Source organism: Maritimimonas sp. 2405UD52-3, assembly GCF_056591715.1.
The window spans coordinates 173,015-288,357 of the sequence record NZ_JBWQOL010000001.1; the positions used below are offsets into that span (position 1 = coordinate 173,015).

Here is a 115,343-nt window from a genome sequence, read left to right on the forward strand (position 1 = left end):
TTGAATTTCCTGAAGTTGATTGAATAATTGAAGTATTTTAGAATCAATTGAGAAATCTGAGATAAATTTGCTTTTTAATAATAATAACTGAGGAGAATATGCTTCAGCAAAGAACAGATATAAATTTTTATATGTGCCAAATTCATTAAACTTCTGGGTTATCTTTAAAGAAACTGTATCACCACTAACCTCATATTCAAATAATCCTTGGGAGGCAAGACTTCGTAAAGCTACATTCAGATATCCTGTATGGAATTCAGGAAATTCAGCCTTTATTTCATTTATAGTTACACTTCTTTTTTCCTTAAAGTAATCAAAAATGCCTTTTTCATCTAATTTCGCAATAGTATTGGTGATTGCCAATCCGTCTTGATGCTTAAATAATAAACTCCTAAAAGTTTGTCTTTCTTCTTTAGTTAATTGGTTCATATGCTTAAATTCCCTTTGGAATGGCATCAATTAATTGTTGCGTATAGCTTGTTTTTGGTGCTCTATAAATCTCATCTGCCTCTCCTTGCTCTTCAATTTTGCCTTTGTTCATTACCACTAACTGGTCAGCCATATATTTTACTACGGCTAGATCATGTGAAATAAAGATATAAGAAAAATTATACTCACTTTTAAGCTGGTTTAAGAGATTTAATACCTGTGCCTGTACAGAAACATCAAGTGCAGAAACTGATTCATCGCAAATGATCAATTTAGGTTGTAGAACAATGGTTCTGGCTATTCCAATACGCTGTCGTTGCCCTCCTGAAAATTCATGTGGATATCTATTAAAATGTTCTTTAGTAAGTCCAACTTTCTCCAGTATTTCCAATACTTTCTCTTTTCGTTCCTTATCTGAATTGTATAGTTTATGAACTTTCATAGGCTCTAAAATAGCTTTGCCCACTGGAATTCTTGGGTTTAAAGAAGAGAAAGGGTCTTGAAAGATTAATTGAATTTCTTTTCTGAGTTTTTTAATCTCTGAACTTGTAAGTTTCGTAATGTCTTGTCCTTTATAAATTACTTCACCAGATGTTGCATTTTCTAAGTTCATTATAGTGCGTCCAAGAGTCGTTTTTCCACAACCAGACTCACCCACAAGCCCTAAAGTTTCCCCTTCATATACCTTTAGACTCACATTATTTACCGCTTTTACAACAGTGTTTTTTCTGCCAAAAAATGTCTTATCAGAATTAAAATACGTTTTCAAGTTTTTAACTTCAAGTAATGGTTCCTGCGTATAAATTTTCTCATGCGAACTTCTTCTATCAGCTTCAGAAATCGTAGTAGTTTTAATATCATTTTTTAAAAAGCTTTCTACTGTAGGCAATTCTTTTAGACGTTTATTTAAGCTAGGTTTAGAATTGATTAGTGCCTTAGTATAATTATGTTGCGGGTGTTTAAAAACAACTTTTGCTTCGCCTTGTTCAAGTATTTCACCTTTATACATAACTATAACCGCGTCTGCAATTTCAGACACTAAAGACAAGTCATGAGAAATAAAAATAATACTCATTTTGGTTTCCTGTTGTAACTCTTTCAATAGACTTACAATCTCTTTTTGTACAGTTACATCTAATGCAGTGGTTGGTTCGTCAGCAATTAAAACATCAGGTTTACAAGCAATAGCCATGGCTATCATTACCCGTTGTTTTTGTCCTCCTGAAATCTGATGTGGGTATTGCTTATAAATAGACTGTACTCTAGGTAATTTTACCTTTTCAAAGAGTTTCAATACTATCTCTTTAGCTTCTTTTTTTGAAATAGTCTGATGCCGTAGCACTATTTCGGCAACCTGATAACCACAAGTTAAACTTGGGTTTAAAGAACTCATAGGTTCTTGAAATATCATTGAAATCTTATTACCCCTAATATCTTGAAACTGTTTTTCAGAATAAGACGTAAGATTTTCACCATTAAACAGGATTTCTCCTTCAATTTCAGACTTATTTTTTGGTAACAATCCCAAAATTGCTAACGAAGAAACTGATTTCCCGGAACCTGATTCACCAACAATACCCAAAATTTGATTTTTTTCTAATTTAAAATCAATATTATGAATGACCTTTACTGGTTTTTCTTCAGTTAAGAAAGAGATAGAGACATCTTTTACTTCAAGCATTTTTTAAATAGTATCAATACGGAATAAATGTACAGGTAATTTCTGAATCTTCTAAAAACTATACGCTTAATAATTGTTATTAATGGTAATATCTAATCATAAAAACCCGAGCTGTTTACTTTGGTTTTTAGTTTCTTTGTGTTATGAACTATGTGTCGGTAGAAAATATATCAAAAGCGTTTGGCGAGCGCATTTTATTTGAAGATATATCCTTTGGTATTAATAAGGATCAAAAAATTGCTTTTGTTGCAAAAAATGGAACAGGAAAAACTTCTATTTTAAACATACTTGTTGGTAATGATCTGCCAGATACTGGACAAATAGTTTCCCGAAAAGGGTTACATATTTCCTATTTAGCGCAGCGTGATAATTTAGACACAAAACTCACTATTGAGGAAGCCATTTTTAATTCTGATAATATAATTCTTGAAGTAATTAAACAATATGAAAATGCCTTAAAGGATCCTGACAATGAAGAAGTTTACCAAAAAGCTTTCGATTTAATGGATCAGCATAATGCATGGGACTTTGAAACACAGTACAAGCAGATACTTTATAAACTTCAATTAAATGATCTTTCATTACAAATAAAGAATTTATCTGGAGGGCAACGAAAACGTCTTTCGCTGGCTATTATCCTTATCAATAAACCTGATCTATTAATATTAGATGAACCAACAAATCATTTAGATTTAGAAATGATTGAGTGGCTTGAGAGTTATTTTAAGAAGGAAAAAATTACGCTTTTCATGGTGACACATGATCGTTATTTTCTGGAGCGCGTGTGTAACGAAATAATAGAATTAGATCAAGGCAATTTATATACTTATAAAGGTAATTATTCTTATTATTTAGAGAAAAAAAAAGAACGATTGGCTCTGGAACAAACTACTATTAGCAAAGCTAAAAATCTATTTAAAAAAGAGCTTGATTGGATGCGAAGGCAACCTAAGGCTCGAACTACAAAATCAAAGTCTAGAATTGAAGATTTCTACCAAATAAAAGAAAGAGCGCATCAACGTAGGAAAGATCATGAAGTGCTGCTGGAAATGAACATTGAACGATTGGGGAGTAAGATTCTTGAATTACATAATGTGTCAAAAAACTATGGTGAAAAAATTGTGCTTCATAAGTATGATTATGTTTTTAAGCGTGGTGAACGCATTGGTATTATTGGAAAGAATGGTACGGGAAAATCTACTTTTTTAAATATTATTACTGGTGGCTTAAATATTGATTCAGGAAAAGTTATTGTTGGCGAAACTGTAAAGTTTGGATATTATACACAGAAAGGAATTACCATAAAAGAAGGTCAAAAAGTTATTGATGTTATAAAGGAGTTTGGTGAATACATACCTCTAACGAAGCGGCGTAAGATTTCAGCAAGTCAATTACTAGAACGTTTTTTATTTGACAGGAAAAAACAATACGATTTTGTTGAAAAACTATCTGGAGGAGAACAAAAACGCCTTTATTTGTGTACTGTATTGATTCAAAACCCCAATTTTTTAATTCTTGATGAGCCTACAAATGATTTGGATATTCTGACATTAAATGTTTTAGAAAATTTCTTATTGGACTATCCTGGGAATTTATTGGTTGTTTCGCATGATCGTTATTTTATGGATAAAATTGTAGATCATTTGTTTGTTTTTGAAAAAGATGGAGTTGTGACCGACTTTCCTGGAAACTATTCTGACTACCGCATTTATGAAGATTCTCAGCCAAAAGAGGGTTTTCTAAAAGAGAAGAAAAAAGACTCACGTGTAAAAACATTACAAAAAGGAAAGTTATCATACCATGAAAACAAAGAGTTTCAAAATTTAGAAAAGGAAATTTCGAAGCTTGAATCAAATAAAAATGCTATTGAGCAACAGTTTTCAAACAACATGATAACTCCAGAAAAAATAGCTGAAACTTCCAAGAAGCTCGAAGAAATTATATATGAAATTGAAATAAAAGAAGAGCGCTGGTTAGAACTTTCAATGAAATTGGAAGGGTAAACAAGTTGGTAGATTAATATGCTATGTCATTGTGAATTTATTTCAGAATTGCATTGCATTACTTTATATTTCTGGATTCCTGCCTGCGCAGGAATGACAAAAATCCCTAAACTGATACGATTTCATTTTCTTTCAATAGCTCTAAATTATTAAATCGCAATAATAATTGTGCCACAGCAACTGTATCTCTTTCACAGTACTGAATAATCTTCTCAAGATTATTTTCTTCATAATACACGCTGGCAACATCACTTCCGTCTATATCTTCTTTAGGAGAAGGAATATTTAGAATATTGGTAAGCAATCGCAACGATGTATAATGCTTATAATCTCCAAATTTCCATAGTTCCATGGTGTCTAAATGTGCTACCTCCCATGGTTTTTTGCCAAATAGATTCAGTTTTGAAGGTAATTGAATATCTTGAATGACCATTCTTCTTGCTATATATGGGAAGTCAAATTCTTTACCATTGTGTGCGCATAAAAGATGGTAAGATTTGTTAAAATGATTTTCTAATAGTTTTTTAAATTCTAACAAAAGTTCTTTTTCATCGCCTGACAAAGATTTCACCCTAAAGCTTCTTTCTCCTTCAAGAGAAACAAAATATCCAACTGAAATACAGATAATTTTGCCAAACTCAGCCCAAATGCCAGCTCTTCCATAGAAATCCTCAGCTGATATTGAGTCTTTTCGTTGATATTGAGTCTTTAAAGCAAAAAGTTCCTTTTTTTCCTCTGATAAATCTGAATATAAAGCAACTTCTGGCACTGTTTCTATGTCTAAAAACAGAATATTTTCTAAGTTAATCTTATCAAGCATAGATTAAATATAGAAAAGTTTTTATAAAAGAAGCTTTGAAATAAATTATTTAAGCAGTAACAAAATCAACGTATCACTAGCTTTCTTGAAGCGATTTTACCCAACTCTGATACTCTCAAAATATAAATACCTGGTTTTAAGTTTGAAATACTCACGTGCTCCGTAGAAATTTTTCTGAAAAAAACCTGTTCCCCCAACACATCAAAAATACGAAGTGTTTTTTCAGATTTATTAGGAGTTTTTATTCTTAAAATACCATCATTAATTGGATTAGGAAAAACTTTTAAATCTAAAATTTTTTGATTTTTAACCTGAGTGTTTGTATTAATCTCATCAATACGTTCTTCTTTATCTTCTTGAGCAAACAAAAAGACTGTAAGGAAAAGAAATAAAAAAGTAACGTAATTTTTTATCATTAATATTAGATATTACATTTTGTACTTAAGTGCAAAATTATAAAATATCATACTACAAAAAGTAAACCATTCTGTTAAATTATTCACATAATGAGGCACTTATCGTAGAATTTTTTCCTTTTTTGCATGGTATTATCAAATTGTTAAGTTTGCTAACCTAATTGATTTAATAGTTATTTTTGGTAAGCTAAAAATTATAAATGAAGAAAAAAGACATTAAGATTCTATTGGTTGATGATGAACCTGATATTCTAGAAATTGTAGGATATAACCTACAAAATGAAGGCTATCAAATCTTTACTGCTTCTAACGGATTGGAAGCTGTTGAGTCTGCTAAAAACATTAATCCGCATCTTATTCTATTAGATGTAATGATGCCCGAAATGGACGGTATTGAAGCTTGTGAAAAGATTCGAGAAACTAAAGGTTTGGAAGATGTAATTATTGCTTTTTTCACGGCTAGAGGTGAAGACTATTCACAAGTAGCAGGATTTGATGCTGGAGCTGATGATTATATTACAAAACCCGTAAAACCCAAGGTTCTTGTTAGTAAAGTAAAATCGCTTCTACGTAGATTAAAGAAAAGTACTACTGAAATAGAAAATATTGCGAAGGTTGGCAACATCACTATCAATAGAGATGAGTATTTCGTTCAGAAAAACAAAGAGAAAATTTCCCTCCCCAGAAAAGAGTTTGAGTTATTAGCGTTGCTAGCTTCCAAGCCTGGAAAAGTATTCAAAAGAGAAACTATCTTAGAAACTGTGTGGGGAAATGATGTGGTTGTTGGTGGACGAACTATTGATGTTCACATAAGAAAATTAAGAGAAAAAATAGGAGACGAATACTTTAAAACTGTTAAAGGCGTTGGCTATAAATTCAACGCTTAATGAAGGTCAAAAAATCATATAGATTTGCCGTTAAATCCTCTTCTTTTTTAGCAGTATTGACTTTTATTTTAATAAGCTCTTTTTCTTATTTTTTTTATCAGTCTCCTCACTTTCCTTTTAGTATATCAGTTTCTTTAACTTTTTTCATTCTGTCTTTTTTTATAATTCAGTTTCGTGTAGAAAAATTCATCTATAAACGTGTAAAGAATATTTATGATGAAGTAAGCTTGTTGGATGTAAGTGAACTTAGCAAGAAAGCTATAACTTCTGACATGGAAACACTATCAAAAGAAGTGAAAAAGTTTGCTGAAGACAAACGATTAGAGATTGAAATGTTACAGATACGTGAGGAATACAGAAGAGAATTTTTGGGAAACGTTTCTCATGAACTAAAAACCCCTCTTTTTACTGTACAGGGCTATATACTTACGCTTTTAGAAGGTGCTGTGAAGGATAAGTCTGTACGAGATAAATATCTAAAACGTGCTAATAAAGGCGTAGAGCGGTTGATTGATGTGGTAAAAGACTTAGACATGATTTCTAAATTAGAATCAGGTAATTTTAAGTTGGAAATTGATACCGTTGATATTGTTGACCTTATTCAGAGTGTATTTGATTTACTGGAAATAAAGGCCAAAAAGCGGAATATTACCTTGGCTTTTGACAAAACATATACTGTTCCTATTTTGGTAAAGGCTGATTTAAATAGGATTGAACAAGTACTGATCAATTTAGTGGAGAATTCTATTAAATATGGTAAAAGCTTTGGGCAAACTACCATAAGTATAAAAAACTATAATGACTCTCAGATCATAGTTTATGTGAAAGATAATGGTGAGGGGATTAAAGAGCACGACAAGTCTCGTTTATTTGAACGTTTTTTTAGGGTAGATCAAAGTCGATCAAGAGAACAAGGAGGGTCAGGTCTCGGACTTTCAATAGTAAAACATATTATAGAAGTACATCAGCAGCAGGTTTTTGTAGAAAGCAATTATGGAGTTGGCTCAGTGTTTTCGTTCACCCTTGAAAAGATTCAGTAGACTGCTATCAAAATGTGTGCTTAAGGCTTTAAAGCCCTTGTAAGAATTGACCTCTTCTAAAAGTTTTATATTAAACTTATTTTCATCAACATAAGGAGCTATTCGTTTATTTTTCAAATATTCTGCCAAATACTCTTGCTCGCTTTGACCTTTTGTTGGAATAAAAAATGCTTTCTTCCCTAAAACCGCTAGGTCCATTATAGAAGAATATCCTGAGCGGCAAATAATCAATTCTGACTGGTTGATTTCCTTCTCTAAATCAGTTGAAAGTAGGTAATTATATAATGTAATATTACCGTGCTTAGAAATCTTCTGTTTCTCTTCCAAAATTCCTTGTATCAAAACTACTTTTCCATTATAACTTTCAAACTCTTTTAAAAGCTTTTCTTCTAAATGAGTTCTGTTTGACTCAGGGCCAGAAAGTATAATTAAAGTGTCATTTTTTAATGGACGCTCTTCTCGTTTAAATCTACTTAAAACACCGGCATATTTAATCGGAACTGGAAATTCTTCTTTTTCCACTACTAATTTACCCGAGAGAGTGCTTCCTTCTTGATCAGGAACCCAGCATTCATCAAATTTTTTTATAACAGATTGATGTATTTTGCTGGTTATAAAAGTTGCCCATCCAGAAAGTACATTTAGCTGGTGCGTTATATAAACTGACGGTACTTTTTTACTTCTAACACCAAATCTGTTATCTGAAATAATACCAACAACGTCTTTATCAGTTGTCAGGTATTGCTCAATGACTTTTTTTTCCTTTTTTACTGCTTTTAAAACTTCTGGAGCTTGCTTTAATAAATTAGCCTTTAAATTCATTCCATATCTTATATCATAAGATGGTAATTCTAGGTATTCAAGTGTAGGAAATTCTTTTCTCAATAATTTCAGTGCGGAACCATCTGAAGCGATTATGGAAGAAAAATTATTCTGCAGTAGTGAGTTAATAATGGGAATGCAACGTGTGGCATGACCTAATCCCCAGTTTAACGGTGCTACAATTATCTTTTTATCTTTTCCCATATAAAAACACCCCTAAAGTCCCTTCAAGGGGACAATTTATTTAAAAATATTGTGTTCTAATTTGAAAAAAGGATTAAGTCAAGTCAAGGCCTATATCAGTACGATAATTCATCTTTTCAAAATAAATTTTTTCAATATTCTTGTACGACTTTTTCAAGGCTTCTTCTATTGAATCTCCCAAGGAAGTAATAGCCATGACCCGACCGCCATTGGTAACTATTTTATCATCATCTTGCTTTGTCCCAGCATGAAAAACAATAGAATCTTTAACATTTTCTAGGCCGGTAATCTCTTTACCTTTTTCATAAGTTTCAGGATATCCTCCTGAAACCAACATCACGGTGGTAGCTGTTTTGAGGTTTACCTTAAATGATTTCTCATCTAATGTTTGGTTAGCTACACCCTCAAACAGCTCAAAAAGATCTGATTCTATTCGTGGTAATACTACTTCCGTTTCGGGATCTCCCATGCGCACGTTATACTCTATAACATAAGGATTTCCTTTAACATTCATTAAACCAATAAAAATGAAGCCACGGTAGTCAATTTCATCTTTTTGTAGACCTTCAATTGTTGGTTTTACAACTTGTTCTTCTACTTTGTTTAAAAAGATGTCATCTGCAAAAGGAACGGGCGAAATTGCTCCCATACCACCTGTATTAAGACCTGTGTCGCCTTCGCCAATGCGTTTATAATCTTTGGCAGATGGTAGTATTTTATAGCTTTTTCCATCAGTTAATACAAAAACTGAAAGCTCAATACCATCAAGAAATTCTTCAATTACTACAGTTGATGAAGCTTCTCCAAATTTCTGGTTTGTGAGCATATCCTTAAGCTCCAATTTTGCCTCTTGTAAAGAGTTTAAAATGAGCACCCCTTTTCCAGCTGCTAAGCCATCTGCTTTTAATACATAAGGAGGATTCATTGTTTCTAAAAAAGCATAACCCTCTTTAAGTGTTTCGCTAGTAAAAGACTGATATTTTGCCGTTGGTATTTGGTATTTTTGCATGAATTGTTTCGAGAAATCTTTACTCCCCTCTAACAATGCTCCATCTTTTTTTGGACCGATCACTGGTGTTTTTTTCAATTTATTATCAGATAGAAAAAAGTCATGAACGCCATTTACCAAAGGCGCTTCAGGTCCTACGACAACTAAATCAATTTTATGTGCCAAAACCCCCTTTTTGATTGCATTAAAATCTGTTGGATTGATCGCTAAATTAGTTGCTACCTCTCCTGTTCCTGCATTTCCAGGAGCTACATATAGTTCGTCAACTTGTGGGCTTTGAGAGAGTTTCAAGGCAAAGGCATGCTCTCTACCTCCTGAACCTAAAATAAGGATGTTCATTTTACATTGGTTTGAATGCAAATATACATTCAGAAAATGGGTTCTTTATCTAAATCCCCATTTTTTAAAATACTTAATACTTGAGTTCAAATGAATAAAAAATAACTTGATGCTTTTAGAAGATTCTTTCTTTAAAATGTGGGTTATTTGAACATAAGGATAGTATAATTTTTTCTTCCCGAATTGATCTATTTTTTTGCAAATATCAACATCTTCCATATAGAGAAAATAGCGTTCATCAAAGCCACCAATTCTTACGAAGTCTTCAGTTTTAAATAACATAAAACATCCATGAATAAAGTCAGGATACAACGGGCGCGAAAGATCCTCATTTTTATATTCTTTTTTTGAAGTATAGTTTTTAAACCAATTTAATCTTCTAAAAACCAGCTCTAAAAGTGAAGGATATTTCCTCGCAGTATATTGCTGTTCCCCGTCAGGGAAAACTACTTTAGGGGCAATCATGGCAATATTCATTTGGCAATCTAATTTATCAATTAACTTCAAAAGTCCTTCTGCTTCAAAGGAAACGTCGGGATTTAAAATCAAATGATATTTTGAGAAATTTTTAATACTTCTCAGGACTTGATTGTGTCCTTTACCAAAGCCTAGATTTTTATTATTGAAAACATATTCAATTTCAGGATGATCAAACTGCCGTCTAAGAGTATCTGATTCAGAATTATCAATTAAAAACAGTTTCTTAGATTTTGTAATATTTAAAAAGCTTTGTACAACTTTTGAAACTTCATGAATATTTTCATTATACAATACAATCGATGCGGTAACTTCTAATTTACTACTCAAAATCAATACGCTTTTTCTTCTCCTTTAAAAACATTGAAAACGGTTTGTACTATAATTCTAATATCTAATAAAAGTGACCAATTCTCAATGTAAAAGATATCTAATCGTACTCTATTTTTAATATCTGATTTTTTTGTTACCTCCCCCCGATAACCACTTACCTGAGCCAGACCTGTGATACCGGGCCTCACAGCATGGCGTTCCATATAATTATCTATTTCTTTTTGATACTCTTCAGAAAAACTACTGATATGAGGTCTTGGTCCCACCACACTCATATCGCCTTTTAGTACATTGAAAAATTGAGGTAGTTCATCAATACTTGTTCTTCTAAGGAAACCTCCTATTTTGGTTACTCTTTCGTCATTTTTTTTAGCATGCATTTTATCGGAAAACTTGTTTACCCTCATTGATCTGAACTTATAACAGGTAAAATGATATCCTCCTAAACCTTCTCTATCTTGCTTAAATAAAGCTGGTCCTCTAGATTCTAATTTGATGAGCAATGCCAACAGAGGAGTTAACCAGGAGAGTAAAAATACAATGATCAAAATTGAAAGTAAAATATCTAATATCCTCTTCATTACTCGGTTTTCCGCTATGTCCAATGGCAGCCTGTTGACATTTAAAACTAATGTATTGCTATAGTATTCTGCCTTCATATTCTTACTATACAACTCATTAGAATTGGGTATTAACTTAATGACTCTTGAGTGTGTGTTCGCAAACTTCGTTAAGTCTTTCACCTGTTCTTTTTTTAATACAGAAACCGTACAATAAATTTCATCTATACTATTGTTTATAATGTAATTATAAGCATCATTAAGTTTTCCTAAATAACTGGCGGTTTTTTTAGGCTTATCTGAAAAGAAGCCGTGGTATTTATACCCAAGAGTATTTTCTTTTGCAAATATTTCAGCTACACTTTCTGAAGTGTAATCTTGACCTATAATTACAACATTTCTATAGTTTTTGCCTCCTCTTCTGTATAGCTTTAAGGCATAGAATGATAAAAACTTGAAAACACCTACTCCAATAAGCATGGACGCAAGAACTTTAAATTGATTGTGGACAATATCTCCTTCTCGAAAAATTCCAAAAAAGGAAAAATAAACCAAAATGAATAAAAAGAACTGAATGAAGAGTAACGTAAAAAGTCTATAAATCTTAGTAAACCTGTAAACCTTATAAAAATTTGAAAAAAAAGAAATTATAACCCAAAACACATTAATAAATATTAAAAATTTTGCGTTCAAAAATTCTTTATCATTCACAATAACAACCACCGCATTGATTATTAATAGGTCAATTAAAAGAAGCATTGGGGTTATTAAATGTGAATATCTTTTTATCAATTCATTGATTTTTCAATTTCTGACTTATAAATATTTTCTAGCTCTAAAATATTCGTTTTAATGTTAAACTTTTTCAAGAACATTTGTCTGGACTTTTGAGACATTTCTTCAATCATTTTACCATCATTGAGAAGTTCAATTATTTTTTGAGCTATCAACTTCGCATTTTCTTGAACAACAAATCCATTAAATTTACTTTTTACCAAGTCCTTATTACCATCTACATTAGAAACAATACAGGGTTTAGATTGTGCCAAAGCTTCAATAACTGAATACGGTAACCCTTCATATCTTGATGTTGAAATATAAAATGTACTTCTTTTCACAATACAAAGAACCTCATTTCTTTTTAACCACGAAATAAGAGTAATGTTATTTTCTAGTTCTTTTTCTTTTATTAAACGTTTTATTTTTTCTAAATCAGGTGAATGATAACCTACTCCTAAGATCACCAGCTTAATATTTTTTAACTTCTTTTTTGCTAAATAGATTGCATCTACAAGCAATTTAGTATTCTTTTGATATGAAGGTCTACCTATTGAGCAGATAAATTTATCAGGCAATACAACTTCAGTTGCTATATCATTTAGGTCAAATTTATCTTCTATTGAATTATTCCATAATAAAGCTTTATCCTTTCTAAATTTGAGCTGATCAATCGTTCTATTATACTCAGATTCAGAACACGCAATAGTTTTTGAAGGAAAAAAGCGAAAATATCGTTCAATTTTTTTGAAAATGAAACTTTTTATTTTTGATTCAGCACTAAAGTATGAATAAGCATGAGGCGTATAGAATGTGGGTATTTTTAAATAATAACCTGCTATTCTACCTAAAACTCCTGCTTTTGCACTATGACAATGAATTATATCGGGTTTTATAGATTTAAGACTTTTTATTATCGCTTTTAAACATTTTATATCATTGAGAACATTTATATTTCTGGTAAGAGGGACGGTGAAAACGTTTTTAATTTTAAAATCAGATAGGTCTATAGATGAGTTACATAAAACTATGTGCTCAAACTCTTGATCGTTTGTATATTTAAATAGAAGATGCAGATATACTCCTACACCTGCAACTGGGTTAGCAATATGAGCAATTTTTAACATATCTTGTTTGCTAAGAAATCGGATTTTTAGAAATGATAAAACTATCTTTTTCTAATCATCTAAGCTTACATTAACCTTAACTCCGGTTCTTTGTTTAAGCTTTTTTCTAAGATTCTTGTTTGTCCCTCTTTTAATTAATGTATCTATAGTAAACGGTCTAAACGATTCACCTATATCAAAATTGTAAACATAATGAGCTTTGGAGTCATTAACATCTATTATTACTTTACCAATTCTTGAATTATGAGCATTCTTTATCCATAAGCCTGAAAGTTCTTTTTGTTCACCTTCAATTCCCCCTTCCATAGGTTTCATTCCATCTGTAGATCCAATACCAAAATTTGCGATATATATATAGTTGATATTGATCTTTTCGCCAGTTAAATAAACACCATGTCTATCTGAGGAATTAATCATTACAGAGTCTATTTTAACACCTGATGGTTCATTATTGTGACCATGAATTGCAAGAGCTGCTTTAATATAATTTTCAGTCTCTCCTGAAATAAGGTCATTTACTATTAATTTGTTTATTGTAACGTTCTTGCTTCCCGCATGAATAGAGCACCCCATGTTTCTTTTTTTATTACCACTAAGTAATGTGTCAGATTCTAAGGTCATTTTGTCTATTTCAATATTACTGGACTCTCTTACATACACTTTGACTAAGGTAGATAAATGTCCTTCTAGATTAATATCTTCGGAATTTTTTATACTAATCGCTCCATTAAATATTGCTTGATTGAAATTCAATGTTAGGTTCTTTCTACCCTCAATTGTAAGGGCTCGTCTATAAAGACCAGAAGGGAATTTTAATCTTATTCCTTTTTCAGCAATATCTAAAAGCACTTCAATTTTATCTTTATGTAGTTTAGGGTGCTCTCCAATATTTCTATCTGGAAACACGCCATATCGGCGTATATCATCTATACTATAGGTGCTGTTGATAGTATATAAAGAGTCTAATAGTTCCTTTTGAAAATTTTCTCTGTTTTCACTTTCATTTTTACATGAGAATAAGATAATAATTACAAAACCAATTATAAATTTATTCATTGATTAGCTTGTTAGAAATGATAATTAGTAAAGCTGCTAAATATACACCTACCTGTCTGTCTAATATGTTTTCCACAAATGAGAATGACAATACAGAAAATAGCAACAATATTGGTAATAAATCTCTTCTTTTAAAACCTTTAAAAACAATTAAAATAAATGGTAAAAGATAAAAAGTAACTCCGAGAATTCCTCCTCTAAGTAATTCATTAATAAACTGATTGTGTGTATTATAATTTTTCGTTACGAATCTCGTTTTGTCAGGTAAATGTTCAAAAATAACATCTTCTTTATAATAATTCAAAAGTGCTTCTCTTATGGTTTGTTGTCCGCCCAAACCAAAAATGAATTTTGAGTTATCGTTAAAAATATTCTTAGCTCCTTTCCAAATAATAATTCTAGCATCATATTTCATTGAATAAAATCTGTGCTGAATAGGGGTATCATTTTGTCGTATCATTATGAATCCCATAATTAGCATGGTTATGAAAACAAGTATTCTTTGATAATTTGTTTTTAATTCATAAAGAATAATAGCTATTCCTGAAGCTATAATAATAAGAAACGCTAGTCTGGCTGAAATTAATATCACCAGTACGAATGCTAACACAGACGATAATAGTGCGAAGTAGTTTCTTTTTTGTTTAAAAATGAAATAACTTATAATAAAATTGAGTGTAGAAAAATAACCTACATATGGTCGTTCAAATCTTAATATTTCATTCACCTTAGCATAGTTTCTAAGTGCTATTTTTTTTCCTTCTGAAAAATAATAGTAGTCTACAATCCCATAAACAGCAATTATTTGCATAACAATTATCCCAAAACAAAGAAAATAAAGACCCTTTATGATTTCTTCTTTGTTTAGCGATGATACCGCTATAGGAATTAATAGAAGCGGAAGCATCTTTATATAATTATTGAATTCTATAGAAAATAGACCTGAAAAAAAACCTATAGTCAAGATATAAAAAAAGAAAAGTATGAGTGAAGAATGAATTAATCCTTTAATAGATAGTTTGTTACTATTTAAAAAAATCGTGGCAATCAAAAGAACTATTAGAAGTATATTGTCTATCAAAAGCCATAATGGTAGAAAGAACATTAAACCACAATAGATATAATGGATGTTTTTACGGAAAAAGTTAAAGTTCATTTATTCTCTGATTTTTTTGGTCGACAAGTAAATCAAATATCTAAATAAAAGGAAGAGGGTTAAAAGTAATAACGGTATTTTAAGTCGACTAAAATAGGCCATTGTAAAGCTAAAATTAACCCATACCAGAAGTTGAAAAAAAACGATGCTTAAAAGTATAGAATTTCCTTTTATTAACTTAATTAATATTATTTGAAAAAGGGACACAATAGATATTAAAATAAAATTAACTAGTAGTGCAATGCCTAAAGGAAAGATTCTAATAAGAATAGACGGATACGCATTCGTCCAGCTTACTCCCCTAGTGGTTACAGAAATATAATCTTCATAAGACGACGGCCAAAATTCTAGCATTAATATGTGCATCCCCTTCCATAATTCGGTTAAGTCCCATGAGTTAGGTTTTCCAAGGTAAACATATTGTTCGACAACCCCCCAAAACAAATGTGCTTGAAGTCCAAATGCTCTGTAAAAAACAGATTCTAAGGGTGTTAACCCAATATGTTCAAACGGGTTTCTAAGAGAATACGTGTACCAAACCAATAAAAACAATGCTAGCGAAATAACAATGGAATATCGATTAAAAATCCACTTCAGTTTAAAACGAATTCTCCTTTCTGAAGAAAAGTATAGTACGATGATTATTCCGTAAAGAGCTATTATGAACCCGGAAAATTTTTGCCCAACCAATACTAAGTATATTATGTATAGAGTAGAAAGTACAATAGATATTTTTTTATTATATCTAAATAGTAAAGTTGAGCCAAAGATCACAAAAACCATAACATTGCCTACTATTGGTTTTAAAAATGGGAAACGAGCGTGTTCCCAAAAATTAAACTTCGTGACTGAATCTGAAAAAAAAGGTATTGGTGAAGAAAGAATATTTATAAGTGCCATGGACATAATCACGAAAAGCATAAAACTCGTGATTTTCTCTTCTTTAAGTTTTAAAAACCTAAACTTAGTTACCTTAAGGTTTTTAAAGGCTTCGTTAAAAATCTTTTTAAAGAATATTAACGATAAAATGGTGGATACGTAAAATAAGAACAAAATAAGACTACTGTACACAAAATATCCTTCTCTTGCCTGTTCATTTATATAAACTCCTGATTCAATTTCTATTAAGGATAAAAACATCCAGATATATTGAGCTAGAATCATAAAGGATATAACTAATAATCCTATATCTTTTTCAAGTAAATAAAATAATAATAGTATTGCAATTAAGGCTATTAATATGTTTACAATTAATGTCAACGATAAATCTTAAATTCAAATTTTTCAAAAATTGGCTGTAGTGACACATTGTATTTCAACAGGACATTAAAATCTACTTTTTTCTTTAAAGCATCATCAATTTCTAAATATATATTTAGTATTGCACTTGAATCAAAAGCATAAATGAATTTCGACTCTAATCGATCAAAGTATACATTTTCAAGAGATTTGTGTTCGCTTAAAACCTCAACATCCCTTTTCTCAAATAATTGGCCCAACATTGTATAATCTATTCGTTTGCCATGTCTATGGGGTTTATAATAAACTTTAGAGATACGATTAAAGTTCGGGTCATTTTTTACAATAGTAACTAATTCCTTTAATCTTTCATTGTAAAGTTTCTCACCAAACATGTTAATATAGGGCTCCTGACCAATAATTAGTACAGTATCTTTCAACGTTGGCCTTTTACAATAATATGCTAAAAGAGCTGATTTCTCAGGGAAAAGTGATAATTCTGGCACTCTTACATACTGCTTCAAAACATGTTCATATTCAATACCACTCGAATGTCCTTTATAAAGTTTAAACCTTATACCTAGCAAATTACTTAGAAACCATTTAATATAAATTTTCTTTTTAGATATAGATTGGATGGTATGTGGGTGGTAATTTAACGTTCCATCTTCCACAACTATTCCAGCAATATTCCTATTGAACGATAGTAAAAGATAATTTGTAAGAATATCCTCAACATAGGTAAAAAAAAGAGTTATATTATTTTTGTTTTTATAAGGTTGAAGAAGGTATATTAATTTTTTGTAGGTAATAATTTTATGAATTATACTTTTTAAAGAAGAAATAATACCTGAAGATCTATTATCGAATGATTCATCAACACTAACAACAGTATCCCAAAGTTGACTATCAATGGGTAAAGCAGTGCTAGTAATTAAGACATTCTGATGTGCCTCATTTATTTCGTTTTTAAGAAGTATTTCATAGGAAGCTATTTGATTTCTTGAAATTCCAACAAAAAGATTAGTCATATCGCTACTTTTTTACTGCATAATATCTTAGATAAAATAATAATACATTCTTTAAATCAGGAGCAATAGCGCTACCATAAATGCACATTATGTCCGTTAATAATATTGTCATAGTTAAGCTAAGTAGGACAAAAGTTGTTATAAACTTTTTAAACCGTTGTTGAAATGGTGTTTCAGTTTACTGAAAGAGTTATGAGCAAATTAAAAAAAATGCTAATTCTTGATTACTGTAAATCCTCTAAAAAAGTCTTTACTTGTAATTCAGTAAATATCTATTTAATCTAGAGCCCAGAATAGAAAGCACTACCAAACTGAATAATCCCAAAGATAACCTAAAAGTATATTTTTTATGAAACTCTCGTTCTTTTGTTCCTACGTTATTAAATGATGAAACCACATTCAAAATCTCGGTGCTATTCGCCCTTTCTCTATTATTGGCAAGCAATTCTTCATTCAGCTTCAAACTCTCATTAAACAATTCTACCTCTTCTGTCTTCTTTACTCCCTGTGCTAAGGTTATACTTGTTCCTGTTTCCTGCTTTTTAGCCTCAGTGATTAATACTTCGTTATAGATTTTTCTTAATGTATCTATTTCTTTTAAAGATTTTGCCAATACCTGCTCATTCTGTAACAGGTTTTGGTCATTTATTCTTTTTTGCTGTTCATAATACGGGTTGTTCTCAACTGCATTAATAATTGGAGCGCCCAGCTTTTCAAATACGGTACTATTTTCAGATTTTACCTCAATCTCGTGATACTTATAGTCTAAATCTGTAAATCCCCTCTTGAAATCATTAAAAGAAATATTGTTAGCTACAGCTGTATCGGCTCTCTGAAGAAATTCATTAAATACTTCATACTTTTCATTTTCGTTTTTTACAGGCTCTATATAAAATCTTTTAAGCTGAGAAGCTTCTTTTATTGTTATAGCTAATACTTCTGAAAGCCTAGAGCTATCTTTCTGTCTCACTAATTCATCTAAATAATCAACCGAATTATATAGTTGTTGAGTACTGTTAAAGTTTGGTTGTACTATCATAGTTGAGCTATATACTTTGGGGGTAACTAGGTCCAAATAAACACCTATTCCGGCACCCAATAAGGTAGCTATTCCCAATTTCAACGCATTATTACGCAAGAATAATAAAAACAGTATAAAGTAATGATAGATGCCTTTAAAGAACTGACCTATAACTTTGAAAAAATTCTGAAAACCTTTTCCAATAACTTTAAAAAGTGCCCCTAAATCTACTTCTTCATTAGTATTTTGTGTAGACATATTGTATTAAAATATTTGTTCTAATATTTTTTGCGTAATTAAATAGGTAGGTCTAACTCCTGAAGTTCCTAAACCTCCTGAAGCTAACGTGCTGCCAGTTTCTAATGGGTTATCAGAGGCATAATACGCATATCTAACCTTAACATTTTTAGAAATATTTCCACGTATTTTTGAGGCCGATTGAATTGCCTTTTGATAATGTGCGCCTTCCATTTCCAAGCCAATAGAATTCCACGTAGAATCTTTAAAAAATTGCAAAATATCTTTATTCTGTAAAGAAGTACCTAATACAGTTACCATAGTGCCTTCATACACACCAACTCCATTGGCTTCCAAATCTTCTTTTTTCAGTTCATTCTCAAACGGATAATTATCCGCTGTACCTTCAAAAATATGTGCAGAAGGTATCATTATGTCGCTCTTACCCCCTTCTAATATACCTGCTTTTCCCATTATAGACACAGATTGAACATTCATATGATGCAAGTTTTGATTTTTGCACGTAAAAGGTTTAAGTAGTTCATCCATTGTTTCAAAAGCCTGTTCGCCAAAAGCATAATCCATTACAATAATGATAGGCATTTCTTTTAATCCTTTGGTGTTTTCTTGGGTATAGTTTGTTTTTGAAAAATCTATTTTATTTGTATCAATAACTTGTACGTTAATATTGGTTCCCGAAGCATCCTTAATATAAATCAATCCCATTTCTGCAGCACCTTCTTTCACTTTTTTCTGAAGGTCACTACTTGAACTTTTACTCAACAATTCAAACAAGGCTATTTCTTCATTTGGTTTGACTTTTTCTGGAATCAATACCGGTGCATAAATTGAGTTCATTACACTGTGCATATTGGCACTAATGATATGAATTGGCCTGTTGATTAAGCCTTTTTGTTCTAGGACTCTTTTAATATTATTTGCCCATATCTCACCATAAATGTGATGTCCTATACTTTCTCGAAGTGTAGAACTAAAAGTTATAGTTCTCTTTTTTCCTTCTAAAGTCTCATTTAATGATAAATGCCCCAACCAAAAAACAATCTCAAAAAACCTATTTGGATTTTTATCAGTAGAAAAAATAGTATCTACGGCTTGAACTTCATCAAAGGTTCTTCCTAGAATTGTGGCTACATGCGTCAATAAAACTTCATGTTCTTCTTGAGAGACCTTTTTGTTGTTAAGAACCACTTCTTTTAATCGCCCCCATTCTCTAATAGTGCTTTCATCTTCATCATCTAGCACTTTGCTTTTTATCTTATTTGATTCAATATATAAAAACGTAAGATGCGTAAGAATGTCATAAATTTCAGATCTTCCTCTTGTAATTTCAATATTCATCTGATCTTTGTCTATTCTGTAACAATTACGTCTTCTTTTAGCAGGAATAATAGGTTTAAAATGAGAATCCTGATATCCTTCATCAGCCGTAAGATTAATAAACTGACACTCTTCTATGCCTTCAGGCAGCCTTTCAATAACATAAACTAAACCATCCAATTCTGCCTTCTCCTCTGCTATAGAACCATAAATTTCAGGGCGAAGTGATAAGAGTGATTCCCGTAGGGTTTTACCTGATACACCACCAGGTTTATAAAACCCACGATTAAAAAGGTGGCGCATAGTAATGTAAAGGCGTTCAATAGCCCTTGAAGATTCCTGTGATCTGGTAGGTTTGATAGAACTCATAAAAAAATTTGAACAAAGATATCAATTCTCAACAAAGATTATTCTTTTGATCAAATTAAGCGTTTACTTTAAAATATTAGTATATTTCTTACTGTTCTTTAATAAATCTAATGCTTGTGTAATGTAGTGATCGTTGTGAACCTTATTAATATATTCTCCTTTTTTGTAGTAATATCTTTTTACAATTTCTGAAGCTAACTCTTCCTTAATTTCTTCTTTGTTTATATTTAAGTCATTGATTCGTTCAGACCTTAGTTTAGCTTGTAGGTCTTTATAAACATTTTTAATGGAATTACTATACTTTTCTTTTTCTGCTTGATTTAGTGCATTCTCAAAACTTAACTCTGTTTTTGTTTTGAAAGATGTGTCTTCTTCTTTTAAATACTTAACAAACTTATCATAGTCTGTATTAGAAATGGAAAAAGTCTTAGCCTCATTGACCGCAGGATTTGAATGATAGTATAGTGTTGCGAAATTAAAAATGGCACTTGAATTTAATAATGCTTTTGTTGCCTCAGTTTCTTTGGGTTTTTCAAATTCTATATCTGGTTGAATTCCGCCTCCATCATATACGGTTCTACCATTTCTGGTTTTAAAAGCGTTTCTCTTATTTTCTGAAAACTTTGGCACATTTCCATTTTCATCTCTGTTTGTATAATCCAATTCCTGAATACTTCTGCCGCTGGGCGTATAATACTTAGAAATTGTCAATTTTAATTGAGTACCATAGGTTAATTTTCTGTAACGCTGCACCAGCCCTTTTCCAAAAGAACGCTCACCAATGATGACTGCCCTATCAAAATCTTGCAAAGAACCCGCTAATATCTCAGAAGCTGACGCCGATTTTCTATCAATCAATACTGCAATTGGAATATTTAAATCTATAGGCTCCTTTTTTGTTTTATAAACGTCACTCCACTTTTTCACTTTTGCTTTTGTTGTTACAACTGTTTCATCTCGGGGTATAAAAAAGTTGACTATTTCAATAGCTTCATTTACCAATCCTCCAGGGTTTCCTCGTACATCAAGAATTAGCTTTTTCATGCCTTGAGCCTTTAAGTCTTCAAATGCATTTTTTACTTCAGAAGATGCTTTTTGATTAAACTTAATAAACGATATATAACCTACTTCATCATCAATCATACTATAGTAAGGAACAGGGTTTACTTCTATTTTTTCACGTTCAAGCTCAACATCTAAAGTTTTATCCAAACGCTTAATCTTTAAATTCACTTTTGAGCCTGGAATACCTTGTAATAATGTTGACACTGCATTCTTATCATAATTTTTTACTAATACATTATTTACACTTAAAATTTCATCTCCGGCTTTCAAACCAGCTTCATCTGCAGGTGCTCCTTCATGAGGCTCAATAATTACTAGTTTATCATTAATAAATCCAGATATTGCACCAATACCTCCATATTGGCCGGTTGCATTGATCTTTGCATTCTCTACTCCTTGCTCGTCATAAAATCTTGTATATGGGTCTAAATCTTCCAACATGTGCTCAATGGCAGCATCAGTTAGTTCTGCAGGATTAGTTTCGTCTATATAATACATATTCAATTCTTTGAATAACGTAGTAAATATTTCAATTTGCTTAGCTATCTCAAAGAAATTAGATTTATATGAAACTGATATAAATGTGATTGAAACGAGTAATACAGCTACACCAACTTTCTTCAAATATCTCATAGGGTCTGATTTAAATTTTAAGGGTATTTTCTTCTTCTGTTACTTTTTTGACGAATTTTTCAAGTAAACTTATCATTTTATCCTTTATAAAAACGTATTTATGTTGTTTTTCGTCTGTGTAAATGATCATAATTGCATATTTTTCATGAAGAGTTTCGTATACATGATTTTTTTGGTACCTGTATGCTTCCCGAATCAATCGTTTTATGTGATTTCTTTGAACTGCCTTTTTTATTTTTCTTTTTGGAACAGATACTCCCATTTGTATAGGAAAATTACCTTGATGATCAATCTTTATAAAAACTAATTTCAAAGGAAAGTTAGATACAGATACTCCATCCTTAAACAATTGTTCAATGATCTTTTTACTCTTTAGTCGTTCTTGCTTGGTAAATGTGAATCGCATTGCAACAAATGTAACTAATAAAATATTGCTTAGAAAACGATGTAGTAGAGCGAATATTAGTACTTTTGAAGAACAAAAATTAAACTTAAAATGTCTCAAGATTTATTTCAAGCTCCTGACTATTATCAGCTAGATGAATTGCTCAATGAAGAACATTTATTGGTACGTGATGCAGCACGTGAATGGGTAAAACGAGACGTATCTCCTATTATTGAAGATTATGCTCAAAAAGCTGAATTTCCAGATCAAATTATTAACGGATTAGCAGAAATTGGTGCTTTTGGTCCATACATCCCTGAAAAATATGGAGGCGCTGGTTTAGACCAAATTTCCTATGGATTGATTATGCAAGAAATTGAACGAGGTGACTCTGGTGTAAGAAGTACAGCATCTGTGCAATCTTCTTTGGTTATGTACCCTATTTGGAAATATGGCACTGAAGAACAACGAAAAAAATATTTACCAAAATTAGCATCTGGTGAATGGATGGGATGTTTTGGTCTTACTGAGCCTGATCATGGTTCTAACCCTGGAGGAATGATTACTAATTTTAAGGATATGGGTGATCATTACTTACTTAATGGAGCAAAAATGTGGATTTCTAATGCACCTTTCGCTCAAATAGCGGTTGTATGGGCAAAAAATGAAGAAGGTAGAGTACATGGACTCGTTGTAGAACGAGGTATGGAAGGTTTTTCAACTCCTGAAACTCATAATAAGTGGTCGCTAAGAGCCTCTGCAACTGGTGAGCTTATTTTTGATAATGTTAAAGTCCCTAAAGAGAATTTATTGCCAAATAAGTCTGGTTTAGGAGCTCCTCTAGGATGTTTAGATTCTGCACGTTATGGGATTGCTTGGGGCGCTATTGGTGCAGCAATGGATTGTTATGATACAGCACTACGATATAGTAAAGAACGCGTGCAATTCGGAAAACCTATAGGTCAATTTCAATTACAGCAGAAGAAATTAGCTGAAATGATTACTGAAATCACCAAAGCTCAGTTATTAGCTTGGCGATTGGGTGTTTTACGTAATGAAGGTAAAGCTACTTCTGCTCAAATTTCTATGGCAAAACGAAATAACGTTGATATGGCTCTAAAAATAACCCGAGAAGCAAGACAAATGTTAGGGGGTATGGGTATTACCGGAGAATATAGTATTATGCGTCATATGATGAATTTGGAAAGTGTGATAACCTATGAAGGAACTCATGATATTCATTTACTTATTACTGGTTTAGATATTACTGGGTTGAATGCGTTTAAGTAATTTTCGCTATTTTTAATGAATGAAAAAGATTTTATTGCTTCTGTTATTTCTTTCCTTTACTTCAAAAGGTTCTTCTCAACCTATAGTTTCGGATGACGGACACCCGGAGCATATAATTGCAGGAGCGGTTATTGGTGGGGCGGTTTCCTATTTTGTTTTCAAAAAAACAGACAATAAATTGAAAGCCTGGCTTATAGGATTTGCTACAGCTTCAGCCTTGGGTTACATAAAAGAAGCGGTTGATCCAAAATGGTTTGGAGGTGTAAAAAGTGATAAGGATTTTGGTTATTCAGTTTTAGGAGGTGCTATTGGGGCTAGTATAGTAATCCCTTTAAGAAAGAAAAATAAGAAAAATAAAACTCCAAATATAAGTGCTGCTTTTCAACAGGATATAAATTTATTAGGAAGCTCTTTTAATTAAGTCAAAACAAGGACACCTTTTACAACGGTTATTCTTTTGATACTTCTGACAGCATTTCGTTTTTAAATTTTTACTCGCCAGCTTCTTTTTTTTGTCCTTTCGTATTTCAATTATGGAAGACTGTGAAATAATCAGCATTATACTTGTTAAATTACAATGCAAATATAACTTTATTTAGATTGAATAAAAATAATTTAGCCGGTTTTTAAAAATTAGCCAGTATAGAAAAAGAAAAATTTCTTCCAGGAGCACTAATTGCCGATGCAAATTCTATATAATGCTGGTCAAAAATATTGTCTATTCCTAGCTGAAAATCAATATTTCTGGTCAACGGTAGTTTAGAATTAAAATTAACAGTTGTCCATGAAGGCGTGCCATAATGCATAATTCTTAAATCTTCTGCATTTTCATCAACAATAGGTGTCAATTCTATCCTGTCTATACCTTCGGTTAAATTAAAGCTCTTGGTTCTTTTTCTACCATTAAATCTTACATCTATAGCTGCTTCAAATCTGTTCTTTATATAGGATAACTCAATCATTCCAAAAAGAGGTGGTATAGATGATAATGGTTCTTCGGTATCGTAGGCTTCACCTTTAGTTAAGGTTAAGGAAGCTTTTGACCTTAAATTACTCGTAATGGCTCCACTAAAGTTAAAAGTACCTCCTAATACATAGGCTTGATCTCTATTTACATTCGCGACAATAGTACCCTCCTCCCCATCGAAAAGTATGGTAGAGCTTCCGTTTAATAGGAAGTTTTCTCGAATAATATAATTATCTAAAAGGGTATAATATGCCGTGAGACCAAAGTGAATCTTTTTATTATTAAAATATCTTAAAACGCCCAGTTCTGCATTATAAGCATACTCAGGTCTTAAACTAACATTAGGCACTGTAACGTCTCCTCTACGCTCACGTACTTTACCTACATCATCTAAATTTGGGGATCTGAACCCTGAAGACAATACTCCATTAATCTGCCAATTAATTGTTGGTTTATAAACATATCCCACAGTTGCTGTAAATGCAGAATTTGCCAAATAAATATCATTATCAGGTAATGTTATGAATGTTTCATCATTCCATTTCGCATTTAAATACGTATCTGTAAAGCGAATTCCCGTGTTTAAAGTAGATCTACTACTAATATCTTGCCTGTAATTAATATAAGCAGCTGCACTGGTATATGAGCTTCCGCCATCTGCATACCTTGCCTGTACAGGAAATGTATCTGCTACTCCAACAATTTGGTTTCCGTCTACTTCCAATGTTTCTCCAAGTGGAGTAGATCTTAGATCATTATGGGTAACCTCAATGCCGTAAGATAAAATTCTATTTTTTGATGTGGTTAGTGGTACTGAAAAATCAGCATTTATACTAAAAACATCAAGCTCTTCAGTACGAGTGGTTCTGTCTAAGCTTCCAAAACGCCTGTTGATTCTTGCTTCTTTAATATTTTGATACGCTGCAGTTATAGTTCCGTTACTTAAAAATCGCTTTTCAGGTCTTATCTCCAATTGTGATGACAGCAATAATCTTTTTTGGGGCCCATAATGCCATTCCGCAAAACGCAATTCACAGTCTCTATATTCTATCAACCTATCAAACCTAGGAATATCAGAAGAATTACTGTATTGAAAATTAAAAGATAAATTGGTATTTGTAGATAAAGGAATCAAAAATTTCTGCAAAATATCAATTTGATCATATCCTGTATTTCTTTGAATATTAGAATCTGAGTTTACCATTGGTTCATCATTAAAAAATGAATCTGTATTATTAGAATACTCAAAAATTCGGCCCCAATCTTCAAAGTCATGCGCTCTGTTTTTCCCCATCTTTAAATCACCAAAATCACTAAAGGAAATACTTGTATAAGATGCCCACTTTGGTAATTGCAGCTCTATGCCACCCTGCATTGTTCTCTCATTATTTATGGTGCTATATCTAGATAAAAAAGTGCCATTTATTTGTGCTTTTTCACTCACATTTGGCTTTCTGGTATAATAATGAATCACACCACCTAAAGCATCAGAACCATAAATTACTGACGAGGGGCCAAAAATAACTTCCGTTCTATCTAATAAATTAGGTGAAACAGTAATAGAATTTTGTAAATGTCCCTTCCTGTATATAGCATTATTCATTCTAACACCATCTACAACTAATAAAACGCGATTAGCCTCCATACCTCTCAATACAGGACTACCACCACCAAACTGAGACTTTTGAACCTTTATTCCTGGAATTTCAGCTAACATATCTGCCGAGGTTTGTGGTGCGCTTCTTTGAATATCTTTTATAGAGAAAACTTCAACCTGTTCGGCTATTCTTTTTCTTAACTCTCTACTCTTTGAGGCTGACAAAAAAACTTCTTGAAGTTGTTGAGTCTTATTCACCAGTGAAATTATTTTTTTACCCGTAATTAACCTTTTCTGAACTTTATAATCTGTATAATTTATATGGTTAAAGGTAAGAATGTCATTTATAGAAAAAGGAGAGATATCTATCTTGCCATTAGCGTCTGAAACGGCTTGAATAGACTTATTTTTATTGAGAACTGTTACTCCCAAAATGGGCAGTTTTGTTTCATTATCTAAAACCGTAATTTGCTGTGCAGATAGTATAGAAAAGGAAAGAATAAAAAGTAAAGTAATAGCTCTCTTCATATTCACTCAAATACAGTTTTTAAGACAGTTAAAGATTTGGGTTTGTAAAATCCGGGCAAATGTAGTTCAAAATATTGTATCAGAATATTAAGTAGTTCTTGCCTTGATTTACCATTTAATGTTAATCTCTGTAATCCATCAAAATTTATGCCGAGCAGCTCTTTAAAGAACTTTAAATTTTCTCCAGATATATAATTGTTATAAGGCCTTTTATCAGTAAAGTATCCTTCTTGTAAATCAAAAAATGGCAAATCCAGATTCTCATTGTCAGGATAAAAACCTAAATACTTTGTAAGATTTACTAAAAAGACTATATGAAAATTGGTCGTTTTTTCATTCGAATCAAACCATTTTAACGAAGACTCAATGTATTCAAACAGTCTGATGTTTGATTCCTCTTCGCGGATAGATTTTGCCAAAACTTCTGACAAAAAAATAGTTATTGTTTGTTTTTTGATATTGTTAAAAATAGAGGAATAAGGATATGCTATCTTTACTTCTTTAATAAAGTGCAATTCTCTTTTTGGATTATGATTTGCTATGATTTCTAGCTGAGATAGAGGCTGAAAATACGCAGGTTTTAGTTTTCCTTTTCTTGATTTTAATGCCCCTTTAAGCAAATAACTTTTTAACCCATTCTGAGTATAGCATTTTACGATTAAGTCTGCATCACTATATTTAATTGAACTTAATACAATAGCCTTTAGTGTGACTACCATTACTAATTGATAATTGCTATTTTCGTTGATGACGTTTCTGACCTATCGGGTAATGTCAACAGCACAATATAAACTCCTGAAGCAACTCGCTTGCCGGCCAGATTAGTTTTATTCCAAACTACCTTTCCACCACTTAGTTCTTGACCTTCAATAACATTAGTTTCATACACTAATCTACCAGCACTATCTAAAATCTTAACATTTGTTCCTCTTGGTAAATGCGTGCCGTTTCTTCCATCAATGGTTACAACAGTATGTTCTTTTTTAACAGGATTTGGGTATGCATATACTTCACCTAAATCATCTCCAAAAGGGGCAACATTACTATTAAAAGCAACCATACCTTTGTCTGTAGCAAAATATACCTTTCCAGTACTATCATCTACTTTAACTTTAATAATTCTATTAGATGGTAGCGGTGAATTACTTGCATTAAATGTGTAGAGTGTTTCCTGACCTGAAGGGTTCGTTGCAATAACACCTCCTGTTGCGGTTCCGAACCACTTATTGTCAGCACCATCAATAGCTATTGAAGAAACCAATTGTTCCCCTAATAATCTTCTAGCCACTCCGTCATCTTCTATAATTACTGGATTAGCATCATACGTTGTAGCTTCAAATATTCCGCCAGCATTTGAAAAAACCACCAGTCCTTGTTGAGTTCCAATCCAAATTCTATTATTTCTATCAACGGCAATTGAAGGGGTAAAAGCATCGGGTAGTGAACCTCTACTTAATTCTGTGGTTAATGCTCTCATTCTATTACCTGATTCATTAAATACCAATACACCATTTCTTCTGGAACCAATCCATACACTACCCGTTCTATCTACCTCTAATTCTGTTAGGCCAAACGCGTCATTAGTAATAATTGAGCTCAAATCAAAACTTGACCAAGTACCACTGGGTGACAACTTCTTTAACCTATTATTTATCCAAGCGTTAGCTACCCATAAATTGCCCTGATTGTCAAAAGCGGTACCATTAATTCTAATGCTTCTGTAATTTGGGTTAGATGGCAAAACAATTGATTCTAACCCACTGTTTGTTTGATTTAAAAACTCAATAGGTTCATCATTTTCAATAATGAGTATTCCTCCGGTATGATTTGGGTTATTTACTCCATCTTGAGACCAAGAGCTGATATACACTTTATTCTCATTTTCTGGATCAATCGTCACATTGACTAAATCCTTGACTGGAAATGAACTATTTAAAGGTATTTTGATCCAATCCTCACTATTAAAATGACTTACATCTCTAATAAGTCCTAAAGGTGTAAAAGCTGCATCATAACCTCCGTAAACCATCCAAATATTGTTGTTTTCAACAGTAACGGAAAAAATATCGTTAGATATGGGCCCTTGAGGGTGAATCTCTAAATGGGTTACTGAATCTATAAATGTCCGCTGTAAAATGCCAAATTCTGAAGTGCCCAGATAAAGTATATCATTTTCCGCGTAAGCGATGCTCAAAGCGTAATTAAAGTTAGTAGTAGGGTCAGCTATAGCAGCAATATTCATAGAAGTATTAAGAACTCTTGCTTGTCGAAAGCTTGTAATCGTCAAAAAATCTTCACTGGCATATAAGTTTAGTACCTCAGACTGCAATAAAGAAATAGATTGCAAAGTGTTGGGAGAAGTAATATTAAAAAGTTCATTTCCTTTAGAAGTAAATAATTCAGTGTTAAAAACTTCCATTGTTTTAAAATTTCCTATAAGATTCCCTTGTGGTTGAAGCCAGTTATTAAAATCAATTAGGTTTGGATTAGTAGCATCTGCAGAAAAAACACCTAGTTCAGTAGCAGCATAAATTCTATCTTCAAAAACTTCTATTTCATTGATTAAAACTTCTGAAGATCCGTTCCCTATAAAGTATGTATCTCCAAATTCCAATCGATCTATGTTATACACCACAACTGCAAACGGAGTAGCCAACAATATCTTATTCCCAAAAGAAGCAATATCATTAATTTGTTTTTCGCCTGTAATACTTAAACGCTCAATATCATTAGAAATAGTAATTTTTCCCTCGTTATCAATCACTTCAATGAGCCCTGTTTCATAACCAATCACGAGTTTTTCTGTAGCTTCATCATAATAAATACTCGAGGTACTTTCTCCTGAAAGACCTTGAACCGATGATAGTTTTTCTATTTCTTGAGTAACAACATCATAAATAAAAACAGCATTGTCTGTCGCGGCATAAATTTTGTCACCTGCCTTAGTAAAATCCTTAACATTATTATAGGAATAAAAATCTTCCCAATTATTACTAAAATCGGTTTGACCGAAACAAAAAAAAGGAGAGAATGCAAGAAAAAGAATAAAAATCTGCTTCATTAAAGGCTAAATAAACTGCTCAAAGGTATTTAATAATACCGTAACAATAAAAATGTACTTTTGATTTAAATGATTTTAGAAAATGGGAATTGAAATAGAGCGTAAATTTTTGGTTATATCTGATCGTTTTAAGTCAAAAGCGTCAGGGAAAGCTTATATAAAGCAAGGTTTTTTAAACTCTCATAAAGAACGTACGGTAAGAATACGCATACTTGATGAGAAAGGGTATATAACCGTTAAAGGTAAATCTAATAGTGCTGGAACTTCAAGGTTTGAATGGGAAAAAGAACTCTCCTTAAAAGAAACTGAACAATTATTTGCACTTTGTGAAAAAGGAGTTATTGAAAAACATCGGTATTATGTGAACTTTAAAGGAAATCTTTTTGAGGTAGATGAATTTCATGGTCCTAATGAGAAACTGATCGTTGCTGAAATAGAATTGCAAAATGAAAATGATAGTTTTGAAAAACCTGATTGGTTAGGCAAAGAAATAACGGGAAACGTTAAATATTACAATTCCAATTTAAGCAAGTATCCTTTTTGCAATTGGAGCGAAAAAGAAAAAGCCTTATCAAAGGGGTAAGATAAGGCTTATGTGTTTGACTCTAAATTTTCTTTTTTGACAGCAATTTCCCCTGGCGTCTGGAATTAGCTTGGTTTGTTGATTATTGCACTAATTCGGTTCTATTAAATAACCATGAAACTCCTTTTTTAGCATAAATAACATTCTGAAGGGTTTCGTAGTTATTTTTCTTGATTTTGATTGTTCTTATATAAAAAGTTTCATTGTTCGTTTGACGAATTTTACCTAGGCCAACAAAACTTACAGTTACTTTTTTATTGTCTATGAATCTTTTTAAAATTTCGCTATCAGATGGTTTGGTAAAAGAGACAATAGACATTTTAAAAATTTCAGTTGGTTTCAGTATAAATTTATACAAAAACATATTATAAAAAAGTCAAAATTTACAATTGAAAGTCAACTCTTAACAAATGGTCAAAAAAACAAAATAAATGGTAATTAACTACCCTTAGGAAATTTGATAGTGACTTTAGTTCCTGATGAAAATTTATCGGTAATATCTTCAATGATTACATATACACGTTCATTTTCATGGAGCAATTTTATTCTATCTTCTGATACTTGCAGACCAAAAGATTTTCTGGTTCTGCTTGCATTTTTTTTTAGTTCTTTTGACTTTTTTATACCTATACCATTGTCTATAACCTCACAGCGAATGTTATCATCCTCATCTGTTATACTCACCCTAATTTTTTTGCCATCTTTCTTATTTGCAAAGCCATGCCAAATTGCATTTTCAATAAACGGTTGAATAAATAGAGGAGGCACATCAATAGCATCTAAATTAATACGTTCATCAATACTAACTTCATATTCAAAACCTCCCTGCATGCGCATTTGTTCAAGTTTTACATACAAGCCTAAAACCCCTAATTCTTTACTTAGCGGAACTGTGAGGTTTGTAGAATTCGAAAGAATTTCACGTATAAGACGTGAAAATTTGGTGATGTAGTCTGATGCCTTCTCTACATCATTTTGAAGTACAAAGTTATTAATTGAGTTTAGTGAATTATACAAAAAATGAGGATCCATTTGACTTTGTAATGCTGACATTTTAAGGTCGCTCATTTCTCTAGCCTTTTGCACCAATATTGCTTCTGTTTTTTTGTTTTCTAAATCTGATAATTTTGACTTATAGCCAATGATAAAAGCAAACATGGTAGTTTCTATCATAGCGCCTATGTAGGTAAAGAACATTGGTTGAACACCTCTTTCTAAAAAGTATTCATTTCCCATGGCGTATGGACCTAAAAAGCTCACATTTGCCAATAAAATATATGTTAAAGAACCAATGATAAAATAGGTAACATGCTTTCCTTTTATCTTAGTTAAAACAATGTAGGTTAATAAACTAAAAACAGTGGCCACTGGAATTATAATCGCGAAGAGCTTCTCCTGATAACCATAACTGTAAAAAACTTGAATTAGTGGGAAAATTAAACCACAAAGCATAAAAATCTTGGCTTGAATCACTAAAAGTTTATCCCACTCAGGAATATGTTCTTTGGTATTTAGCAGTCTTCTTGCAAAACAAACGTATGCAGCATAACCTAAAAATTGTATCGCAAAATTTATATAATTATAAATAGGGAGTTTAGGATTATTTAAATCACTCAGAAAATAAATAAAAAAAGAAATTAAGTAAAGGCTGTAATAGAGATAGTGCTTTTTTTGGTTATTCATAAAAATAACCAAATGATATAATGCCAATATCAATAAAGCCCCGCGTATCCATGAGTAAATCTCTGAGCTAAAGTCTAATAACATGTTATTGTAGTGAGAGTTTCTTTAGTAATTCAGCCTTTTTATTACGACTGATACTAGCATGCATGCCATTACTCATAATCAACTCTCCGCCCATACTTTTAGAATATTGACTTACGTGATTGATATTGATTAAATAAGAATTATGTACTCTATAAAATTGAGGGTATTCAAACTTTTTTTCTACTTCTTTTAATGTTTTTGATACTAAAATAGTTTGATCATCTTTTAAGAAAACAGTAGTGTAGCTTTTATCGGACTTTAACATGATTACATCCTCTTTATCTAACAAATAAATTTTACTATCAGCAGCTATATTTATCTTATCTGTTTTCTTGGTATTGATATTTGAAAAAAGTGATTCTAGTTTGTCCTCTAATTTAGTTTCTTTCTTCGTTGCTCTTACTTTTTCTAAGGCAGCAATAAGTTCATCTTTGTCTACGGGTTTTAATAAATAATCAATAGCTGACACTTTTATCGCCCTTAGGGCGAATTCATCATGAGCAGTGGTGAAAATCAACTGAAAGTCCTTATAGTCCAACTCTTGTAATAATGCAAAGCCATCCATTTCAGGCATTTCGATATCCAAGAAAACCAGATCAGGTTTTTCTTCATTAATAAGTTCAATACCCTCTCTAGGGGAAGTACATTTGATGATTTGAATATCTTCAACATATCTGTTAAGCTTCCATTCAAGTGCCTCCACAGCATGAATTTCATCATCAATAACGACCGTTTTAAGCATGTTTGTAGGAGTTTGGTTGGTTGTGCCAAAGTACTACATTTGAAAAGATTAGCAAAATTTACTCCGCTATTTCAATGGTTCTTTTGAGCTCGTTCCCTAATTCATCTACAGCTGTAATTAGATGTTTTCCAATTTTAGGTTGAATTGCCATTTCATGAAATGTTTGTGTACTTCCCACAAAATTTGCATCTACATACCAAAAGACCTTTATATTGGGCATAGAATGTGCCAGCTTAAGCACAATATCATTCGTTTCCTCATTAAAATCTTTCGGTAAAAATGCTTTCATAGACTCCTTGGGGTAGATAAAGTCCATGATTTTTTCTTCGCTTGATAAGCAGCTAATTCTATACGATGGTAAAACCTTGTAATTTGGGCTTTTCTTTTGATAATAAAATTCCATTAACGGAGGTAGAACAAACCACTTTTTGTGTTTCATTTTTCCAATAGGGTAACATGAAGAATTCACTTGATAACGCTCTTGGTTATCTAAATGCACCAGAAAGTGATATGGGCACGGCTTAGTTTTGAGTCCGGCTCTTTGCACGTACATAGAATCTTTTTGCTGACAATATTCATAAGCTCTATAACCACTTTTATCGCAAATTGGTATTTTTTCCAACTCGTCATAAGGGTTTTGAAACCATTCGTTTTGTGGTAAAAGATCAAAGGCATCAAATAAAATTGGTGCTGCTGCATTCAAACCAACTAAGCCAGGACGGCCTTCACCGTCTGCATTCCCAACCCAAACACCTACCACATATTTCTTGGTAGTGCCAATAGCCCAAGCATCTCTAAACCCAAAACTAGTGCCTGTTTTCCAGGCAATCTCTTTTGAAGAATCAAAAAACTCCCAATTTTCTTCTCCTTCTGGTCTATTTACGTTCTTTAATGATGTATAAGTAAGGTAAATCGATCCAGCATCAAAAATGGGCTTCTCTGTAGTAATTTTACCAAAATCTATTTTCTTACGGTCCAACAATAATGGTTCTACAAACTCATGAGAATAATATTTTCCTTGTGTAGTATCATAATGATTTACTGTTCCTGTAAAACCTGCATAGGCTTTGCATAGATCCCATAAATTACTTTCAGCACCACCTAAAATAAGTGATAACCCATAATGACCTGCATTGAATTTTATATCCTTGAGCTTAAGTTTCTTTAAATAAAAATGAAATTTTTCTAATCCATATTTATTAAGCATGCGTACTGATGGTACATTCAAGGAGCGGGAAAGTGCTCTACTTGCAGTAACTGCTCCATCGTATTCCTCATTGAAATTTTTAGGATTGTAATTAGCTATTTGTGTGGGTACATCTGCAATTAAAGTATTTGGTAGAATATCTCCTGAATCTAACATCCCTGCATATAGAAATGGCTTTAAAATACTACCTGTGCTTCTCGGCTTGTCAATGATATCAACATCCTTTTGATGTTCTGAGGTAGTAGGTGAATTTCCAATATATGTTAGTACTTTACGAGTTTCAACATCTAAAATCAATACGGCTATATTATGAATCTGATTTTGCTTTAAGATATTATAGTGGTTATTTACAATGGTATTCACTCTATTTTGTAAGGCTATTTTCACAGAAGTTTTAACCCGTTCACCTTTATTAGTTTTACTTATTCTCTGCAAGAGGTGAGGTGCTATTTGAGGTAATGCGAATGGTTTTTGAGGCAATGGCTCTTGTAATGCTAATTCATAGGTAAGTTGATCTATTTTAGCATTCTTATATAGCTTTTTAAGTAACTGGTTTCTTTTTTGAAGTAACTTTTCTTGATTCTTACCAGGATAGATCAGGCTTGGTGCATTCGGTAGTACTGCCAATGTAGCCGTTTCTGCCCAAGATAACTCAGATGGTCTTTGACCAAAATAACGCCATGCTGCCATATCTAAACCCACAACATTACCACCAAAAGGGGCATTTGAAGCATACAAGGCCAATATTTTCTGTTTACTGTACCTTAATTCTAACCTGGTCGCTAATATAATCTCAACCAGCTTTTCAGCATAGGTTCTTTTTTTACCCTTACGGGATAAGCGAATCACTTGTTGGGTAAGCGTACTACCCCCTCTTTTTACACTTTTTGATCGAAGATTTTGCCAAAAAGCTTTGGCAATAGAAACAGGATTAAAACCGGGATGTTTATAAAAATAGGCATCTTCAAAAGCCAAGATAGCTTCCTGAAATTTTTTAGGAACACTATCATTATACGGAAATCGCCATTGCTCATCTTCAGCGATATGTGCACCTAATAACTCACCCTCTTCGCTTTCTATTACAGTGGAAGTAGGCTCTTTAAATAATTGTTTTGGAAGTGAAAAATAGTACCAAATCAACAATAAAAATAATATTGCGAACTTAATCTTATTCTTTTTTATCCGCTTTGGTATATTTTTCATTTTATCCCTCCGCCTTTAGCTAAAGCTAAACTCATCATCCTTTGATCTGCAAAAGAATCGTCTTTATTCAAAAATTCCTGTTGGCTTGCCATCTAAACTAACGGTATTTTTCTCTTGCCAGTAGTCTTTCAAACCCACTTCACCTTTATTTTCCGCCCATTCTTTGAGCTGGTTGCGCTCACCTTTAAATTCATAGAAAGGAACTGCCATGCCGCAGGATGTTTGTACTAAATCTACTTCAATGTCTATTAGCTGTCTGGCTCCGGCTATATGAGGAAATAAGGAAATCAGTTCTTGATATACAGCATCTCTTGGGTGATGTGATTTTGCCATGCCGTAAATTCTTAGAATCAGTGGTGCACCCTCAAAAGCACAAAACATAATTGTGATTCTATCATTTTCTAATAGGTGTGCGGCTGTTTCATTACCGCTACCGGTTAGGTTTAACCAGACTACCCTATTCTGATCTAAAATGCGTAAGGAATCCATTCCTTTTGGGGAAAGGTTAATTTTACTATCTGATGTAGCTGTAGCCACAAAAAATAGTTTCTGTTGTTTTATGAATTCTTGCTGTTTTTTTGAAATATGATCATACTGTTTTGCCATTTTTTTATTGTTTAGTTACTTCCACCCATTTTCCTTTGGTACGCACAAAATAATCGTTGTCATACATTGCTTCTGCCTGAATACCGGGTAAATAATATTTGCCTAAATAAGATGCATTTAAAAGCACCGTAAAGGTTTTTGATTCACGTTTTTTCAAGTCAAAATAGAAATTCACTCTGTCGTCTCGTATATCAGTATAATTGGCTTGATTGTTACTGGTATTACCATAATCTGTGAAGCGCGTATTTACAATTTCCCATCCTGACGGGAAGATTTCGGTCAAGGCTACATCATAAATAGCTTCTTGTTTTAAATTACTAATGGTGACTTCAGCTTTAAAATCAGTTCCTTGTGGCAGCTTAGTAATCTTCATAGGGTTGTTGGCTATATCTTTATAACGAACTTGTACACTTAAATTTCGCTTTTCTGCAAGTTCTTTTCCTAGTGGTAAGACTCCCGAATTCAAAAGGCGTACATACACTATATTGGCTTGGTTATTTTTGACAGTTAACTTATTGTCACCTTCCTTAATTTTCAAACTGCGTTGGGCTACTGCTTTTTCAGTATTCAAAGATTCAGATGTTTCATTGTTCATAGTATACTGTAACTTCATGGACTTGCCTCCTTGTTTCTTAACCATCTTAGCCATAGCAAGCAAGGCATATGCTGTGGTCTGTGTACTCATCCATCTTTTAGATGATAGTTCTTTTGCTAAATATTCAGCCTGTTCTCTGTACCTAGTATCATTATTTAAGAGCATGGTTTCCATCGCCATCGCTCTATTTCTATTTACGGAGCCATAGGTATAATAATCGCCTCTTTTTGTTTCAAAACTTATATTGGCTGTATTGGCAATTTTCTTGGCAGCCTCATTTTGTCCTGCTAAGGCATAGGCAGCAGCTAAACGCCATTTTGCATCATTTGACAATTCGTCGAATTCGCGTAAACGATTCATCGAGGCCAAATCAGCATGACCGGCTAATGCTAAAGTATAGAGACGATATGCCTGCGCCAGATCAGAATTATAACGTTTGTAGCTTGCTCGCCAACTTCTAGCAGCCTGTTGTTGATACTTTAACCAATTATTCATAAAAGTGAGTGGCATTACATAGCCCTTCTTCTGCGCTTCAATCATAAAATGGCCTGCGTAGCTGGTACCCCAATCGTCAGCAGTATTATCTCCAGGCCAGTAGCCTAATCCACCGTTGGGTGTTTGGAAGTGGCCTAATTTTTCAATCGCTTTTTTAATATTACGATCTATGGTTTGCTTTTTATCATAAGTTAAATCAAAAATATCTGAAAGGTATAATTGAGGAAAAACACTTGAGGTGGTCTGCTCAACACAACCATGCGGATATTGAATAAGGTATCGTAACCTACCTGTAAAGTCCATTGGTGGCATGGTAGAAAATTCTACCTCAGCCGTATTTGTTCCTATAACTCCAAAGGTTCTAAAGTCTATCGTTTGGTTTGCATTTGCTTCTAATATCAAGTCCTGAGCTTTAGTACTTACAGGATTTGGATTTACCACATCAATTTCCACTTGATAAGAAGCTTTTTCCCCATTTCCTGATGCCAATACCTCTATGTTTCCAATGCCTTGTGCTTCACTAACATCCAACTCAAAGTATACCATTTTCTCATCAGGTCTATTGAATGTAAGCGCCTGTGTTTTTTGCCCGATTACTTTAATTCCTTTACTTAGTTTTAAGCTGACATTGGCTTGTTTTACTTTGGATTCCATAGCAAAAACTGTAACTGGTAAGGTAACTTTTTCTCCGGGGCTCAACTTCCGCGGAAGCGATGATAAAACCATTAAGGGTTTTCTTACAGGTACAGTTTCCTGTGCATTGCCATAGGCGGCATTGGTATTATTTCCGGCAACAACCATTGCTCTTACAGAACCCACATATTTAGGCATGGTAATTTTATGAGATGCTGTTTGATCCTTTTCCAATTTAAAAGGTCCTAAATATGTTACTACAGGTTTAAATCTATTTGCCTTTTTAGGGTTTTCACCTGCCTTAGATTCTTCATCACCACCAATACCAAATACCTGCTCTATACTGCCACCGTAAGCACCAATTACATGATCAAAAATGTCCCAGGTTTTTACGCCTAGTGCTTCGCGAGCATAGAAATCATTCCAAGCATTTGGAGTTTTAAATCGTGTGAGGTCTAACAGCCCTTCATCTACTACTGCTAATGTATAGGTCATAGGTTTACCTTGCTTCTCATTTACTTCTAAAGTATAAGTCTCTTCAGGTTTCAGTACTTTAGGAATTGTAATTTGAGGTTCCAAAACGGTGTTAGGATCTTCCACCAATACTGGAATAATACCATACAAACGAATGGGTAAATCATTAGCCGTTGAAGCGTGTGGTTGCAATAAAGAAATATTTATAAACACATTAGGTGTCATTTCTTTAGTGATAGGAATTTCAACAGATGTTTCCCCTTTTTGAGTTTTTACCCATAATTGTTCCAATACTTCCGTGCCGTTTTCAATACTAAGGAGGGCTCTTCCTGCAGTACCTGAAGGAAATGTTACCTTAGCCTTTTCACCTACATTATATGTTTCTTTATCAGTGGAAAATACCAGCATTTTTGCCGCCTGCGGATCACTTCCCGCTGGACGCTTCCACCAGTTTTTATAAAAATAAGTAGTGGTACCGGTTGCATGACCTCCTTCAGGATCTGCTACCCTAATTAAATACCTTCCTCCTTCTTCTTCAGGAATATTCACTATGAAATTTGCTTTACCAGAAGCATTGGTATTGATCTTAAATTCTTTGATTGGTTTATGATAAGAACTCCCACTGTAGGATGCCAGATCGTCATATGATGAATTCCACCACCAACGCCATTTAATCTGATATACTTTTACCTCTAAGTCTTTTCTGGAAATGGGATTTCCCTCCGCATCAACCGTAGCCACATCAAAAGTGATATCTTCATCAGTATAATAGGAACCATACGCTCTTGACTTGGGTGAACGAAGCCCGACAAATGTATCATAAGGCGCATAATTTTTACTAAAAGCATCAATAGAAAAATCACCTCCATTTTCAAATGCTCTGGTTAAAAAAGATGCGCGTAACATACCAGGAGCTTTCTTACCAAAATCTGCTTTTTCGGTAATTGATGCCTCTCCATTAGCATCTAACTTTCCCTCAAAAATGGTCATTTCTTCCGTATAGAAATTCCGAGTAGGATCTGTGAAAATATACTTTGGAAATTTGTCAAATGAAGTGTAGGTACTTGAAAATTTAGCTTTCACTTCTGCTCTTAAATTTTTGGCTACAGCCCCATGTAACCACTTAACATTCAACCTACCTAAAATAGGCTTTTTCGCTGTTAAGACCTCTTCGTTAAAGTCTATATTGATCTTTAACCTATTTGGTTTGATCGTTTCAATTTTCAATGCCTTATAAAAAGTAGCTCCACCTATGCTCACTTTAGCATTCCAATTACCAGTAGCAGCATTTTGCGATGTAGGAACGGTGAATTTATAAAAGCCCTTTACTCCTTGATTGTTTACTTTCTTGAAGGTTAATTTCCCGTAAGGATCAGTTATTTCTAGCCTTACAGGATGTTCTTTAGGTAATGGATTTGTCTTGTCATTTAGCACAAAAGTAAGATGCAGTGAATCTCCGGGTCTCCACACACCACGCTCTCCGTATATATATCCTTTTAGGCCTTTCTGTAATTTTCTTCCCGAAACATCAAACTTACTTAGCGATAGTGATTGCCCGTCATCTAATTTGATATAGGCTTTTTCTTTTCCTTTAGATGCAATGGCAAAATAAGCATGCTTATCCGCATCGAAAACAGCAAAACCTTGTGTATCTGTGGTTACTTTGCCTACTTCCTGTTGTTGATAATTGTACAGACTTATCTTAGTGTTAGAAACAGGATTTGTAGAACGTAAATCAGTTACTGCAAAATGGTACGATTTATTTTCACCTCGTTTAGCGATAACCCCAAGATTAGAAGCTAAAATATTGGTTGAAACAATATGGCTTTCATTAAAATAATAGGCCTCTTTGCATGGATTTTGACGGTCTTCCCAATTATAATATCTGTAGTTTCTATAATTGTAAATCAGGTTATCCCAATATTGTTCTTCTCGCTCATCGGCTTCCTTACTGCCTTCGGTTGCATAAGGTTCTTCCTCATAATAATCTTCTTCAAAATATTCATTGTCTTCGCTATTGGTGATTTTTTTTGAGCCATCACATGTATAAGTAGCATATCCTTTCTTAAAACTCAATTCTATTCTATATATGGCTCCAGGGTCTGTTTGAATCATCTTGGATAAATCAATGCCATATGTTTTCCATTTTCCTTGATTATCTAGCTCAGATTTTGACAGCTCAATGGTTTTTTTGGCAATCCTACGTCCTACTCTTCTTAAATTATATCGATTGGTTCCGTTAAGGTTATTCTCTTGTAAAAACTGAAGAATATTATCTTCAAATATTTTGACCACATGAACATCTACTGCTTTTAAATTGACCGCTTCAAAATTGAATTGTAACTTATTTGAGCTTGGTAAAATAACACCGCTACTTACCAAACGAACAGCGGGCTTTAATTGTTCAAAAGCAATCCTTTCTGAAAATGCCTTCTTGAGCTTGTACCCATCTACACTCTTAATTCCTTGAAAAACATCTACTAATACATTGCCAATAACTCTAGAATCAGGATATACCTTTAAAAGGTTACCGTCAACAACATATTTTAACGTCTTTATATTCTCTATAGCTACCAATCCTTTAAAATTTTGCTCTTGTTTTAAAGGGTCAGAAAAATTGATGACTAAATGTTGTTCTGGTGTCTGAACCACCTCAACATTGATAATGGAAAAATTATTGACACCTGGAATGCTCATTGAGGCATCTCCTTTAGTATCAATTCCACCTTTCTTACCTGACCATAGTATCTTGATTTTAGAATCTTCCTCAAAGCGCTGAATACTATCTATCTTGAACTCAAAATGGGTAGTTGATTGCAAAACAGGTTGCCATTTTACAGATAGGTCTTTTCCTTTTTGAGTAGCAATAATAAAATTCTTCACAGATTCTAATGGTAATACATCTGCAGACCTTAAAGTTCCTTCTAGATATTGCCATTCTTTGCTATATGATTGTATGTTACCTGTATTTACCGTAAAGTTTGGAGTTATGGTTTTAAATTTAAAAGTGTACTTCTTGTATTCTGAAGGCACTTTGCTGTACAATCTTGATAAGTTTACTGATACCGTATATTCAGTATCTGGTTTTAAGTGTTCTTCAGGTTGAAACTTAAATGTCCTGGAGTTTAAGGCTACTATTTTTCCTTTTATAGAGGGTTGCACTGTAACTATTTTATCAGACACCTGCAGATTTGGTTCCCATCCCTCAACTTCTTTAGCCAGCCCTATTTGAATTGGTTCAGTAATCGAAACTACTCCTGAAGTGGTATAATGAATATATTCTTTAAACTTAAAGAGATTATCCGTTTCTTCTTGTGGGGTTTTCTTTTTACAAGAAACAATCACTAAACCTATCAATAGTATTTTTAGTACTTTTTTGAAGTTCATATAGCCAATTTTTAGTCACTTAATCTGACAATGAAATTACTAAATATTTTTAGCGCTGATTTATAAAATTGTCTTTTATTTTGCGCAACTTATTCTTCTTTTTTCCATCAGATTAAAAAGCTTATTTATGAAATCAATTTATATTACGTGCATTTTTTTATTAAGCCTTCTTTTATTAAGTTGCTCAAGTGATGATGACGGCTCTGGAATTATTGGTCAATGGAAATTAGCACAGATACTTGCAGATCCGGGTGATGGAAGTGGTGTTTTTACCGATGTAGATAGTGACAAAACGATCACTTTTTTTGAAGATGGCACTTTTTCTTCTAACGGAAATATTTGCTTTTTTGAACCTTTTAATGAGCGTGATACTAATGGGAATTATTCTTTACAAGATGAAGAGCTAAACCCAGTAAATTGTGAAAGTTTTGCACAAATAATTCTAGATATCAAGCTTGAGGATAACGAATTGATTATTTACTATCAATGTATAGAGGCATGTGCAGAAAAATATGAAAAGATTAACTAAGCTTGATCATCTCCAAACCTACAGGGTAATCTTCGATATAAATGGTGATTGTATAGACGCCTCTGGTAATTTTTTGAATGAACGGTTCTGTAACAATCGATAATTTCAACCCATTATTTCTGTAGTAGGCTTCCGTTTTTTGAGTGTAACGTAGCTTTGTATTATTGCTTAATTGAAAACTTCCTTTCTTATTTAAAATAGTACCATCTGGTTTTTGAATAATGATGTATACTTCCTTGTATCCTGATGTTATATTTTCATTGTTCGTGATTTGGAAGTCTATGCGCATAACATCAGCAGCTTTGGCATTACTAGTTTCTTTATACTTGCCCTTTTTACTCACTGACATGGCCGAAACATCCATCCCGGCAATAGTCAAAACCTCTTCTTTGTCTAAGTTCTTTACACTAGAAATATATGTTTCTTTAAATTCTTTTTTTCGCTGCTCTATTACTTGCGCATCTGTTAACTTTTTTTTCTTTTCATATTCTTGGTACTCAATATTTTTGTCAAGATCTCTACCAAAAGCATTGGCATAAGAAGCGTTGTCATCATCGTCTTCTAGTAATTGAGTAACGGCATCTATGTTGTTTGATCTCTCCGTTAAATCTTTATTAAATGGTGAATAAGAAGCTGGCTGCTCTCTAGCTATTTCTTCTTCGGTAACAACCCTTGAAACTTGTTTCTTAGTAGCACTAGAAATCGTCTCTTCATCTTTTGTTCCCTCTTTATCTATTACTTTTGGAGATTCTAAGATTAAATTATTATCTAAATCTTTTTTGTTTGATGCCAGATCAGCAGTTTCTGTTTCTATTAAAGCTTTTGTTTTTTGAACATTTTCTTTAGAGCTAACTTTAATTTGTTCTTTTTGAGTTTGAGCCTTCTCCTTAACTAGTTCTTCTTTTGTCTCTGTAGTTTGTAAGGTTTCATTTGATGTATCAGCAACAATTTCTTCCTCTTTGATCTTTGAACTACTTAGGATAATTCTAGTATCGTTCTTTTCTATTTCAGTATTAAGATGATCTTTTCTGTAGTTTAAATTGTCTGTGATTTCTTCATTGGTTGCTTCTTTATTAAAAGCCGAAACAGACGTCAAGTTTGAACTTGACGTCTGTTGGCTGTTGATTGGTTTTTCAGTCTGGTTTTCTTGTTGTAAGTCTTTTGTTGATCTAACTTCTTCTTGTACTAAGGTTTTTTCTGTAGTTGGCTCTTCAATTTTTGTTTCTATTGTTTGATTATCACTTGTAGAACTTTCCTTTGTTGATTCGTCGTCGTCATCCACAATTTGAGGTTGCGTATTGGTTGCAGATGGCTGCCTTGAATTTACCCCATTTGTGTCTTCAACTTTGTCTGTTACAACAACCTCTTCTACTACTTTGTCAATTGCTTTAGAAGGAGTTCTTTTTGGCATGTTTAGCACCTGCTTATTGACAATCACAAATTCAGTACGTCTGTTTAATTTATGCTTTTCAATACTACAACGCACCCCGTCTGCACAGTTATTGATCAACTGACTCTCACCATACCCTTTAGACTTAATTCTATCTCTACTTATACCTTTAGACACAATATAGTCTACCGTTGCTTTTGCTCTTCTTTCAGATAGTATCTGGTTATAAGCCTTTGTACCTCTTGAATCTGTATGTGAAGCTGACTCAACAATCAAGCTTTCATCATTTTTCATGATTTCTACAATCTTGTCTAGCTCATTAGCAGAAGCCTTTGTGATGTTCCATTTATCGAATCCGAAGTAAATAGGGTTTACATTGATTACTACTTTATCTTGAACTTCTTTAAAGTTATACGTCAAGCTCTGGTTAATCTCTAATGATGGAGATTCTGTATAATTTGCAGTATTAACAATGTGTTCTTCTTCAGAATAATCTTTCTTGCTAGCTTTTACTGTAAATGATCCTCTACAACCTAGATCATAGGTATAGTTACCGTTTTCATCTGTAGTCAATTCGGCAATTTCAACGCCCTCTTCAGTAGTAATAGTAACAGTAGCACCAGGTAATACTTTTTCTGTTTCCTTGTCTCTAACTGTACCTATTACTTGTTGGTAGCATTTCACAGGCTTATCAGGCTCTATATAAAATGAGTATATATCATTATTGTTTTGGCCCTGCAATCTATTAGAAGTGAAATATCCTTTATTGTCCTCCTTAACTATATAAGCAAAGTCTGAGTTAATGCTATTAATTGGTGCATCTAAATGTAATGGAATTGAAACCGTATTATCTAGGGCTTCACTTGCATAAATATCAAAACCTCCCATGCTATCCGTTCTTCCATTCGAAGAAAAATACAGGAAGTTATTGTCTGCTATAAAAGGTGTGATTTCGTCCTTTCTTGTATTGATTGTAGTACCTAAATTTTTAGGTTCTCCTAATGTACCATTTGCTTTTACTTCGGCAATAAAAATGTCTTTTCCACCAACTGTCGTAGGAAGGTTAGAGCTAAAATATAGCTTAGTTCCCTCTTTATTTAATGACGGGCTTTCAATAGTATAATTTTTCTTATTAACTGAAAGCTTTTCAACATTTATCCAATTACCATTTTCATCGATATCCGCTTTAAAAAGCTCAGAATTTTCAGGCTTGTTTGATTTTCTTTTTCTATATTTTTTCGCCGTAAAATAAACGGTTTTTTTATCACTTGAAAAAGTGGCTCCTGTTTTGGTTATTTTTTTACTAAGAATACCCCCGTTTCTTACTTTACCTAGGATTTCTCCTTGTTCTCCAACATTACCTTCAAATAAATCAACATGTGCTTGACGTTTTGAACTATTGATTATTCTATCTGTTGTAGCGGTTGCAAAAACAACTTTATCATCATCAAAAAAATCAACACTAAAATCTGAATTAGCGGTGTTAATGTCTAAATACTTTATGTGATGTATACCTGTAGAAGTTTGTGCATTTAAAGAGATACACGAGAGGAGTAAAATTACGGTTAGTAAGTAATTTTTCATGGATAATCAGTTCAGTTAAATTTCATATGGTATAACGCACTTTTGATAACTTAAGTATAAAATTGATAAAAATTTCTTGTGATTTTATCAAAATTCAACTATAAAATTCACATCAGAAGATTATTAAAAATAAAAAAACCCAATATTAAATTGGGTTTAATTAATTGATTATAAGTAGTTTATTAATTAATTTTCTATTTCTTTGACTTCTTCTTTAGGCCCACTCTTTTTATAATCATCATTCAGAGCGTCTAGAATAATATCTGTAATATCATTTTCTTTTTGGCCATACAATACCGTCTTAGTCTGCTCCGAAGTACCTAGAATATAGGTGTAACCATTTGTCTTTGCATAATCAGCCACAAAGTCTACAACACTCTCATTGATCTCATCCATTTTTTCTTGACCTTCTTTTTGTACTTGTTGCTGTGCTTCCTGTTGGCGCTGTGCCAAGATTTGTTGCTGCTGACCTAAAGCTTGTTCTGTTTCTTGTCTTTTTTTGTTTGACATTTTTTTTGCTTGCGCATAATAATCATTTACCTGCTTTTGGTAATCTGCAGCCATTGCATCTAACTGAGCTTTCAGTTCATCAGATTTTTTGCTTACTTCTTTTTCAGCTTCCTTCGTTCCTTTATACTCTTTAATTACTTCTTCAACATCTACATAGGCAATTTTTGTTTCATTACATGATAATAGCATTAACCCAACAAACAACACAATAAATTTCTTCATGATATCTTTTTAAAATTTGCGCAAATATATAAAAACTAGTTAGCCCTCTACTCTAAAATTATGTGAATAAATAAAACTTATAGTAAAGGGGATTGTTATAATTTCAGATTATCAATATTAGAGTTCATTTCTCACCCAGAAAGGCTTGGTTTTAAAAAGGAGACTGATGTAGGTGCTTCTTAGCTTAAAAAGCTCTTAAACGGGCTTAAAATGAGTTTTGGGTCTTTCTAAGTACATAAATTATAGAAGAATACTCTTTAGTCTTAACTGCGCTTGCATTTGATCTCAGTCCTGCCCAAAATGCCTTAAGCAGATTCATCTTGCCAGTTTTGTATTTTTCAGAAAGTAAGCTTACATAAAAAGCATCAAATTTCATTGGCAGTTTTTTTACAACTTTCATTTGAAACTTCAAAAAAAGGTTTTCAATGGCTTTTTGAGAAAAGTGCCAAAGATGTCTAGGTACATCATAGGCAGCCCAGAATTCTTTGTAGTGATTTGAGTCGTGGCTTTTAAAGTTTGGAACTGCAATTACTAAAGTTCCATTCGGTTTTAGTAAGCCATTCAGTTTTATTATTGTTTCGTTTAAATCAGGAACATGTTCTAGAACATGCCAAAGTGTAATTACATCAAAAGTTTCATTGTTAAAATCACCCAGTTCTTTTAACAATTTCTTATTTAGTTTTAGCTCTGCTGTTATTCGAGCTTTTTTATTGGGTTCAATTCCATAAACTTTCCATCCTTTATTTTTAGATGCATATAAAAAGTCACCTGTTCCGGCACCAACATCCAGCAAAGATTTATCTGTTATCTCAAAGGAATTAATAAGTTTAATTTTTTTATTAGTTGTGTAATTTCTAACAAGCTGATATGCCCTGTCAAACATTGACTTTTTAGAATCAGTGTGTGAAATATAGTCTTCACTTTCATAATAATTTCCCAAATCTTCATCATTTGGTCTGGGAGAAGTCACTAAAAGATCATTTTCCTTGTCTAATAAAATTGAAAAATCTTTATTAGAAACCGTATAATCCTTGCAAGTAATAAAAGGAACTAAACTAGAGTTATCAATGGGCGAAGTGTTTATATGTTTCACGTGGAACAATGAATTAAATGCGGCAACTTATCTACCCATGTACACTAATAAAACGGAAACATCACTAGGAGAGACCCCTGAAATTCTGCTGGCTTGACTAATTGTTGTGGGCCGAATAGAAGAAAGTTTTTCTCTAGCTTCATAAGACAATGATTTTACCTTATGATAATCAAAATTGGAAGGGATGGATATATTCTCAAGCCTATTCAGCTTATCCGCATTGTTCTTTTCTTTCTCTATATATCCTGAATATTTTACATGAATTTCTGTTTGCTCTATAATTTCTTTATCGATCTCATTATCAATTATAAAATCATTTACACCTGGAAATTGCCTCACTTGGTCAAAATTTAACTGTGGTCTCGCCGCAATTTTAAACATCTTCATAGACTGCGATATTTCAGCAGAATTATTTTCTTTTAAAATTGGATTAACATCTTCTGGTTTAATACTAGTTTCCTTTAAATAATCAATAAATGAATCTGTCTTTTTCTGTTTTTCAAGCACACGCTTCATTCGCTCTTCCGAAGCTAAACCTATTTCATATGAACGAGGTGTCAATCTCAAGTCTGCATTATCTTGCCGTAGTAATGTTCTATATTCTGCTCTAGAGGTAAACATTCTGTAAGGTTCTTCTGTACCTTTAGTAATCAAATCATCTATCAATACACCAATATACGCTTCGTTTCTCTTTAATACAAATGGTTCCTTTTCTAGTACTTTTAATGCAGCATTGATACCTGCCATCATACCTTGAGCAGCAGCTTCTTCGTAACCAGTCGTTCCATTTATTTGACCAGCAAAAAACAAATTGGTAACAAGTTTAGTTTCTAAAGTATGCGTTAATTGAGTAGGAGGGAAGTAGTCATATTCAATAGCATATCCAAATCGAAAGAACTTTACATTTTCAAAACCAGCTACTTTTTGCAATGCTTTTGCTTGCACATCTTCAGGTAAAGATGTTGAAAATCCGTTTACATATATCTCAACCGTATTCCAACCTTCAGGTTCTATAAACAATTGATGACGCTCCTTCTCTGCAAAACGATCAATTTTATCCTCAATAGATGGACAATATCTTGGGCCTATACTTTGAATCCTTCCATTAAACATTGGCGAGCGATCAAAGCCTTCACGTAACAATTCATGAACTTCATTACTGGTGTACGTCATATAACATGAACGTTGTTCATTCAATGGTTTTGTTGTTGCGGAATATGAGAATTTCTGAGGTATTGCATCTCCTGGTTGCTCTATCATCTTTGAATAATCTAATGATCTACCATCAACTCTTGGCGGTGTACCTGTTTTCATTCTACCTGACTCAAATCCCAAATGAACTAAATCTTCAGTAATTCCAACAGCAGCCCTTTCACCAGCTCTACCTCCACCGAAATTTTTATTACCTATATGAATCAGTCCATTCAAAAAAGTGCCTGTAGTTAATACAACTGACCTTGCATTAATCGTAATTCCTAAAGCTGTTCTAACTCCAACTATTTGATTTTCTTCTACCACTAATCCGTTCACCATGTCCTGAAAGAAATCCAAATTAGGTGTTTGCTCTAACATCATTCTCCATTCTTCAGCAAAGCGCATACGATCACTTTGTGCTCTTGGACTCCACATTGCAGGGCCTTTAGACTTGTTGAGCATCTTAAATTGAATAGCGGTTTTATCGGTGACAATTCCGCTGTAACCTCCAAGTGCATCAATTTCACGAACAATTTGTCCTTTTGCAATACCACCCATTGCAGGATTACAACTCATCTGACCAATGTTCTGCAGATTCATTGTTATCAGTAATGTTTTAGCTCCTAAATTAGCACTTGCTGCTGCTGCTTCACTACCAGCGTGGCCACCACCAACAACAATTACATCATATGTAGATTCAAATAAACTCATTCATAAATGTTTCACGTGGAACATCCCTATTCAAAAAGTGCGCAAAGATAAGTAATAATCCTCTTTTAAGCGCATTAACACCTTCTCTTCCTTCGTTTTATCCTTATAGCCACAAAAGTGTAAAATACCATGTACCATTACTCTGTGTAGTTCATCCTTAAATAGAACCTTAAACTCTTGAGCATTTTCTTCAACGCGTTCTGTTGATATAAAAATATCTCCAGAGATCATCTTTCCTATAGTATAATCAAAACTAATAATATCAGTTAATGTGTTGTGTTTCAGATATTTAATGTTTTTTTCTAATAAATACTCGTCATTACAAAACACATATGTAATATCATCGTGCTTAAAAGATTCATCAGTAATTACTTGAACTATCCAATCCCCTAACTCTTTTTGATCCTCAAGTATAAAATCTGATTCAGAATAAAAATTAATCATTGCTTTCTTGAAAATAACGCTGTACTTTCTTCTTGTAATGTCCACGCAAAGGTAGTGGTTGACGATTTAATATTTCATCTGGGTTAAAAAACAAGTTTCTGAAGTCTATTTCTTCGATTTTTCCGTTGTTAAAGTCTCTTTTATTAGTTTCAGATTCTCTTTTGTTATCCTTTCCTTGTTTTAAAGTAGCATCCTCAAGCTTTAACAACTCGTATTCCAATTGCATCATCTGTTGCAGTACTGTATTATCAAATCCTTTGTCTAGTAGCTGCTCCTCTAACTCTTTCATTTTCTTCAGCGTCTCTTTACCGTTACTTCCCTTGTTACCGGGTTTCTCAGACTCCTTAATCAATTCCTCCATCGCCTTTCGCAAAGCTTGCTGTTCCTGATAGATTTGATATTGCTCTCCAGTCATCTGTTCCTGCTCTTGCCCATCATTTCCTTCTTTCTTTTTCATTCCCTGCTTCAATTTCTCTGTCAATCCTTGTTGCTTTTTAATAAGATCTGGTAAAGACTCTCCTTCACCCTGTCCCTGCCCCATACTAGGATTTTGCAAGCTGTTTAACATATCACTTAGCATATCAGCAAGATTATTAGCAGCAGTCATCGTGTATTGTTGATTGGTAATACCAGCACGCATTCTACTTTCTGCAATATTTTCAAGAGACTTATCAATATTATAATGTGCTTCTGTTATATCTTCCTGTATCTTAGCCGATAAGCGCTGTAAACGTAAGGAAAGGGTATACAAACTATCATCTACATGCTCAAAGTGTTCCTTAAGAATTTGTTGCTTTTTTAACTTCTTAGGAAAAGAAGCGTGTGCAGAGTTTACACCATCTAAAGAAAGCATTAATTGTTCCTGATCTTTAGAAAAGATTACTAAATTCTCAAGTATACCTCGTAAAGACTCAATATTCTCATTAAGAGCCTCGCCTTGCATTTGCATCATAGATTGTTGCATATTTTGGCTCATTTGCTTCATCTTCTTAGCAGCTGACTTTTGTTTTTGTTTTGGGGAGTTTTTAGACTCTTTGTTTCCCTTCTGATCAGATGACTTACTTTGTTGTTCTTGTTTTTGCAGTTCTTCTTTAGCGTCTTTCATTTTCTCGTCAACATCTTGTTCGTCCCGTTTTGTATTCGGAAAGTCCATCGGTTGACGTAGCTCCTTATTTTGCTCTCTTAGTTCTTCTAAGCCCTTCTGTATATTATTAAATTCATTATTTAACTTCTTTTGCTCTTTACTTGAATTCTCTTTACTCTCTGATAATTTATCCTGCTTCTTAGAAAGTGAGTCTAATTTATTAGCAATCTCTGCAGCCTTTTTTTCTGTATAGAATCTCTTGGTCATTTCCAACAACCTTTCTAATGATCGTTTTTCCTGTTTTTGACGCTGTGTTAGTTTATCTAGTTTGTCAAGCATCCCTTCCTTATCCAACTTTTCCGCCATCTTTTGTAGCTCTTCTAACAACTTATCCTTTTCTTGAAGATCTTTTGTTTCTTCAATGCGCTTTTGCAGTTCCTCTTTATGCTCTTTTAACGATTCATTATTCTCAACATCTTTTTGCTCTTCAAGGTTTTGTTGCAGCTTATCTGTTTGTTTCTCGAACATTTGCTGATATTGCTTTTGCCTTTTGAGAAACTGATCAAATTCCTTTTTATCATTCCAATCTATATCTTTCTTATTCTTTAATTTTTTAGACAGTTCATCAAAATCTTTAGACAGCTTTTCCGTTTGCTTTGAGGTCTTATCCAATTCATCCAAGCTTTGCTTTTGCTCTTTTAGCAGATCATCTGTAATTTCTTGATTTGTTTTATTATAATAATTAAAAAGATTGCTTTTTGCAGATTTACTTCCATTCACACGGTCATTATCAAATACTTCAAAATAAATTGTATAATTTTCACCTTTTTCAAGTGCTAATTGCAACGGATCAAATACATAATAAAACTCTTCAAAAGTAGATCTGTTAATCTCGATTAGTTTCTCAGTGCGTTCTCCTTTATTGTCAGCATCATAATAGATGATTTTCAATCTATTGATACCATAATCATCACTTAACTGACCAGCAAATTGAATAGGGCCTCTAGAAATAGAATCAACGTCAGACTTTACAGAAATCTTTGGAAACTCATCTTGTATAACTTGAATACCATAAACTAACCTCTCATAGTCTGCCAAAAATTCATTAGAAGTGGTTATTTGATAATTTGTGCTCTGTCTTAGTTGCTTATTAAAAACAAAAACATTTGGCTCTTTAGGGTCAAACTGTTCTTTTTTTGTTGTTATAAACCGAACAGAATCCGTCTTCTTTGCATTTACATTCCAAGTTATTATCGTTCCTTCTGGTACAATAGCATTTCCCGTATTCTTAATAACCTCATCTCGCTTTTGTGTATAACCAGGATAATTTAACTGCATTTCAAAACTAGTGACAGTTGGAGTATTGACTAGATTAATAGTATATTCTCTAGATCTAATTCCGTTGCTCTCAATATAAAAACTCACTGATTCGTTCAGGTTAGAAAATTCATATGAAAATCTACCTAATCCTTTATTCTTCAAAAAATAGTTTTCGTTATTAAAATGGATTTGTGCATTATCAGGAACAATACTTCCGGAAGTTTCAACCAATACTTCAAAAGATTTCCCTTCAATTGCATTTAAGTTATCATTTAATATTTGAAAGGAAAACGGCGCCGGTGGTTCATAGGCGGTTTGATAATTCACCACACGAGTTAAACTCTCCTTAAATAAACTATTGTTACCCGTTAACAAAGTAAATAACCATATTAATATAGGAATTGCTAAGTACTTTAAATATCTCTTATTTGTTGCAAAATTAATGGCTGTTTTGAAAGGAATAGGTTGTAATTGAGCCGATTTTTGCTCAACACTAGCAAGGAATAATTCTGACTTATCATCAGACTGATTTAACTGCAAAACATTCAATAGTTTATCATCAACATCTGGAAAATGATTACCAATGATTTCTGAGGCTTCCTCTAAAGAAATACCTTTTTTCAATCCTGTAAGTTTAAAAACAGGAATTGCAATAAACCTGATTAATAATAGCAGTTCAACAGCAATAAAACTAAAAAATAACGTAGCCCTCCATGCAGGAGACAACCATAAAAAATGCTCAACGAATAAAGTACATAAAAAATATAGCAAGCCAAAAGCCGAAAACAGAATGACGCCTTTGACCAGTTCATTGGTATAATACTTTTTTATGAACTCTTGTATTTTTTGTAGTATGGTATTAAAATGTGCCATATTTAATAAACTCTAAAAGTACTATTTTCATTGCCATACTGTATCTTTGCTGCCTAATTTTAACAGAATGCTTAACAAAGTTAGAGTTCGTTTTGCGCCTAGCCCAACAGGACCTTTGCATATTGGCGGTGTTCGTACTGCCTTATTTAACTATTTATTTGCCAAAAAACATCAGGGCGATTTTATATTGCGTATAGAAGATACTGATCAAACGCGTTATGTTGAGGGTGCTGAGAATTATATTGTTCAGGCATTGAACTGGTTAAACATTCCATTTGATGAGGGACCTGGTATTGGTGGCGAATATGGCCCATATCGTCAGTCTGAACGCAAAGATATTTATAAAGAATATATTCAAAAGCTGTTAGATTCAGAGAACGCTTACTATGCATTCGACACACCTGAAACTTTAGCCGCTCATAGAAAAGAGCATGAGGCTAAGGGAAAAACTTTTATCTATAACTGGCACAATAGGTTAAAATTAGATAATTCATTGTCGCTTAACGCAGATGATACAAAGAAACGTATTGATTCTGGTGAAAAGTATGTCATACGTTTTAAATCTCCTCAGGATGAAACACTCATTTTAAACGATAGTATACGTGGAGAGATCAAAATAGATACAAACATTCTTGATGATAAAATTTTATTTAAATCAGATGGAATGCCTACTTACCACTTGGCTAATATTGTAGATGATCATCTGATGCAAATTTCACATGTTATCCGTGGTGAGGAGTGGTTACCTTCGTTAGCATTGCATGTTTTATTATATAGAGCCTTTGGTTGGGAAGCACCTCAATTTGCACACTTACCACTAATATTAAAACCCGTTGGAAAAGGAAAACTAAGCAAAAGAGATGGTGATAAATTAGATTTTCCGGTATTTCCATTGGAATGGAAAACCGAAGACAGTGTTTCACGTGGATACCGTGAAGATGGTTATTTTTCGGAAGCCGTTGTAAATATGCTCGCTTTATTAGGCTGGAATGAAGGTGAGGGTACAGAAAAAGAAATCTACACATTGCAAGAATTAACCGATGCTTTCAGTTTAGAGCATGTTAGCAAATCTGGAGCAAAATTTAATCCTGATAAAACGAAATGGTTTAATCAGCAATATCTGCAACAAAAGGATAATCGTGAATTAGCTAAGTTATTTCTACCTGTCATTGCGAATGAAATGAAGCAATCTGCTACTAATGAAAAGATTACTTCGTCGGAAACTCCTCGTAATGACCTTTCTTATATTACTAAGGTAGTAAGCCTAGTGAAAGAACGTGCCACATTTGTCTCTGATTTTTGGGATTTATCATCTTATTTCTTCGTTGCTCCTAAAGATTATGATAAAAAAGCATCAAAAAAGGCTTTTAAAGAAGATACAGCTGAGTTAATGCATGAACTGGTTTCGGTTATTGATACGATCAAAGATTTCTCTGTAGAATCTGTTCAAACTACTCTAAAAGAATGGATTATTTCTAAAGAAATTGGTTTTGGTAAAGTAATGATGCCTTTACGTTTAAGCCTGGTAGGTTCGTTACAGGGACCTGATGTATTTGAAATTGCCGCACTTATTGGCAAAGAAGAAACGGTTAAACGTATAGAAATAGCTATTTCTAGCCTTAGCTAATAAAATCTCTCATTCGATATTCGCTTTCTCAACCTGGGTAATAAAATATTTTGTGTCTCCCAGCCAAGGAAAAGTGGCAAACCGTTCTTTATATGTCAATTTAACTGTTTGTCCTTGCATATCTTTTAATTGCTCTATAACACTTTTTTCAGAACTTTCAATAGAAAATTTAAATCGTTGTGATTCTGATACACCTTGGCTTATTTCACCTTCCCATGTTTTAAATAGCACACCTTTGTAACTTATTTTTATCAACTCCCCAGAACGGTACCCATCACTAAAAGTAGCATAATAGACAAAAAGAAAATAGACTACAGTAATCAATAGTAAAGTACTCAGTAAAGTCAGTAGAAATTTTTTCATTCGTTTTGATTATATATTCATAAAATTAAACAATTCTTCTAAACTATAAGGGTGTTAAACTTTGTAATTTGAATTGGCTTTATTCGACTTTAGTTGTACTAACTTAAACTAATTCAATAATGCTACGTAAATTACTTTTTCTTGTTTTTTTCTTTAATTGTTTTTTTCTAACCGCTCAAGATGCCGTTTATAAAGTTGAATTTATTAGCAATTGGTCTTCAACAACACACCCAACAGATTATCCTTCTGGTTCTGCACACTGGTCTCCTTTAATTGGTACCACACACCAAGATGCCGCTATTGTTTTTAATATTGGTGCTTTAGCTTCAGATGGAGTTGAGCAAGTAGCAGAAACTGGAGGCACAAATATTCTTACTCAAGAAATTAATGTATTAATTGCTGCTGGCGCAGCAAATCAGATAATCAACGGATCCGGTCTTGGTTCCGGACCAGGAACCATTACTATTAATAATGTAGCGCTAGATGCTGAATTCCCCTATATTAGTTTAATCACTATGATAGCTCCAAGTCCTGATTGGGTTGCTGTAATTGCAAATCAAAAATTAACTGATAATGCTGGCAATTGGCTACCATCTCTTTCAGTAGATGTATACGCTACTGATGCCGGTACTGACAGTGGAACGACATATAATTCTAGCAATGCTGATGTAACCCCTCACCAACCCATTTCGAGCTTAGAAGGAGTTGCTCCTTTTTCAGATGCAATCATTGGTACTTTTGTATTTATTTTAGAACCTGTTCTTTCCTCTCCAGATGAGAATTTAAATAACAGTATTGCTATTTATCCAAACCCAACAAATGGAAAATTATATGTTAAAAATCTTAGCACTGCATCCATTGAAAAAGTAGAAATTTATTCTGTGAACGGAAAAAAATTACATTCTTTTGATCAATTAGAGACAAATATTCCTTTAACTTTTGATACACTTAATAGCGGTTTGTACTTCTTACGTCTTTTTTTAGAAAACGGTAGCTTAACTACTAAAAAAGTAGTGATTCGATAATCAATTTTGTAACTTTTTACCTAAAAAGCGTCTTGTAAATAGGTACTTAATATTGTATCTTTACAAGAGTTCATTAATCAATTTTTAAAATTCAAAAACCATGGAATCACTCATTGGGTATATACCCTTTATTTTTTTGGCAGTATTCTTACTTCCATTAGTATTTTTTATTGTAAAACAACAAACAGCTGTTATTATTGAGCGTTTTGGTAAATACCAGAGCATTCGACATTCTGGTCTACATCTTAAAATTCCTTTAGTGGACAGAATCGCAGGACGCTTAAGCTTAAAAATTCAACAGCTTGATGTAATCGTAGAAACGAAAACCTTAGATGATGTATTTGTGAAGCTGAAAGTTTCAGTACAGTATAAAGTAATTCGAGATAAGGTTTATGAAGCATTTTATAAACTAGATTATCCGCATGACCAAATAACAAGTTACGTGTTTGATGTAGTTCGTGCTGAGGTACCAAAAATGAAGCTAGATGATGTCTTTGTGAAAAAAGATGACATAGCTATCGCTGTTAAAACAGAGTTGAATGATGCTATGATGACTTATGGATATGATATTATCAAAACACTAGTGACCGATATAGATCCTGATGCTCAGGTAAAAGAGGCCATGAATAGAATTAATGCTTCTGAACGTGAAAAAATTGCTGCACAATTTGAAGGTGACGCTGCTCGTATCTTAATTGTAGAAAAAGCAAAAGCTGAAGCTGAAAGTAAGCGTTTGCAAGGGCAAGGTATTGCAGATCAAAGGAGAGAAATTGCGCGTGGTTTAGAAGAATCTGTTGAGGTGTTGAATAAAGTTGGTATCAACTCACAAGAAGCTTCTGCTTTAATTGTAGTTACCCAACACTATGATACATTACAGTCAATAGGACAAGAAACAAATAGTAATTTGATTTTATTGCCTAATTCGCCGCAGGCTGGTAGTCAAATGCTAAATGATATGGTGGCTAGTTTTACGGCCAGTAATCAGATTGGCGAGGCAATGAAAAAATCTCGTAATAAGAAAGGACCAGAAACAGAATGATGATGAATAAATTTTTATTGATTTTATTTTTTGCATCAGGAATTCTTTTTGCGCAAAATGAGCAGTTAAAAGCATCTGCTGAAAGAGATGCAAAAATAGCAGCTGAAGCTACTTTAAAAGGAGACTACGATTTGTTACTAAAACATACGTTTCCTCAAGTTGTGGAAGTTATGGGTGGTAAAGAAAATGCTAAGACTACCATTTCTTCTATGATGGAAAATATGAAACTACAAGGTTTTGTATTTGAAAAAGCCGACGTTGTAAATGTATCAGGCGTTGTTAAAGAAGATGGTGAATACAGATGTTATGTTGAAAACGCGAACCAAATGAAAATGGGTGATACTACGCGTATCAAATCAAAAAGCTTTTTGCTAGGAGTTTATAATGAACAGGAAAAAATTTGGTATTTCATTGAAGCTGAAAAGTTAAAGGATAAAGCACTTGCTGACAGGGTGCTTCCAAATTTCAAAACATCTTTAAAAATTCCGAAGGATGAAATGAAAATGGAAACTATTGAGTAACAAAAAGCCGGGCTAATAAATAGCCCGGCTTTCTTTTTATAATTTTAATACAATTATTCTTTTGCTTTATCCTCTTCGTCGGATTTAGTAGCGTCTTTAAATTCTTTTATCCCAGTACCCAATCCTTTCATTAGTTCTGGTAATTTTCTTCCTCCAAAAAGCAATAGAATGGCTAAGCCAATAATAATCCATTGCCATGGACCCACAAAACCCAAAAATATTAATGTAGTCATCATCTTGCTATAATTTACTAAACAAAGGTACTAATTAATTCAAAACAAAGAGAAATCATCCTTTGTTAATAATCTTTCCGCCTATTATCTTGTTAGTTTTCACTTTGGTTGGTTCTCCTTTATAGTGAATATTCCCTCCAAAACGTACATGTGCATCTAAAAAAGAACTTACATTAATTTCTGCTCTACCTCCTGAAGCAGAAGAAACTTCAGCAACTTCAGAACTGAGTTCATAACCTTCATAAATACCACCAGATGTAACCTCAACATCTTGATTTGTTACATTTCCGCGTAAACGAATAACGGCTCCAGAAACCGTCTTAACAGAAACATATTTTGAATCAAGGTTTAAGTGTATATAAGCACCTTCCTGTGATCTTACAGTTATGTTCTCTTGAGAGAAGACTTGATTTGAAGAAATGCCAGCTCCCTCATTTGCGTCTATAATATCCAAATCTTGATCATAGTATAATTTTATAATAACTTCTTTGTCATTATAAATTTCAGGAAATTTTAGAAATACTTTTAGCTTACCATTAGTATTTTTTACAGAAAGGTTTTCCTTTTTTTCACCTAGTACAACTATTTTTCGTTCTTCTGAACGAATCAATTCTAAAGAAACACCGCTAAAAACTTTTACAATATTAAAATCGCCTAAGTTTACAACGCGCTCTTGTGATACAACCGTAAACGAACTAAAAAATAAAGCAATAATAAATGCTTTTTTAAAGAAAGAAATAGACTTCATAAGAAAGAGGAGTTTAAATTCAAAGATAGCAACTTTATTTAGGTAATATTCGTATAAGTTGGTTGTTAAATTTTATGTTAAATAAACAAACCTATTTCCATTTTTTCCCTAAACATTTCATTAAATATTTATTCAACTTTTACCGCAGTTCCAGTAACAGAAACTACAACCTTATACGATTGAGCGGTAACTTCAATATCAGTTTTTATTCCTACAACAGCATTTGCTCCTAATTTTCTTGCATTGTCTTTTACTTGTTGAAAAGCATCTTCTTTTGCTTTATTAAGTGCTCTCTCAAAAATCTCATTATATTTTTCTGGCTTAAAAGTATCTGAAAAACTCATAGTTTCTTTGCTTCTAAAATCTACACCAGTTACAATACCTAAATAATCTACTATCTTAAAGTTTTCTATAGTGTCTGTAGTTGTTAAAATCATTTCAAATAAATTTAAAAATCTATTAATTCAAAATCTAAATGCTTTCGTTCAAGATCTGTATTCTTAACTTTTACTACTACTTCATCTCCTAATTGCAGTAAATGTTGGGTTGCTTGTCCTACCAAAGCATACTGTTTTTCATCATAGATATAATAATCCTCTTTTATATCACGTATGCGCACCATACCTTCACATTTATTTTCAATAATCTCAACATAAATTCCCCATTCGGTAACACCTGAAATAACACCTTTAAACTCCTGATCCATATGGTCTTGCATATACTTCACCTGCATATATTTTATAGAATCTCGTTCTGCTTTAGATGCTAATAATTCGCGTTCTGAAGAGTGATCACATTTATCTTCATAAATAACCGCCTTTGGAGAAGAACCTCCATCTAAATAATGCTGTAACAATCTATGTGTCATCACATCCGGATAACGACGAATTGGAGATGTAAAATGAGAATAATAGTCAAAGGCTAAACCATAATGACCAATATTATCAGTAGTATACATTGCTTTACTCATAGAACGAATAGCTAATGTTTCAATCATATTAGCTTCTCCTTTTCCATGAACATCACTCAATAACTTATTTAAAGAATCAGAAGTAGATGCTCTTGTTTTAGTATCAATTTTATATCCAAACTTATTGATGATAGATTGCAACCCAGCCAATTTTTCTGGATCTGGTTCATCATGTACACGATATACAAATGTTTTTCTTGTTGGTGCTCCGTTTTTACCTTTCCCTATAAACTGTGCCACTCTTCTATTTGCTAAAAGCATAAACTCCTCAATCAGTTTATTGGCATCTTTAGATTCTTTAAAGAAAACCCCTATAGGTTCATTATGTTTATTTAAATTGAATTTTACTTCTATTCTATCAAATGTAATAGCACCTTGTTTTAATCGCTTTTTGCGGAGTTTTTTTGCAAGCTCATCTAATTTTAAAATAGCTCCTACTATAGGTTTATCTATTGTATAAGTTTCTGCTGTTAAGGACACATTCGAAGGAATTGTATTTGTTTTACTTTCAATAATTGCTTGTGCTTCTTCATAGGCAAAGCGCTTATCTGAATACGTAACTGTTCTTCCAAACCATTGTTTTTTTATTTCTGCATCTTCATTGATTTCAAAGACCGCAGAGAACGTTAGTTTCTCTTCTTCAGGGCGCAATGAACAAACACCATTTGATAACATTTCAGGAAGCATTGGTACTACCCTATCAACTAAATATACCGATGTAGCTCTTGCATAAGCTTCATCATCTAACAGTGTGTTTGGCCTCACATAATGTGAAACATCCGCTATATGAATTCCAACCTCATAATTACCATTTTCTAATACTTTAAATGAAAGTGCATCATCAAAATCCTTAGCATCTTTAGGGTCAATAGTGAAGGTTAGATCTTCACGCATATCCCTGCGCTTAGCTATCTCTTCTTTAGTAATTTCAATAGATAAGTTTGATGCTTCTTTTTCTATTTCTTCTGGAAATTTATAAGGTAAGCCATATTCTAATAAAATAGAATGAATTTCAGTATCATGCTCACCAGGTTTTCCTAAAACTTCAACTATTTTTCCAAATGGATTTTTAGAATTATCTGGCCAGTCAGTAATATGTGCCATTACCTTGTCTCCATGCTCAGCACCATTAATCTTACTTTTTGGAATAAAAATATCAGCATACATTTTTGGATTGTCAGGTAATACAAATCCAAAATTCTTACTCATTTGAAGCACACCTACAAAATCAGTCTTTGCACGTTCTAGTATTTCTATAACTTCTCCTTCATAACGATCATTATTTCTACGGCGATATACATACACTTTTACTGTATCATTATCTAAGGCATTGTTTAAATTAATAGCAGGTATAAAAGCATCATGCTCTAATTCATCTGTTATGAAGTAGGCATTTTTATTAGATGTCATATCTAAAACACCTACATGATAATGTTCATTCTGAATGATTTTATATTTACCGCGATCTACTTCTTCTAATCTGTTTTGATGCTTTAACTCTTCTAACTTTTTAATAATCTGTTGCTTACCATTATTATCTTTAATATCTAAATAGGCAGCCACCTGCTTATAATTATAAGCTTGCGTTGAATGCTTATTAAGGTACTTTAAAATTTTTGCAGTTAAATCTTTTATGACACTTCCTTTCTTTTTATAGTGTCTCTTTTTATTTTTTGACATTTGGTTTGGGGAGTTTATATAAAAAAACCTTTAGAAGTTAGTCTAAAGGTTCTATTAAATCTAAATATTTTTGGTTATAAACCTGAAATTTTTCTAATTCTATTATTACCTCTATCAACTATATAAAGGTTTCCTGCATTATCAAATCCTATTCCCGTTGGGCTTGATAATTCTGCTTGATTTGCAGGCCCACCATCACCAGAAAATCCTGCTTTTCCTGTGCCTGCTATCGTTGTAATAATCCCTGTTTTTAAATCTACTTTTCTAACCCTATTATTACCTCTATCAACAAAATACAAATCACCATTTTTATGAATAGCAATTCCTAAAGGGTTTGAAACTTGTGCATTTTTTGCTGCAGTTCCCTCTCCAGAAAATCCTATCTCTCCTGTTCCAACAATTGTTGTAATAATTCCCGTTGTTCTATCAATTCTTCTTATGCGTTCATTTCCACTGTCAGAAAAATATAAATTACCTTCATTATCAATTGCTAATCCCGTAGGGTTATATATTTTAGCTTTATTAGCTTGACCTCCATCTCCAGAAAATCCTATCTCTTCGGTACCAGCAACATCAGTTATGTCTCCAGTAGCAAAATCAACTCTTCTTATTTTACTATCTCCAGTTACAGAAACAAATAAATTACCTTCTTTATCAAAAACTACATTAAATGGTCCTTGTAAATCATAATTAATATTTGGAGCTTCTATTTCAGACTTTTTTCCAACCAAAGTCATTGAATTACCAGACTCTACATTTACTTTTCGTATACGTTCATTCTTTAATTCTGCAATATAAAGATTGTCTTTGTCATCAATAGCAACACCGGTTGGCGATTTTAATCTATCTACAGCAAACTTATCTTCATTTCTAACGATAGTAGTAATTATTCCTGTATCTGTGTCAATTTTTCTAATACTATTATTATGGGTATCTGCTATGTAAATATTTTGGTCTCTATCTAAAGTTAAGTTTACAGGTAAATTTAATTTAGCATCTATAGCTTTTCCTCCGTCTCCAGAAAATCCTGTTTTGCCATTTCCTGCAATTGTTGTAATTATTTGTGAATACCCTTGATAATAAAATACAATAAATAATAATAGTAAGATAGTTCCCCTCATATCTACTAAAAATAGTGTTTAAGAATAGTAAGCTAAGATACGACTTATAATACTTTGAATGTTAAAAGATTCTTAAAAAAAATGTAACATTTTCTAAATTATAAAGTCTTTATGGTATAATTCAGATTCTCAATGAAAAAATTCTATAGAATATTAATAACATTTCTTGTTATTTTCCTATTAGGGTTCTTCATTTCATATATCACTATTAATTCTTCATTTAAAAATGATACAAAAGAGGTACTAACAACAAATGTATCTTTCTCTATCTTAAAGAAAACAACTCGTGTTATTCAAACAACTTTTTAACAATTATATAATAGTATATTTATTTTTATAAAAATTAAAATAAAATATTGTTTGTTATTATAGTCTGTTAATTTGTTAGATAAATTTTTGAATTTAAATTTTGATGTTTCACTTATAAAAAAGAGTAAACATTAGTTAACAATTTTTAAAACTATAAAAGCTTTATAATCAGATTGAATTACTGTTTTATCAACATCTGGTTAATATTAGAAGTTAACTGTTTTTTCTGATAATTATTTCTAAAAAAAACTTTATAAATAGCATTTTTTATGTTTATAAATAGCTTCAAAAAAATGATTAAAAAATTAGGTTTATATAGTATTGAACTTGTATTGTAAAATTTAATTTTAAATCAAAATTATCTTTTAAGAAATACTACTTAGTTTTTTAACAATTTACATTCATACATAATTCATTGTATTTTAACTCTTTGTGTTTTTTAATTAACATTCATTTATTTTTATGTTTATAACCTACTTTTTATAGTACATTTACGTATTAATTTTTTATAAAATGAAAATAGCAATAGGTAACGACCATGCAGGAACTGCTTATAAAAATGAAATTATAACGTTTCTAACTAGTAAAGGTTATAGCGTTGAAAATTTTGGGACAAATGAAGAATCTAGTGTAGATTATCCTGATTTTATTCATCCTGTTGCTGATGCAGTTGAGAAGAAAGATGCTGACTTTGGTATCATTATTTGTGGTAGTGGTAATGGTGCTCAAATGACTGCAAATAAGCATCAGGGAATTCGTGCTGCCTTATGCTGGAATAATGAATTAGTCACTTTAGCACGCCAACATAATAATGCAAATATACTTAGTATCCCTGCCCGTTTTGTATCACAACACCAAGCTTTGCGTTTTGTAGATATCTTCTTAAATACTGAATTTGAAGGAGGTAGACATCAAAATAGAGTACAAAAAATACCTACTTCTTGTTAGAATATGAAATGGTATTGTAAAGCTTTCAATGAACTTTCGCTTCAAGAGTTTCATAATATCTTAAAATTACGAATTGATGTTTTTGTAGTAGAGCAAAATTGTCCATACCCTGAATTAGATCATAAAGATCAAAAGGCTCTGCATGTATTTGCTTTAGGCGAAAATAATTCTGATAAAATTATTGCCTATTCTCGGTTTTTTAAACCTGGTGACTATTATAAAGAAGCATCTTTTGGTAGAGTTGTAGTTAATCATGAATTTAGAGGAGATAGTTTAGGGGGTGAATTAATTGAAAAGACAATTACTTTTATTGAAGAAAAGTTTAATACCTACGTTATAAAAATATCCGCTCAAACTTATCTAAAAAAATTTTACACATCTTTTGGTTTTAAACAAATTAGTGAAGAGTATTTAGAGGATGGTATTCCTCATATTTCGATGTTAAGAAATCAATAAAATCATATCTTTTTTTGTACCTTAGTTCCCTTCATTTTTTATAAAAATTTCAAGAAAAATATGTCAAACGATAAAGAAAAATCAGCAAAACTAAAGGCGCTTCAGCTTACCTTAGATAAATTGGATAAAACGTATGGAAAGGGTTCAGTAATGCGCCTGGGTGATGATGTAATTGAAGAGGTAGATGCAATTCCATCAGGATCTTTAGGTTTAGACATTGCGTTAGGTGTTGGTGGATATCCAAGAGGAAGAGTCATAGAAATCTATGGACCTGAATCTTCAGGAAAAACTACATTAACGCTACATGCTATTGCAGAAGCACAAAAGGCGGGAGGAATAGCTGCATTTATAGATGCAGAACACGCTTTTGATCGTTTTTATGCTGAAAAATTAGGTGTTGAAGTAGAAGATCTTATTGTTTCTCAACCCGATCATGGAGAACAAGCACTAGAAATAGCAGATAATTTAATTCGTTCTGGTGCTATTGATATTGTTGTAATAGATTCTGTTGCCGCCTTAACTCCTAAAAGTGAAATAGAAGGAGAAATGGGTGATTCTAAAATGGGCTTACATGCACGGTTAATGTCACAAGCGTTAAGAAAGCTTACTGGTACAATAAGTAAAACAAATTGTACGGTTATCTTTATTAATCAGTTACGTGAAAAAATTGGTGTTATGTTTGGTAATCCTGAGACAACCACAGGAGGAAATGCACTGAAATTTTATGCCTCTGTTCGTTTAGATATAAGAAGAAGAACTCAAATTAAAGATGGAGATAGAGTTGTAGGAAATAGCACAAAAGTAAAAGTGGTAAAAAACAAGGTGGCTCCACCTTTTCAAACAGCTGAATTTGATATTATGTATGGAGAGGGAATTTCGAAAGTAGGAGAGATTTTAGATTTAGGTGTAGATTATGGTATCGTAAAGAAAAGTGGATCATGGTTTAGTTATGGAGATACAAAATTAGGTCAGGGAAGAGATGCAGTGAAGGCTTTAATTAAAGATAATCCTGAATTAGCAGAAGAGCTAGAAGGAAAAATTAAAGAAGCCCTTTCAGAAGCATAATACGTAAAATTATGAATTGAAAAAGCCCGCTTTTGGCGGGCTTTTATTTTTACAAAAAGTAAAATTTATTTATTAATACTTTTAATATAATGCTCTAATGCCATTGTCATGGATGGTGTTTCAGGAGTTGGAGCAGCAATATCTACTCGTAAACCTGCTTCTTCTGCCGCCTTTACTGTGGTATTACCAAATACAGCAATACGCGTTTTGTTTTGCTCAAAGTCTGGGAAATTTTCAAACAAAGACTGAATACCAGAAGGACTAAAGAATACTAAGATGTCATAATACACATCTTTAAGATCTGATAAATCACTTACAACAGTTTTATACATAACCGCACGTTTCCAATCTACAGCTAATTCATCTAAAATTTGAGGAACAATAGGTTTTAGTTTATCAGAAGAAGGTAATAAGAATTTTTCATCTTTATGCTTCTTGATCAATTTGATCATGTCTTGAAAAGTTCTTTGACCTACATAAATTTTACGCTTTCTATATACTACATATTTTTGTAGATAGTATGCTACTGCTTCTGATTGACAAAAATACTTCATATCATCAGGAACCTTAAAACGCATTTCTTCTGCTAACCTAAAATAGTTATCAATTGCATTTCTACTTGTAAAAATTACAGCAGTAAAATTCGCAAAGTCTATTTTTTGATTTCTAACTTCTCTAGAAGTTTCGCCCTCAACATGAATAAATGACCTAAAGTCTATTTTCACTTTTTGTTTTTCCGCTAAATCAAAATAAGGAGATTGTTGGGCGTTTGGGGCTGGTTGTGAAACTAAAATTGTTTTTACTTTCATATACTCTTAAATCATTAGAACCTTTAAACAATGAATAGCTTATATAGATAAACTAAGGGTGCTATTTCAAGGGCGCAAAGGTACAAAATAAAATAGAATAAATTATTAAAAATTAGCTTTTGATTGTTTTTTATAATTAAAGCATAATAAAGAAGTAGCAAAGAAATAGCTATAGCAGAGGAAATAATCGCAAAAATAGTAGAATCATAGAATAAATAAACAGCTAAGATCAAAATAGGAAAAAAAAGGACACAAAAATTACTTAAATAACTCATTTTAAGATATGTAAGACCCTCGTGTTCTTTTTCTAAATCAAAGATAGATGCTAAGAATTTACCAATAAAATAGCGAGAAACGATGAAAATAAATACGCCACCTAAAATGTTTAAAAAGAAGTAAAATTCAAACTCATGAGCAATTGAATTATTAGCTTTTATACCAATAAAAATGGCTAATGAAAAGATAAGAAGTTGAATTATAGCAAAATAAATGTGAAAGGTATTGACAACTAATGGTGAAAATTTTCCATAAATAAGAAGGTAATTTCTTGAAAGTAATAATGAAAAAAGCCTCGTAAACCGTTCATTATTACTCAACTTGGCAATTACAAATAATGAAAGGATCAATAAAAAAATCAATGTGATCCAGTCTTTTGAGTTAATAATTCTATCTGTTGCTTCAAGCATTTATGAGGCCTGTTTTATAGGCTAAAGTACTCCTTATTTAAGAAATTTTTAAATTTTGAGGTGTAAAAATGCTTGTGAATAAGTGTACCTTTGCCAATCAAATTTTTGTGAATGCACAATACACTGGTTATCATTCCTACCTATAACGAAAAGGAAAACATAGAGCATATTATTAGAGCTACTTTCTCTCAAGAAAAGGCTTTTGATATACTTGTTGTTGATGATAATTCGCCAGATGGTACTTCTGCAATTGTAAAGAATCTTCAAAAGGAATTTAACGAGCATCTTTTCTTAGAGGTTCGTTCTGATAAAAACGGATTAGGTTTAGCTTATATTCATGGATTTAAGTGGGCACTTGAAAGGGACTATGAATATATTATTGAAATGGATGCTGATTTTTCACATAACCCAAAAGATCTTGTTCGGTTATATAATGCATGTCACACTGAAGGGGCAGACGTCTCTGTGGGGTCAAGATATATTAATAATGAAGTAAATGTTGTTAATTGGGATATGAAACGTTTGCTACTTTCCTATTTTGCTTCTAAATATGTGCAATTTATTACCAGAATTCCTGTAGCAGACACTACAGCAGGATTTGTTTGTTATAAACGAAAAGTACTGGAAACAATAAACCTTAATGCGATTAAATTTGTGGGATATGCCTTCCAAATTGAAATGAAATTTAAAGCATGGAAGCACGGATTCAATATCAAAGAAATATCAGTTATTTTTACTGATAGAACAGCAGGAATTTCAAAAATGAGTGGGGGGATTATTTCAGAAGCCATTTTTGGAGTGATTAAAATGCGACTAAAAGGACTACCAAAAAGCAAGTAACTAGAATGTCTGAACGAATTCTTATAAAAAAAGCATCTATAGTTAACGAAGGACAAACCTTTAAAGGAGATGTACTAATTGAGGGTGAATTTATTAAGAAAATTGAAAAGGAAATTTTCGACCAAACAGCTCAAGTAATAGATGCATCAGACAAAGTTTTAATACCAGGTATTATTGATGATCAAGTACATTTTAGAGAACCCGGACTTACACATAAGGCAACAATAGAAACAGAAAGTAGAGCAGCGGTGGCTGGAGGAATTACTTCTTTTATTGAAATGCCAAATACTATACCCCAATCAACTACCCAAAAGTTATTAGAAGAGAAGTTTGATGTTGCAGCTAGAACTTCATATACCAACTATTCTTTTATGTTTGGTGGTACCAATGATAATTTAGAAGAACTCCTAAAGACTGACCCTAAGAAAGTAGCTGCTATTAAATTATTTTTAGGCTCTTCAACCGGAAATATGTTGGTAGATAATGAAAAGGTATTGAGGAAAATATTTTCGTCTACAAAAATGGTGATTGCTGTGCATTGTGAAGATGAAGAAACCATTAGAAATAATTTAGCACATGCAAAAGAGCAGTATGGTGAAGATATTCCTATAGAACTACATCCTAAAATCCGAAGTGAGGAAGCATGTTATTTATCTTCATCAAAGGCGATTGCATTAGCAAAAGAAACAGGAGCACGCTTGCATGTATTTCACCTCTCAACAGCTAAAGAAACAGAATTGTTCAGAAATGACATTCCTCTAGAAGAAAAACAGATTACTGCAGAAGTATGCACACATCATTTATGGTTTGATGATACTTATTATACAGAGAAAGGAACTCATATTAAATGGAATCCTGCCGTAAAAACCAAAAAAGATAAAGAAGGATTGTGGAAGGCTTTGTTAGATGATAGAATTGACGTTATTGCTACTGATCATGCACCGCATACTTTAGAAGAAAAGTCACAAGTATATACCAAAGCACCAAGCGGAGGTCCTTTAGTACAGCATACGTTAATCGCTCTGCTTGAATGCTATAAAGAGGGTAGAATACATCTTGAAAAACTAATTGAAAAGATGTGCCATAATCCGGCAAAACTCTTTCAAATAGAAAAACGCGGTTATATTAAGGAAGGCTATTATGCGGATTTAGTACTCATAGATTTAGATAAGTCACAAACAATTTCAAAAGACAATATTTTATATAAATGCGGGTGGTCGCCATTTGAGGGAACCAGATTTAGTTCAACGGTAACCCATACTTTTGTCAATGGGTATTTGATATATAACCAGGGAGATTTTGATGATACAATTAAGGGAAAACGACTAACCTTTAATAGGTAAAGAATGCGCGCTTTTATCTACATATTTATTGCTGTTATGTTACTTAATTGTACTAGCAGAACCATTTATAAAAAACCAGAAGATTTGATACCAGAAAATCAAATGGTTGATTTATGGACAGAGATTTTAATTGCCAATGCAGCTAAATCTGTTAAAAACAAAAGTTTACAGCGTAAAATAAATTATATGCCTTTCATTCAAGAGAAGTATAATATAGACAGTGCTCGTTTTATACGAAGCAATATTTACTACACGTCAAAGGCTAATGATTACGAAAAAATGTTTCAGAAAGTTGATCAACGACTTCAAGAATTGAAGTGGAAGTATGACCCTGAATCAGCAGGAATTGACCCTAGTCTTCCAATCTGGAAAAGAGACTCTATTAAACGAGCCAGAAAAAAAGATAAGGATATTGAAGAGAACAAGGAAAAAAGGAAAAATCTAACAGAAAAAGAATTGCAAGAAATAAAAGTTGTTGATTAGCAGTTTTCTTTTATATATCTCTCACAAACTTCTTTAACTACAGTGTCAATTGGTTTAAATTCATGACCTAAAACACCTCTTATTTTTTCGGAAGAATATTCATTTATATGATGTCCTGAGCGTGCAGAATGTTTTGTTAATAAAGGTTCTTTTCTGGTTATAAAACTTTTTAACCAAGATAAGCGCCAAACCAACTCACTCATTATTTTTGAAACTTTTACTTTAGGTTTTTCTACTCCTAAACCATCTGCAATAGAGGATAAAACTATCTTAAAAGAACAATTTTCAGCAACCAAAATAAATCGCTGATTTACAATATCACTTTTCATTAGAGAGATCATACTTTTCACTACATCTTCAACTCCTATAAACCCTGTAACGCCTTCAGTATAATACCTAAAGCCTTTAGAGACAGTATCAAATAATTTTCCAGAGCCTGTTTTCCAAAAACCTGTACCTAAAATAACTCCAGGATTTACAATAACCACATTTAACCCTTCTTGAGAAGCACGCCAAACTTCAATTTCAGCACCATATTTAGTAATTGCATAACCATGGTGTTCTTCTTCTGGGTTCCAATCTGTATCTTCTGTAATTATTGTTCCGTTTATCGACTTTCCAATTGCAGCTATAGAGCTCACAAAACAAAACTTATTGACTTTATTTTCTATTGATAGGTTAACAAGATTGGCAGTTCCTTTAATATTTACCTGCCTAAGTTTTTGATAGTCTTTGGGGTTAAAAGAAACCAGAGCTGCACAATGATAGATTTGGGTAAATGTGTTTAGAAATAAATCTTCTAAAGCAGAAATATCATTAATATCTACTTCTTTCCAAATAATCGTATTGAAAAGAACTTCAGCATCATTAGTGTAATATCCAAAAATGCGTTTTACGGCATCTAGATCACTTGAATTTCTATGAATAGCAGTAATGGCATCATTTTCCAGTGAAAGCAGATACAATAGATGTGAACCCACCAATCCAGTACCTCCGGTAACAAGAATCATAAAGCGAAAATAGTCTTTTTTAAATTTGCCTTTTCCATTAACATCTATAAATATATCTTTGCTCAAAATCTGTAGAAATGACCAAAAATTTAGTAGAAGAATTACGCTGGCGAGGAATGATACATGATATGATGCCGGGTACTGAAGAACAACTACAAAAGGAGATGACAACGGCGTATATTGGTTTTGACCCTACCTCAGATTCTTTACACATTGGTAGCCTGGTGCCTATTATTTTGTTGGTACATATTCAAAAAGCAGGTCATAAGCCCATTGCATTAATAGGAGGCGCTACGGGTATGATAGGTGATCCTTCTGGAAAGTCAGATGAACGAAACCTTCTGAATGAAGAAACCTTAGCAAAGAATGTTAATGGTATTAAAAACACCTTAGCACGTTTTTTAGATTTTGATGACAGTGCTGAAAATGGACCTATATTGGTCAATAATTATGATTGGATGAAGGGCTTCACGTTTATTGAATTCGCACGAGATGTAGGTAAACGTATTACAGTGAACTATATGATGGCGAAGGATTCGGTTAAAAAACGTATTTCTGGAGAAGGAAGTTTAGGTATGAGTTTTACTGAGTTTACTTATCAGTTGATTCAAGGGTATGATTTTTATTATCTACACAAACATTATAACTGTGCCTTGCAAATGGGTGGCTCTGATCAATGGGGAAATATCACCACTGGTACTGAATTGGTTCGAAGAATGAATGCCCCAGAAGAAGCAAAAGCATTTGCCATGACCTGCCCGTTAATTACAAAAGCAGATGGTTCAAAGTTTGGAAAATCAGAAGGCGGAAATATTTGGCTAGATGCTGATAAAACATCTACCTATAAATTCTATCAGTTTTGGTTAAATACCACTGATGAAGATGCTGAAAAGTATATCAAAATATTTACTTTTCTAGATAAAGAAACTATTGATGCTTTAATTATAGAACATAAAAAAGCACCACATGTTCGTTTATTGCAACGAAACTTAGCAGAAGAGGTAACAGCATTTGTGCATAGTAAAGAGGAGTTGGATAAAGCAATTGCAGCATCAAATATTTTATTTGGCAAATCAACAGCAGAAGATTTACAAGGTTTGGATACACAAACATTTTTAGAAGTGTTTGATGGTGTATCACAAGCTTCAGTATCTAAATCAGAGATAGAAAATGGACTGGATATGATTGGAGCTTTAGCAGCAAAAACCGGCTTTCTAAACTCAAATGGAGAAGCACGTAGAGCATTAAAAGAGAATAGTATCTCAGTGAATAAAGAAAAGATAAAAGAAGATTATCTAATTACTAAAAAAGATTTAATTGCTGATACCTATGTTTTGTTGCAAAGAGGCAAGAAAAGTTATTTTTTGTTAAGGGCGGAATGAGTTCGCTTATCGCTTCGTCTAAGATTTTGTTTTTGGAAATTCCACAGGAATTTTCCGTTAGTGAATCAACTGATTAAAAGTAATAATTTTTATTAATTTGAGAAGTAACAACGGATTATAGCCACCTAAGTTTATATCTATTATATTTCGGTAATTAGCTTATCAAAAATATCAAAATGGTGTTTTTCTGTATTCATTTCAATTTTTAGCATATCATTCCCGTGATAGATTTTATGGATTTCACTAGATAGAAACAGGTCTTTTAGTGATTCAATTAGTTTGAAAATCAGCTGCGGTTTTGAGTCCTTTGTTTTGAGAATATAGTCCTTTGTGAAATCCAATTCCATAATTGATTTATTCAGAATTTTTTTTAAAGAATCCATTTTAGTTTTTCTCCTTATTGTAAATTCCGAATTATGCGTACCTTTTCTTTCAGTTTCCCATTCTGCCATAACAATTAAGTTCTGATGTTTTGATGAAAGCAATAAGTTACCTGATGACAGGGTTGATTTTTTATATTTTAAATTCCAATTTTTCGGATTTGAAATTTCCCCAAAAATAAGATATGATGAGGCATTATAACTCCCTTTAACCCGTCCTTTTTTACTGGCAATATAACTTTCAAAAGTAGAGCAAAACTCCTCATTTAATTTATAAAATGGTGAGGACAATTCATCTGGAGCTGCGTTCGGTTTTATTTTCATGGTGTTTAATAGGCTAACTATTAGTTCTAATAATCAACATTATGTTACATAGTAGAGCTTTTCAAAATTAAACACAAAGTTTAGACATCATTCCATTTTAATAAAGAATGCAGACCTATAAGCGAAGCTATACTAAAATAAATTAGAAATCAAACTAAATTACTAAGGAATCCGCTTCGTAATCATTCGTATCTGCCCCATATGATTGGCTTGGTGTTCCATAACATGATACCATGCCCAATGATTATTCATACCTCCAATTCTTTTAGCAAACCATTGATCATCTTTAGTTTTTAAGAGTCGTTTGGTTTCAGCTCGAACGTCATCCCAGATTTTTAAATAGTAATCAATAGGCTTGCCTACTATCTGTGTTCGGGCTTTTGAGCCCAAGTTTAATGCCAAAGTCCATTTACTTTCTTTGTTATTAAACCCTCTGTTCTCAAAGGTATATAACTGATAATATTTTTCAGTAGCTGCCAAATGCAATATTAAAGCGCCAATTCTGTTGGCATCATCATCTAATAAAAAGTCAGTATCTTTTTGATCTAAACTACTAACAATACCAGTCACCCTATTTTTTAAATCATCTAGCATGGCTATGGTAGCACCAATCTGTGGACTATACCCTTTTATTGGATTAATCTCATTTTGAGCATTTAAGACTATCACAGCAAGAAAAAAGCACAGAAAAAAAGTAAACTTATATGTTTTCATTATTTAAGTTTTTTTAAAAATACATCAAAACAAGGCATTAGTAAAAACTTTAACAAAGCTTTAAACTTCTTTAATAGAATAGTTTATTTTTATCGTAACTATTGATGTAATGATGCTAAATTGGATTGATGTATTACGTAATTTAAAGGAAAAGAAAAAAGTAGTAGCTTTAATTACAGTTATAAAATGTTTAGGTTCTACACCTTGTAATTTAGGGTCAAGAATGATTGTTACCGCGGATAAAGAAACTTATGGAACGATAGGAGGAGGAAAGCTTGAGTTTTTAGCAATAGAAGAAGCTATAAACGCTATAAATAAAAATAGAATAATTGAAGTCTCTTATACTTTAGGACCTGAGTTTGAACAATGCTGTGGAGGTAAAGTAGAACTATTAATAGAACCTATGAATCAATTACCTGAACTTTTTTTGTTTGGTGCTGGACATATAGGTGTTGAAATTGCTCAACTTCTTGTTGACACCCCTTTTCAAGTTCACCTTATAGATTCTCGTGAACAATGGTTTGACACAATTGAGTTAGACAGAAGTATAACCAAACATGAAGTAAAAATTACAGATTTTAAGACCTTTAAAGATTCGGTACATTGGGGCTCGAATTGTTATGTACTGGTGTTAACACATGATCATACTATTGATTTTGATGTAATTGCGATGGCACTTAAAGAAAAAACTAAATATATTGGCTTAATTGGAAGTAAAACAAAACGCGTACGATTTCATAATATGCTAATCAATGACTTAGGCATAAAAGAGGGTCTAGATAATGTTATTTGTCCTATAGGATTGCCTTTAGGAGGTAACACTCCAAAAGAAATTGCTATAAGTGTTGCGGCCCAATTATTACAAATGTATTATAATGATTAAGTGAAAATAGTTTCGCTTAGCGCATAATAAATAGCCATTAAAGCTGAAAAAATAGCACTTACTAAAAAGCGCCATTTTAGATGTAGTCTATTTTGAATGATGTAATTAGCTGCAAACGAAATCAAAATATTTGCTAAGAACGACCAAAATGCAATTATTAAAAGATTCCAATTTATGGAGTCTATTTGACCAGAAAATAATTTGATGAATAACAAATGTCTAGCGATCCATAATGGATTAAAATATGCAATAGCTAATCCTGTTCTAGCTAAGGTTGCTTTTAAACCGTTTAAGGACTTTGTTTTTTTAACAATCCAATCAAAATAGTTGGGTATTTCAAAAGCATAAATTGTAGCCCCTACTAAGATCATACCTAATAATCTAAACCATAAAAATTCCCCAAGAATAAGTGCAGCAATAGTATCACCAGTGCTATAAATTAGTGCACCTTTAATAATATTTTGTTTGGTATAATGAAGTTTGATAAGCACTATTTTTCGTACAAACTCAACAGTACTTTTTCAGGAGTCATAGGTGCATGAAACTTTAAATCGTAATTTGGATTGAAGGCTTTTATCGCATTTTGAAGAGCAAAATAAGCACCAATTCCATACATTAACGGCGGCTCACCTACAGCTTTAGATTTTAATATGGCATGTTCATGGCCTTTGGTCTCCACAGGAATCACTTCCACTTCTTTTGGTACTGAAAATATATCAGGAATTTTATATGTAGACAGTGCATTAGATAGTAGTTTACCTTCATCACTATAAGCAATTTCTTCCATGGTCATCCAACCAATACCTTGAATCAAAGCACCTTCAACCTGACCTAAATCTATTCCTTCATTCATACTCTTGCCATAATCATGAACTATCTTTACCGAATCAAATTCGTAGGTGCCACGCATACAATCTATTGTTGTAGTGATAATTGCTGTGCCATATACATGATAGGCAAATGGGTGGCCTTTTTCCTTTGTTTTATTAAAGCGGATTTCTGGTGTCGCATAATGTGCATTTTCGGTTAAAGCCACACGTTTCAACATGGTTTTGCTGATGAGTTCGGTCCAAGATAAATCCGATTTTTTTTCGTTAACAAAAACATATTCATCTTTTAACTCAATGTAATCTTCAGAAACATTTAAGTCTTCCGAAGCTACTTTTTTTAGACGATCTAATAATGCTTTACAAGCTTTTAAAGTCGCCTTCCCGTTTAAGTCTGCTGTAGAGCTTGCGGCAGAAGGAGATGTATTGGCAACTCTGGTTGTATTTGTGGTTTCAATTTTAATTTTTTCAATTGGTATTGAAAACACATCAGCTGCAATTTGCATCATTTTAGTATTAACACCTTGTCCCATTTCTACTGCGGCGGTACTGATACCGATACTTCCATCTAAATAGATATGGACCAAAGCACGAGCATGATTCATTGGTGTATTGGTAAAGGAAATACCAAAACAAATTGGCATCACTGCCATTCCCTTTTTAAATGCAGAATTTGAGGCATTAAAATCTTCAACATCTTTTTCTATTTTGGAAATATCAAAGATAGAAGTTGCCGATTGCCAGGTGTTTTTGGCTTCCACCTTTTTAGCAATCTGGCCATAGGAAAAAACATCATCATTATCTAACAAATTAGCCTCCTGTATTTGTCTTGCTGAAACTCCAATTTCATAGGCAGCTCTTGCAATAGCGGATTCAATGACAAACATGCCTTGTGGTCCACCAAAACCTCGAAAAGCCGTATTAGGGGGTAAATTTGTTTTGCAGCTCGCTACGGTAACATTAACATTAGGCACATAGTAGCTATTTGTTGCATGAAATAACGTTCGCTCAGCAACAGCAGGCGATAAGTCGGCAGCCGCACCTGCATTTTGAAGAAACTCAGCTTCGTAAGCCTGTATTTTTAAGTCTTTAGATAAACCGATTTTATAGCTGCTTTCATAAGGATGGCGTTTCCCTGTCATACGTAAATCGTCATGGCGATTCAGTATTAATTTTACGGATTGATTCAAGTGATATGTTGCTAAGGCAACCATTACAGCCCAAGGAGTCGCTTGGTCTTCTTTGCCTCCAAAACCACCACCAAGACGTGTGACATCAACCTCAATTTTGTGCATAGAGATACCTAAAACCTGTGCTGTTGTTTTTTGTACGGCTGTAGGACCTTGAGTAGAAGAGGTGATCTTTATATTGCCATTTTCGAGAGGCTCTGCGTACGCACCTTGTGCTTCTATGTATAGATGCTCTTGTCCGTTTGAAAAAGTCTCTCCTTCAAAAATATAATCACAATCTTTAAATGCTTTTTTGGCGTCGCCTAAATTAAAAGAACGTGGTTTATTTATCAAACTACCTTGTGCTTTGGCTTGTTTACCTGTTGTTATTAACGGTAGCTCTTCAATTTCAATGGATATTAATCCTCGAGCTTTTCGGGCAATAAATTCGGATTCGGCAACAATCAAAGCTATTGGCATTCCCCAAAAATGGACTTCGTTTTCAGCAAATAGAGGTTCATCAGGAATAATACCCCCGATCTGGTTTTTTCCTGGAATATCCTTGTATGTGAAAATACGTTCAACACCCTCCAAAGCTTCTGCTTTAGAATAATTAACAGATTTGATTTTTCCATGTGCTTTTGGTGAATCAAACACGACTGCATGAAATGTGCCTTGTTTCACGTTAATATCATCAACATATAAAGATTCACCACGAACATGGGTAAATGAATCCATGTTTTTAATACTTTGTTTTAAAGACATTGATACTGTATCTAATTTAGAATCTAACGAATTATAGGATTGGTTTTTATGCATGCTGAACAAAGTCATTTAATGTGAATTGCTTTGGAAATAACTCCGTAAAATGAGCAAAAAATAGCTGTTGTCCTAAAAGACGTTTGTAGTCACTTGTACCCCGAACATCACTTATTGGTGAAATTTCATTTTGAAGTATTTCATTAGCTTCAAGAATATTTTCTGAAGTCAATAATTTTCCAGTTAAAAATTTTGAGGTTTTATGCAAATACTTTGGAATAGCCGCAACACCACCAATGGAAACATGGGCTTCAGAAACCATATTATTTTCTACAGAGATATAAATAGCAGAATTAACGCTTGCAATATCTAAATGCGTCCGTTTGCATACCTTTTCAAAATTGAAACCTTTAGTTGGAAGCTTAAAACTGATAGTTTTAATTAGTTCACCTTCCTTTAAATCATAAGTTTTATACCCTTTATAAAAACTCTTAAGAGGGAGTTGACGTTCTTGTTTATCCTCATTAATAATAGTTATATTACTATTCAATGCTAAAAAGAAAATGGTCATATCACCAATTGGCGAAGCATTCACTAAATTTCCACCAAAAGATGCCATATTCCTAATTTGCTCTGAAGAAACCAGCTTTAAGTGCTTTTTTAGATTGGGAAAATAGCTGTTGATTTCAGAATGATTCCATAAATCGGATACTGTAGCGTTTGCTCCTATGGTGCAAATTCCATTTTCAATTGAGATACCTTTTAAATCATCTTTTTCGGCAATAAGGTGTACGGAATTCTCCATTAAATTATCAGCTTGTTGCACATATAAATCGGTTCCGCCAGAGATATATTTTCCTTTTGGTTGATTTCTATCTTTAATCGCTAATTCTTTTAAACGTTGAGGAATTGAGGAGAAATACTCAGGAATAAATCCGTTTTCAATTAACCATTTAAAATTAGCTGTGGGTTTTTGATCTTGTAGATTTTCAACTACCTGATGTACTGCTTTTTCAATTGATTTATAGCCAGTGCATCTGCATATATTTCCACTAATAGCGTCTAGTGCATTATTGTAGTTTTTTTCTGAACTTGATAATGCAAAACCAGTAAGGGCAACCACAAAACCAGGAGTGCAAAACCCACATTGGGTAGCATAATTAGCTTTCATAGCTTCTTGGACAGCTGTCAATTCATTTTGAAAGTTTGTACCTTCAACCGTGACAATATGTTTACCATGTGCATTACCCAGTGGTGAAATACAAGAGGTGATGCTTTGATAAGTAATCAAACCATTTTCTAAAGTGCCAACCAGAACTGTACAAGCGCCACAATCACCTTCGCGGCAACCTATTTTGGTTCCTGTTAGACGTTGTTTATAACGTACAAAATCTAAAAGTGTCATTCCAGAATGTTCGGACGTTCTTATAGTCTTGTTATTAAGAATAAAGGTGATCATTTATTGATTTTCTTTAAAATAGAGCTCAACTTGGTTTTTTCTTTTTTCTTTTTCTGTGTCAGGTAACCAACTAGCCTTAAAACTATTCTTAACTAACTCTGTAATTTGCCTTTTTGTTAAGTCAAGTGCGTAAGCCAAGCCAAGATAATTTTCGTTCATATACCCGCCAAAATAAGCTGGATCGTCTGAATTTACAGTAACAAGTAAGCCCTTATCCATCATTTTTACAATAGGATGATTTTTGAGATCATCAACCACTTTTAATTCCAGATTAGAAAGAGGACATAGGGTTAGCGGCATTTTTGATTTTGCTAAGCGCTTAATAAGACGATCATCTTCCATAGATCTATTACCATGATCAATTCTAACAACATTCAATAGATCTAAAGCTTCCCAAATGTACTCAGCAGGACCCTCTTCTCCGGCGTGTGCTACTAACTTATAACCTTGCTCTTTAGCTTTAGCAAAAACACGTTCAAATTTAGAAGGAGGATTGCCAACCTCAGAAGAATCAAGACCCACTCCAGAAATCCATTTCTTATATTGCAATGACTCTTCAAGAGTTTTAAAAGCGGATTCTTCACTTAAATGCCTTAAAAAAGACATAATAAGATTGTAACTTATATTTAATTTTTCTTTTCCATCTTCTAAAGCTTTATGAATTCCAGTAATAACAGTATCAAAAGAAATACCTCGGTCTGTATGTGTTTGTGGATCGAAAAAAATCTCTACATGCACAACATGCTGTTCATGAACTTTAGTTAAATATGCCCAAGTAAGATCATAAAAATCTTGTTCAGTAATTAAGACGTTGGCTCCCTCATAATATATATCTAAAAACTCTTGAAGATTATTAAAATTATAGGCTTTCTTTAATTCTTCAACGCTGTTGTATTTTATTTTTTTATTGTTTCGTTTTGCAATTTCAACCATTAATTCGGGCTCAAAAGTGCCTTCAATATGTAAATGAAGTTCCGTTTTTGGAATACCTTCAATGAACTTTTTAATGTTTGAATCTCTTTTCATAGTTACCACTGATTTTATGGGAAAAAACCTTTAAAAGTAGTGATTTTAGACAAGAAAAGACATATTAAAAACAAACCAGACGGTATTTTTGATTAATTTATAACCTTTTATGAAATACCTTAAAACCTGGAATTATCTAGGGATTCTTCAGAAGTTATGTTGTACATAATAAAAATACCAGGTAGTTTTTTTCAATAAAAACAGGAAATTTTACGTTTTAACTGTTTTAAAAGCACAAAGTGCTTAAAAAAACTAGCCATGACACAAGCCATCAAACGAAAGCTAACAAGACAAAAACTAATAGATAAAGGATACGAGCTCATCAATATGTATGGATACCACGCCGTAAGTATTGATTTGATCATTAAAGAAGTGGGACTTACCAAAGGTGCTTTTTACTATCACTTTAAAAATAAACATCATTTTATATCAGCTATAATTAGAGAACGCGCTGAGCGTGAAATTCATAGTGAGTTTATAGAACCAATTAACAAAAGAGGAAACCCTATTTTCATTTTAAGTGATTTACTACAAGATAAACTCATTAATGATAATTCATTAGATCAAAATCTAGGGAGCCCTTTAACAAATCTTATTGTAACTTTAAGCTACGAACACAGCGAATATAAATTGCAGGCGCAGTTACGAGATATACTTGATCAGTGGAAAATAGCTATTATCAATTTACTTTACAGAGGTATTGAAGATGGATATATTGCAAGGCATACTAACACAGAGTCAGCAGCAGAATTTATAATCAATTCCTTAGAAGGTGTTCGTACTTTAAAACGAACCACTAATAATAAAGCCTTATTCTTTAATTATCTGGAGCAATTCAGGAATTATCTAGATACATTAAGATCAACAAAAGAGGAACAGGAAATAAAGCGCTATTATTTGGATGATTCAGCTGTAGCCTAAGACTATTTTACCGGATTTACTTCTTTAGGTTGAATACTGTCAAAAACAATGCGTTTTTTTAATATAACGGCATCCGTATTTATAAAAGGCTTTGGCATCATGTTATCAGGCCTTTTGTTAATTTTAAAATCAGGATGACTCATGAGATCATAAGAATATTCTAACACATTAAAATTGACAGGTATATCTTTTTTAACAGCATAACTAATGTTTAAAGAATCCTGATCAGTTACATAGCATCTAAACAAAGAATTATTTATACGCACGCTATCTAATTTTAACTCATTCCCATTACATAAAAAAGCCTCAAAAGCAATATTTTTATCAGCATAGAACCTTAATAGGTTCACCCCACGTTGAGGTTTAAGGGTAAAACTAACTTGTTTTAAATTGTCAACAATGGTATCAGCATGGACTGTTATTTTAAAAGGATTTAAATCTTTTAAAGGAGCTTCTGATGCATAGCTGTAGCCAGTATTATATTTACTTCCAGCTGCACTTTCAATATATGATGAAGCTTTTTGTGGGGTTTCACCCAAATATCCTTTTGTCCAGTCATCTAAAATAGCATCATAGGTCAACCAATACGCTTTTTGATCGTCTACATTTTGATAGTATACTAGACTGTTTGGCTTTTTATGATCTATCGTAAAACTACTATTAGTATGTGCATTGAAAAATAAAATCACAGCAGCTATAAAACCTGTATATGCTAGTATTTGCTTACGCTTGTAAAATGCGAAAACAGGTAATAGTAATCCGAACAATAAAACAGTAAATACTGCACTAAGAACTAACATTTTTAAACCTAAGCCTACGGGAAAAAACTGGATCAATGGTGAAAAAATAAAAATGGCAGGTACGGCTAATAAAAGCATCAAAAACATGTTAGGTTTTTCTTGACGAATAAGTACCCAAAGTGCTAATAATCCAAAGAAAACCGGAATAATAAAGTAGGCTCCCCCCTTTAAATAAATGGCTAAAAGAAGATTAATAACAAGCCAGAAAAATAAGGGAGCAACCAGATAATTTACTTTTTTATCAAGGTTAAACCGGCTATAACAGACAAAAGAAATGGCTAAACTTAGAACCACAAAGAATGCAATATATGTATGCCCATTATAGGTGAAACCATGTTGAATTTCGTTATAATGAGGATATAAGTTTAGAATCAATTTCCAGCCAAAGTAACCAGCTAATCCGCTTAGAATTAGGGCTAATAAAAAAGGAATAAACCCTTTACCAATATCAATAAATGAAAGTGCTTTTTCTTTAATTCCATATGCAATCAGCAGAATAAAAATTACAATTGCCAAAATTACCATCGGTAACACCCAAGAAAAAGGATAACTTATCATTTTTACGAAAGGAAAATTCACATACACATGATCTGCTTCTGCTTTAAGATTTGATAGATTTGCATCAGCAAAATAACTCAATAAAGGCATCAAATATGAGCCTTGATGTTGCAGTGTATTTCTATCAAGATTTTCAAAACTGTCTTGGGCAGTATGGTAATCAAAATGATCATCGATAAATGCAAAAAAGAAACTATCTATATCTCCTTCTTCTCTTAAAATAGTGGAGTCGGTATCATTAGGGAGCATTTTATAAATGCTGTACATTAGTGATGAAGCTACTGGGTATTGAGGATTGGCTTTGATGAAATTTTTTATCAGATTGGCATTTCCGCCATTGGTTTCTACAATCATATTACTGGGGCCTCCACTACCTCGAGCTTCAAAATTCAAAGCGATACCTACATTTTTAGCCCAAGGATGTTCTCGCACAAATAACTTTGCGCCATCTAAACCAACCTCTTCAGCATCAGTAAATAAGATAATAATATCATTTTTTGGTTGAGCCTCACTAGCTAAATAAGCTCTTAATGCTTCTAAAATAGTCACAACACCACTTCCTGCATCACTAGCCCCATATGAAGGAACAAGAGCACTGTCATAATGTGACATGAGCAGTAAAGATTTACCCTCTCTTGAACCATCAATTTTAGCAATGATGTTCTTAGGTTTGTCAATAACGGGTGTGTTTCCCCAAGAATTGCTTACCATATATCCTTCTTGAACTTCAGGACTAAGCCCTAATTTTTTAAGTTCATCAACAATAAAATTTCTAACATCAGTATGCGCTTTACTTGTGATATAATGTGGCTCTTTTGTAATTTCTTTTAGCGGAACAAGTGCCCGTTCTGTTGAAAATTCAGTTTTTGGTGTATCAATAGAAGTGCCTTTTTTAGGCATTAGCGAATAGAAACTATAGTATACAAGTGCTGAAATACATAGCAAAGAAATAATAGATCTCATAGTTAGTTGATAGATGTTCTAAATGTACGATATATTAAGAAATTCTATTTTTTACAGGTGGGTGGTATAAAAATTGATGCTTAGAGTCAAAACTATCTAATGAAAACTTTATTAAGCCTCGTATTCTTACTCTTATTTTCCTCATGTATTCCGTTGAGCATTGCTCCAAATATTAAAGAAGATAAGTTGATGATAGCAAAACGGTTTAAAAGAAAATTACCCAAGCAATATGCTTTAATTTTTAAGGATCCTAAGAACGCAAATGAATTTTATGATTACATCAAAGCAAAGTTTAGTGTAGGTCAAGGAAGCGCTCAATTTAATGTTCCTTTTAATCTAAAGAATCAGGATTATTACTTTTCTTTCTTTGAAGTAGAGAGGTCAACTAAAACTATAAATTTTGTACTACTTATTGCAGATGCAGCATTAGAAAATAATAATGTTGATCCTCTGTTTAATGATGCCTATACATCTAGGGTTGGTCATTGGTATGTAGCGATGATTTTAGAAGATAAAGAAGGAAATGATTGTTTAAACCTTAGCCATCCTTTAAGAGAAGAGCTAGTATCTTATTTGAGACAATTCAGAATAGAATATCTAAATACGCATAATTACTTAGACATTGAATTACAAAAGCCTTAAAGCACCATTAAATTGCACCCTCTTATATCTGCTGTATCAAACCTTCCTAAAATTTCAAAACTTCCATTTTCATATACTTTTCCTAGGTCTTGTGTGGCAATAAATGAACAAGAGTTATAATTGGCGAGATCAATAACATTAATACCTCCAGTTTTTTCATTAGTTAGAGAGGTTAAAGAATCTTCAGGGTCTCTTATAAGTATTTTCATCCATGGTGGGCATTCAAAAATGCCATTTCCTTTGGAATATGCTTGACTTAGCAATTCTGTCATTCCATATTCAGAATGAATTTCAGACACTCCAAAACCTATCCTTAACAAAGTGTGTAATTCCTGTCTAATGAGCTCTTTTCTTCGTCCTTTCATGCCGCCTGTCTCCATGATAATAGTATTTTTTAGGTTGAATTGATATTTATCAACCAAATCAAGCAAAGCAAAAGAAACTCCAATAAGCAATATTTTTTGCCCTTTTTGATCTAAAATAGCTAATTTTTTAGCCAATACATCCAGATCATCTAGATAAAAACCACTTTCTGAATTATTAGTCTTCTTAATAAGATCATCAACCATATAAATAAGGGAAGAACCCTCTCTTTCCAGATAATTAGGCAGTAGTGCTAAGATTACATAATCTTCTATGCCACTATAAAAGAATTCAAAACCCCGTGTGTAGCTTTTTTCATATATACTTAGATCTGTTATATAATGCTTACCTGTTGTATTTCCAGTTGTTCCTGAGCTAGAAAAAACAGTTTTAATGGTATCTTTTGATGATAGTATTTCATGCGATTTAAAAAACTGGATAGGTAAAAAAGGGATTTGAGAAACATGCTTTACATCACTCGGATGCACATAAAGTAAATCGCAAAAGGAGCGATACACGGCATTATTTTCAAATTGATGCTTAAAAATACTCAATGTCAAATTTTGAAATAGAGTATCATTATGTAAGGAGAAAACCTGATTTTTAAAAACATCCATACTGACAAAAATAGGATTATTTAACGCAACCTTCATGAAGCTTTGCATCTAAAAGAAACAATAAACAAGCAGATAATGAAGCAAATTTTTGTAAGTTTAATACTCATTTTTTCTTTGATTTCATGTAGCCTTGACGATGATTCATCCAATTTTGCGATAGAAACGCTAACTATTAAATCTGCCGTTGTACCTGATTCATTTGATTTTGGATCAAGTGATACGATTACAATTACATATGATTTACCTAGCGGGTGCCATGCATTTTATAATTTATTTTATGAACATGATGGTACTGCAAGAAATGTGGCAGTAAATTCAATTTATGATGCTAATGCAGCATGTACAGATGTAGTGATAGAACGCGAATACACATTTACAGTTAATGTAGTGCAGCGTGAAGACTATACATTTAGATTTTGGAAAGGCACAGATAATAATGGAGAAAATATATTTGAGGAAATTATAGTTCCAGTGAATGAGTAGATAAACCCTGATAACTATATGAGTTTAGAAAAACTCATAAAAAAATGTAGGCAGAAAGACCTAAAAGCACAGTCTGAAATTTACCAGCTTTTTGCAGGTAAGCTGTTCGCTTTATGCTTAAAATATTCAAAGAATTATCAAGAAGCGCAAGATAATTTACAAGATGGGTTTATTACCATTTTTAACAAAATAGAGCAGTATAAATTTAAAGGGTCATTTGAAGGGTGGTTAAAGCGTATTATGATCAATACCGCTCTTCAAAAGTACAGAGAGAAAAATGTACTAAACTTAATATCTGAAGAAATACCCGAAGTGATTGAGGTGGAAGTTGATGAAGCGAGTATTTCTTTAGATTTTTTATTGAAGATCATTCAGGAATTACCCAATCGTTATCGATTGGTGTTTAATATGTATGTGTTAGACGGGTATTCGCATAAGGAAATAGCGGAAATGCTAGAAATATCAGAAGGCACATCTAAATCAAACCTTTCAAGGGCACGACAGATTTTAAAAAAGAAAGTTGAAGCAAGTGTTCTTGACATAAAAAAAAATAAAGCTTCTGAGTAATGGAAGATAAGAAACAAATAGACCGCCTGTTTCAAGAGAAACTAAAGGATTATGAGGTTTTTCCTGACGAACAAGTATGGAAAAACATAGAAAAAAGCTTAACAAACAAGAAGAAAAGGCGAGTTGTGCCCTTTTGGTTGCGATTGGGTAGCGCTGCAGCAATAGCCTTGCTTTTGGCAAGCGGTGCTTTTTGGGTATTTAATAATGATGATACGATAAGCTCACCTGATAAGGAGGAGAAAATCGTTCCGGTTTCATTAGATGAAGACAAAAACAATACTAAAATAATAGGAACTGAAAATAGTCAGGAAGGAGAGGTTGTGAATAGTTCTGAGGAAAACAATACAAATTTTGTTCAGGAGAAAGAAGAAAGAATTAAAGAGGAAAAATTTGAAGCTCAAGATAAGGTAATTGTCAAGACGTCAGTTAAAGAAGAACGGCAATCAATCTCTTTAAGCGAAGAAACAGCAGTAGTTAATGGTTTCGATTCTAGAGAGAGACAAATGTATAATTCAGAAAATCAAGACAATCGGCAAAAGAATGCTCAAAACAATATTGCTGAAGTTCATATAGACAATGAAGTTTCTAAAGAGAAAAAAACCTCACAGAATTTACAAGGGGCCATTGCCGCGAATACACCTGAATTGAAAAGTATTGAAGAAGTACTAAATGAGAATGAAGAAGCTGTTGCGCTAGAACCCAAAGAAAAGCAAAAGAAATGGTCTGTTGGTACTCTTGTGGCACCGGTATTTTTTAATACACTTCAGGATGGCTCTCCTATTGACCCTTCGTTAGCTGCCAATGCAAAGAAATCGAATACGTCTTTGTCTTACGGTATTAAAGTAAATTATAAAATCAATGATAGATTGAGCCTGCAATCAGGAGTACATTCGGTAGATCTTGCATATCAGACCAATGATGTAAGCGCCCAAATTTCTTCTAGTGAAGCCTTGGCGGCCAATACCAATATTGATACAAATATTAAAGATGTGAATGTAATTACTTTTTCTGCTATTAATATCGCAAATCAAACTTTTGAATTGTCAGCACCACAACAAAGCACCTCATTCAATTTAAGTGGAGACTTAAATCAATCAATGAGTTATCTGGAGATTCCATTAGAAGCAAAATATAGTATTCTACAAAAGAAATTTGGCGTAAATGTTATTGGTGGTGTTAGCACCTATGTTTTGTATCAAAACAAAATATCATTATCAAATAATTTTGAGAAGACTACTTTAGGAGAGGCTTCTAATTTAAATGATGTGAATTTTAGCGGGAATGTTGGCTTAGATTTAGACTATAAGATCAATAAAAAATTATATATGAACGTAACCCCTATGTTTAAGTATCAGTTTAATACATTTTCAAAAAATGATGGTGGTTTTCGTCCATATTATTTAGGTGTTTACACCGGATTAAATTTTAGGTTTTAGTTGGTTAATTGTATTTGGGTGGTTACCAAATATGGCATGAAAGCTGGACATTTTTGTCCGGCTTTTTTGTTTTTATTATCGTAATTTAGCTGTCCAATTAAACTAAATAGAATGACATTAATAGCTACAGGTTTTGGCATAGAAAAAGCACTTGAAAAATTAGGTGTTAAAGAGGTGAATGAAGGAACTTCAACAGGATCAAATTGGTTTTCTAATGGAGACCTTATTGAATCTTACTCACCTGTTGATGGTCAATTAATAGGAAAGGTAAAAACAACTACCAAAGAAGACTATGAAAATGTTTTAGAATCGGCAACAACAGCTTTTAAAACTTGGCGTGTAATGCCTGCTCCACAACGAGGTGAGATTGTTCGCCAGTTTGGGGATAAATTACGTGAACTTAAAGAACCATTAGGGAAATTGGTTTCTTATGAAATGGGAAAGAGTTACCAAGAAGGGCTTGGTGAAGTGCAAGAAATGATTGACATCTGTGACTTTGCTGTTGGACTGTCTCGCCAACTACATGGGTTGACTATGCATAGTGAACGTTTTGGTCATAGAATGTATGAACAGTATCATCCATTAGGAGTAGTCGGTATCATCTCAGCATTTAACTTTCCGGTTGCGGTGTGGTCATGGAACACTGCTTTGGCTTGGATATGTGGAGACGTATGTGTATGGAAGCCTTCTGAAAAAGCGCCGTTATGCGGTGTAGCATGCCAGAACATAGCCGCTGAAGTGTTTAAAGCAAATAATTTACCTGAAGGTATTTCTTGTTTAATAAATGGCGATTATAAAGTAGGTGAGTTTATGACTACTGATAAGCGAATTCCACTAATATCCGCAACAGGTTCTACAAGAATGGGTAAGATAGTGGCTAAAACAGTGGGTGAGCGCTTAGGAAAATCTTTGCTAGAGTTAGGAGGTAATAATGCTATTATCGTAACACCAGACGCAGATATAAAAATGACGGTAATCGGAGCTGTTTTTGGTGCGGTTGGCACAGCAGGACAGCGTTGCACCTCTACCCGTCGTCTTATTATTCATGAATCAATATATGATACCGTTAAAAATGCGGTAGTAGATGCTTATAAACAATTACGAATTGGTAACCCATTGGATGAGAATAACCATGTAGGTCCGTTGATTGATAAAGACGCTGTTAGCATGTATCAAGCAGCTTTAGATAAGGTAGTTGAAGAAGGAGGAAACATTGTAGTTGAAGGTGGTGTTTTGCAAGGAGAAGGTTATGAAAGTGGTTGTTACGTAAAACCAGCCATCGCTGAAGCTGATAATTCTTTTGAAATAGTGCAACATGAAACCTTTGCTCCGGTATTATACTTACTAAAGTATTCTGGAGATATAGAAAATGCTATTGATGTTCAGAATGGCGTGGCCCAAGGCTTGTCTTCTGCTATTATGACTAATAACTTACGAGAAGCAGAGCGATTTTTAAGCCATGCAGGCTCTGATTGTGGTATAGCTAATGTAAATATTGGCACATCAGGAGCAGAGATAGGTGGCGCTTTTGGTGGCGAAAAAGATACAGGGGGAGGAAGAGAAAGTGGTTCAGACGCTTGGAAAGTGTATATGAGACGTCAAACAAATACTATTAATTATACAACAGACTTACCATTAGCACAAGGGATTAAATTTGATCTATAACAAATAATATCTTATAGAAAAAAGTGAAGAAAGCCCTCAATTTTGAGGGTTTTTTTAAATTAAAAAACCTTGTTTCAATGCCAAACTGTATGGGAGAAACAAGGTTATATCTTGTAGTTGATATTTGTCAACTAAAACTATGATACAAATATCTAAAGTGAGTTGCGTATCAGCAAGAGGAAAATTCCTGATTTTTAAGGGGATTTTCCCTGTTTTTTAACAAATGGGTGACTTTTTTGTAAATTAATGGTCTAAATAATTGAAATAAGGCGAAAAAGATTTCTTATTCTTAAATTTAAGAATGCAATTATATAGCGCAAACTATTAACTAAAAACAACTTCATGAGTAAAAAAACATCATATCTTCTAGGTATTTTATTTACAATTATTCTGGGTACACTACTGTATTGTTATTTATGTAATAACTGTCACTGTTTTCCAAGTGATGAATCAGAAACAACAAAAGAAAATATAAGTGTAGAACCAGAAGTACAACCAGCTACATTAACCCCTTTTATCATAAAAGACGTTAATGGAGATTTTGCACTTAACATTAATGACAATTTTAATTTTAATGGTTCCAATTTCAAGATTTTAGAACCTATTTCTGCAAATGTAGATGATGGAGTATTAAAAGTAAAAGAGTATTTCGATGCTAACGGACAAAAAAGACTAAAAATAACGGGCTATTACACAAATGATGAGGAAAACAATTCGGCATATCCTAATTTGGGCCTTGCCAGAGCGAATGCAGTAAAGAATTATTTTGTTTCTAAAGGTATTTCATCCCGATTGATAGACACATTTGGTGAATTAAAAGGTACTATGAGGCCTGATGAAAATAACGTTTACTACGGCCCCGTAGCATATGATATAATTACACTGGCTGAAGATGATACTTCAAGAGAAGAAGCTATTAAGGCCTTAGGTGATGAAATTAGGGCAAACCCATTAATATTATACTTTAATACAGGTGAAGCTTCAATTACATTAAGTGCAGAGCAGCGCCAAAAAATGGCAAATATCTCGAGATATTTAGATAAAGTAGGCGGCGCCACTTGTAATGTGGTAGGCCATACAGATAATACTGGAGATTCGGAGAATAACATTGTATTAGGTCAAGAACGTGCAGATTTTGCGAAAAGGTATTTAATTAGAAATACCATTCCTGAAAGGAAAATTTCGGCTACTTCTAAAGGTCAAACAGAACCTATTGCCGATAATAATACTGAAGAAGGAAGGGCTAAAAACAGAAGAACAATTGTAACTATAAACTAAAAACAACTTTAAAACATAAAATTATGAATTGGTGTATATTAATTCCATTATTAGTAGGTTTAATCTCAGCCTTATTAGGTTATTTATTAGGAAAGTTAACAGGAGGGAATATTGATGAATGGAAGGCAAAAGTAACACACTTAGAAGCAGATTTGAATGACTGCCGATCAAGCAAGGCAAACCTAGCTTCTTCATTGGCAGCAAGCGTTATGGCTTTTAATGCTGATGCAGCAAAAGCAGTTTTTGGTAAGCGTATCAAAGAAAATGATTTAACAATAGTTGAAGGTATTGGTCCTAAAATTCAAGAGTTATTTCATAATCATGGTATCAATACTTGGAAAGAATTATCAGAGGCGGCCATTGAAACTTGTCAACGCGTGTTAGATAACGGAGGAGAGCGCTTTAAGATGCATGACCCTGGAACATGGCCAGAACAAGCTAGATTAGCTTATGAAGGAAAATGGCAAAAGCTTTTTGATTGGCAAGAAGAACTTGACGGAGGAAGATAATTGTCAATTAAAATGTAAAAATAAAGACCACCTTAGATTCTAAGGTGGTTTTTTGATAGGAAGAGAGTTCCTTAATAATCTTTTATAGACGCTATAAGAGATTATAATAAACACAAAACCACGTGAAATAGCAGGTAAGATATCAACAGTCTAAGAATAAAAAAGGATTAAAAACGTTTGTAAGTAATGTTGGTTTGTTATTTTTAACCAATATATTGGCATGGATTTTGACTTTTATGCCTTGGTAATGTTTTAGTTACCAATAATTTAAACAGAGAGTATGAAGAAAATAGTACTTATTATATTTTTCATTTCGTTTGTATTTGTGGGGTTTATAACAATTGAAGGTCAAGAGGATAGATGGAAAGCCCCAAGCGAAGCAAAGAACATTAAGAACCCGGTAAAACCTATCAATAGACGTGTATCTGCAAATAAAGGTAAGCGTATCTTTAAAACACGTTGTATGATATGTCATGGTCCTGAAGGTAAAGGTAATGGCCCTGGTGGTAAAGCATTGAGTCCAAAACCTCAAAACCTTACACTACCCATGGTTGAAAAGCAAACAGATGGCGAATTATTTTGGAAAGTTTCTAATGGTAGAAATGCCATGATTAAATGGGGCCCCATCTTATCAGAAAGTGAACGCTGGGATGTGGTAAACTATGTGCGTACTCTTCAACGACGCTAGTTGTATTTTAATTTTCGTAAGATACGCTCAGTCTCTTTGATTTTTATGTAGGGTAGTTTATCGTCTAATTCCCTTAAATAAGGCCTAACTTCTGCTATTTTATTTTTAGCATCTACAAATCCGTTAAGGGAACAAATAAGATATGTAATAGGTAATTGATTGAGATCTTTTAGATCAATTTTACTTAGTGAAAGCCCTTTTTTTAGCTTTTCAAGAAGCACATTATTAGTATTATAAATGTGTTTTAAAACTATTGGGTCAAACTGAGGAGGTTCAAATAATAGCTCAGATGCTATATCATGTGTGCCATTATCCTTGAAATGAATAATAGTTTTTTCAAGAGGATAGTAGGTAATATCTTTATCAATGCCTAATTGAATATATTCAGTAATGATGAATGACTGCTCATTGAATTGAATTTGAACATCATCAAGAGCCGAATAAAATAATCGAATTTGTTCATTTATTAGCTCAATATCTACACGTGAATAATACGTTTTGGTATTCACTATATTTTTTTGCCCAGCCCAACATAGTACAAATTGGTCTTTAAAAACTTTGTATTGAGGGTCAAGCTCATCATTATGGTTTTCAAAAAAGTCAAACACGCCATTCAAGGTCAGCTCTATATTATTTGCAGCATTTTTCTCAATAGCCAATACAATTGATTTGTTGGTACTTTTTAATTCAAATAAATAGTCAGAAGGTATTGAAGTGCTTCCTTTTCTATTAAAAACCATATCTCTTGGGTATTTCCAAATTGTCTTTTTGAAGGAAGTGATTTCATTGATTGGGTGAATGGTAACCAAACCAACAACTTTATGCCTTGAAAGCCTAGGGAAAGCAATGTTTTCGTATTGAATTTTAGGAGGGTTTATCAAGTAAGCATTCACCAGGTTTTGAATTTTACTGTCATCAAAAAAATCTACTCCGGTTATTTTATTTCCTTTATCATGAACACCCACAATGATATAAGAATTGTTCTCTGGGTTTGAATTGGATAAGGCACACACATGTTTTAAGAATTTTGCCTTTCCTTCTTTGGTGCCAAAATTGAGTTTTAGCTTTTTGTCATAAAAACTATTCTCATCATTATAGGCGAGAAGGTTCTTAATTAAAAGCTGCTTATTAATCATTTTTAATAGAGAGAAGGTATTGTTTGCAATATAATGATTAGAGAATAACTAAACGAAAAGAAAAATGTTATAAAAACATAAAAAAACCGCCTCAGAAACCTGAGGCGGCGTTGGTTGAAATGAATCAACCAAAATCAACTAACCAAACCTTATCTTTATACTTTTGTATGTCTTTTTTTTGTTTTGCGATTTGTTTTGAATCGCTTTTCATTTCTGGGTTTTTGGCCAGAAGCACCATTCTTAAATAGAATGTTTCCTCTTCCTTTAAATTCGTATGTTCTTCCAGAGTTGATATGGTATAGGCTAATCAGGGTATCATCTATAACGCTCAACTCAAACTCTTCATTGTCTGAAAAATCATAATCTAGTGTTAAAATTTTCAGATCATCAAATCCCTCTACATCAAATACTTCATAGTTGCCTATGTAATCCCAATTAATGAAATCAATATTTGTGCCAAACTCATCTTCTGATGACCTAAACGTATCTGTGTCTCCACCAGGTGTAAACTCTAAATAGTTCTCAAAATCAAAAGCATTATCTGAACCTTCACCACTTGTAAATGTTTTTTCCCAGGCTACATATTCTTGCAAGAAATACTCAATATTATCATAGAATACAAAGTCATAATCAAAGTTATTTCTAAAATAACCAATCAAATAGTATGAAGTATTCGTAAATGTATCTCTAAGAATAATCTCATCACGAGACGATTGTATCACTTCTAAATCAATGAACCCGTCAAGATTATGATCAATTTCTAGAACACCATTTATTGTGCTGTAGTATCCAATTTGTTGACCAAAACCATTGCCATTAGAACCCAGACCTACCAGGTTATTGTTAGCATATAAACGGTTATTTTGAAAAGAAATTGTAAAAGCTTTTGATAAAAAAGGAACATCTCCATTTCCAGTTGTTCTGTTATAATCTACGTACCATAAATCATATGAAGTGACGAGTTGTTCAAGACTAATACTATCATCTATAATATCATCGCCAACTGATACAACACAAGAACTCAACAAGGTTGTGGTTAGCATTAAACCTGTAAGTAATTTTAAAAGCTTCATAAGGCACAATTTTAATGTTTCTGTTGTTAAGAAATCAAACGCTGTGCCAAAAATCTTTATTGGTAGTAAAGTGTCTCTGTTTTCTTTAAGTTTTTGATTAAGAAATAGCGTTTTTCATTGTTGATGAAATAACTTATAACAGCCTCATTATCATTGAGTTCAAAAGGACTTTTTTTAATTATTCTTGGAGGTCTATTACCAAATTCTTCCTTGGGGTCAGAAGACAAAATAAGATTTCTATCTTTAAGATTTGGTGCTATAAAATTACCGATTAAAGTTAACAGATCTTTAGACTCACTTGTTTCTAATTTGGTCATTTTTCCATGAAAATAAATAGAATCAAAAGTTATCTTGTTTTCAGGCTTATTCATTTTTACTGTAACCAAAGTTCCCTTAGAGCCTGGTCTACCACCTACCCAATCTTGATATGTTAATTCTTTAATATTAACCGGAACTTTTTTATCAAATTTATCTTTATCACATTGTGAAAAACTCATAAGCAAAACAAACAATGGTAAGAATAGTATTTTTTTCATTTTTTCTTCTTTATAATATATAGGCAATAAAAATGCCAAATTACTAATAGGCTCTTTGTTTATTGCCTTCAAAGAAGTTTATAAAAGCTCTATTGACCACTTTAATTCCTCCTATGGTAGGATATTTTCCAGTAAAATACCAATCTCCAGTATGATTTGGGCAAGCCTTATGAAGTCCCTCTATAGATTGATATATAACTTTAACTTCAGCATTAATATCTTCTGTCTTTAATAATTGCGCTATTTTATCTGAAATCTGATCCGCCGTAAAAGGTTTGTAAAATGCACGCACGTAGTTTTCTAGTTCGTTACCTTGAACACTATCTTGATTTTTACATTTTTTGTACACCTCTTCCACAATATGGTATTGGTCTGTCTCTTTCAGTAATTCAAGAGCAGCCTTAAAGGCAATAAATTCTTCTATGCGCGCCATGTCAATACCATAGCAATCCGGATATCGAATTTGAGGAGCAGAAGAGACAACTACTATTTTTTTAGGATTTAACCTATCAAGTATTCTAATAATACTTTTCTTAAGTGTGGTACCACGAACGATACTATCGTCAATAATTACCAGGTTATCACTAGATTTTACAACACCGTAGGTAACATCATAGACATGTGCTACTAGATCATCCCTACTATTATCATCTGCAATAAATGTCCTTAATTTTGCATCTTTAATCGCTATTTTTTCGATACGAGCCCTCTCGGATAATACTTGGGTTACTTTCTCTGCTGAGATGGAGCGTTGCCCTTTTAAAATGGTTTGCAGCTTGTTTTCAATTAAATAATCATCAGCGGCTTGCGACATTCCGAAGAAAGATGTTTCGGCGGTATTAGGTATGTAAGAAAACACTGTATTGTTAACATCATTATCAATAGCCTTTAGAATGTTGGGAAACACATAGCGCCCCAAATTTTTACGCTCTTTATAAATTTCTGCATCGCTACCTCTTGAAAAATAAATACGCTCAAATGAGCATGATTTTTTTGGTAACTGTTCCTTGATCTGCTCAACGGATGTAACACCATTCTTTTTAATTATCAATGCATGCGCACGCTCCAACTCTTTTATTTCGCTATAACCAACATTAAAAACTGTTTGAATCACAGGTCTTTCAGAAGCCACCACCACCACTTCATCGTCCTTATAATAATATGTAGGACGTATACCAGCCGGATCTCTAAATACAAAGGCATCGCCATGCCCAATTAAGCCTACCATAGCATAACCACCATCCCAATTTTTTGAAGCGCGTTGTAATATGTTTTTGATATCTAATTCTTCTTCTATTACAGGTGAGGCAGCTTTTTTACTAATACCTCTCTCTTTGCAGCTTTGGTATAAATTCTGAACTTCATCATCCAAAAAATGACCAATTTTTTCCATTACGGTCACAGTATCTGTGCTCTCCTTTGGATGTTGCCCAAGCTCTATAAGCTCTTCTAACAATTCATTGGCATTGGTCATATTAAAGTTACCCGCAACAATCAAATTTTTATGTTTCCAGTTATTTTGGCGAAGAAAGGGATGCACACTCTCAATACTATTTTTGCCAAAAGTACCATAGCGAACATGTCCTAAAAATAGATTACCTACATAAGGCATATTTTCTAATTGCCACTGAGCATCTTTTGCCTTTTCAGGGTTCTTTTCTAGAATGTTATTTAAACGGTCATTAATTTGAGCGAAAATATCTTGAATAGGAGATTGTTGATTTGAGCGAACCCTGCTAATATAGCGCGTACCAGGATTAACATCAAACTTTATACTAGCAAAACCAGCACCATCTTGACCACGATTGTGCTGTTTTTCCATCATTAAATACATTTTATTGATGCCATAAAAAGAAGTGCCATATTTCTTTTGGTAGTAATCTAGTGGTTTTAGTAACCGTACTAATGCGATACCGCATTCATGCTTTATTGCTTCGCTCATAAACGTTTATAAACAAAAATCCGCGCTCAAAGGCGCGGATGTATTAATTGATTTCTATTTCAAATTGCGTTAGCTGTTTAAATAATTGCAATCGGTTTTGAACTTCTTCCTGTTTCAAGTTCACCATACGTTCGGTTCCAAATTTCTCTACGCAAAAGGATGCTAAATTAGATCCATAAATGACCGCATTTTTCATATTTTCAAAGGAAATATCTTCTGTTTTTGCAATATATCCGGCGAACCCGCCAGCAAACGTATCACCAGCCCCTGTAGGATCAAAAACTTCAGCTAAAGGTAATGCTGGAGCATAAAACATATTGCCATTATTAAATAATAATGCACCATGTTCTCCTTTTTTAATCACCACATATTGTGGCCCCATACTATGTATTTTTTTGGCAGCATTTACCAATGAATATTCACCGCTTAACTGTCGTGCTTCTTCATCGTTTATTGTAATAACATCAATGCGTTTTATAACCTCCAATAAATCTTCTAAGGCAGAATTCATCCAGAAATTCATAGTATCTAAAATGACCAGCTTAGGCTTTTCTGCCATTTGATCTAATACAGATGCCTGTACTAAGGGATGTAAATTTCCCAACATTACTACAGGAGCGTCTTTAAAACTTTCAGGAACAACAGGGTTAAAGTCTGCCAACGTATTTAATTCAGTAATTAAAGTGTCACGCGAATTCATATCATTATGGTAGCGTCCACTCCAAAAGAAAGTTTTTCCTCCTTCAACAATCTCAATTCCAGAAGTGTCAATATTATGACTGTTGAGCATATCTAAATAAGTCTGTGGCATATCATCACCTACTACAGAAACAATTCCGGTTTTTACTCCAAATTGTGCGGCAGCCAGTCCCACGAAAGTGGCGGAACCACCTAAAATTTTATCAGTTTTGCCAAAAGGTGTTTCAATGGCATCAAAGGCAACGGTGCCTACCGCTAATAACTTCCCCATTCTTTTTTTTTAATGTAATTTTGCCGCTCTAATCACGACTGTGCAAAAATAAGTTTAAAAAATGACTATCAAAGAAATACAAGAAGAAATTGTAGACGAGTTTTCACTCTATGATGATTGGATGGAGCGCTATGAACATCTGATTGAGTTAGGCAAGTCACTTCCGTTGATAGATGAACAATATAAGGTTGAAGATAATATTATAAAAGGTTGCCAGTCTAAAGTATGGGTGCACGGCGAATTACAAGGTGATAAGGTTGTATTTACGGCTGATAGCGATGCCATTTTAACTAAAGGATTGGTAGGTTTGTTATTACGCGTTTTTTCTAATAGAACACCACAGGAAATTATGGATGCCGATACTGATTTTATTGATGAAATTGGGTTGAAGGAACATCTAAGCCCAACCAGGGCAAATGGGTTGGTATCTATGATCAAACAATTGAAAATGTACGCAGTAGCATTTCAGGCTAAGTTGACGCAATAATAGTATCTTTGATAGTGTAAATTTTGAGTTATGACAGATGTACAAGTACAAGAAGTAGGTGATAAAATAGTAGACGTTTTAAAAACCATATTTGATCCTGAAATTCCGGTGGATATTTATGAATTAGGGCTAATATATGATGTGTTTGTTAATGAAAGTAAAGAGGCTAAAATATTAATGACTTTAACGTCTCCTAACTGCCCCGTAGCAGAAACCTTACCGGTTGAAGTAGAAGAAAAAGTTCAGACCTTAGAAGAGATTGACAATGCTGAGGTAGAAATCACGTTTGACCCCCCTTGGAGTCAGGATATGATGAGTGAGGAAGCAAAATTAGAATTAGGGTTTTTGTAGATAAAAAACGTCATTACGAATGAAATGAAGTAATCTGTTTGAAAAGATTGCCTCGTCGTCCGGATAGCTATCGGAACTCATCGCAATGGCATGATAAAATTATGGCAGAAGAAATTATCAATAGAGTAGCGCAAAGTAAACTGGTTACTATTGACCTTGAGGAATGGTATCCAGAAGGAAAGCGCTTGCTATTTGATATTGCTGATTGGCTTTATGAAGGACTATTATTGCGCGAAAAAGATTTCCGTGAAGAGGTTGAGAATCATGATTGGCAGCAATATCTAGATAATTATGTGGCACTGACGTGCAGCACCGATGCCATCATTCCTTCTTGGGCTTACTTGCTGCTGACTACTAAACTTAGTCCATTTGTTAAAAGACTGGTTGTTGGAAACTTAGAACTATTAGAAACTACCATATTTCAGGAAATTATCTATGATTTGGATGTTAACCATTATGCTAATAAACCTATCATTATTAAAGGCTGTGCCAACAAGCCCATTCCTGTAACCGCCTCTGTTCAACTTGTTGAAAAATTGCTCCCAGTAGCTAAGTCAATTATGTTTGGAGAAGCTTGTTCAACAGTTCCTCTATACAAGCAAAAAAAGTAGCTTCCTTTTGTGACTTTCATAGTTAACTTGTGTCTATTTAAGGAAATAGCGTATTTTTGCGCCGCAGAAACTAAAAATTAATTTTAAAAATGAAAAAATTAGTGCTCATAGTAGCAGTGATGTTCGGGATAGCATCATTTGCACAGACAAAAGAAGAATTATTAGCTAAACAAGCTCCTAAAAAAGACTCCATTGCTAAATTACAAGGTGAAGTTGATGCTTTACAGGCACAGATAGATGCCTTACCGGGTTGGAGAATTGGTGCTTTTGGTACTATAGGTGCCAACATAGCAGGTTACGATAAGTGGTACTCAAGAGGTACACCAAATACCTCAGCAGGAAACATTGGGGTTACGGTTAATGGATTTGCCAACTTAATTCAGGAAAAGTATTTCTGGAGAAACTCAACCAATATTAACATGGCATGGGTTAAGAATGACGACAAAGACAACCCAGATGACAGTAACGACTTCGATTCTGCCTCAGATGTTTTTACAATTACATCTTTGTATGGTTGGAAATTAAGCGACAAATGGGCAGTCTCAGCTTTGGGAGAGTACAGGTCTACAATTATTGAAAACTTTAATGACCCAGGTTATTTAGATTTAGGTGTGGGTGCAACATGGACACCAATCCAAGATTTGATCGTAGTAATACACCCTTTGAATTATAACTTTGTATTTGCAGATAATGATACAGCATTTAACTCTTCATTGGGAGCAAAGATTGTGGCCGACTATACAAAGCAATTAGGCAAAGTAAATTTTAAAACCAATTTTACAACATTCCAAAGCTATGAAAGTGGAGATCTTTCTAACTGGACATGGATCAACTCTTTTGGCTATACGTTCTGGAAAGGAATTGGTTTAGGTTTTGAATTCGGTTTGCGAGGAAATCATCAGGAAGTACTAAACGATGCTTTAACTCAAAATTTAGGTTCTGGAAACCCAAATCCTAGATATGATCCAGATGCAACATTTGATAATACTGATAATGAGGTTCAATCATACTGGTTGTTTGGTTTGAACTATTCATTCTAAATGATGCGTTAATAATATTAAAAAGGCTCTCAAAATGAGAGTCTTTTTTTATACTAGCATTTCTTGTTACTTTTGCCGTTAAATAAAACCTTCAATGGCCTTACTCATTATTTACGGAATTGTTTCCATCTTCTTTTCATTTTTATGTTCTATTCTTGAAGCGGTATTATTAAGTGTTACACCTACTTTTATTAATGTTAAGAAAAAAGAAGGAAAGGCTTATGCAGAAAACTTAGAAATCCTGAAAAAGGATGTAGACAAACCGCTTATTGCCATCTTAACCTTAAACACCATTGCACATACTGTAGGCGCCATTTTGGTAGGAGTGCAGGCTAAGGTGGCGTATGCTGAGATTTACGGAAGTAAACCAAGGAGCATTTTTGGCATTGAGTTCACCGAAGACCTAATGGTAGGTGTCGTTTCTTCTGTGATGACTATTTTGATTTTAGTTGCCTCTGAGATTATTCCGAAGACTATTGGAGCTACTTACTGGAAACAACTTGCCAATTTTACTAGCAAGGCATTGAATGTTCTTATTTTCCCATTGAAGTGGACAGGAATACTTTGGTTATTGCAACTCACAACAAAATTGATTGGAGGAAAAGGACATCATGGTAGTGTATTAAGCCGTGAAGATTTTCATGCCATGGCAGATATTGCTCATGAAGAAGGCGTTTTTGAAGAGTCAGAATCTAAGGTCATAAAGAACCTTTTGAATTTTAAGAGCATTTTTGCCAAAGATATTATGACCCCAAGAACAGTACTTAAAATTGCACCCGAAGATCAAAATATCAAAGCGTTCTTTGATGAAAATAAGGATTTGCGTTTCTCCAGAATACCAGTGTATAAAGACAATCAGGATAATATTACGGGTTATGTTCTAAAGGATGACGTCTACAAAAACTTAGCTGAAGACAAGGATCAAAAAGTCATGGGAGAGCTCAAACGAAAATTATTGGCTGTTGGTAGAAATGTTCCCATTCCTAATTTATTTGAAAAACTGGTAGAGGAGAAAGAACATATCGCCTTGGTGGTTGATGAGTATGGCTCTATAAGTGGATTGGTCACTATGGAAGATGTCATTGAAACCTTGCTAGGTCTTGAAATCATGGATGAAAGCGATACCGATTCTGACATGCAACAATTGGCACGCAAAAACTGGGAAAAACGTGCAAAAAGATTGGGAATTATCGATGAAGATAGTTCTTCTGATTCATGAAATTTCTCAATCCTTTTTTTCATTTATTAATATTTTTTTTACTTACCCTGCTTACTCAAATAGGAGGAATAGTTTATCTTATTTCACTTCTTCTTGTTAGAAGAAAAACTTCTCAAAGGGCGTTAAAACGTCTCGGGCTTTTTTCTGCACTTTATGTAGCAGCAACTTTTCTAATAATTCCAATACTTGCCCCATTTTTTGGTAGAGAAAGAATACAAGAATCAGAATTAGTAAAGGCACATTCTTTTGTCTACACTCTGGCAAATAGAAATTATGTAAGACCTGAAATGAACAATACACTGAATAAGATTTCCCAAGATTTATCAAAAAGATATAATGGAATTAAAGTTGTGTATTTAGATGCTAACTTTCCTTTTATGGATGGCTTTCCGTTATTTCCTCATTTAAGTCATAATGATGGTAAAAAGATAGACATTTCTTTTATCTACAAGAAAAATGATAAGCTTACCAATAAGAAACCTTCAGTTAGTGGTTACGGTATCTACGAACATCCAAAAAGAAAAGAATACAATCAAATTAAAGCGTGTAAGACACAAGGAAATTGGCAGTATGACTTTCCTAAGTATTTAACATTAGGTAAAATAAATAAAGGCATTAAGTTTTCTGAAAAAGCGACAAAAGGTATTGCAAATATAATTACAGATCAATCTGAAGTAGGAAAATTATTTATTGAACCACATTTAAAACAACGGCTCAATTTAACAAGTGCCAAGGTAAGGTTTCATGGTTGTCAATCCGTAAGACATGATGACCATATTCACTTTCAATTACAATAATGTTTATGTCATTCCTGCGGAGGCAGTAATCTAGAGGAAATCTATTAAAAAAGATTTTACTTGCATGCTCAGACGCTGCCTAGAGTGACAACAAGGGATGAAAAAAGTTAATGATATTCCTGATATAAGAAATCATTATACGGAAAACGTGTGATGTGTATTTTCTTAACTTCCTCAAAAACTTTTTCTCTGAATTCTTCTAAGTTTTCTTTATTTAATGCTGAGATGAACAAGCAATTATCACCTAATTTTCCCATCCAGGTTTTTTTCCAATCACCAAGGGTAAAGTGTGCCGTTGTTTTTTCGGTTACCAAATCGTCTTCATCAATAGTTTCATGAGTATACGCATCAATTTTATTAAAAACCATCAAAGTGGGCTTATCAGAGCTAGCTATTTCATCTAGAATAGTATTAACTGACTCTATGTGTTCTTCAAAATTTGGATGCGAAATATCTACTACATGCAACAACAGATCAGCTTCTCTTACCTCATCCAAGGTAGACTTAAATGATTCTACTAATTGCGTAGGTAATTTTCTAATAAACCCTACAGTATCAGATAATAAAAAGGGGATATTTCTGATGACAACTTTTCTAACAGTAGTATCTAAGGTGGCAAATAATTTGTTTTCGGCAAAGACCTTACTCTTACTGATGGTATTCATTAAGGTAGATTTCCCAACATTGGTATACCCAACTAGAGCTACACGTACCATTTTACCACGATTCCCTCTTTGTACTGCCATTTGCTTATCTATGGTAACCAATTTCTTTTTCAGTAGGGAAATTTTATCACGTACAATACGGCGGTCAGTTTCTATTTCTGTTTCCCCTGGGCCACGCATACCAATACCACCACGTTGACGCTCTAAGTGTGTCCATAATCCTGCCAGACGAGGTAATAAATACTGATATTGTGCTAATTCAACCTGTGTTCTGGCATAATGCGTTTGTGCCCGTTGCGCAAAAATATCTAAGATCAAACTTGTTCTATCTAAGATTTTGCAACGTAAAATGCGTTCAATATTTTTTTGCTGTGCGGGAGAGAGCTCATCATCAAAAATAACAGAACCTATTTTATTGTTATCTACAAATTCTTGAACTTCTTCCATTTTACCTGAACCTATAAAGGTTTTTGGGTTAGGCATATCAATACGTTGAGTGAAGCGTTTTACCACTTCTCCACCGGCTGTGAAGGTTAGAAATTCTAACTCATCCAAATATTCCTTTGATTTTTGTTCGTCTTGTTCTTTATTGATCACTCCTATCAAGACGGTCTTTTCAAAGTCTAAGGTCTTCTTTTCTATCATGGCGCAAAGGTAGAAAGTTTAATGATTTTTTGTACTTTTCAGACCTTTTAAACACTGTTTTGCGCGATAATTCCAGAGATTTATTTACTGTTGCTTTCTATAACCTCGAAAACTTATTCGATACCATAGATGATCCAGATACTCTGGATGATGATTTTACCCCTGATGGACGAAAAAAATGGAATGCAAAACGCTATGACAGAAAATTAAAAAAACTGAGCTCGGTGATTGATGACATAGGCGAAGAGGAGACGAGAAAAGCACCTGCCCTTATTGGTGTTGCCGAGGTTGAAAATGAACAGGTACTTATTGACCTGATCAGCAAAAAAGACCTCTCAGAACATCATTATGGTATTGTGCACTACGATTCCTCAGATGAGCGAGGTATTGAAGTTGCACTATTATACAAAAAAGAATATTTTGAATTGCTAGCCTCTGAAGCATTTCCGGTTTTATTATTTAATGAAGATGGCGAGCGTGATTTTACGAGAGATATTCTATTGGTAAAAGGGAAGTTAAAAGGTGAACTTGTGCATGTTATCGTGAACCATTGGCCGTCAAGACGAAGTGGCACTGAAGAAACGGCCAATAAGCGCATCAAAGCAGCTGAGAAGGTGCATGAGATTATTGACACAATTCGAAAGGAGAACTTAGATGCTAAGATCATCATCATGGGCGACTTTAATGACAATCCAACGAATACGAGTGTTAAGCAGTACTTAGTATCACCGGATTTTTACAACCCTTATGAATCAATGTTCGACAGAGGTAGAGGTACCGCTAAGCATAAGTCGGCATGGTTTTTATTTGATCAGATCATTTTTAGCAGAAACTTCTTTGACGAAAGCAATGGATTGGTCTATAGAAAGGCAGAAATCTTTGATGAGCATTTTCTAAAATCTTGGAAAGGAAAGCATAAAGGAAGCCCTTTTAGAACCTACATCGGTAAATGGCACCAAGGTGGATTTAGTGATCATTTTCCGGTGTATATTACACTAGAAAGAAAAAACTAGCTAAAAACCGGAAGTGAACAAATTTCGAGCTCCTTTAATTCCACATTTCTGATATTTATTATAAGCCTGAGCAGCTCTTTCTTTAATGTCTTTGTCAGACTCGTTAAGCATCCAACCATCAACAGCTGATTTTAAAACATAAGCTTCAGGAGCCATTAAATGCGTAGTCCATAATACAGGCTTTGCATTTGCAGATTTCAATTCGTTATGAAAATAGCTTTTACTGTAGCAAGCTAAAACAATAGCATCTTTAGTATTTGTTTTTTCTTCATCATTATACTTAACATCAACATTAAATTCCATAAGTCCATCATGCCCTATATAAGTGACTAGATCGGCGCCTCCTCCAAAACTCAATAATTTATCGTCTGCATTTATTGTCATTTTGTTTTGTTTGTTTGAAGATTTCAAAAAGTCTTCAATGCAAGTTTTTATTTTTGCTCCATCATAAGCTTCAGCCAATAAATAAGTGTCTTTTGATTTATGTTTAAACAATACTCTATCAAGAATATTAGAATCATCAGAATTTAGATTTCTTATTAGATTCCAATCAGAAGTCTTGTACTTAAAGAAGGATTTCACATCATAAGCAGCTCCCCAATAAAGATTATTTGCAGGATCTTTACCATTACCAAGTTTTTTAGGAACAGGAACAATTCCTTGATTAACATTATCACATAAGGCAACAAAAACATGAATTGTTTTAGTTTGACTGAAACCAATTAATGAATTGAAAAAAATAAGTAGTGCTATTAACTTTCTCATGTAATATACTCTTTATATATAGCAATTGGTATAAGTGCTGTCCAGCCGCAGAAATCTTTTTTAGAAGGCATGCCGTATGAGATAAGATCAGGCGCATAGTTTTCCCAAAAAGTGCCTGTTGCCTCAAATACAATGGCTACATTTTTATAAATTTTAGCGGCCAAGTCCTTTGCTAACTCTTGTTTTCCAACAGTCGTTAATCCTTTTAATACCATATAAACAGTAGGCGCCCATACACCACCTAACCAGTAATCGCCCCAGCCTACATAATCAGGGTCGGATGCCGAGAGTGCCGGTAAGGGTGTTTTGCGATAAAACTCATTGGGGTTGGTTAAATGCGATAAGAACCTATCCATTCTATCTTCAGGAACAAGTTGCCCTAAGAGCGTCCAGTACATACCAATATGGCCTCGTTGTACCTGCTTGTCAAAACCAAGATCATAATAAAAACCATCGTCTTCATTCCAACATTTTTCATTGATGGCTTTTTTCACTTTGGCATGAAAATCATCATAGCCTCGTATATCTTCATTTTTACCAATTGTTTTTGCCATTTCTTTTAATTGCAAGGCAAACATGGCCATTTGCGATGAAAAATCTACTAAACGCGCCTGCTTATTCCATACGCCTTGTTTGGTATCTACATACTCCCTGATAAACGTGTTAAGTTTTATTTCTCCGGAAGCATCCATAGCGGCCAGTTTCTCACCGAGTTCATGATGTGACATTCCATTGCCTTCTTTAGGTTCCCAATCTCTGGGAGCTCTGGGAATATTATCCATTCCCATACCTAAAGTGTCTCCATAAAAAAGATGGTCGTTTAGCATATAGGTATTTACATGAAACTCAAAATTCTTTTTTAAGATAGGATAGACCTTTTTTAAACGCTCTATGTCCTTAGAGACGCTAAAAATTTCGGTTTCGGCAAGAGCCAATAATGGCGGATTGATAGAAACGGGATGCTCTTTAGACCATAGGGGAGTACCATCATGACGGTATTCACGGCAGATATAGCCATCATCTTCCATACGATCATAGAAATTATCTAAGGCTTGGTATACTGGTAATTCATCTAGGTGATATTTGGCAAAACAACACATAAAACAGGTATCCCATAAAAAGATATTTTTAGAAAATGCAGCGTCTATAAAAGGCTTTTTAAAGAAGACTTCACTATCACCACCACGCACTTTGCTTTTGGTAATTTCTAAGGCTTTTTCATACATTTTTTTAGAAAGCTCATCAGAAACCACAAACTCTTCAGACGCCTTTGCTAAGGTTTCTTGAAGTTGGTTTTCTGTTTTGCACGAAGTTAAAGGTGCGATGCTTACAGCGCCGGCAGCCAGGGTAAATTGCTTGGTAAAATCACGTCTCTTCACGGTGTAAAATTTTAAAGATAAAAAGGTACGGGTTTTAGCAATGATTTTAAAATTCAAGCATGAATTCGGTTATATTTACCTAACCCCCGGTGTAAAATTACCCGGCGTGTCTTGAGGTGAGTTGGTGGTTCCTGCGCCGCCAGTGTCGTTCCAAATATCCCATTCCGAAAATGTATATACTGTATTTCCTTGGTTAATAGAGGCTTTTCTATTGGCCCTACCATCTTCAAATTCATGATTGGTTCCAGTACCATCTTGACCAATCACACCAAAAACGTCCACAACATTACCCTGTGAGTCTACCAATTCAAAATTGTCATCGCCGTTTGAATCGGCAGGGCTTCCGGAGCCACCTTCAAGATCGGGGGCAAAACCAAATACAGATTCAAATGTCGGGGCATTGGCAGCAATCACGAAAGCATCTCCGCTGGCAACGGCATTTCCTGTTAGGTCTATTTCAGAAGAAACAGACGTATTGTCATTGGTATATCTACGGAGTGTCCATCCGTTAAGTGTGACCGCTTCATCTTCGGCATTGTAAATTTCAATAAAGCGTGCCCCTGAATTATTATTTGGGTCGGCTATTTCTGAGATAAACAGGTTGTTCTTTAAATTGGCAACAATATCCAAGCGTTCACCACTCATATTTACATCTAACAGCGTTCTGATAAATAACTGGTAATCATCTCCAAATTTGGTAAGTACTCCTCTGATAGTTCCGTTACCGTTAGGTACTTCTATATTGGAGAAATCGGCAAATTGACTGGTACGGACAATTAACTGAGCACCCGTTTCATCAATGATAAAATGATTGGTCGAGCCACCAATACTATTGCTACTTTCAAAATAAGTATTGCCAATGGCATTATCATTAAACTGAATTCCCGTAAATTCTACCAGTGTATTTAATCTGGAATCGTTGACCTCTTCAATTTTTAAGGTGCTTACCAAAGAAGCTTCTTCAGTAACCTCACATGACTTTACAATCACTTCTTCAAATTGGGTAGAGCGGATTCTTTGAATTTCATCATCTTCTAAATTACCAATGATGAGCATATCATGGTCTTTTTGAATGTACAACCCTTGTAGGTTAATAAAGACTTTCCTCCCCGGATTGTAAATGGTATACAAGTCATTGACATCAACAGGCATTTGCAGACCAATTGAACCTTCTGGATTTTGAAATGACAATGTCTTAAAGAAATTACCACTTTGATCACTAGAAACCACATAGGCCTCAATAATATCTTGAGCTTCATATAAAAATGGCGTGTCCGTTGCGAGTGCATGTATTTCTTCAATGGTTTTTGTTGCTGTTAATTCATTACCTGAGCAAACAATTTCTGGAATATCATATTCATCATCCAAACAAGAAATAAGTGTAAAAGCAATCATCAATAAAATAATATTCACTCTCTTCATAAGACCTTTTTTAAAAACTAAAAGACAGATTTACAAAATAGGTACGCCCAAAGCCATACCAATATTTATTACCAAAATTTCTTTGATTTATACCGTTAGCAGTGTCTTCAACCAGATCACCATAATTGGCTGTTCTTGACTGTTCGTAACCTCCAGTTCTATAGACTGTATCAAATACATTATTTATACTGGCAAAAAAGCTTAAATAGTGATCTTTAATCCGCCATGATTTACCTCCAACAAGATTGAGCAGATAAAAGCTATCAAATGCTTCTTGTTGTAATAAATTTGTTGCCAAGCTTTCATCTATGTTTTCAAAAGGAAGTCCAAAATCATCAGGGTTGTTAAAGAAACTATCTGTTCTTGTAATACTAGATGGTTGAACGTACGATTGTGATAAATAATTAGCAGTTGCACCTACCCACCAATAATCAGGATCTCTATATTCAACACCTAACGACAAGACTTGTTGAGGTCCATTGGCTACCCTATAATTTTTTAAATAGCTAGTACCAAAATCCTGAAACCCGGTTGTGTTGATGAGATCATTATTAAACCCGGTTACGTCAAAATTTACCGCAGTATTGGCATTATCTTTATAATAATGTTCGCCAAAGGCAGCTACTAAACTAAACGTAACAGCATCAGTAAATTGATATTCCAATCCCCATTCCAATCCTATATGCCTAGTATCGATATTGGTAACAACTTCCTGAAAAAAGTCAGCGCCGGAACCTGTTTCCGCAAAGAAATAATTAATATCTGTTCTATTATTAAAATCGGTTGCATAGGCAGTCAAAGTACTTTTAAGGTCAGGCAAACGCAATACATAGGAAGCGTCAAGACTCAATATAGTTTCCGATAGTAAATCAGGTACAATCAAGTTGTTTTCACGAGGATTTACAAATGTATTTTGAACAGTTGGAGGCCGGGATAGATAGGCACCATTTATAGTTGCCAAATGCCTTCCAGTAATTTTATAGCTCGCCCCTCCTTTTACTGAAAAGTCATTAAACGAAACCGACTCACTTTTGCCTAAGGAATTGTCTTCAAAAGCTTGGTTTAAAAACTTCCCTTTGCGTTGATAATTTGTTGAGGTATAGTGACCACTTGCATAAGCATCTAATTTGTTTCTACTATATTTTAATTGTACAAATCCACCTAATTGATCAGCAAAAATATCATAATGGTATTTGATTTTTTGGTCAATTGATTTCTGCGGACCCTCTAAAAGGTTATTAGCAGACGGTTGTCCATTAATCAACGTAAAATTATTAACATCAGTATAGTATTGAGATCCTAACATGTCTTTTGGTTGGGCGTAGTTAACAGCAGTCGAGGTCTGGTAATTAACGCCTATATCCAGAGATAGCTCATTTGTAAGTTTTGTGTTTGCAATAATGTTTGCATTTAAAATGCTATTTTCTACAACATCATTGTAAAGCAGATATCGCGCACTACCTCCATCTAATACATTTTCAACATTTCTATTGGCATCATAGAGCGCATTCCAATCAACTTGTGGGTTTTCTGAAATAGAAGGCAAGTATCTCCAGTAGTTTGGATTCGGATTTGGTGCATTTGCATAATCTAAACGACTTCTTTTTTGAGTTCCATTTTGGTAGGATATGTTTGAGGTAATTGATAGATCATCACCTTCGTAAAAATAAGAAAGCATAAAAATTGGCTGACTAATGTCAATAATCCTTGAATTTCTTTTCCTGCCATCCTGACGACCCCAATACGGATTGTATTTTCTGCCTAATTCATTAAAAACGCGTTCTGTAATGGCAGATTGCTGTCCACGTTTTGAAGGTGAAAAAATACCTGTTAGAGCTATGCTATTTTTCGGATTTAATTGATATTCCAATCCTCCGAATAAACTATAAGCATCATAAAAAGTGCCATCAATATAGGCTTCATCTGCCCAGCGTTTGGAAGCAGACACACTATAAGATAGTCCATTTTTAAGTAAACCAGAATTATAGGTCGCCATAAATCTAGCACTATAGGTTCTATTACTATACGAAGAGGTAATTCTGAGCCCTGGTCTATATTGAGATGCTCTGGTATTGATATTAGTGGTACCTAAAAGTCCGCCAAACGAAAAATCATTTACTTTTAAGCCATAGGTAAATTCTTGATTTCTGGTTACATCATTCAAACCGCCCCAAAGATTCCATTGAGCTCTACCATTAAAAAAGCTATTCATTTCAAGTCCATTGATCAGTACTTTTCCATTTTGAGAATCATAGCCTCTAGGCCGGAAAAAGGCTTGTCCAAAATCAAAAGCAGCTCTTTTTTGAAAGATATCTCTTGAAGCTTGTAAAATACCTGTGACATTTTCTAAAAGGCCAATGTCATCATCTAATTCTTCATCAGTTAAAGAAATAGTGCCATTGTTCTCTTGTAGATTCGTAAAAGAAGTATTCAAAAAGATAACTCCTAAATCTAACTCTTGGTTTGGTGAAATGTCAATAGGTAGTGAAATCGATTCATACCCATTTTTAGATATTTGAAGAATATATGTACCTTGAGAGACATTTTTTAATTCAAAATAACCATCAGTTTGTGTATTGGTTTGATGAAAACTATTTTCAATGTTGATAGCAGCACCAAAAATTTCTTGTTTTGTATCTGAATCCACCACAAAACCTTTTATGGAGCTGAAATTTTGAGAATGCCCTATAAGCACATAGCAAAAGCTTATGAAGAGATATAAATGTTTAGCCATTATTTATGGTAAAAAGATAGTAAAATTTTATTAAAACGATAGTTTAAAGCGACTTGTATGACTTTAAAGCAGCTCCTGGTACTTCTATTCTTTGGTTTTTCGTGTAACCTTCAAGCTCAAAAGAGCTATGATATTAGAACTATTGCATTTTATAATGTAGAGAACTTATTTGACACCATAAATGATCCTAAAACCTTTGATGACGCAAGAACTCCTAAGGGAAAATATAATTACAACACTAAAGTATATTGGGATAAGATTGAGAAGCTAAGTAAGGTGATTTCTGAAATTGGTTTTGAAAAAGCACAGATGAGCCCAGTAATTGTAGGGTTATGTGAGGTAGAAAATGAGAGTGTTTTGAAGGATTTAATCAATTCATCTCATTTAAAGGATAAAGGCTATCAATTTATTCATCAAGACTCTCCTGATGAAAGAGGTATAGACGTAGCATTGTTATATAGGAGACAGTTTTTTAAACCGTTAGGCTATAAAACATATGAATTACTACTTTATAATGAAGATAATTTTCGGGATTATACCAGAGACCAATTAGTAGTTTCAGGAGTATTGGGAAACGACCTTATGTATCTAATTGTAAATCATTGGCCTTCACGAAGAGGTGGCAAACAGAAAAGTAATCATTTGCGAATGGCTGCTGCTAAGCTCAATTCAAAAATTATGGACTCCATACGAAAAGAAACTAAGAATGCTAAGATCGTAACGATGGGTGATTTTAATGACGATCCTACTGACCCTAGTATTCAGAAAGTACTCAAGACCAAATCAAAGAAAAATGATTTAAAATGTTATGAACTCTATAATCCAATGGAAGATATGCACAGAAGAGGTTTTAATACCTTAGCCTATAGAGATCAATTAAATTTATTTGATCAAATTATAGTATCACAACCGTTTTTGGAAAAGCAAGATGAGGGCTATCAATTTTTTAAAGCAGGGATTTATAACAAAAAGTATTTAACAAATCAAAAAGGACGGTTTAAAAATTATCCATTAAGGAGTTATAACTTTAATACCTATCAAGGAGGATATAGTGATCATTTTCCGGTGTATATGTATTTAATTAAAGAACAAAACTAACATGCAGGACTTAACAATTGCGTTTATTCAATCTGAATTGGTTTGGGAAGATCCTGAGCAAAACAGGAAGAATTTTACTCAAAAGATAATGGCTATTTCTGAGACTGTTGATTTGATCATTTTACCTGAAATGTTCGCCACAGGTTTTACAATGCAACCTGAAAAAGTTGCTGAGTCTACTACAGGAGAAACGGTACAATGGATGCAACAGATTTCTAAAGCCAAGAATTGCACTGTTACAGGCAGTTTGGCTATTAAAGAAAATAACAGCTATTATAATAGGCTCTTTTTTGTAAAACCTGATAATACCATAGAAACCTATGATAAACGTCATTTATTTACTCTGGCAGGTGAAGACAAACCGTATACTCAAGGTCAGAATAAATTGATAGTGAACTATATGGGTTGGAAAATCTGTCCGTTGATTTGCTACGACCTGCGCTTTCCTGTTTGGTCTCGAAACACGGAAGAGTATGATCTATTAATTTATGTGGCTAACTGGCCAGAAAAGCGTGTTTCAGCCTGGGATGCCCTGTTAAAAGCAAGAGCTATTGAAAATATGAGCTATTGTGTTGGTATTAACAGGGTTGGCTTAGACGCGAATGATTACCAATATGTAGGCCATTCTGCAGTTTATGATTGCTTAGGTACACGAATTTCTAGTGATTTCTCAGGTCAAGAAAAAACGGAAATTACAACGCTAAGCGGTGAACATCTACAGCAAACAAGGAAGAAATTACAATTTTTGAATGATCAAGATTCTTTTGTAATTAGCTAAACCATTGATCCCAAGGAATTCTACTCAGTATTAATATTAGACCCAATCCATAAAACACAGCAATTGATTTAAATTTACCAGCATCTGTGATTTTCTTTTTATGTTTAGACCAGCCCACAGTGATTAATATAATTGCTAAAATCATGGCAATAGGATGCTCAATTGCCTGAAAACGTAAGGCGCTATTTTTCATAGTTTGGCCCATACCAGTTTCTTTCATGGTTTTGTACCATGGACTCATAAAATACCAACCTAAGCCTATTAATAATTGAATGTGTGTAATTATTAAAGCAAATAGCGATATTCTAAGATCTTTTTCTTTGAATTCTTTATTTTGGGTCAAACCAATAATAGCATTTACAACTGCAATTATCAATAGGGCAAGAACTATGTATGCCCAGTGCGAGTGAATTAATTTCATCATAACATGATTTGTTTAGAACCGCTTTATAAAAACGATAAAATCTAAACGCAAAAAAACCCCACAAATTGTGAGGCTTTAATATACAAAATTTTAAATGTTTAGAAATTGTACTTCATAGAAGCATTGAATGTTCTACCATTAGTAAGGAAGAAACCGAACGCATCAGCATTTTGAACTCTTACCTCATCAAATACATTGTAAACATTTCCTCTAAATGTCAATGATTGATTTCCTAGGTCAAAGTTATAAGTCAACCCTAGATCAGTTAATGAATAAGGTCTGTTAACAGGACCATCAAACGGAGGAATTACCCCTCTTGTATTTCTTAAATAATGACGAGCAACATAATCAATATTACCATCAATAGATAATCCTTTTACAATTTTAGCTTTTACACCTAAACCAGCATTAAACTGAGGAGCTTGAAATACTTTAATACCGTCAATATCTCTATCAGGAGTTGAAGAGATCAAAGTTCCATTATCATCGTTATACACATCAGTAGTAGTAGTACCTTTAAATTGCCAGTTACCAGAAGACAGATAACCTTTTAAGGTTAACCAACTAATAGCTCTATAGTCACCTTCAATTTCAATTCCATTATGAACCTGACGTACCCCTCTTTCAAAAATATTCTGATTGATATCATCAGTTTCATCATCTGGAGTTCCATTATCATCTACAGTAAAATCTGAAAGGACTCTATTATCCCAATCAGTATAATAACCATTAATGCGTACTCTCCATCCTTGCCCTTTGATATTGTACCCAATTTCTAAACCAGTGATATCTTCATTATCTACCTCTGGAGTAAAAAGCTCATTTGAGGTTCTGATATTTCTAAAGATATTATCTAAGAAAGGTTGTCTTGAATAATAACCACCATTAAAGAAGAATGTGTGCATATCATTCACAGTGTATGATAAACCTCCTTTTAAGTTATAACCTACTTTATTTAATTTATCAGACTTTCCTTGATTTTCCCATCTACCATCTCTTTGGTACGATTGGTTAGAAAGAGCACCTTGAAAGAAAGCACTAAACTTATCACTTGCATATTCTATTTGAGAGAATACCCCTTGATATGTTATGTCTTCAGAGTAGTCATAATCAATGCGCTGGTCTTCAGGGGCGAAATCAAATAATGAAGCCCATGGGTCTGGATCAAAAGTTTCAGTTACAATACCATCATCCCAGCGATCGTTGGCCCAACCAGTTGCACCATATAAATCTGTGATTTGTCTAAAGTGATCACCTCTATAGAGACGAATATCAGCACCTACATTCCAAGAAATCTTTTCAGTAAATGAAGTATTAAAGTTAGTAATTAATCCATACCATTGGTGATTGTTTACAGATGCTCTTCTCGCATAACTAGTATTACGTTCACCATCTCCGTTAGCAATACCGTCAGCGTCAGCTCGTGCCTGCGCTTCAATGGCAGCGTAATCTAATTGTCCAAATAAAGGTCCATCACCATCAGGATCAGCTGTTCTAATTCTACCTCTACCACGGTCACCGGTTCCTCCACCACGACCCCATGATGCATATAATACAGAAGATAAAGATGAATTATCGCTAATATTCCAGTCCCAGTTTAAATTAGCAACAGGCTTGTGATAATAATTTCTTCTTTCTGAATCAATTTCAGAAGTATATTGTCCATTCTGAAGATCTCCTGTATACCCCCAATGTTGATTAAATTTAGGATCTGCAGCATTTCTATCAGCATTTTGAGACCATTTATTACCATGGAACTGAGGAGCACCTGTAATCAAAAAGTTGAAACTATGCGTTTCATTTGGTTGATAGCCCACTGCAAAATAGTAGTTTTGACCTTGACCAAAAGTACCTCTTGCCCATTTTCTATGTGCTTGCCAGTGGTCTAATAATACTGAAAAAGCCCAACCTTTTTCATTCTGCCCCGTGTCATAGGCAAAAGTTACTTTTCCGTAACTATCGTTAGCTCCAAGAACTCTAAAGTAACCACCTTTTTCTCTATCAGCGGCTTTCATTACAATGTTTACTGTACCACCCACTGAAGAGATAGCTAATTTAGACGAACCTAAACCTCTTTGTACCTGAATAGCACTTGCAATATCAGAAATACCAGCCCAGTTAGACCAGAAAATTCTACCGTCTTCTTGAGAGTTTACAGGTTGACCATTTAATAATACAGCAGTATTTGTATCGTCAAAACCCCTTAAAGATAAAGCCCCATCACCAAAACCTGTTTGATTAGCTACAAACACTGAAGGTGTACTCTTAATTGCTTCAGGCAACTCAACGTTACCAACACCTTTAGCTTGAATTTCTTGAACACCAATTGTAGTTGCAGCAACTGGCGTCTGTCTATCCTCAGCAAGGTCAATAATACCCGTACCAATAATAACAACTTCATCTAAAGTGTTGTCTGATTGTAAGGTGACAGTTCCTAAATCTTTCGTTTCACCAGCAGCAACAGTATAATTTACTTGCTTGTCAGCATAACCAACAAAGGAAACCACAATAGTTCCTGAGCCTTCGGTTACGTTTAGTGAAAATTTACCGTTGAAATCGGTAGTTGTACCATTAGTTGTACCTTTCTCAATAACGTTCGCACCAGGAAGTGGACCGTCTTCAGCATTTACAGTACCTGTAATGGTTTGTGCATAAATGGCTGATGTCATAGCAAAAAACACCACCGCCATTATTAAAGTAATTTTCTTCATGCGTAAATTGAATTAGTTTATAATTTTACCGCGTCAAAAGTAGTAATTTACTTACAACTAACTTTAAGAAAACATTAACTTTTTTACAGAAGTAATTAAAAGCCTTTTGAGGTTTGATTATAGATTAACCCTCTGAAAGAAAATAAATTATATTAAGATAGTAGTTTATTAGCCATTTCCTTACCTAGCTCTACTCCAAATTGGTCAAAACTATAGATATTCCAAATATAACCCTGTACAAATGTTTTGTGCTCATAAATGGCGATGAGACTCCCTAGAGATTTAGGTGTTAGTTTATCAATTAAAATAGTATTTGAAGGTCTATTGCCTTCAAATACCTTAAAAGGTAATAATGTGTTAATGGCGTCAAGCTTTCCGACTACTTTTAATTCTAAATGCGCTTGTTCTTTAGTTCTTCCTTGGCAAAGGGCATCTGATTGCGCATAAAAATTAGCCATTAACTTTTTATGATGCTCTTTATTACCATGAAGCGATTGAGTAAAACCAATAAAATCTACAGGAATGAGCTTGGTTCCCTGGTGTACCAGTTGCATAAATGCATGCTGCACATTAGTTCCAGTATTTCCCCAAATAATGTTTCCTGTTTGATATTCTACATTTTCTCCATTTCTATCAACGGATTTCCCATTACTTTCCATGGATAATTGCTGTAAGTAAGGAACTAGCTGGGTTAAATATTGTGAATAAGGAATTACAACTTCACTCTCTGATCCAAAAAAGTTATTATACCAAATGCTAAGCAAAGCTAGGACTATTGGAATGTTTTTATCAAAATCAGCCGTTTTAAAATGCTCATCAATCTCATAGGCTCCTTCTAGGAATTCTTGAAATTGATCATAGCCTAATGCTAGACAGATTGATAAGCCAACAGAACTCCACATAGAGTAGCGTCCTCCTACCCAATCCCACATGGTAAAAATATTTTTAGGGTCAATACCAAAAGCTTTTACCTTTTCAAGATTTGTGGAGACAGCTACAAAATTATGTTTGATATCCTCCTCTGAAGCTGACTGCAAAAACCATTTTTTCACAGTGGTTGCATTAGTTAATGTTTCTTGAGTAGTAAAAGTTTTAGAAACAATAATGAAAAGCGTAGTTTCAGGGTCTAATTTTTTTAAGGTTTCAGAAACATGATCGCCATCAATATTAGAAATGAAATGGGCATTTAACTCATTTTGATAATAGGGCAAGGCGTCTACTACCATTCTTGGCCCAAGATCAGAGCCACCAATACCAATATTTACAATATCAGTAATTGCTTTACCCGAATAACCTTTAAATTCTCCGGATATTA

General features: G+C 33.4%; 99 protein-coding genes (2 of these 99 running past the window's edge). 37 read left to right on the top strand and 62 right to left on the bottom strand.

The window, feature by feature from the left end:
• Together AC1EU5_RS00830 and AC1EU5_RS00835 are read right to left on the bottom strand one after the other, a co-directional pair.
• Positions 1 to 429, bottom strand: the 5' portion of a protein-coding gene (locus tag AC1EU5_RS00830; protein ID WP_480190443.1) for a class I SAM-dependent methyltransferase. It extends 1,137 nt beyond the left edge of the window; 429 of the gene's 1,566 nt are visible here — the first part of the coding sequence; its start codon is at positions 427 to 429; the stop codon falls past the left edge of the window.
• A 4-nt stretch (positions 430 to 433) separates the two neighbouring features.
• Complete coding sequence (locus tag AC1EU5_RS00835) at positions 434 to 2,110, bottom strand: ABC transporter ATP-binding protein (RefSeq protein ID WP_480190444.1); 1,677 nt, start codon at positions 2,108 to 2,110, stop codon at positions 434 to 436.
• Between the two features lie 143 nt (positions 2,111 to 2,253).
• Between AC1EU5_RS00835 and AC1EU5_RS00840 the strand changes: the two genes are divergently transcribed.
• On the top strand, positions 2,254 to 4,113 hold the full coding sequence (locus AC1EU5_RS00840) for an ABC-F family ATP-binding cassette domain-containing protein (protein WP_480190445.1): 1,860 nt from the start codon (positions 2,254 to 2,256) through the stop codon (positions 4,111 to 4,113).
• A 106-nt stretch (positions 4,114 to 4,219) separates the two neighbouring features.
• Here AC1EU5_RS00840 and AC1EU5_RS00845 read toward each other — a convergent pair whose 3' ends face one another.
• Both AC1EU5_RS00845 and AC1EU5_RS00850 read right to left on the bottom strand, forming a co-directional pair.
• Positions 4,220 to 4,933, bottom strand: a complete 714-nt coding sequence (locus tag AC1EU5_RS00845; RefSeq protein ID WP_480190446.1) for a 3'-5' exonuclease — start codon at positions 4,931 to 4,933, stop codon at positions 4,220 to 4,222.
• A 65-nt stretch (positions 4,934 to 4,998) separates the two neighbouring features.
• Complete coding sequence (locus tag AC1EU5_RS00850; RefSeq protein WP_480190447.1) at positions 4,999 to 5,349, bottom strand: T9SS type A sorting domain-containing protein; 351 nt, start codon at positions 5,347 to 5,349, stop codon at positions 4,999 to 5,001.
• A gap of 200 nt (positions 5,350 to 5,549) precedes the next feature.
• Here AC1EU5_RS00850 and AC1EU5_RS00855 point away from each other — a divergent pair, with 200 nt between their 5' ends.
• Positions 5,550 to 6,236 carry a response regulator transcription factor gene (locus tag AC1EU5_RS00855; protein ID WP_480190448.1) on the top strand — a complete coding sequence of 229 codons (687 nt, stop codon included), beginning with the start codon at positions 5,550 to 5,552 and terminating at the stop codon, positions 6,234 to 6,236.
• A complete protein-coding gene (locus tag AC1EU5_RS00860; protein ID WP_480190449.1) occupies positions 6,236 to 7,276 on the top strand; it encodes a sensor histidine kinase in 1,041 nt (346 codons plus the stop codon). The genes AC1EU5_RS00855 and AC1EU5_RS00860 overlap by 1 nt, the downstream gene beginning before the upstream one ends.
• Here the strand turns inward: AC1EU5_RS00860 and AC1EU5_RS00865 are convergent.
• The 13 genes from AC1EU5_RS00865 to rnpA form a co-directional block, all read right to left on the bottom strand.
• Positions 7,241 to 8,302: a glycosyltransferase gene (locus AC1EU5_RS00865; RefSeq protein ID WP_480190450.1), complete on the bottom strand. Its 1,062-nt coding sequence runs from the start codon at positions 8,300 to 8,302 to the stop codon at positions 7,241 to 7,243. The genes AC1EU5_RS00860 and AC1EU5_RS00865 overlap by 36 nt on opposite strands.
• A 73-nt stretch (positions 8,303 to 8,375) precedes the next feature.
• Positions 8,376 to 9,650, bottom strand: a complete 1,275-nt coding sequence (gene purD, locus AC1EU5_RS00870; protein WP_480190451.1) for a phosphoribosylamine--glycine ligase — start codon at positions 9,648 to 9,650, stop codon at positions 8,376 to 8,378.
• 45 nt (positions 9,651 to 9,695) lie between these two features.
• On the bottom strand, positions 9,696 to 10,457 hold the full coding sequence (locus AC1EU5_RS00875; protein WP_480190452.1) for a glycosyltransferase family 2 protein: 762 nt from the start codon (positions 10,455 to 10,457) through the stop codon (positions 9,696 to 9,698).
• 2 nt (positions 10,458 to 10,459) lie between these two features.
• Positions 10,460 to 11,779, bottom strand: coding sequence for an undecaprenyl-phosphate glucose phosphotransferase (locus AC1EU5_RS00880; protein WP_480190453.1), 1,320 nt, complete (start codon positions 11,777 to 11,779; stop codon positions 10,460 to 10,462).
• Positions 11,780 to 11,808: 29 nt separating this feature from the next.
• Positions 11,809 to 12,924: a glycosyltransferase gene (locus AC1EU5_RS00885; protein WP_480190454.1), complete on the bottom strand. Its 1,116-nt coding sequence runs from the start codon at positions 12,922 to 12,924 to the stop codon at positions 11,809 to 11,811.
• Between the two features lie 51 nt (positions 12,925 to 12,975).
• On the bottom strand, positions 12,976 to 13,980 hold the full coding sequence (locus AC1EU5_RS00890; protein WP_480190455.1) for a hypothetical protein: 1,005 nt from the start codon (positions 13,978 to 13,980) through the stop codon (positions 12,976 to 12,978).
• Positions 13,973 to 14,791, bottom strand: coding sequence for an O-antigen ligase family protein (locus AC1EU5_RS00895; RefSeq protein WP_480190456.1), 819 nt, complete (start codon positions 14,789 to 14,791; stop codon positions 13,973 to 13,975). The genes AC1EU5_RS00890 and AC1EU5_RS00895 overlap by 8 nt, the downstream gene beginning before the upstream one ends.
• Before the next feature lie 345 nt (positions 14,792 to 15,136).
• The gene (locus AC1EU5_RS00900; protein ID WP_480190457.1) at positions 15,137 to 16,396 is read right to left on the bottom strand and encodes a DUF6418 domain-containing protein; all 1,260 of its coding nucleotides are present in this window, start codon (positions 16,394 to 16,396) and stop codon (positions 15,137 to 15,139) included.
• Entirely contained in the window at positions 16,393 to 17,406 is a 1,014-nt protein-coding gene (locus AC1EU5_RS00905; protein WP_480190458.1) for a hypothetical protein, read from the bottom strand. The genes AC1EU5_RS00900 and AC1EU5_RS00905 overlap by 4 nt, the downstream gene beginning before the upstream one ends.
• A 250-nt stretch (positions 17,407 to 17,656) precedes the next feature.
• A complete protein-coding gene (locus AC1EU5_RS00910) occupies positions 17,657 to 18,685 on the bottom strand; it encodes a hypothetical protein (RefSeq protein WP_480190459.1) in 1,029 nt (342 codons plus the stop codon).
• A 6-nt stretch (positions 18,686 to 18,691) separates the two neighbouring features.
• The gene (locus AC1EU5_RS00915; RefSeq protein ID WP_480190460.1) at positions 18,692 to 20,371 is read right to left on the bottom strand and encodes a DUF6909 family protein; all 1,680 of its coding nucleotides are present in this window, start codon (positions 20,369 to 20,371) and stop codon (positions 18,692 to 18,694) included.
• A gap of 63 nt (positions 20,372 to 20,434) precedes the next feature.
• Positions 20,435 to 22,069, bottom strand: coding sequence for a S41 family peptidase (locus AC1EU5_RS00920; RefSeq protein ID WP_480190461.1), 1,635 nt, complete (start codon positions 22,067 to 22,069; stop codon positions 20,435 to 20,437).
• 10 nt (positions 22,070 to 22,079) lie between these two features.
• Entirely contained in the window at positions 22,080 to 22,475 is a 396-nt protein-coding gene (gene rnpA, locus AC1EU5_RS00925) for a ribonuclease P protein component (protein WP_480190462.1), read from the bottom strand.
• Between the two features lie 90 nt (positions 22,476 to 22,565).
• On the opposite strand from rnpA, the gene AC1EU5_RS00930 reads away from it, so the two are divergent.
• Positions 22,566 to 23,744, top strand: coding sequence for an acyl-CoA dehydrogenase family protein (locus tag AC1EU5_RS00930; protein ID WP_480190463.1), 1,179 nt, complete (start codon positions 22,566 to 22,568; stop codon positions 23,742 to 23,744).
• A gap of 19 nt (positions 23,745 to 23,763) precedes the next feature.
• A complete protein-coding gene (locus tag AC1EU5_RS00935) occupies positions 23,764 to 24,165 on the top strand; it encodes a hypothetical protein (protein ID WP_480190464.1) in 402 nt (133 codons plus the stop codon).
• Positions 24,166 to 24,370: 205 nt separating this feature from the next.
• Here AC1EU5_RS00935 and AC1EU5_RS00940 read toward each other — a convergent pair whose 3' ends face one another.
• The 3 genes from AC1EU5_RS00940 to porZ are packed head-to-tail and all read right to left on the bottom strand — an operon-like array spanning position 24,371 to position 29,897.
• Positions 24,371 to 26,836, bottom strand: a complete 2,466-nt coding sequence (locus AC1EU5_RS00940) for a TonB-dependent receptor (protein WP_480191080.1) — start codon at positions 26,834 to 26,836, stop codon at positions 24,371 to 24,373.
• A gap of 2 nt (positions 26,837 to 26,838) precedes the next feature.
• Entirely contained in the window at positions 26,839 to 27,555 is a 717-nt protein-coding gene (gene recO, locus AC1EU5_RS00945) for a DNA repair protein RecO (RefSeq protein WP_480190465.1), read from the bottom strand.
• A gap of 2 nt (positions 27,556 to 27,557) precedes the next feature.
• Positions 27,558 to 29,897, bottom strand: a complete 2,340-nt coding sequence (gene porZ, locus AC1EU5_RS00950; protein ID WP_480190466.1) for a type IX secretion system anionic LPS delivery protein PorZ — start codon at positions 29,895 to 29,897, stop codon at positions 27,558 to 27,560.
• A gap of 82 nt (positions 29,898 to 29,979) precedes the next feature.
• Here porZ and AC1EU5_RS00955 point away from each other — a divergent pair, with 82 nt between their 5' ends.
• Positions 29,980 to 30,480, top strand: coding sequence for a CYTH domain-containing protein (locus AC1EU5_RS00955; RefSeq protein WP_480190467.1), 501 nt, complete (start codon positions 29,980 to 29,982; stop codon positions 30,478 to 30,480).
• Positions 30,481 to 30,562: 82 nt separating this feature from the next.
• Here the strand turns inward: AC1EU5_RS00955 and AC1EU5_RS00960 are convergent, their stop codons facing one another.
• From AC1EU5_RS00960 to AC1EU5_RS00985, 6 genes are all read right to left on the bottom strand, one after another.
• A complete protein-coding gene (locus AC1EU5_RS00960; protein WP_480190468.1) occupies positions 30,563 to 30,799 on the bottom strand; it encodes a hypothetical protein in 237 nt (78 codons plus the stop codon).
• 119 nt (positions 30,800 to 30,918) lie between these two features.
• Positions 30,919 to 32,247: a sensor histidine kinase gene (locus tag AC1EU5_RS00965; RefSeq protein ID WP_480190469.1), complete on the bottom strand. Its 1,329-nt coding sequence runs from the start codon at positions 32,245 to 32,247 to the stop codon at positions 30,919 to 30,921.
• 1 nt (position 32,248) lies between these two features.
• A complete protein-coding gene (locus tag AC1EU5_RS00970) occupies positions 32,249 to 32,989 on the bottom strand; it encodes a LytR/AlgR family response regulator transcription factor (RefSeq protein WP_480190470.1) in 741 nt (246 codons plus the stop codon).
• A gap of 58 nt (positions 32,990 to 33,047) precedes the next feature.
• A complete protein-coding gene (pbpC, locus tag AC1EU5_RS00975; protein WP_480190471.1) occupies positions 33,048 to 35,399 on the bottom strand; it encodes a penicillin-binding protein 1C in 2,352 nt (783 codons plus the stop codon).
• A gap of 63 nt (positions 35,400 to 35,462) precedes the next feature.
• Positions 35,463 to 36,005, bottom strand: coding sequence for a pyridoxamine 5'-phosphate oxidase family protein (locus tag AC1EU5_RS00980; protein ID WP_480190472.1), 543 nt, complete (start codon positions 36,003 to 36,005; stop codon positions 35,463 to 35,465).
• 4 nt (positions 36,006 to 36,009) lie between these two features.
• Positions 36,010 to 41,589: an alpha-2-macroglobulin family protein gene (locus AC1EU5_RS00985; RefSeq protein WP_480190473.1), complete on the bottom strand. Its 5,580-nt coding sequence runs from the start codon at positions 41,587 to 41,589 to the stop codon at positions 36,010 to 36,012.
• 127 nt (positions 41,590 to 41,716) lie between these two features.
• On the opposite strand from AC1EU5_RS00985, the gene AC1EU5_RS00990 reads away from it, so the two are divergent.
• Entirely contained in the window at positions 41,717 to 42,118 is a 402-nt protein-coding gene (locus AC1EU5_RS00990; protein ID WP_480190474.1) for a hypothetical protein, read from the top strand.
• Here AC1EU5_RS00990 and AC1EU5_RS00995 read toward each other — a convergent pair.
• The 6 genes from AC1EU5_RS00995 to AC1EU5_RS01020 all read right to left on the bottom strand — a co-directional run bounded on the left by AC1EU5_RS00995 (position 42,111) and on the right by AC1EU5_RS01020 (position 52,543).
• The gene (locus AC1EU5_RS00995) at positions 42,111 to 45,092 is read right to left on the bottom strand and encodes an OmpA family protein (protein ID WP_480190475.1); all 2,982 of its coding nucleotides are present in this window, start codon (positions 45,090 to 45,092) and stop codon (positions 42,111 to 42,113) included. The genes AC1EU5_RS00990 and AC1EU5_RS00995 overlap by 8 nt on opposite strands.
• A gap of 186 nt (positions 45,093 to 45,278) precedes the next feature.
• A complete protein-coding gene (locus AC1EU5_RS01000; RefSeq protein ID WP_480190476.1) occupies positions 45,279 to 45,824 on the bottom strand; it encodes an OmpH/Skp family outer membrane protein in 546 nt (181 codons plus the stop codon).
• 205 nt (positions 45,825 to 46,029) lie between these two features.
• A complete protein-coding gene (locus AC1EU5_RS01005; protein ID WP_480190477.1) occupies positions 46,030 to 46,917 on the bottom strand; it encodes a class I SAM-dependent methyltransferase in 888 nt (295 codons plus the stop codon).
• A gap of 27 nt (positions 46,918 to 46,944) precedes the next feature.
• Positions 46,945 to 48,822 carry a tRNA uridine-5-carboxymethylaminomethyl(34) synthesis enzyme MnmG gene (gene mnmG, locus AC1EU5_RS01010; protein ID WP_480190478.1) on the bottom strand — a complete coding sequence of 626 codons (1,878 nt, stop codon included), beginning with the start codon at positions 48,820 to 48,822 and terminating at the stop codon, positions 46,945 to 46,947.
• 30 nt (positions 48,823 to 48,852) lie between these two features.
• On the bottom strand, positions 48,853 to 49,266 hold the full coding sequence (gene ybeY / locus AC1EU5_RS01015) for an rRNA maturation RNase YbeY (RefSeq protein ID WP_480190479.1): 414 nt from the start codon (positions 49,264 to 49,266) through the stop codon (positions 48,853 to 48,855).
• The gene (locus AC1EU5_RS01020; protein WP_480190480.1) at positions 49,259 to 52,543 is read right to left on the bottom strand and encodes a DUF4175 family protein; all 3,285 of its coding nucleotides are present in this window, start codon (positions 52,541 to 52,543) and stop codon (positions 49,259 to 49,261) included. The genes ybeY and AC1EU5_RS01020 overlap by 8 nt, the downstream gene beginning before the upstream one ends.
• A gap of 67 nt (positions 52,544 to 52,610) precedes the next feature.
• On the opposite strand from AC1EU5_RS01020, the gene gltX reads away from it, so the two are divergent.
• Positions 52,611 to 54,170 carry a glutamate--tRNA ligase gene (gene gltX / locus AC1EU5_RS01025; RefSeq protein WP_480190481.1) on the top strand — a complete coding sequence of 520 codons (1,560 nt, stop codon included), beginning with the start codon at positions 52,611 to 52,613 and terminating at the stop codon, positions 54,168 to 54,170.
• Positions 54,171 to 54,179: 9 nt separating this feature from the next.
• On the opposite strand, the gene AC1EU5_RS01030 is transcribed toward gltX, so the two are convergent.
• The gene (locus tag AC1EU5_RS01030) at positions 54,180 to 54,533 is read right to left on the bottom strand and encodes a 6-phosphogluconate dehydrogenase (RefSeq protein ID WP_480190482.1); all 354 of its coding nucleotides are present in this window, start codon (positions 54,531 to 54,533) and stop codon (positions 54,180 to 54,182) included.
• A gap of 119 nt (positions 54,534 to 54,652) precedes the next feature.
• Between AC1EU5_RS01030 and AC1EU5_RS01035 the strand changes: the two genes are divergently transcribed.
• The 3 genes from AC1EU5_RS01035 to AC1EU5_RS01045 all read left to right on the top strand — a co-directional run bounded on the left by AC1EU5_RS01035 (position 54,653) and on the right by AC1EU5_RS01045 (position 57,118).
• Positions 54,653 to 55,558, top strand: a complete 906-nt coding sequence (locus AC1EU5_RS01035; protein ID WP_480190483.1) for a spondin domain-containing protein — start codon at positions 54,653 to 54,655, stop codon at positions 55,556 to 55,558.
• A 100-nt stretch (positions 55,559 to 55,658) separates the two neighbouring features.
• Positions 55,659 to 56,597 carry an SPFH domain-containing protein gene (locus AC1EU5_RS01040; RefSeq protein WP_480190484.1) on the top strand — a complete coding sequence of 313 codons (939 nt, stop codon included), beginning with the start codon at positions 55,659 to 55,661 and terminating at the stop codon, positions 56,595 to 56,597.
• A 2-nt stretch (positions 56,598 to 56,599) separates the two neighbouring features.
• Positions 56,600 to 57,118: a hypothetical protein gene (locus AC1EU5_RS01045; protein ID WP_480190485.1), complete on the top strand. Its 519-nt coding sequence runs from the start codon at positions 56,600 to 56,602 to the stop codon at positions 57,116 to 57,118.
• Positions 57,119 to 57,171: 53 nt separating this feature from the next.
• Here AC1EU5_RS01045 and tatA read toward each other — a convergent pair whose 3' ends face one another.
• The 5 genes from tatA to AC1EU5_RS01070 all read right to left on the bottom strand — a co-directional run bounded on the left by tatA (position 57,172) and on the right by AC1EU5_RS01070 (position 61,870).
• Positions 57,172 to 57,354 carry a twin-arginine translocase TatA/TatE family subunit gene (gene tatA, locus AC1EU5_RS01050; protein ID WP_480190486.1) on the bottom strand — a complete coding sequence of 61 codons (183 nt, stop codon included), beginning with the start codon at positions 57,352 to 57,354 and terminating at the stop codon, positions 57,172 to 57,174.
• Between the two features lie 52 nt (positions 57,355 to 57,406).
• A complete protein-coding gene (locus AC1EU5_RS01055) occupies positions 57,407 to 58,099 on the bottom strand; it encodes a head GIN domain-containing protein (RefSeq protein WP_480190487.1) in 693 nt (230 codons plus the stop codon).
• A gap of 128 nt (positions 58,100 to 58,227) precedes the next feature.
• Positions 58,228 to 58,536 carry a heavy metal-binding domain-containing protein gene (locus tag AC1EU5_RS01060; RefSeq protein ID WP_480190488.1) on the bottom strand — a complete coding sequence of 103 codons (309 nt, stop codon included), beginning with the start codon at positions 58,534 to 58,536 and terminating at the stop codon, positions 58,228 to 58,230.
• An 11-nt stretch (positions 58,537 to 58,547) separates the two neighbouring features.
• On the bottom strand, positions 58,548 to 60,749 hold the full coding sequence (rnr, locus tag AC1EU5_RS01065) for a ribonuclease R (RefSeq protein ID WP_480190489.1): 2,202 nt from the start codon (positions 60,747 to 60,749) through the stop codon (positions 58,548 to 58,550).
• 74 nt (positions 60,750 to 60,823) lie between these two features.
• Positions 60,824 to 61,870, bottom strand: a complete 1,047-nt coding sequence (locus tag AC1EU5_RS01070; protein ID WP_480190490.1) for an NHL domain-containing protein — start codon at positions 61,868 to 61,870, stop codon at positions 60,824 to 60,826.
• A gap of 822 nt (positions 61,871 to 62,692) precedes the next feature.
• Here AC1EU5_RS01070 and rpiB point away from each other — a divergent pair.
• The 3 genes from rpiB to recA are packed head-to-tail and all read left to right on the top strand — an operon-like array spanning position 62,693 to position 64,648.
• Positions 62,693 to 63,127, top strand: coding sequence for a ribose 5-phosphate isomerase B (gene rpiB, locus AC1EU5_RS01075; protein WP_480190491.1), 435 nt, complete (start codon positions 62,693 to 62,695; stop codon positions 63,125 to 63,127).
• A 3-nt stretch (positions 63,128 to 63,130) separates the two neighbouring features.
• Positions 63,131 to 63,583, top strand: a complete 453-nt coding sequence (locus AC1EU5_RS01080; protein WP_480190492.1) for a GNAT family N-acetyltransferase — start codon at positions 63,131 to 63,133, stop codon at positions 63,581 to 63,583.
• 60 nt (positions 63,584 to 63,643) lie between these two features.
• Positions 63,644 to 64,648, top strand: coding sequence for a recombinase RecA (gene recA / locus AC1EU5_RS01085; protein ID WP_480190493.1), 1,005 nt, complete (start codon positions 63,644 to 63,646; stop codon positions 64,646 to 64,648).
• Positions 64,649 to 64,713: 65 nt separating this feature from the next.
• On the opposite strand, the gene AC1EU5_RS01090 is transcribed toward recA, so the two are convergent.
• Both AC1EU5_RS01090 and AC1EU5_RS01095 read right to left on the bottom strand, forming a co-directional pair.
• Positions 64,714 to 65,457, bottom strand: a complete 744-nt coding sequence (locus AC1EU5_RS01090; protein WP_480190494.1) for a uroporphyrinogen-III synthase — start codon at positions 65,455 to 65,457, stop codon at positions 64,714 to 64,716.
• 23 nt (positions 65,458 to 65,480) lie between these two features.
• The gene (locus AC1EU5_RS01095; RefSeq protein WP_480190495.1) at positions 65,481 to 66,143 is read right to left on the bottom strand and encodes a DUF4271 domain-containing protein; all 663 of its coding nucleotides are present in this window, start codon (positions 66,141 to 66,143) and stop codon (positions 65,481 to 65,483) included.
• A 111-nt stretch (positions 66,144 to 66,254) separates the two neighbouring features.
• Here AC1EU5_RS01095 and AC1EU5_RS01100 point away from each other — a divergent pair, with 111 nt between their 5' ends.
• From AC1EU5_RS01100 to AC1EU5_RS01110, 3 genes are read left to right on the top strand one after another with little or no spacing between them, the layout of a single operon-like run.
• Positions 66,255 to 66,983, top strand: coding sequence for a polyprenol monophosphomannose synthase (locus AC1EU5_RS01100; protein WP_480190496.1), 729 nt, complete (start codon positions 66,255 to 66,257; stop codon positions 66,981 to 66,983).
• 5 nt (positions 66,984 to 66,988) lie between these two features.
• On the top strand, positions 66,989 to 68,326 hold the full coding sequence (locus AC1EU5_RS01105; RefSeq protein WP_480190497.1) for a dihydroorotase: 1,338 nt from the start codon (positions 66,989 to 66,991) through the stop codon (positions 68,324 to 68,326).
• A 3-nt stretch (positions 68,327 to 68,329) separates the two neighbouring features.
• The gene (locus AC1EU5_RS01110; protein ID WP_480190498.1) at positions 68,330 to 68,809 is read left to right on the top strand and encodes a DUF4296 domain-containing protein; all 480 of its coding nucleotides are present in this window, start codon (positions 68,330 to 68,332) and stop codon (positions 68,807 to 68,809) included.
• Here the strand turns inward: AC1EU5_RS01110 and AC1EU5_RS01115 are convergent.
• A complete protein-coding gene (locus AC1EU5_RS01115) occupies positions 68,806 to 69,885 on the bottom strand; it encodes an NAD-dependent epimerase/dehydratase family protein (RefSeq protein WP_480190499.1) in 1,080 nt (359 codons plus the stop codon). The two genes, AC1EU5_RS01110 and AC1EU5_RS01115, sit on opposite strands and share 4 nt — an antisense overlap.
• An 11-nt stretch (positions 69,886 to 69,896) precedes the next feature.
• Between AC1EU5_RS01115 and tyrS the strand changes: the two genes are divergently transcribed.
• Positions 69,897 to 71,201 (top strand): tyrosine--tRNA ligase, encoded by a 1,305-nt coding sequence (gene tyrS, locus AC1EU5_RS01120; protein ID WP_480190500.1) that lies wholly within the window; start codon positions 69,897 to 69,899, stop codon positions 71,199 to 71,201.
• A 140-nt stretch (positions 71,202 to 71,341) separates the two neighbouring features.
• On the opposite strand, the gene AC1EU5_RS01125 is transcribed toward tyrS, so the two are convergent.
• The gene (locus AC1EU5_RS01125; protein WP_480190501.1) at positions 71,342 to 71,905 is read right to left on the bottom strand and encodes a hypothetical protein; all 564 of its coding nucleotides are present in this window, start codon (positions 71,903 to 71,905) and stop codon (positions 71,342 to 71,344) included.
• Between the two features lie 162 nt (positions 71,906 to 72,067).
• Positions 72,068 to 72,619, bottom strand: a complete 552-nt coding sequence (locus AC1EU5_RS01130) for a mycothiol transferase (RefSeq protein WP_480190502.1) — start codon at positions 72,617 to 72,619, stop codon at positions 72,068 to 72,070.
• A 109-nt stretch (positions 72,620 to 72,728) separates the two neighbouring features.
• Here AC1EU5_RS01130 and xdhC point away from each other — a divergent pair, with 109 nt between their 5' ends.
• A complete protein-coding gene (gene xdhC / locus AC1EU5_RS01135) occupies positions 72,729 to 73,502 on the top strand; it encodes a xanthine dehydrogenase accessory protein XdhC (protein ID WP_480190503.1) in 774 nt (257 codons plus the stop codon).
• On the opposite strand, the gene AC1EU5_RS01140 is transcribed toward xdhC, so the two are convergent.
• From AC1EU5_RS01140 to AC1EU5_RS01155, 4 genes are read right to left on the bottom strand one after another with little or no spacing between them, the layout of a single operon-like run.
• On the bottom strand, positions 73,499 to 73,993 hold the full coding sequence (locus AC1EU5_RS01140) for a hypothetical protein (protein ID WP_480190504.1): 495 nt from the start codon (positions 73,991 to 73,993) through the stop codon (positions 73,499 to 73,501). The two genes, xdhC and AC1EU5_RS01140, sit on opposite strands and share 4 nt — an antisense overlap.
• The gene (locus AC1EU5_RS01145) at positions 73,993 to 76,317 is read right to left on the bottom strand and encodes a xanthine dehydrogenase molybdopterin binding subunit (RefSeq protein WP_480190505.1); all 2,325 of its coding nucleotides are present in this window, start codon (positions 76,315 to 76,317) and stop codon (positions 73,993 to 73,995) included. The genes AC1EU5_RS01140 and AC1EU5_RS01145 overlap by 1 nt, the downstream gene beginning before the upstream one ends.
• Entirely contained in the window at positions 76,310 to 77,716 is a 1,407-nt protein-coding gene (locus AC1EU5_RS01150) for an FAD binding domain-containing protein (RefSeq protein ID WP_480190506.1), read from the bottom strand. The genes AC1EU5_RS01145 and AC1EU5_RS01150 overlap by 8 nt, the downstream gene beginning before the upstream one ends.
• On the bottom strand, positions 77,717 to 78,742 hold the full coding sequence (locus tag AC1EU5_RS01155; protein ID WP_480190507.1) for an adenosine deaminase: 1,026 nt from the start codon (positions 78,740 to 78,742) through the stop codon (positions 77,717 to 77,719). It lies immediately after the preceding gene.
• 258 nt (positions 78,743 to 79,000) lie between these two features.
• Between AC1EU5_RS01155 and AC1EU5_RS01160 the strand changes: the two genes are divergently transcribed.
• Entirely contained in the window at positions 79,001 to 79,663 is a 663-nt protein-coding gene (locus AC1EU5_RS01160; RefSeq protein WP_480190508.1) for a TetR/AcrR family transcriptional regulator, read from the top strand.
• A gap of 2 nt (positions 79,664 to 79,665) precedes the next feature.
• Here AC1EU5_RS01160 and AC1EU5_RS01165 read toward each other — a convergent pair whose 3' ends face one another.
• Positions 79,666 to 81,984, bottom strand: coding sequence for a M20/M25/M40 family metallo-hydrolase (locus tag AC1EU5_RS01165; protein WP_480190509.1), 2,319 nt, complete (start codon positions 81,982 to 81,984; stop codon positions 79,666 to 79,668).
• A 99-nt stretch (positions 81,985 to 82,083) separates the two neighbouring features.
• Here AC1EU5_RS01165 and AC1EU5_RS01170 point away from each other — a divergent pair, with 99 nt between their 5' ends.
• A complete protein-coding gene (locus tag AC1EU5_RS01170) occupies positions 82,084 to 82,626 on the top strand; it encodes a hypothetical protein (RefSeq protein WP_480190510.1) in 543 nt (180 codons plus the stop codon).
• Here AC1EU5_RS01170 and AC1EU5_RS01175 read toward each other — a convergent pair.
• Positions 82,623 to 83,642 (bottom strand): LuxE/PaaK family acyltransferase, encoded by a 1,020-nt coding sequence (locus AC1EU5_RS01175; RefSeq protein ID WP_480190511.1) that lies wholly within the window; start codon positions 83,640 to 83,642, stop codon positions 82,623 to 82,625. The genes AC1EU5_RS01170 and AC1EU5_RS01175 overlap by 4 nt on opposite strands.
• Before the next feature lie 39 nt (positions 83,643 to 83,681).
• Here AC1EU5_RS01175 and AC1EU5_RS01180 point away from each other — a divergent pair, with 39 nt between their 5' ends.
• The 7 genes from AC1EU5_RS01180 (at position 83,682) to AC1EU5_RS01210 (ending at position 90,232) form a co-directional block, all read left to right on the top strand.
• The gene (locus AC1EU5_RS01180) at positions 83,682 to 84,089 is read left to right on the top strand and encodes a hypothetical protein (protein WP_480190512.1); all 408 of its coding nucleotides are present in this window, start codon (positions 83,682 to 83,684) and stop codon (positions 84,087 to 84,089) included.
• A gap of 18 nt (positions 84,090 to 84,107) precedes the next feature.
• The gene (locus AC1EU5_RS01185) at positions 84,108 to 84,656 is read left to right on the top strand and encodes an RNA polymerase sigma factor (protein WP_480190513.1); all 549 of its coding nucleotides are present in this window, start codon (positions 84,108 to 84,110) and stop codon (positions 84,654 to 84,656) included.
• Complete coding sequence (locus tag AC1EU5_RS01190) at positions 84,656 to 86,092, top strand: hypothetical protein (RefSeq protein ID WP_480190514.1); 1,437 nt, start codon at positions 84,656 to 84,658, stop codon at positions 86,090 to 86,092. Before AC1EU5_RS01185 ends, AC1EU5_RS01190 begins: the two co-directional genes overlap by 1 nt.
• A 111-nt stretch (positions 86,093 to 86,203) precedes the next feature.
• The gene (gene amaB / locus AC1EU5_RS01195; RefSeq protein WP_480190515.1) at positions 86,204 to 87,757 is read left to right on the top strand and encodes an L-piperidine-6-carboxylate dehydrogenase; all 1,554 of its coding nucleotides are present in this window, start codon (positions 86,204 to 86,206) and stop codon (positions 87,755 to 87,757) included.
• 342 nt (positions 87,758 to 88,099) lie between these two features.
• The gene (locus AC1EU5_RS01200; protein ID WP_480190516.1) at positions 88,100 to 89,035 is read left to right on the top strand and encodes an OmpA family protein; all 936 of its coding nucleotides are present in this window, start codon (positions 88,100 to 88,102) and stop codon (positions 89,033 to 89,035) included.
• 23 nt (positions 89,036 to 89,058) lie between these two features.
• Positions 89,059 to 89,544 (top strand): hypothetical protein, encoded by a 486-nt coding sequence (locus AC1EU5_RS01205; RefSeq protein ID WP_480190517.1) that lies wholly within the window; start codon positions 89,059 to 89,061, stop codon positions 89,542 to 89,544.
• A 280-nt stretch (positions 89,545 to 89,824) separates the two neighbouring features.
• Entirely contained in the window at positions 89,825 to 90,232 is a 408-nt protein-coding gene (locus tag AC1EU5_RS01210; RefSeq protein ID WP_480190518.1) for a c-type cytochrome, read from the top strand.
• Here AC1EU5_RS01210 and AC1EU5_RS01215 read toward each other — a convergent pair.
• The 5 genes from AC1EU5_RS01215 to AC1EU5_RS01235 form a co-directional block, all read right to left on the bottom strand.
• Positions 90,229 to 91,368 carry a DUF5929 domain-containing protein gene (locus AC1EU5_RS01215; RefSeq protein ID WP_480190519.1) on the bottom strand — a complete coding sequence of 380 codons (1,140 nt, stop codon included), beginning with the start codon at positions 91,366 to 91,368 and terminating at the stop codon, positions 90,229 to 90,231. The genes AC1EU5_RS01210 and AC1EU5_RS01215 overlap by 4 nt on opposite strands.
• A gap of 155 nt (positions 91,369 to 91,523) precedes the next feature.
• Positions 91,524 to 92,441 carry a hypothetical protein gene (locus AC1EU5_RS01220; RefSeq protein ID WP_480190520.1) on the bottom strand — a complete coding sequence of 306 codons (918 nt, stop codon included), beginning with the start codon at positions 92,439 to 92,441 and terminating at the stop codon, positions 91,524 to 91,526.
• 56 nt (positions 92,442 to 92,497) lie between these two features.
• Positions 92,498 to 92,977 carry a hypothetical protein gene (locus AC1EU5_RS01225; protein WP_480190521.1) on the bottom strand — a complete coding sequence of 160 codons (480 nt, stop codon included), beginning with the start codon at positions 92,975 to 92,977 and terminating at the stop codon, positions 92,498 to 92,500.
• Positions 92,978 to 93,020: 43 nt separating this feature from the next.
• A complete protein-coding gene (locus AC1EU5_RS01230; protein WP_480190522.1) occupies positions 93,021 to 94,919 on the bottom strand; it encodes an amidophosphoribosyltransferase in 1,899 nt (632 codons plus the stop codon).
• Positions 94,920 to 94,962: 43 nt separating this feature from the next.
• Positions 94,963 to 95,889: a PfkB family carbohydrate kinase gene (locus AC1EU5_RS01235; protein WP_480190523.1), complete on the bottom strand. Its 927-nt coding sequence runs from the start codon at positions 95,887 to 95,889 to the stop codon at positions 94,963 to 94,965.
• A gap of 61 nt (positions 95,890 to 95,950) precedes the next feature.
• Between AC1EU5_RS01235 and AC1EU5_RS01240 the strand changes: the two genes are divergently transcribed.
• The 6 genes from AC1EU5_RS01240 (at position 95,951) to AC1EU5_RS01265 (ending at position 100,394) form a co-directional block, all read left to right on the top strand.
• Positions 95,951 to 96,376 carry a SufE family protein gene (locus AC1EU5_RS01240; protein ID WP_480190524.1) on the top strand — a complete coding sequence of 142 codons (426 nt, stop codon included), beginning with the start codon at positions 95,951 to 95,953 and terminating at the stop codon, positions 96,374 to 96,376.
• Between the two features lie 30 nt (positions 96,377 to 96,406).
• On the top strand, positions 96,407 to 96,727 hold the full coding sequence (locus tag AC1EU5_RS01245; protein WP_480190525.1) for an iron-sulfur cluster assembly protein: 321 nt from the start codon (positions 96,407 to 96,409) through the stop codon (positions 96,725 to 96,727).
• A 101-nt stretch (positions 96,728 to 96,828) separates the two neighbouring features.
• Positions 96,829 to 97,338: a DUF2480 family protein gene (locus AC1EU5_RS01250; protein ID WP_480191081.1), complete on the top strand. Its 510-nt coding sequence runs from the start codon at positions 96,829 to 96,831 to the stop codon at positions 97,336 to 97,338.
• Positions 97,339 to 97,427: 89 nt separating this feature from the next.
• Positions 97,428 to 98,378 (top strand): DUF3078 domain-containing protein, encoded by a 951-nt coding sequence (locus AC1EU5_RS01255; protein ID WP_480190526.1) that lies wholly within the window; start codon positions 97,428 to 97,430, stop codon positions 98,376 to 98,378.
• 94 nt (positions 98,379 to 98,472) lie between these two features.
• Entirely contained in the window at positions 98,473 to 99,597 is a 1,125-nt protein-coding gene (locus AC1EU5_RS01260; RefSeq protein WP_480190527.1) for a CNNM domain-containing protein, read from the top strand.
• Positions 99,594 to 100,394, top strand: coding sequence for a hypothetical protein (locus AC1EU5_RS01265; protein ID WP_480190528.1), 801 nt, complete (start codon positions 99,594 to 99,596; stop codon positions 100,392 to 100,394). The genes AC1EU5_RS01260 and AC1EU5_RS01265 overlap by 4 nt, the downstream gene beginning before the upstream one ends.
• Before the next feature lie 107 nt (positions 100,395 to 100,501).
• Here AC1EU5_RS01265 and hflX read toward each other — a convergent pair whose 3' ends face one another.
• On the bottom strand, positions 100,502 to 101,704 hold the full coding sequence (hflX, locus tag AC1EU5_RS01270) for a GTPase HflX (protein ID WP_480190529.1): 1,203 nt from the start codon (positions 101,702 to 101,704) through the stop codon (positions 100,502 to 100,504).
• 59 nt (positions 101,705 to 101,763) lie between these two features.
• Between hflX and AC1EU5_RS01275 the strand changes: the two genes are divergently transcribed.
• Positions 101,764 to 102,717 (top strand): endonuclease/exonuclease/phosphatase family protein, encoded by a 954-nt coding sequence (locus AC1EU5_RS01275; protein ID WP_480190530.1) that lies wholly within the window; start codon positions 101,764 to 101,766, stop codon positions 102,715 to 102,717.
• Here AC1EU5_RS01275 and AC1EU5_RS01280 read toward each other — a convergent pair whose 3' ends face one another.
• The 4 genes from AC1EU5_RS01280 to AC1EU5_RS01295 form a co-directional block, all read right to left on the bottom strand.
• Positions 102,718 to 103,482, bottom strand: a complete 765-nt coding sequence (locus AC1EU5_RS01280) for a hypothetical protein (RefSeq protein ID WP_480190531.1) — start codon at positions 103,480 to 103,482, stop codon at positions 102,718 to 102,720. It abuts the gene before it with no gap.
• The gene (locus AC1EU5_RS01285) at positions 103,479 to 104,861 is read right to left on the bottom strand and encodes an MGH1-like glycoside hydrolase domain-containing protein (protein WP_480190532.1); all 1,383 of its coding nucleotides are present in this window, start codon (positions 104,859 to 104,861) and stop codon (positions 103,479 to 103,481) included. The genes AC1EU5_RS01280 and AC1EU5_RS01285 overlap by 4 nt, the downstream gene beginning before the upstream one ends.
• A gap of 75 nt (positions 104,862 to 104,936) precedes the next feature.
• Positions 104,937 to 106,283, bottom strand: a complete 1,347-nt coding sequence (locus AC1EU5_RS01290) for a DUF5689 domain-containing protein (protein ID WP_480190533.1) — start codon at positions 106,281 to 106,283, stop codon at positions 104,937 to 104,939.
• 10 nt (positions 106,284 to 106,293) lie between these two features.
• Positions 106,294 to 109,017, bottom strand: coding sequence for a carboxypeptidase-like regulatory domain-containing protein (locus AC1EU5_RS01295; RefSeq protein WP_480190534.1), 2,724 nt, complete (start codon positions 109,015 to 109,017; stop codon positions 106,294 to 106,296).
• A gap of 57 nt (positions 109,018 to 109,074) precedes the next feature.
• Between AC1EU5_RS01295 and AC1EU5_RS01300 the strand changes: the two genes are divergently transcribed.
• Both AC1EU5_RS01300 and AC1EU5_RS01305 read left to right on the top strand, forming a co-directional pair.
• A complete protein-coding gene (locus tag AC1EU5_RS01300; RefSeq protein ID WP_480190535.1) occupies positions 109,075 to 110,115 on the top strand; it encodes an endonuclease/exonuclease/phosphatase family protein in 1,041 nt (346 codons plus the stop codon).
• Position 110,116: 1 nt separating this feature from the next.
• Positions 110,117 to 110,893 carry an amidohydrolase gene (locus AC1EU5_RS01305; RefSeq protein WP_480190536.1) on the top strand — a complete coding sequence of 259 codons (777 nt, stop codon included), beginning with the start codon at positions 110,117 to 110,119 and terminating at the stop codon, positions 110,891 to 110,893.
• Here AC1EU5_RS01305 and AC1EU5_RS01310 read toward each other — a convergent pair.
• The 3 genes from AC1EU5_RS01310 to pgi form a co-directional block, all read right to left on the bottom strand.
• The gene (locus tag AC1EU5_RS01310) at positions 110,886 to 111,317 is read right to left on the bottom strand and encodes a hypothetical protein (protein WP_480190537.1); all 432 of its coding nucleotides are present in this window, start codon (positions 111,315 to 111,317) and stop codon (positions 110,886 to 110,888) included. The two genes, AC1EU5_RS01305 and AC1EU5_RS01310, sit on opposite strands and share 8 nt — an antisense overlap.
• 98 nt (positions 111,318 to 111,415) lie before the next feature.
• Positions 111,416 to 114,028, bottom strand: coding sequence for a TonB-dependent receptor (locus AC1EU5_RS01315; protein ID WP_480190538.1), 2,613 nt, complete (start codon positions 114,026 to 114,028; stop codon positions 111,416 to 111,418).
• A gap of 152 nt (positions 114,029 to 114,180) precedes the next feature.
• Positions 114,181 to 115,343, bottom strand: partial view of a glucose-6-phosphate isomerase gene (pgi, locus tag AC1EU5_RS01320; RefSeq protein WP_480190539.1) — the 3' portion only. 403 nt of this gene lie beyond the right edge of the window; 1,163 of the gene's 1,566 nt are visible here — the last part of the coding sequence; its start codon lies off the right edge, out of view; its stop codon occupies positions 114,181 to 114,183.

Bases quoted from the DNA above. Each gene is read 5' to 3' on its own strand.
- AC1EU5_RS00835 (WP_480190444.1), bottom strand. From the start codon at position 2,110: ATGCTTGAAGTAAAAGATGTCTCTATCTCTTTCTTAACTGAAGAAAAA.
- AC1EU5_RS00840 (WP_480190445.1), top strand. From the start codon at position 2,254: ATGAACTATGTGTCGGTAGAAAATATATCAAAAGCGTTTGGCGAGCGC.
- AC1EU5_RS00845 (WP_480190446.1), bottom strand. From the start codon at position 4,933: ATGCTTGATAAGATTAACTTAGAAAATATTCTGTTTTTAGACATAGAA.
- AC1EU5_RS00850 (WP_480190447.1), bottom strand. From the start codon at position 5,349: ATGATAAAAAATTACGTTACTTTTTTATTTCTTTTCCTTACAGTCTTT.
- AC1EU5_RS00855 (WP_480190448.1), top strand. From the start codon at position 5,550: ATGAAGAAAAAAGACATTAAGATTCTATTGGTTGATGATGAACCTGAT.
- AC1EU5_RS00860 (WP_480190449.1), top strand. From the start codon at position 6,236: ATGAAGGTCAAAAAATCATATAGATTTGCCGTTAAATCCTCTTCTTTT.
- AC1EU5_RS00865 (WP_480190450.1), bottom strand. From the start codon at position 8,302: ATGGGAAAAGATAAAAAGATAATTGTAGCACCGTTAAACTGGGGATTA.
- purD (WP_480190451.1), bottom strand. From the start codon at position 9,650: ATGAACATCCTTATTTTAGGTTCAGGAGGTAGAGAGCATGCCTTTGCC.
- AC1EU5_RS00880 (WP_480190453.1), bottom strand. From the start codon at position 11,779: ATGCTTCTTTTAATTGACCTATTAATAATCAATGCGGTGGTTGTTATT.
- AC1EU5_RS00885 (WP_480190454.1), bottom strand. From the start codon at position 12,924: ATGTTAAAAATTGCTCATATTGCTAACCCAGTTGCAGGTGTAGGAGTA.
- AC1EU5_RS00890 (WP_480190455.1), bottom strand. From the start codon at position 13,980: ATGAATAAATTTATAATTGGTTTTGTAATTATTATCTTATTCTCATGT.
- AC1EU5_RS00895 (WP_480190456.1), bottom strand. From the start codon at position 14,791: ATGCAAATAATTGCTGTTTATGGGATTGTAGACTACTATTATTTTTCA.
- AC1EU5_RS00905 (WP_480190458.1), bottom strand. From the start codon at position 17,406: ATGACTAATCTTTTTGTTGGAATTTCAAGAAATCAAATAGCTTCCTAT.
- AC1EU5_RS00910 (WP_480190459.1), bottom strand. From the start codon at position 18,685: ATGTCTACACAAAATACTAATGAAGAAGTAGATTTAGGGGCACTTTTT.
- AC1EU5_RS00915 (WP_480190460.1), bottom strand. From the start codon at position 20,371: ATGAGTTCTATCAAACCTACCAGATCACAGGAATCTTCAAGGGCTATT.
- AC1EU5_RS00920 (WP_480190461.1), bottom strand. From the start codon at position 22,069: ATGAGATATTTGAAGAAAGTTGGTGTAGCTGTATTACTCGTTTCAATC.
- rnpA (WP_480190462.1), bottom strand. From the start codon at position 22,475: ATGCGATTCACATTTACCAAGCAAGAACGACTAAAGAGTAAAAAGATC.
- AC1EU5_RS00930 (WP_480190463.1), top strand. From the start codon at position 22,566: ATGTCTCAAGATTTATTTCAAGCTCCTGACTATTATCAGCTAGATGAA.
- AC1EU5_RS00935 (WP_480190464.1), top strand. From the start codon at position 23,764: ATGAAAAAGATTTTATTGCTTCTGTTATTTCTTTCCTTTACTTCAAAA.
- AC1EU5_RS00940 (WP_480191080.1), bottom strand. From the start codon at position 26,836: ATGAAGAGAGCTATTACTTTACTTTTTATTCTTTCCTTTTCTATACTA.
- recO (WP_480190465.1), bottom strand. From the start codon at position 27,555: ATGGTAGTCACACTAAAGGCTATTGTATTAAGTTCAATTAAATATAGT.
- porZ (WP_480190466.1), bottom strand. From the start codon at position 29,897: ATGAAGCAGATTTTTATTCTTTTTCTTGCATTCTCTCCTTTTTTTTGT.
- AC1EU5_RS00955 (WP_480190467.1), top strand. From the start codon at position 29,980: ATGGGAATTGAAATAGAGCGTAAATTTTTGGTTATATCTGATCGTTTT.
- AC1EU5_RS00960 (WP_480190468.1), bottom strand. From the start codon at position 30,799: ATGTCTATTGTCTCTTTTACCAAACCATCTGATAGCGAAATTTTAAAA.
- AC1EU5_RS00965 (WP_480190469.1), bottom strand. From the start codon at position 32,247: ATGTTATTAGACTTTAGCTCAGAGATTTACTCATGGATACGCGGGGCT.
- AC1EU5_RS00970 (WP_480190470.1), bottom strand. From the start codon at position 32,989: ATGCTTAAAACGGTCGTTATTGATGATGAAATTCATGCTGTGGAGGCA.
- pbpC (WP_480190471.1), bottom strand. From the start codon at position 35,399: ATGAAAAATATACCAAAGCGGATAAAAAAGAATAAGATTAAGTTCGCA.
- AC1EU5_RS00980 (WP_480190472.1), bottom strand. From the start codon at position 36,005: ATGGCAAAACAGTATGATCATATTTCAAAAAAACAGCAAGAATTCATA.
- AC1EU5_RS00985 (WP_480190473.1), bottom strand. From the start codon at position 41,589: ATGAACTTCAAAAAAGTACTAAAAATACTATTGATAGGTTTAGTGATT.
- AC1EU5_RS00990 (WP_480190474.1), top strand. From the start codon at position 41,717: ATGAAATCAATTTATATTACGTGCATTTTTTTATTAAGCCTTCTTTTA.
- AC1EU5_RS00995 (WP_480190475.1), bottom strand. From the start codon at position 45,092: ATGAAAAATTACTTACTAACCGTAATTTTACTCCTCTCGTGTATCTCT.
- AC1EU5_RS01000 (WP_480190476.1), bottom strand. From the start codon at position 45,824: ATGAAGAAATTTATTGTGTTGTTTGTTGGGTTAATGCTATTATCATGT.
- mnmG (WP_480190478.1), bottom strand. From the start codon at position 48,822: ATGAGTTTATTTGAATCTACATATGATGTAATTGTTGTTGGTGGTGGC.
- ybeY (WP_480190479.1), bottom strand. From the start codon at position 49,266: ATGATTAATTTTTATTCTGAATCAGATTTTATACTTGAGGATCAAAAA.
- AC1EU5_RS01020 (WP_480190480.1), bottom strand. From the start codon at position 52,543: ATGGCACATTTTAATACCATACTACAAAAAATACAAGAGTTCATAAAA.
- gltX (WP_480190481.1), top strand. From the start codon at position 52,611: ATGCTTAACAAAGTTAGAGTTCGTTTTGCGCCTAGCCCAACAGGACCT.
- AC1EU5_RS01030 (WP_480190482.1), bottom strand. From the start codon at position 54,533: ATGAAAAAATTTCTACTGACTTTACTGAGTACTTTACTATTGATTACT.
- AC1EU5_RS01035 (WP_480190483.1), top strand. From the start codon at position 54,653: ATGCTACGTAAATTACTTTTTCTTGTTTTTTTCTTTAATTGTTTTTTT.
- AC1EU5_RS01040 (WP_480190484.1), top strand. From the start codon at position 55,659: ATGGAATCACTCATTGGGTATATACCCTTTATTTTTTTGGCAGTATTC.
- AC1EU5_RS01045 (WP_480190485.1), top strand. From the start codon at position 56,600: ATGAATAAATTTTTATTGATTTTATTTTTTGCATCAGGAATTCTTTTT.
- tatA (WP_480190486.1), bottom strand. From the start codon at position 57,354: ATGATGACTACATTAATATTTTTGGGTTTTGTGGGTCCATGGCAATGG.
- AC1EU5_RS01055 (WP_480190487.1), bottom strand. From the start codon at position 58,099: ATGAAGTCTATTTCTTTCTTTAAAAAAGCATTTATTATTGCTTTATTT.
- AC1EU5_RS01060 (WP_480190488.1), bottom strand. From the start codon at position 58,536: ATGATTTTAACAACTACAGACACTATAGAAAACTTTAAGATAGTAGAT.
- rnr (WP_480190489.1), bottom strand. From the start codon at position 60,749: ATGTCAAAAAATAAAAAGAGACACTATAAAAAGAAAGGAAGTGTCATA.
- AC1EU5_RS01070 (WP_480190490.1), bottom strand. From the start codon at position 61,870: ATGAGGGGAACTATCTTACTATTATTATTTATTGTATTTTATTATCAA.
- rpiB (WP_480190491.1), top strand. From the start codon at position 62,693: ATGAAAATAGCAATAGGTAACGACCATGCAGGAACTGCTTATAAAAAT.
- AC1EU5_RS01080 (WP_480190492.1), top strand. From the start codon at position 63,131: ATGAAATGGTATTGTAAAGCTTTCAATGAACTTTCGCTTCAAGAGTTT.
- recA (WP_480190493.1), top strand. From the start codon at position 63,644: ATGTCAAACGATAAAGAAAAATCAGCAAAACTAAAGGCGCTTCAGCTT.
- AC1EU5_RS01090 (WP_480190494.1), bottom strand. From the start codon at position 65,457: ATGAAAGTAAAAACAATTTTAGTTTCACAACCAGCCCCAAACGCCCAA.
- AC1EU5_RS01095 (WP_480190495.1), bottom strand. From the start codon at position 66,143: ATGCTTGAAGCAACAGATAGAATTATTAACTCAAAAGACTGGATCACA.
- AC1EU5_RS01100 (WP_480190496.1), top strand. From the start codon at position 66,255: ATGCACAATACACTGGTTATCATTCCTACCTATAACGAAAAGGAAAAC.
- AC1EU5_RS01105 (WP_480190497.1), top strand. From the start codon at position 66,989: ATGTCTGAACGAATTCTTATAAAAAAAGCATCTATAGTTAACGAAGGA.
- AC1EU5_RS01110 (WP_480190498.1), top strand. From the start codon at position 68,330: ATGCGCGCTTTTATCTACATATTTATTGCTGTTATGTTACTTAATTGT.
- tyrS (WP_480190500.1), top strand. From the start codon at position 69,897: ATGACCAAAAATTTAGTAGAAGAATTACGCTGGCGAGGAATGATACAT.
- AC1EU5_RS01125 (WP_480190501.1), bottom strand. From the start codon at position 71,905: ATGAAAATAAAACCGAACGCAGCTCCAGATGAATTGTCCTCACCATTT.
- AC1EU5_RS01130 (WP_480190502.1), bottom strand. From the start codon at position 72,619: ATGAAAACATATAAGTTTACTTTTTTTCTGTGCTTTTTTCTTGCTGTG.
- xdhC (WP_480190503.1), top strand. From the start codon at position 72,729: ATGATGCTAAATTGGATTGATGTATTACGTAATTTAAAGGAAAAGAAA.
- AC1EU5_RS01145 (WP_480190505.1), bottom strand. From the start codon at position 76,317: ATGCATAAAAACCAATCCTATAATTCGTTAGATTCTAAATTAGATACA.
- AC1EU5_RS01150 (WP_480190506.1), bottom strand. From the start codon at position 77,716: ATGATCACCTTTATTCTTAATAACAAGACTATAAGAACGTCCGAACAT.
- AC1EU5_RS01155 (WP_480190507.1), bottom strand. From the start codon at position 78,742: ATGAAAAGAGATTCAAACATTAAAAAGTTCATTGAAGGTATTCCAAAA.
- AC1EU5_RS01160 (WP_480190508.1), top strand. From the start codon at position 79,001: ATGACACAAGCCATCAAACGAAAGCTAACAAGACAAAAACTAATAGAT.
- AC1EU5_RS01165 (WP_480190509.1), bottom strand. From the start codon at position 81,984: ATGAGATCTATTATTTCTTTGCTATGTATTTCAGCACTTGTATACTAT.
- AC1EU5_RS01170 (WP_480190510.1), top strand. From the start codon at position 82,084: ATGAAAACTTTATTAAGCCTCGTATTCTTACTCTTATTTTCCTCATGT.
- AC1EU5_RS01175 (WP_480190511.1), bottom strand. From the start codon at position 83,642: ATGAAGGTTGCGTTAAATAATCCTATTTTTGTCAGTATGGATGTTTTT.
- AC1EU5_RS01180 (WP_480190512.1), top strand. From the start codon at position 83,682: ATGAAGCAAATTTTTGTAAGTTTAATACTCATTTTTTCTTTGATTTCA.
- AC1EU5_RS01185 (WP_480190513.1), top strand. From the start codon at position 84,108: ATGAGTTTAGAAAAACTCATAAAAAAATGTAGGCAGAAAGACCTAAAA.
- AC1EU5_RS01190 (WP_480190514.1), top strand. From the start codon at position 84,656: ATGGAAGATAAGAAACAAATAGACCGCCTGTTTCAAGAGAAACTAAAG.
- amaB (WP_480190515.1), top strand. From the start codon at position 86,204: ATGACATTAATAGCTACAGGTTTTGGCATAGAAAAAGCACTTGAAAAA.
- AC1EU5_RS01200 (WP_480190516.1), top strand. From the start codon at position 88,100: ATGAGTAAAAAAACATCATATCTTCTAGGTATTTTATTTACAATTATT.
- AC1EU5_RS01205 (WP_480190517.1), top strand. From the start codon at position 89,059: ATGAATTGGTGTATATTAATTCCATTATTAGTAGGTTTAATCTCAGCC.
- AC1EU5_RS01210 (WP_480190518.1), top strand. From the start codon at position 89,825: ATGAAGAAAATAGTACTTATTATATTTTTCATTTCGTTTGTATTTGTG.
- AC1EU5_RS01215 (WP_480190519.1), bottom strand. From the start codon at position 91,368: ATGATTAATAAGCAGCTTTTAATTAAGAACCTTCTCGCCTATAATGAT.
- AC1EU5_RS01220 (WP_480190520.1), bottom strand. From the start codon at position 92,441: ATGAAGCTTTTAAAATTACTTACAGGTTTAATGCTAACCACAACCTTG.
- AC1EU5_RS01225 (WP_480190521.1), bottom strand. From the start codon at position 92,977: ATGAAAAAAATACTATTCTTACCATTGTTTGTTTTGCTTATGAGTTTT.
- AC1EU5_RS01230 (WP_480190522.1), bottom strand. From the start codon at position 94,919: ATGAGCGAAGCAATAAAGCATGAATGCGGTATCGCATTAGTACGGTTA.
- AC1EU5_RS01235 (WP_480190523.1), bottom strand. From the start codon at position 95,889: ATGGGGAAGTTATTAGCGGTAGGCACCGTTGCCTTTGATGCCATTGAA.
- AC1EU5_RS01240 (WP_480190524.1), top strand. From the start codon at position 95,951: ATGACTATCAAAGAAATACAAGAAGAAATTGTAGACGAGTTTTCACTC.
- AC1EU5_RS01245 (WP_480190525.1), top strand. From the start codon at position 96,407: ATGACAGATGTACAAGTACAAGAAGTAGGTGATAAAATAGTAGACGTT.
- AC1EU5_RS01250 (WP_480191081.1), top strand. From the start codon at position 96,829: ATGGCAGAAGAAATTATCAATAGAGTAGCGCAAAGTAAACTGGTTACT.
- AC1EU5_RS01255 (WP_480190526.1), top strand. From the start codon at position 97,428: ATGAAAAAATTAGTGCTCATAGTAGCAGTGATGTTCGGGATAGCATCA.
- AC1EU5_RS01260 (WP_480190527.1), top strand. From the start codon at position 98,473: ATGGCCTTACTCATTATTTACGGAATTGTTTCCATCTTCTTTTCATTT.
- AC1EU5_RS01265 (WP_480190528.1), top strand. From the start codon at position 99,594: ATGAAATTTCTCAATCCTTTTTTTCATTTATTAATATTTTTTTTACTT.
- hflX (WP_480190529.1), bottom strand. From the start codon at position 101,704: ATGATAGAAAAGAAGACCTTAGACTTTGAAAAGACCGTCTTGATAGGA.
- AC1EU5_RS01280 (WP_480190531.1), bottom strand. From the start codon at position 103,482: ATGAGAAAGTTAATAGCACTACTTATTTTTTTCAATTCATTAATTGGT.
- AC1EU5_RS01290 (WP_480190533.1), bottom strand. From the start codon at position 106,283: ATGAAGAGAGTGAATATTATTTTATTGATGATTGCTTTTACACTTATT.
- AC1EU5_RS01295 (WP_480190534.1), bottom strand. From the start codon at position 109,017: ATGGCTAAACATTTATATCTCTTCATAAGCTTTTGCTATGTGCTTATA.
- AC1EU5_RS01300 (WP_480190535.1), top strand. From the start codon at position 109,075: ATGACTTTAAAGCAGCTCCTGGTACTTCTATTCTTTGGTTTTTCGTGT.
- AC1EU5_RS01305 (WP_480190536.1), top strand. From the start codon at position 110,117: ATGCAGGACTTAACAATTGCGTTTATTCAATCTGAATTGGTTTGGGAA.
- AC1EU5_RS01310 (WP_480190537.1), bottom strand. From the start codon at position 111,317: ATGATGAAATTAATTCACTCGCACTGGGCATACATAGTTCTTGCCCTA.
- AC1EU5_RS01315 (WP_480190538.1), bottom strand. From the start codon at position 114,028: ATGAAGAAAATTACTTTAATAATGGCGGTGGTGTTTTTTGCTATGACA.